General features: G+C 66.3%; 104 protein-coding genes and 3 tRNA genes (1 of these 107 only partly in view). 49 read left to right on the forward strand and 58 right to left on the reverse strand.

The features are described from left to right. The first annotated feature begins 83 nt into the window (after positions 1-83). From KVT32_RS04595 to KVT32_RS04605, 3 genes are read left to right on the forward strand one after another with little or no spacing between them, the layout of a single operon-like run. On the forward strand, positions 84-788 hold the full coding sequence (locus KVT32_RS04595; RefSeq protein WP_056321624.1) for a response regulator transcription factor: 705 nt from the start codon (positions 84-86) through the stop codon (positions 786-788). 15 nt (positions 789-803) lie between these two features. Beyond that, positions 804-2,225 (forward strand): sensor histidine kinase, encoded by a 1,422-nt coding sequence (locus KVT32_RS04600; protein ID WP_217617752.1) that lies wholly within the window; start codon positions 804-806, stop codon positions 2,223-2,225. Next, on the forward strand, positions 2,218-3,288 hold the full coding sequence (locus KVT32_RS04605) for an ABC transporter substrate-binding protein (protein WP_152383644.1): 1,071 nt from the start codon (positions 2,218-2,220) through the stop codon (positions 3,286-3,288). The genes KVT32_RS04600 and KVT32_RS04605 overlap by 8 nt, the downstream gene beginning before the upstream one ends. Positions 3,289-3,307: 19 nt before the next feature. On the opposite strand, the gene KVT32_RS04610 is transcribed toward KVT32_RS04605, so the two are convergent. Both KVT32_RS04610 and KVT32_RS04615 read right to left on the reverse strand, forming a co-directional pair. Continuing rightward, positions 3,308-4,069, reverse strand: coding sequence for an SDR family NAD(P)-dependent oxidoreductase (locus KVT32_RS04610; RefSeq protein ID WP_217617753.1), 762 nt, complete (start codon positions 4,067-4,069; stop codon positions 3,308-3,310). A 22-nt stretch (positions 4,070-4,091) separates the two neighbouring features. Further along, entirely contained in the window at positions 4,092-4,826 is a 735-nt protein-coding gene (locus KVT32_RS04615; RefSeq protein ID WP_217617794.1) for an SDR family oxidoreductase, read from the reverse strand. Positions 4,827-5,003: 177 nt separating this feature from the next. On the opposite strand from KVT32_RS04615, the gene KVT32_RS04620 reads away from it, so the two are divergent. From KVT32_RS04620 to KVT32_RS04645, 6 genes are all read left to right on the forward strand, one after another. Continuing rightward, a complete protein-coding gene (locus KVT32_RS04620) occupies positions 5,004-5,963 on the forward strand; it encodes an AraC family transcriptional regulator (RefSeq protein ID WP_217617754.1) in 960 nt (319 codons plus the stop codon). Positions 5,964-6,025: 62 nt separating this feature from the next. Then, a complete protein-coding gene (locus KVT32_RS04625; protein ID WP_217617755.1) occupies positions 6,026-6,487 on the forward strand; it encodes a DUF6138 family protein in 462 nt (153 codons plus the stop codon). Positions 6,488-6,772: 285 nt separating this feature from the next. Then, positions 6,773-7,858, forward strand: coding sequence for a LuxR C-terminal-related transcriptional regulator (locus KVT32_RS04630; protein WP_152383640.1), 1,086 nt, complete (start codon positions 6,773-6,775; stop codon positions 7,856-7,858). 204 nt (positions 7,859-8,062) lie between these two features. Next, on the forward strand, positions 8,063-8,392 hold the full coding sequence (locus KVT32_RS04635; RefSeq protein ID WP_175156774.1) for a DUF4148 domain-containing protein: 330 nt from the start codon (positions 8,063-8,065) through the stop codon (positions 8,390-8,392). A gap of 287 nt (positions 8,393-8,679) precedes the next feature. Beyond that, complete coding sequence (locus KVT32_RS04640) at positions 8,680-11,142, forward strand: penicillin acylase family protein (protein WP_152383638.1); 2,463 nt, start codon at positions 8,680-8,682, stop codon at positions 11,140-11,142. Positions 11,143-11,254: 112 nt separating this feature from the next. Beyond that, positions 11,255-11,698: a CopD family copper resistance protein gene (locus KVT32_RS04645; RefSeq protein ID WP_175156776.1), complete on the forward strand. Its 444-nt coding sequence runs from the start codon at positions 11,255-11,257 to the stop codon at positions 11,696-11,698. Positions 11,699-11,712: 14 nt separating this feature from the next. On the opposite strand, the gene KVT32_RS04650 is transcribed toward KVT32_RS04645, so the two are convergent. From KVT32_RS04650 to KVT32_RS04690, 9 genes are all read right to left on the reverse strand, one after another. Then, positions 11,713-12,447: an META and DUF4377 domain-containing protein gene (locus KVT32_RS04650; protein WP_217617756.1), complete on the reverse strand. Its 735-nt coding sequence runs from the start codon at positions 12,445-12,447 to the stop codon at positions 11,713-11,715. 263 nt (positions 12,448-12,710) lie between these two features. Continuing rightward, positions 12,711-13,538: a lysozyme inhibitor LprI family protein gene (locus tag KVT32_RS04655; protein WP_217617757.1), complete on the reverse strand. Its 828-nt coding sequence runs from the start codon at positions 13,536-13,538 to the stop codon at positions 12,711-12,713. Between the two features lie 129 nt (positions 13,539-13,667). Continuing rightward, the gene (locus KVT32_RS04660) at positions 13,668-15,749 is read right to left on the reverse strand and encodes a DUF4387 family protein (RefSeq protein WP_217617758.1); all 2,082 of its coding nucleotides are present in this window, start codon (positions 15,747-15,749) and stop codon (positions 13,668-13,670) included. Positions 15,750-15,892: 143 nt separating this feature from the next. After that, positions 15,893-16,819, reverse strand: coding sequence for a LysR substrate-binding domain-containing protein (locus tag KVT32_RS04665; protein WP_217617759.1), 927 nt, complete (start codon positions 16,817-16,819; stop codon positions 15,893-15,895). Positions 16,820-16,832: 13 nt separating this feature from the next. Next, complete coding sequence (locus KVT32_RS04670; RefSeq protein ID WP_217617760.1) at positions 16,833-17,261, reverse strand: VOC family protein; 429 nt, start codon at positions 17,259-17,261, stop codon at positions 16,833-16,835. Between the two features lie 142 nt (positions 17,262-17,403). Beyond that, entirely contained in the window at positions 17,404-18,003 is a 600-nt protein-coding gene (locus KVT32_RS04675) for a nitroreductase family protein (RefSeq protein ID WP_056322712.1), read from the reverse strand. A 155-nt stretch (positions 18,004-18,158) separates the two neighbouring features. Next, positions 18,159-19,124: a tripartite tricarboxylate transporter substrate binding protein gene (locus KVT32_RS04680; protein WP_152383633.1), complete on the reverse strand. Its 966-nt coding sequence runs from the start codon at positions 19,122-19,124 to the stop codon at positions 18,159-18,161. Between the two features lie 44 nt (positions 19,125-19,168). Next, complete coding sequence (locus KVT32_RS04685; RefSeq protein ID WP_217617761.1) at positions 19,169-19,654, reverse strand: DUF3237 domain-containing protein; 486 nt, start codon at positions 19,652-19,654, stop codon at positions 19,169-19,171. Then, a complete protein-coding gene (locus KVT32_RS04690) occupies positions 19,651-20,916 on the reverse strand; it encodes a flavin-dependent oxidoreductase (protein ID WP_217617762.1) in 1,266 nt (421 codons plus the stop codon). Before KVT32_RS04690 ends, KVT32_RS04685 begins: the two co-directional genes overlap by 4 nt. A 133-nt stretch (positions 20,917-21,049) precedes the next feature. On the opposite strand from KVT32_RS04690, the gene KVT32_RS04695 reads away from it, so the two are divergent. The 12 genes from KVT32_RS04695 to KVT32_RS04750 all read left to right on the forward strand — a co-directional run bounded on the left by KVT32_RS04695 (position 21,050) and on the right by KVT32_RS04750 (position 33,528). After that, on the forward strand, positions 21,050-21,541 hold the full coding sequence (locus tag KVT32_RS04695) for a MarR family winged helix-turn-helix transcriptional regulator (protein ID WP_056321583.1): 492 nt from the start codon (positions 21,050-21,052) through the stop codon (positions 21,539-21,541). Between the two features lie 157 nt (positions 21,542-21,698). Further along, entirely contained in the window at positions 21,699-22,835 is a 1,137-nt protein-coding gene (locus tag KVT32_RS04700; protein ID WP_152383631.1) for an FAD-binding oxidoreductase, read from the forward strand. 31 nt (positions 22,836-22,866) lie between these two features. Further along, on the forward strand, positions 22,867-23,262 hold the full coding sequence (locus tag KVT32_RS04705) for a RidA family protein (protein WP_152383630.1): 396 nt from the start codon (positions 22,867-22,869) through the stop codon (positions 23,260-23,262). A 119-nt stretch (positions 23,263-23,381) separates the two neighbouring features. Continuing rightward, positions 23,382-24,827, forward strand: coding sequence for a M81 family metallopeptidase (locus tag KVT32_RS04710; protein WP_217617763.1), 1,446 nt, complete (start codon positions 23,382-23,384; stop codon positions 24,825-24,827). A 70-nt stretch (positions 24,828-24,897) separates the two neighbouring features. Beyond that, positions 24,898-26,469: an ABC transporter substrate-binding protein gene (locus KVT32_RS04715; RefSeq protein ID WP_152383628.1), complete on the forward strand. Its 1,572-nt coding sequence runs from the start codon at positions 24,898-24,900 to the stop codon at positions 26,467-26,469. A gap of 52 nt (positions 26,470-26,521) precedes the next feature. Continuing rightward, the gene (locus KVT32_RS04720) at positions 26,522-27,457 is read left to right on the forward strand and encodes an ABC transporter permease (RefSeq protein WP_175156782.1); all 936 of its coding nucleotides are present in this window, start codon (positions 26,522-26,524) and stop codon (positions 27,455-27,457) included. A 13-nt stretch (positions 27,458-27,470) separates the two neighbouring features. Then, complete coding sequence (locus tag KVT32_RS04725) at positions 27,471-28,346, forward strand: ABC transporter permease (protein ID WP_180098977.1); 876 nt, start codon at positions 27,471-27,473, stop codon at positions 28,344-28,346. Positions 28,347-28,354: 8 nt separating this feature from the next. Next, a complete protein-coding gene (locus KVT32_RS04730) occupies positions 28,355-29,362 on the forward strand; it encodes an ABC transporter ATP-binding protein (protein WP_152383625.1) in 1,008 nt (335 codons plus the stop codon). A gap of 17 nt (positions 29,363-29,379) precedes the next feature. Then, entirely contained in the window at positions 29,380-30,378 is a 999-nt protein-coding gene (locus KVT32_RS04735; protein ID WP_217617764.1) for an ABC transporter ATP-binding protein, read from the forward strand. Positions 30,379-30,416: 38 nt separating this feature from the next. Beyond that, entirely contained in the window at positions 30,417-31,889 is a 1,473-nt protein-coding gene (locus tag KVT32_RS04740; protein ID WP_217617765.1) for an amidohydrolase family protein, read from the forward strand. Continuing rightward, complete coding sequence (locus KVT32_RS04745) at positions 31,886-32,812, forward strand: N-carbamoyl-D-amino-acid hydrolase (protein ID WP_217617766.1); 927 nt, start codon at positions 31,886-31,888, stop codon at positions 32,810-32,812. Before KVT32_RS04740 ends, KVT32_RS04745 begins: the two co-directional genes overlap by 4 nt. Positions 32,813-32,898: 86 nt before the next feature. Next, positions 32,899-33,528: a helix-turn-helix domain-containing protein gene (locus tag KVT32_RS04750; RefSeq protein ID WP_056321556.1), complete on the forward strand. Its 630-nt coding sequence runs from the start codon at positions 32,899-32,901 to the stop codon at positions 33,526-33,528. Between the two features lie 4 nt (positions 33,529-33,532). Here KVT32_RS04750 and KVT32_RS04755 read toward each other — a convergent pair whose 3' ends face one another. The 14 genes from KVT32_RS04755 to KVT32_RS04820 form a co-directional block, all read right to left on the reverse strand. Beyond that, the gene (locus tag KVT32_RS04755; RefSeq protein ID WP_217617767.1) at positions 33,533-34,276 is read right to left on the reverse strand and encodes a YrbL family protein; all 744 of its coding nucleotides are present in this window, start codon (positions 34,274-34,276) and stop codon (positions 33,533-33,535) included. 294 nt (positions 34,277-34,570) lie between these two features. After that, on the reverse strand, positions 34,571-35,830 hold the full coding sequence (locus tag KVT32_RS04760) for a hypothetical protein (RefSeq protein ID WP_056321552.1): 1,260 nt from the start codon (positions 35,828-35,830) through the stop codon (positions 34,571-34,573). A gap of 31 nt (positions 35,831-35,861) precedes the next feature. Further along, positions 35,862-37,337, reverse strand: a complete 1,476-nt coding sequence (locus tag KVT32_RS04765; protein WP_217617768.1) for a DUF6844 domain-containing protein — start codon at positions 37,335-37,337, stop codon at positions 35,862-35,864. A gap of 11 nt (positions 37,338-37,348) precedes the next feature. Next, the gene (locus tag KVT32_RS04770) at positions 37,349-37,969 is read right to left on the reverse strand and encodes a penicillin-binding protein activator LpoB (RefSeq protein ID WP_217617769.1); all 621 of its coding nucleotides are present in this window, start codon (positions 37,967-37,969) and stop codon (positions 37,349-37,351) included. Positions 37,970-37,982: 13 nt separating this feature from the next. Next, positions 37,983-38,426, reverse strand: coding sequence for a hypothetical protein (locus KVT32_RS04775; RefSeq protein WP_152383619.1), 444 nt, complete (start codon positions 38,424-38,426; stop codon positions 37,983-37,985). Position 38,427: 1 nt separating this feature from the next. Then, the gene (locus KVT32_RS04780) at positions 38,428-39,909 is read right to left on the reverse strand and encodes a hypothetical protein (RefSeq protein WP_217617770.1); all 1,482 of its coding nucleotides are present in this window, start codon (positions 39,907-39,909) and stop codon (positions 38,428-38,430) included. A gap of 413 nt (positions 39,910-40,322) precedes the next feature. Then, positions 40,323-40,407 (reverse strand) — tRNA-Leu (locus KVT32_RS04785). 140 nt (positions 40,408-40,547) lie between these two features. After that, positions 40,548-41,537, reverse strand: coding sequence for a tripartite tricarboxylate transporter substrate binding protein (locus KVT32_RS04790; RefSeq protein WP_175156788.1), 990 nt, complete (start codon positions 41,535-41,537; stop codon positions 40,548-40,550). A gap of 84 nt (positions 41,538-41,621) precedes the next feature. Then, positions 41,622-42,815 (reverse strand): alpha-hydroxy acid oxidase, encoded by a 1,194-nt coding sequence (locus KVT32_RS04795; RefSeq protein ID WP_152383616.1) that lies wholly within the window; start codon positions 42,813-42,815, stop codon positions 41,622-41,624. Then, on the reverse strand, positions 42,812-44,197 hold the full coding sequence (locus tag KVT32_RS04800) for a VOC family protein (protein ID WP_152383615.1): 1,386 nt from the start codon (positions 44,195-44,197) through the stop codon (positions 42,812-42,814). The genes KVT32_RS04795 and KVT32_RS04800 overlap by 4 nt, the downstream gene beginning before the upstream one ends. 82 nt (positions 44,198-44,279) lie before the next feature. Beyond that, the gene (locus KVT32_RS04805) at positions 44,280-45,221 is read right to left on the reverse strand and encodes a LysR substrate-binding domain-containing protein (protein ID WP_152383614.1); all 942 of its coding nucleotides are present in this window, start codon (positions 45,219-45,221) and stop codon (positions 44,280-44,282) included. A gap of 77 nt (positions 45,222-45,298) precedes the next feature. Next, positions 45,299-45,781, reverse strand: coding sequence for a preprotein translocase subunit SecG (gene secG / locus KVT32_RS04810; RefSeq protein WP_108006533.1), 483 nt, complete (start codon positions 45,779-45,781; stop codon positions 45,299-45,301). A gap of 21 nt (positions 45,782-45,802) precedes the next feature. Further along, complete coding sequence (tpiA, locus tag KVT32_RS04815) at positions 45,803-46,549, reverse strand: triose-phosphate isomerase (RefSeq protein ID WP_175156789.1); 747 nt, start codon at positions 46,547-46,549, stop codon at positions 45,803-45,805. A gap of 152 nt (positions 46,550-46,701) precedes the next feature. Beyond that, positions 46,702-47,679, reverse strand: a complete 978-nt coding sequence (locus KVT32_RS04820; RefSeq protein ID WP_152383613.1) for an NAD(P)H-quinone oxidoreductase — start codon at positions 47,677-47,679, stop codon at positions 46,702-46,704. Positions 47,680-47,805: 126 nt separating this feature from the next. Here KVT32_RS04820 and KVT32_RS04825 point away from each other — a divergent pair. Together KVT32_RS04825 and KVT32_RS04830 are read left to right on the forward strand one after the other, a co-directional pair. Next, positions 47,806-47,893 (forward strand) — tRNA-Ser (locus KVT32_RS04825). A 63-nt stretch (positions 47,894-47,956) separates the two neighbouring features. Beyond that, positions 47,957-48,394, forward strand: coding sequence for a universal stress protein (locus KVT32_RS04830; RefSeq protein ID WP_062840446.1), 438 nt, complete (start codon positions 47,957-47,959; stop codon positions 48,392-48,394). 1 nt (position 48,395) lies between these two features. Here KVT32_RS04830 and KVT32_RS04835 read toward each other — a convergent pair whose 3' ends face one another. The 4 genes from KVT32_RS04835 to KVT32_RS04850 all read right to left on the reverse strand — a co-directional run bounded on the left by KVT32_RS04835 (position 48,396) and on the right by KVT32_RS04850 (position 52,661). Next, positions 48,396-49,313 (reverse strand): hydroxymethylglutaryl-CoA lyase, encoded by a 918-nt coding sequence (locus tag KVT32_RS04835; protein WP_175156791.1) that lies wholly within the window; start codon positions 49,311-49,313, stop codon positions 48,396-48,398. A gap of 16 nt (positions 49,314-49,329) precedes the next feature. Next, a complete protein-coding gene (locus KVT32_RS04840; protein ID WP_056321498.1) occupies positions 49,330-50,289 on the reverse strand; it encodes a tripartite tricarboxylate transporter substrate binding protein in 960 nt (319 codons plus the stop codon). Between the two features lie 75 nt (positions 50,290-50,364). Further along, positions 50,365-51,573: a CaiB/BaiF CoA-transferase family protein gene (locus tag KVT32_RS04845; protein WP_152383611.1), complete on the reverse strand. Its 1,209-nt coding sequence runs from the start codon at positions 51,571-51,573 to the stop codon at positions 50,365-50,367. Positions 51,574-51,746: 173 nt separating this feature from the next. Further along, the gene (locus KVT32_RS04850; RefSeq protein ID WP_056321494.1) at positions 51,747-52,661 is read right to left on the reverse strand and encodes a LysR family transcriptional regulator; all 915 of its coding nucleotides are present in this window, start codon (positions 52,659-52,661) and stop codon (positions 51,747-51,749) included. 562 nt (positions 52,662-53,223) lie between these two features. On the opposite strand from KVT32_RS04850, the gene KVT32_RS04855 reads away from it, so the two are divergent. Together KVT32_RS04855 and KVT32_RS04860 are read left to right on the forward strand one after the other, a co-directional pair. Continuing rightward, entirely contained in the window at positions 53,224-53,889 is a 666-nt protein-coding gene (locus KVT32_RS04855; RefSeq protein ID WP_175156792.1) for an SOS response-associated peptidase, read from the forward strand. A gap of 191 nt (positions 53,890-54,080) precedes the next feature. Continuing rightward, a complete protein-coding gene (locus tag KVT32_RS04860) occupies positions 54,081-54,623 on the forward strand; it encodes a PIN domain-containing protein (protein WP_056321457.1) in 543 nt (180 codons plus the stop codon). Between the two features lie 61 nt (positions 54,624-54,684). On the opposite strand, the gene KVT32_RS04865 is transcribed toward KVT32_RS04860, so the two are convergent. The 6 genes from KVT32_RS04865 to rpsO all read right to left on the reverse strand — a co-directional run bounded on the left by KVT32_RS04865 (position 54,685) and on the right by rpsO (position 61,851). Then, positions 54,685-56,190 carry a tripartite tricarboxylate transporter permease gene (locus KVT32_RS04865; RefSeq protein WP_056321454.1) on the reverse strand — a complete coding sequence of 502 codons (1,506 nt, stop codon included), beginning with the start codon at positions 56,188-56,190 and terminating at the stop codon, positions 54,685-54,687. 10 nt (positions 56,191-56,200) lie between these two features. Further along, a complete protein-coding gene (locus KVT32_RS04870) occupies positions 56,201-56,623 on the reverse strand; it encodes a tripartite tricarboxylate transporter TctB family protein (RefSeq protein ID WP_056321452.1) in 423 nt (140 codons plus the stop codon). A gap of 556 nt (positions 56,624-57,179) precedes the next feature. Further along, positions 57,180-58,397, reverse strand: coding sequence for a threonine ammonia-lyase (locus KVT32_RS04875; protein ID WP_175156794.1), 1,218 nt, complete (start codon positions 58,395-58,397; stop codon positions 57,180-57,182). A 13-nt stretch (positions 58,398-58,410) separates the two neighbouring features. After that, a complete protein-coding gene (locus tag KVT32_RS04880; RefSeq protein ID WP_175156795.1) occupies positions 58,411-59,136 on the reverse strand; it encodes a hypothetical protein in 726 nt (241 codons plus the stop codon). A gap of 192 nt (positions 59,137-59,328) precedes the next feature. Further along, positions 59,329-61,491, reverse strand: coding sequence for a polyribonucleotide nucleotidyltransferase (pnp, locus tag KVT32_RS04885; protein ID WP_175156796.1), 2,163 nt, complete (start codon positions 61,489-61,491; stop codon positions 59,329-59,331). 90 nt (positions 61,492-61,581) lie between these two features. Further along, a complete protein-coding gene (gene rpsO / locus KVT32_RS04890; protein ID WP_006223612.1) occupies positions 61,582-61,851 on the reverse strand; it encodes a 30S ribosomal protein S15 in 270 nt (89 codons plus the stop codon). A gap of 316 nt (positions 61,852-62,167) precedes the next feature. Here rpsO and KVT32_RS04895 point away from each other — a divergent pair, with 316 nt between their 5' ends. After that, positions 62,168-62,686, forward strand: coding sequence for a hypothetical protein (locus KVT32_RS04895; RefSeq protein ID WP_152383606.1), 519 nt, complete (start codon positions 62,168-62,170; stop codon positions 62,684-62,686). A gap of 96 nt (positions 62,687-62,782) precedes the next feature. Here the strand turns inward: KVT32_RS04895 and pssA are convergent, their stop codons facing one another. From pssA to KVT32_RS04915, 4 genes are all read right to left on the reverse strand, one after another. Then, positions 62,783-63,556 carry a CDP-diacylglycerol--serine O-phosphatidyltransferase gene (gene pssA / locus KVT32_RS04900; RefSeq protein WP_062840424.1) on the reverse strand — a complete coding sequence of 258 codons (774 nt, stop codon included), beginning with the start codon at positions 63,554-63,556 and terminating at the stop codon, positions 62,783-62,785. 199 nt (positions 63,557-63,755) lie between these two features. Continuing rightward, on the reverse strand, positions 63,756-64,772 hold the full coding sequence (gene ilvC / locus KVT32_RS04905) for a ketol-acid reductoisomerase (RefSeq protein WP_062840423.1): 1,017 nt from the start codon (positions 64,770-64,772) through the stop codon (positions 63,756-63,758). Between the two features lie 73 nt (positions 64,773-64,845). Next, the gene (ilvN, locus tag KVT32_RS04910) at positions 64,846-65,337 is read right to left on the reverse strand and encodes an acetolactate synthase small subunit (protein WP_006223608.1); all 492 of its coding nucleotides are present in this window, start codon (positions 65,335-65,337) and stop codon (positions 64,846-64,848) included. Positions 65,338-65,349: 12 nt separating this feature from the next. Further along, positions 65,350-67,119 (reverse strand): acetolactate synthase 3 catalytic subunit, encoded by a 1,770-nt coding sequence (locus KVT32_RS04915; protein WP_371825567.1) that lies wholly within the window; start codon positions 67,117-67,119, stop codon positions 65,350-65,352. 417 nt (positions 67,120-67,536) lie between these two features. Between KVT32_RS04915 and KVT32_RS04920 the strand changes: the two genes are divergently transcribed. Beyond that, positions 67,537-69,762 (forward strand): FUSC family membrane protein, encoded by a 2,226-nt coding sequence (locus tag KVT32_RS04920; RefSeq protein WP_175156797.1) that lies wholly within the window; start codon positions 67,537-67,539, stop codon positions 69,760-69,762. A 185-nt stretch (positions 69,763-69,947) separates the two neighbouring features. On the opposite strand, the gene yaaA is transcribed toward KVT32_RS04920, so the two are convergent. The 3 genes from yaaA to KVT32_RS04935 form a co-directional block, all read right to left on the reverse strand. Next, positions 69,948-70,721, reverse strand: coding sequence for a peroxide stress protein YaaA (gene yaaA / locus KVT32_RS04925; RefSeq protein WP_152383604.1), 774 nt, complete (start codon positions 70,719-70,721; stop codon positions 69,948-69,950). 16 nt (positions 70,722-70,737) lie between these two features. After that, positions 70,738-71,520, reverse strand: coding sequence for a 3-hydroxybutyrate dehydrogenase (locus tag KVT32_RS04930; protein WP_152383603.1), 783 nt, complete (start codon positions 71,518-71,520; stop codon positions 70,738-70,740). A gap of 120 nt (positions 71,521-71,640) precedes the next feature. Continuing rightward, positions 71,641-72,858, reverse strand: coding sequence for a cation:proton antiporter (locus KVT32_RS04935; RefSeq protein ID WP_062840420.1), 1,218 nt, complete (start codon positions 72,856-72,858; stop codon positions 71,641-71,643). Between the two features lie 234 nt (positions 72,859-73,092). Here KVT32_RS04935 and KVT32_RS04940 point away from each other — a divergent pair. Next, positions 73,093-73,183, forward strand: a tRNA-Ser gene (locus KVT32_RS04940). A gap of 97 nt (positions 73,184-73,280) precedes the next feature. Here KVT32_RS04940 and KVT32_RS04945 read toward each other — a convergent pair. The 4 genes from KVT32_RS04945 to KVT32_RS04960 all read right to left on the reverse strand — a co-directional run bounded on the left by KVT32_RS04945 (position 73,281) and on the right by KVT32_RS04960 (position 78,920). Beyond that, positions 73,281-74,897 (reverse strand): methyl-accepting chemotaxis protein, encoded by a 1,617-nt coding sequence (locus tag KVT32_RS04945; RefSeq protein ID WP_276529892.1) that lies wholly within the window; start codon positions 74,895-74,897, stop codon positions 73,281-73,283. 756 nt (positions 74,898-75,653) lie between these two features. After that, positions 75,654-76,271: a flavin reductase family protein gene (locus KVT32_RS04950; RefSeq protein WP_056321417.1), complete on the reverse strand. Its 618-nt coding sequence runs from the start codon at positions 76,269-76,271 to the stop codon at positions 75,654-75,656. Positions 76,272-76,274: 3 nt separating this feature from the next. After that, entirely contained in the window at positions 76,275-77,237 is a 963-nt protein-coding gene (locus KVT32_RS04955; RefSeq protein WP_152383601.1) for a carbon-nitrogen hydrolase family protein, read from the reverse strand. 30 nt (positions 77,238-77,267) lie between these two features. Then, the gene (locus tag KVT32_RS04960) at positions 77,268-78,920 is read right to left on the reverse strand and encodes an MFS transporter (protein ID WP_217617771.1); all 1,653 of its coding nucleotides are present in this window, start codon (positions 78,918-78,920) and stop codon (positions 77,268-77,270) included. A 161-nt stretch (positions 78,921-79,081) separates the two neighbouring features. On the opposite strand from KVT32_RS04960, the gene KVT32_RS04965 reads away from it, so the two are divergent. Next, a complete protein-coding gene (locus KVT32_RS04965; protein ID WP_062840415.1) occupies positions 79,082-79,936 on the forward strand; it encodes an IclR family transcriptional regulator in 855 nt (284 codons plus the stop codon). A gap of 18 nt (positions 79,937-79,954) precedes the next feature. Here KVT32_RS04965 and KVT32_RS04970 read toward each other — a convergent pair whose 3' ends face one another. Together KVT32_RS04970 and KVT32_RS04975 are read right to left on the reverse strand one after the other, a co-directional pair. Continuing rightward, entirely contained in the window at positions 79,955-80,935 is a 981-nt protein-coding gene (locus KVT32_RS04970) for a tripartite tricarboxylate transporter substrate binding protein (protein WP_217617772.1), read from the reverse strand. A 183-nt stretch (positions 80,936-81,118) separates the two neighbouring features. Beyond that, a complete protein-coding gene (locus KVT32_RS04975) occupies positions 81,119-82,246 on the reverse strand; it encodes a mandelate racemase/muconate lactonizing enzyme family protein (RefSeq protein ID WP_062840413.1) in 1,128 nt (375 codons plus the stop codon). Between the two features lie 160 nt (positions 82,247-82,406). Here KVT32_RS04975 and KVT32_RS04980 point away from each other — a divergent pair, with 160 nt between their 5' ends. Beyond that, on the forward strand, positions 82,407-83,309 hold the full coding sequence (locus KVT32_RS04980) for a LysR family transcriptional regulator (protein WP_056321404.1): 903 nt from the start codon (positions 82,407-82,409) through the stop codon (positions 83,307-83,309). Here KVT32_RS04980 and KVT32_RS04985 read toward each other — a convergent pair. Together KVT32_RS04985 and KVT32_RS04990 are read right to left on the reverse strand one after the other, a co-directional pair. Beyond that, the gene (locus tag KVT32_RS04985) at positions 83,306-84,496 is read right to left on the reverse strand and encodes an amidohydrolase family protein (protein WP_152383598.1); all 1,191 of its coding nucleotides are present in this window, start codon (positions 84,494-84,496) and stop codon (positions 83,306-83,308) included. The genes KVT32_RS04980 and KVT32_RS04985 overlap by 4 nt on opposite strands. A gap of 1 nt (position 84,497) precedes the next feature. Further along, positions 84,498-84,695, reverse strand: coding sequence for a hypothetical protein (locus tag KVT32_RS04990; RefSeq protein ID WP_056568607.1), 198 nt, complete (start codon positions 84,693-84,695; stop codon positions 84,498-84,500). 196 nt (positions 84,696-84,891) lie between these two features. Between KVT32_RS04990 and KVT32_RS04995 the strand changes: the two genes are divergently transcribed. Then, positions 84,892-85,404: an ASCH domain-containing protein gene (locus KVT32_RS04995; RefSeq protein WP_152383597.1), complete on the forward strand. Its 513-nt coding sequence runs from the start codon at positions 84,892-84,894 to the stop codon at positions 85,402-85,404. Between the two features lie 295 nt (positions 85,405-85,699). Beyond that, positions 85,700-86,026, forward strand: a complete 327-nt coding sequence (locus tag KVT32_RS05000) for a virulence factor (RefSeq protein WP_056321394.1) — start codon at positions 85,700-85,702, stop codon at positions 86,024-86,026. A gap of 230 nt (positions 86,027-86,256) precedes the next feature. Here the strand turns inward: KVT32_RS05000 and KVT32_RS05005 are convergent, their stop codons facing one another. The 4 genes from KVT32_RS05005 to KVT32_RS05020 form a co-directional block, all read right to left on the reverse strand. Beyond that, entirely contained in the window at positions 86,257-86,505 is a 249-nt protein-coding gene (locus KVT32_RS05005) for a hypothetical protein (protein WP_081100999.1), read from the reverse strand. Between the two features lie 234 nt (positions 86,506-86,739). After that, positions 86,740-88,086, reverse strand: a complete 1,347-nt coding sequence (gene serS, locus KVT32_RS05010; protein WP_056321392.1) for a serine--tRNA ligase — start codon at positions 88,084-88,086, stop codon at positions 86,740-86,742. Positions 88,087-88,131: 45 nt separating this feature from the next. Then, complete coding sequence (locus KVT32_RS05015; RefSeq protein WP_217617773.1) at positions 88,132-89,472, reverse strand: replication-associated recombination protein A; 1,341 nt, start codon at positions 89,470-89,472, stop codon at positions 88,132-88,134. Positions 89,473-89,575: 103 nt separating this feature from the next. Then, complete coding sequence (locus KVT32_RS05020; protein ID WP_062840408.1) at positions 89,576-90,367, reverse strand: deaminated glutathione amidase; 792 nt, start codon at positions 90,365-90,367, stop codon at positions 89,576-89,578. A 177-nt stretch (positions 90,368-90,544) separates the two neighbouring features. On the opposite strand from KVT32_RS05020, the gene KVT32_RS05025 reads away from it, so the two are divergent. The 9 genes from KVT32_RS05025 (at position 90,545) to KVT32_RS05065 (ending at position 100,265) form a co-directional block, all read left to right on the forward strand. Then, entirely contained in the window at positions 90,545-91,813 is a 1,269-nt protein-coding gene (locus KVT32_RS05025) for an amino acid deaminase (protein WP_217617774.1), read from the forward strand. Positions 91,814-91,925: 112 nt separating this feature from the next. After that, complete coding sequence (locus KVT32_RS05030; protein ID WP_082586259.1) at positions 91,926-93,485, forward strand: ABC transporter substrate-binding protein; 1,560 nt, start codon at positions 91,926-91,928, stop codon at positions 93,483-93,485. A 93-nt stretch (positions 93,486-93,578) separates the two neighbouring features. Beyond that, positions 93,579-94,520, forward strand: a complete 942-nt coding sequence (locus tag KVT32_RS05035) for an ABC transporter permease (RefSeq protein WP_056321384.1) — start codon at positions 93,579-93,581, stop codon at positions 94,518-94,520. A gap of 9 nt (positions 94,521-94,529) precedes the next feature. After that, a complete protein-coding gene (locus KVT32_RS05040; RefSeq protein ID WP_056321381.1) occupies positions 94,530-95,399 on the forward strand; it encodes an ABC transporter permease in 870 nt (289 codons plus the stop codon). A gap of 2 nt (positions 95,400-95,401) precedes the next feature. Then, positions 95,402-96,409: an ABC transporter ATP-binding protein gene (locus KVT32_RS05045; protein WP_063954866.1), complete on the forward strand. Its 1,008-nt coding sequence runs from the start codon at positions 95,402-95,404 to the stop codon at positions 96,407-96,409. Then, the gene (locus KVT32_RS05050; RefSeq protein ID WP_217617775.1) at positions 96,406-97,404 is read left to right on the forward strand and encodes an ABC transporter ATP-binding protein; all 999 of its coding nucleotides are present in this window, start codon (positions 96,406-96,408) and stop codon (positions 97,402-97,404) included. Before KVT32_RS05045 ends, KVT32_RS05050 begins: the two co-directional genes overlap by 4 nt. A 29-nt stretch (positions 97,405-97,433) precedes the next feature. After that, the gene (locus tag KVT32_RS05055; protein ID WP_056321370.1) at positions 97,434-98,306 is read left to right on the forward strand and encodes a MurR/RpiR family transcriptional regulator; all 873 of its coding nucleotides are present in this window, start codon (positions 97,434-97,436) and stop codon (positions 98,304-98,306) included. 13 nt (positions 98,307-98,319) lie between these two features. Further along, a complete protein-coding gene (locus KVT32_RS05060) occupies positions 98,320-99,792 on the forward strand; it encodes an amidohydrolase family protein (protein ID WP_217617776.1) in 1,473 nt (490 codons plus the stop codon). Between the two features lie 35 nt (positions 99,793-99,827). Continuing rightward, positions 99,828-100,265: a RidA family protein gene (locus KVT32_RS05065; RefSeq protein WP_152383589.1), complete on the forward strand. Its 438-nt coding sequence runs from the start codon at positions 99,828-99,830 to the stop codon at positions 100,263-100,265. A gap of 88 nt (positions 100,266-100,353) precedes the next feature. Here the strand turns inward: KVT32_RS05065 and lolA are convergent, their stop codons facing one another. Together lolA and KVT32_RS05075 are read right to left on the reverse strand one after the other, a co-directional pair. After that, the gene (lolA, locus tag KVT32_RS05070) at positions 100,354-100,989 is read right to left on the reverse strand and encodes an outer membrane lipoprotein chaperone LolA (RefSeq protein WP_056321362.1); all 636 of its coding nucleotides are present in this window, start codon (positions 100,987-100,989) and stop codon (positions 100,354-100,356) included. Then, the gene (locus KVT32_RS05075; protein ID WP_128827581.1) at positions 100,989-103,370 is read right to left on the reverse strand and encodes a DNA translocase FtsK; all 2,382 of its coding nucleotides are present in this window, start codon (positions 103,368-103,370) and stop codon (positions 100,989-100,991) included. The genes lolA and KVT32_RS05075 overlap by 1 nt, the downstream gene beginning before the upstream one ends. 42 nt (positions 103,371-103,412) lie before the next feature. Here KVT32_RS05075 and trxB point away from each other — a divergent pair, with 42 nt between their 5' ends. From trxB to KVT32_RS05090, 3 genes are read left to right on the forward strand one after another with little or no spacing between them, the layout of a single operon-like run. Continuing rightward, positions 103,413-104,372 carry a thioredoxin-disulfide reductase gene (gene trxB / locus KVT32_RS05080; RefSeq protein WP_056321357.1) on the forward strand — a complete coding sequence of 320 codons (960 nt, stop codon included), beginning with the start codon at positions 103,413-103,415 and terminating at the stop codon, positions 104,370-104,372. Beyond that, entirely contained in the window at positions 104,359-105,036 is a 678-nt protein-coding gene (locus tag KVT32_RS05085) for a Smr/MutS family protein (protein ID WP_152383588.1), read from the forward strand. Before trxB ends, KVT32_RS05085 begins: the two co-directional genes overlap by 14 nt. Continuing rightward, complete coding sequence (locus KVT32_RS05090; protein ID WP_056321352.1) at positions 105,033-105,362, forward strand: multidrug efflux SMR transporter; 330 nt, start codon at positions 105,033-105,035, stop codon at positions 105,360-105,362. Before KVT32_RS05085 ends, KVT32_RS05090 begins: the two co-directional genes overlap by 4 nt. A gap of 34 nt (positions 105,363-105,396) precedes the next feature. On the opposite strand, the gene KVT32_RS05095 is transcribed toward KVT32_RS05090, so the two are convergent. Both KVT32_RS05095 and KVT32_RS05100 read right to left on the reverse strand, forming a co-directional pair. Continuing rightward, a complete protein-coding gene (locus KVT32_RS05095; RefSeq protein WP_217617777.1) occupies positions 105,397-107,487 on the reverse strand; it encodes a sodium:solute symporter family protein in 2,091 nt (696 codons plus the stop codon). Continuing rightward, entirely contained in the window at positions 107,487-107,765 is a 279-nt protein-coding gene (locus tag KVT32_RS05100; RefSeq protein WP_152383586.1) for a DUF4212 domain-containing protein, read from the reverse strand. The genes KVT32_RS05095 and KVT32_RS05100 overlap by 1 nt, the downstream gene beginning before the upstream one ends. Positions 107,766-108,504: 739 nt before the next feature. Here KVT32_RS05100 and kdpF point away from each other — a divergent pair. The 5 genes in view from kdpF to KVT32_RS05125 are tightly spaced (at most 55 nt apart) and all read left to right on the forward strand, a layout consistent with a single transcriptional unit that may run on beyond the window. Beyond that, positions 108,505-108,594, forward strand: coding sequence for a K(+)-transporting ATPase subunit F (gene kdpF / locus KVT32_RS05105; RefSeq protein WP_056321339.1), 90 nt, complete (start codon positions 108,505-108,507; stop codon positions 108,592-108,594). Then, a complete protein-coding gene (gene kdpA, locus KVT32_RS05110; protein ID WP_217617778.1) occupies positions 108,594-110,372 on the forward strand; it encodes a potassium-transporting ATPase subunit KdpA in 1,779 nt (592 codons plus the stop codon). The genes kdpF and kdpA overlap by 1 nt, the downstream gene beginning before the upstream one ends. Before the next feature lie 22 nt (positions 110,373-110,394). Further along, positions 110,395-112,632 (forward strand): potassium-transporting ATPase subunit KdpB, encoded by a 2,238-nt coding sequence (kdpB, locus tag KVT32_RS05115; RefSeq protein ID WP_254607219.1) that lies wholly within the window; start codon positions 110,395-110,397, stop codon positions 112,630-112,632. 55 nt (positions 112,633-112,687) lie between these two features. After that, positions 112,688-113,296, forward strand: a complete 609-nt coding sequence (kdpC, locus tag KVT32_RS05120; protein WP_175156818.1) for a potassium-transporting ATPase subunit KdpC — start codon at positions 112,688-112,690, stop codon at positions 113,294-113,296. Positions 113,297-113,347: 51 nt separating this feature from the next. Then, a protein-coding gene (locus KVT32_RS05125; RefSeq protein ID WP_217617779.1) for a sensor histidine kinase KdpD crosses the window boundary here: on the forward strand, positions 113,348-114,309 show its 5' portion. It continues 1,855 nt past the right edge of the window; 962 of the gene's 2,817 nt are visible here — the first part of the coding sequence; the start codon lies at positions 113,348-113,350; the stop codon falls past the right edge of the window.

A 114,309-nucleotide genomic window follows, 5' to 3' on the forward strand; every position in this document is an offset into this window, starting at 1 on the left:
TCCGGCGGGGGGAAGCAGGATCGCAAGACTAGGAAGAAAAGCTGTCTGGAACCTGTCGTTTTTTGCTATGCGACAATCGCGCCATGCGCATTCTGGTAATCGAAGACGACGAGGATCTTTCCGACGCACTCGTGCGCCGGCTGCGCCGTCTTGGCCACGCGGTCGACAGCCAGAATGACGGCCTGAGCGCCGATGGCGTCCTGCAGTACGAGACCTTCGATCTGGTCATCCTGGACATCGGCCTACCTCGAATGTCGGGCTTTGACATCCTGCACCGGCTGCGCGACCGCGGCAGCAAGACGCCCGTGCTTGCGCTGACCGCGCGCATCGACATCGAGGACCGCGTCCACGCCCTGGATACCGGCGCGGACGACTACCTTGCCAAGCCCTTCGATTTCCGCGAACTGGAAGCCCGCTGCCGCGCGCTGCTGCGCCGCCCCAGTCCGCAAGCCACGGGCGTCCTGCGATTCGGCGACCTGGTCATCGACAGCGCCGCGCGGCAGGTGACGCTGGCGGGCCGGCGCATCGAGCTGCCCAAGCGCGAATTCAGCCTGCTGGAAATCCTGCTGGCCGGCATGAACCGCGCCGTCAGCAAATCGGAAATCGCGAACAAGCTGTTCGCCTTCGATGACGACGCCGCGCCCAACGCCATCGAGGTCTACATCGCGCGGCTGCGCCGCAAGCTGGAAGGCTCGCCGCTGCGCATCGAAACGCAACGCGGCACCGGCTACCTGCTGACGGCCGCCGGCGGCGCGCAGGACGAGCCCCCTACCCCGCCGTCACCGTAGCGGTCCCGCGCCACCATGATCTGGCCGCGCCCCGAGCAGCCTCGCCGCATTTCCGTCCGCCGCCGGCTGCTGACCGTGCTGGGGATGCTGTTCGCGGCCGGGCTGGCTGCGATCTACCTGCTGCTGCGCGGCTACGCGCACCAGACCGCCGACACCACCTACGATCAATTGCTGCGCGCGTCCGTGCTGTCCATGTCCGACAGCCTGCAGCTCGTGCAGGGCGAGTGGCAGATGGACATGCCCTACGCGGCGCTTGCCCTACTGGAGCAGGCGCCGCGCGATCGCGTGTTCTACCGGGTGGCCTCGGCGCGCGGCGCGCTGATTTCCGGTTACGGCGACCTGCCCGCGCCGCCCGCGCGCGGCAACGCCGACGCCAGCACGCCGCAGCTTTACGCGGCCGAATACCAAGGCGAACCGGTGCGCGTCGCGTGGATGGAACGCAAGGTGGCGGGCCCGCAAGAGACCGAAACCGCGATCATCCAGGTCGCCCAGACACGCGAGGCGCGCAACGCGCTGGCCGAACGCATTCTGTGGCAAGGCACGCTGGCGCTGATCGGCTTTACCGCCGCCGCGCTGGCGCTGGCCTATTGGGGATTGCAGCGGTCGCTCTCGCCGATCCAGCGGGTCGAGCGCGAGCTGGCTGGCCGCTCGGCGTCGGACCTGCATCCCATTGCGGCGCCGGTGCCTGAAGAGCTGGACATGCTGGTCCAGTCGCTGGACGGCTTCATGGCGCGGCTGTCGGAAAACCTGGACACGCTGCGCCTGTTCATTGCCGAGGCCGCGCACCAGCTGCGCACGCCGCTGGCCGCGCTGCATGCGCAGATGGAAGTCGCGCTGGACGAGGACGACCCGATGGAGCAGCGGCGCAGCCTCGCGGCCGTGCTGCGCAACGCCGAAAAACTGTCGCGGCTGGTCAACCAGCTGCTCAGCGACGCCAGCGTCATCCATCGCAGCAACGTCAGGCAGTTCCAGCCGGTCGACGTGGCCGAGCTGCTGAGCCAGGCCGTCTACGACACGGTTCCGCAGGCCGATCCCCAGCCCGACGTCCGGCTGCACCTGCCGTCCCCTGGCGACGAAACGCCCCGCGTGCAGGGCGACAGCCTGATGCTGCGCGAAGCGTTCAAGAATCTGATCGACAACGCCTTGCGCCACGGCGCCAACGAGGACGGCTACATCGACGTTCGCCTGGAACGGCATGACGGCGGCTGGCGCATCACGGTGTCCGATCAGGGGCCGGGCATCCCGCCGGCGCTGGCCAACACCGCCTTCGAACGCTTTGCGCGCGGTCCCAATCCGCGCGCGCCCGGCGCGGGCCTGGGCCTGTCGATCATCAAGCGCGTCGTCGACATCCACGGCGGCACGCTCAGCCTGAGCAACCGCGTGGGCGGCGGGCTGGACGCCGTCATCACATTGCCTGGAGGCCCCGGTCATGCGTGACGCCCTGACCTTCCTGCGCGGCCTGGCCGCAAGCGCCGCGCTGACGCTGGCCGCGATCGGCCACGCCGCCGAAGTCAGCAGCAGCGGCCTGACCCTGGGCCCCGCCGACAGCAGCAACGTGCTGGTCGTGCATGCGTCCAACAGCGTGCAGGTGTTTCGCGGCGTGCTGGAAGACTTCAGCCGGCTCAACCCCTCCGTGCGGCTGGAGTACACCGAGCTGTCCACGCAGGAGCTCTACCGCGAGACCGTGGACCGCGCGGCGAGGTCGCCCGGCGTTCCGTCCGGGCCCGACATCGTCATCAGCAGCGCGATGGACCTGCAGACCAAGCTGGTCAACGACGGCTACGCCCGCGTGCACCTATCGCCGCAGACGCGCGCCCTGCCCGGCTGGGCCAACTGGCGCGACGAGGTCTTCAGCATCGGCACCGACCCCATCGTCATGGTCTACAACACGCAAAAGCTTGACGCCGCGCGCGTGCCGCACACCCGCCGCGAACTGCTGTCGCTGCTGCAGGCGCCCGACCAGCCGCTGGCCGGCCGCATCTCCACCTACGACGTGCAGGGCAGCGGCATCGGCTATCTGGCGGCCACGCAGGACACGCGGCTCGACAGCATGGCCGGCGCCCTGCTCGCCGCCTTTGGCCGCAATGGCGTGTCCATCCACGAGTCCACCGAACATGCGCTGGACAAGCTGGAAAGCGGCGAGGTCACGCTGGCCTACAACCTGCTGGAATCCTATACGCGGCACCGCATCGACAACGGCGCGCCGCTTGCGATCATCTACCCGCAGGACTACACGCTGATGCTGTCGCGCTCGGCCATCATTCCGCGCCAGGCGCCACGCAGCGACCTGGGCGCGCTGTTCCTGGACTACCTGCTGTCGGCGCGCGGCCAGGACGCGCTGGCCCGGGAATCCGGCATGCGCCCGGTCAGCGCGTCGATCGTGCCCGCGGCCGGCGTGCGGCCTGTCGCCTTGGGCGTCGGCCTGCTGGTGTACCTGGACCCGCTCAAGAAACGCCACTTCCTGGACCTGTGGCGCGCGGCGATCTTTCCGCCGCGCTGATGCCGCGCCGGCAGCCGGTCTAGCGCAGGGCGACGCTCATGCCGCCGTCGGCCATCACCACCGCGCCCACGATGTAGCTCGCCTTCTCCGAGGCCAGGAATGCAATCACCTCCGCGATCTCGCGCGGCTCGGCGGCTCGCCGGATTGGCGCGTTGCGGCCATGCTCGGCCAGGAACTTCGGCCCGTCGGCGTGAATATGGTTGGTGATGTTGGTGACCACGTCGCCCGATCCCACGGCGTTCACGCGGATGCCATGGTCGATGGCTTCCAGCGACAGCGCGCGGGTCAACTGCGCCAGCGCCCCCTTGGACGCCGCGTAGGCCGCGATCGTCGGAAACGCCTGATAGCACGCGTAGGATCCGACGTTGACGATGGCGCCGCGTCCGGCCGGCGCCATCACGCGCATGGCCTCGCGGGAAAACAGGAAGGCGCCCGTGGCGTTCACGGCCAGGATGCCGTTCCAGTCGTCCAGCGTCATGTCGATCACCGGCTTGTTGATGATGATGCCGGCGTTGTTCACCAGAATGTCCAGCCGGCCGAAGCGGTCGATGGCCGCCGCCACGGCCTGCACGGCGCTGTCTTCCTTCGCGATGTCGGCCGCCAGCGGTTCGACGCCGGGCCGGGCCAGCGCGCGCACGGCCTCGTCCCGATCCACCGCCACGACGCGCGCGCCCTGCGCATGCAGGAGTTCCAGCGTGGCCAGGCCGATGCCGCTGGCGGCTCCGGTCACGATGGCCGTCTGGCCGGCAAAGGGTTGCGCTGCGAAAATCGTTGTCGTCATGATGGGATTCCTTATGGTTGGTTCAATGCGGGCTGGCCGTCGGGCGCACCACCACTTCGCTGACGTCCACGTCATCCGGTTGTTCGATGGCGTAGGCAATGGCGCGGGCGATGGCGTCCGGATGCAGCGCGACGCGGCGGAACGACTGCATCGCCACGCGCGCGGTGTCGTCGGTGATGGTGTCGGCCAGTTCGGATTCGACGACGCCGGGGCAGACCACCGTCACGCGGATCTTGCTGGTCTCCTGGCGCAGGCCGTCCGAAATCGCGCGCACCGCGAATTTGGTCGCGCAGTACACAGCCGCCGTCGGCGACACGCTCAGGCCGCCGATGGAAGACACGTTGATCACCTGGCCGTGCCCCTGGCGTTCCATGCCCGGCAGCACCGCGGCGATGCCGTGCAGCACGCCGCGGATGTTCACGTCGATCATGCGGTCCCACTCGTCCACCTTCAGCGAGGACAAGGGCGACAGCGGCATGACGCCCGCGTTGTTGACGATCACGTCCACTTGCCCGAAAGCTGCCTCTGCACCGCGCACGAAGGCCTGCATGTCTTCGGCGGATGTGACGTCCAGCGCGCGAAACGCCGCCGTGCCGCCCTTTGCCCGAATCTCTTGCACCAGCGTTTCCAGCCGGTCCGTGCGCCGCGCGCCCACATACACGCGGTGGCCTTGGGCGGCCAGCAACCGAGCCGCCGCCTCGCCGATCCCGCTGCTGGCGCCGGTGATCAGCACTACTTTGGATTGCCGTTCGTGCATCGAAGTCATGGTCGTTCTCCAGGTTGTTTTCCGTGACTGAAATGCTACGGACCCGGCTGCCGCGCGCGAATACCCGCGTCTATCGCACCCTTGCCTATTTCTATCGCCCGCCATGTTCCCGCCGGGAAGACGCCGGTAGAATGTGCCGCACCGGAACCGAAACACGGGATGCCCCCCATGACGCTGCCGTCCAGTCCGCAGTCGCGCGAAATGATTGCCCTCATCGAACGCCTGGCGCCCAACGAGGGCTACAGCCTGTCCGCGCTGGACGGGGTGCGCTTCATGCGCTCGGACCGTCCGCTCGGCCGCACGCCGGTCCTGTACGAACCCGGCATCGTCATCGTCTGCCAGGGCCGCAAGCTCGGCTTCCTGGGCGATGAGGTCTACGTGTACGACGCGCAGCACTATCTGGTGCTGTCCGTTCCCCTGCCCTTTTCCACCGAAACGCAGGCCAGCCGCGAAGAACCCTTGCTGGCCGTGTCCATCCGGATGGACCTGACCACCGTGGCGGACCTGGTGGTGGCGATCGACGCGCTTGCCGGTGGGCGCTCGGGCGACGGCCAATCCGGCGACGCGCCGCTGGGCATTGCTTCCACCCCGTTGTCGATGGAACTGGCGGACGCCACCGTGCGCCTGCTGCGCGCGCTGAGCAACCCGCTCGATGCCGAGATCCTGGGCCCGGCGCTCGTGCGCGAGATCTGCTTTCGCGTCCTCACCGGCGCGCAAGGCGACGCCCTGCGCGCCGCGCTGGCGCACCCGGGCCGCTTCGGCCGCGTCGCCCGGGCGCTGCGGCGCATTCATACGGACTTTTCCCAGCCGCTGGACGTGACGCACCTGGCGCAGGAAGCCGGCATGAGCGTGCCGGCCTTTCACGTCAATTTCAAGGCGGTCACGCAGACCTCGCCGATCCAGTACATCAAGTCCACGCGCCTGCATCACGCGCGGCTCATGATGATCCGCGACGGCCTGACGGCGGCGTCGGCCTCGGCGCGCGTGGGTTACGAGAGCGCCTCGCAGTTCAGCCGCGAATTCAAGCGCTTCTTCGGCCGCACGCCCATCGAGGAAGTGCGCGACATGAAGGCCTCGTTCGCGCTGTCGCCCGCGGCCGCCATCGGAGATTTCGCGTCCCGGCATTGAGACGGGCGCGGCGCCGCATCGTGTAGCATTCGCCGCAATTGCCGCAATCTTCACGCCTCAGGATGTCCGACGTATCCCGCCCCATTGGCCTGCATCACAAGACCGCCCAAGCGATCCAGGACGAAACGCTGGCCGCCATCCACCGCTGGTTCGACACGCTGCAAGCACGGGACGACGTCGATGCCATCGTGGCCCGCACGCCGCTGCAGGTTGGCATCCACAGCGAGCTCCTGCTGGAGTACGAGCCCTCGCGCATCGTGTTCGACGTCATGCCCAGTTGGGAGCCCGACGACCAGGACGGCCTGCATGCCGAAGGGCGCAACGGGCCGCTCAGCCCCGACGCGGTGCACACGTCGCTGGCGCCCGTGCTGCGCGAGGCCGTGCGCGAACGCATCGCCCGGCTGGCCGGCACGCGGGCCCCGGTGCGCGAACGGCTCTTCGGGTCGGACAAGAAACTTGCCGCGTTGGCGCGCAAGGCCGACGGCCCGCACAAGGCGCGGCTGCTGCGGCTGCTGGAAGGCTAGACGACACGGCATGGGCGCGTTCGCGCAAGGCGGTTGAATTAGCCCGGTATCGCCGCATCAACGCCGCATTTGCCGCGTGAAAATGCGCGGCAAAATGCGCCTTGCGCGCAAGTTTGCGACGATAATCGGCGCTGGGCCCACCGCCGTTGCCAACCTGAAATGCGCGGCGCGCCCGCCGCTTTGATCCGCAGCAGCGGTGCGCCGCCCACTTGCCAGCCGGCGCCACCTACAACCATCTGTGACACGTAGCAGCGTTTACGTCTGAACCAGAGTTGGAGGCACGCCATGCCCGATCATCGAATCGCCTTGCGCCGCGCCGTCGAGGCCGTGGACCATCTGACCGATCCCGAGCCGCCGTGGCGGGACATCCTGGGCACGGCCCGCGATCTGATCGGGGCCGACAGCGGAACGCTCATCGTGTTCGACGCCAGGAACAAGCTGTTGACGCTGTCCGCCATCGGTTTCTCCGACGCGTGCGCGTCGGACTACCAAGCGCATTTCTACAGCTGCGACATCCTTGAGCAGGACGGGCGCCATGCCCCGGCCGGCACGTGGCTGGACACCGCGCGGATGTACGACGCCGCCCAGTTGCACCGCACCGAGTTCTATGCGGACTTCATGGTCCGGCATCGCATGGCGCAACTGCTGTCGCTCATCATCGAATCGAACACCGTCCTGCACGCGGCGATCGGCTTTCAGCGTTCGTCCGTGGATGCAAAGGCCGGCGACCGGCTGCAATCCGGCGACTTTGGCCGGTACTTTCGCGTGCTGCGTCATCAACTGTCGCAGCGCGAGCGCAATCGCGCCATCGGCTGGAAGTCGCTGGAAAGCGCATTTTCAGAAGTCCACGAAGCGGTGCTGCTCATCAGCGTGGATTGCATCGTCGACAAGCTGTCGCCGTTGGCGGTGGGGTTCCTGGACGACGTCAATGGCTGGACCCTGCATGGCCGCAGGCTGCGCCACGCCGACGCCAAGGTGCAGCGGCTGTTCGACGCGCACTGCGCGGCGGTGGCGCGCGACGGCCAGATGCGGTCGATGGCCACCGCGTCGGGGTGGGGGGAACTCTTCTGGGTCGATATCAGCGCGGCGCCGCCTGCGCTCAGCCTCATCGGCGGCCGGATGCTGCTGATGCGCATGCGCAAGAAGAGCGCCTTTGCAATGCCGGACGTCACCAAGCTGCAATCGGTGTTCTCCATCACGCATGCCGAGGCCGCGGTACTGGCGGGATTGGCGGCAGGCCATAGCGTCGAGGAGGTTGCCACCCTGCGTCATGCCTCCGTCCTGACAGTGCGCAAACAGGTGGCGTCGCTGCTGACCAAGATGGAATGCAGCCGGCAATCGGAACTGGTCCGTCTGGCCTCGCTGCTGTAGCGCAAGGACGACGCGGCGTACTCAATCTTGAGTATGTGGTCTGCACCCATGCGGTCCTACGATGAGCACGAAGGCATGAGCACCGGGCGGCCACGTGTCCGCCGGATGCCTTCCCCCGGCCTGCGCCGGCCTCATCCAAAAGCCTTTGCGCGAGAGAGCCCGAGCCGCGGTCCGGCGCCCCTGTTCGTCACCAGGAGTTCCCACATGAAGCCCCTACTTCCCTTACGCGCCCTCGTTCCGGCCGCGCTGGCGGCTTTTGCCCTGCTGTCCGGCCCTGCCGGTGCGCAACCTGCGGCCTCCGCCCCCGCCACGGCCGCGCCGCCGTCCAACTACACCCCTACCCGCGCTGAGGTCGAACGCGATCTGGCGGCGTGGAAGGAGTCAGGCGTCGAAGCCCAATGGGCCGGCGAAGAAACCCCCAACATCAACAGCCCGACCTATATCACCGACTACCAGAAATACGTCAGCTCGGTGCGCGGCGGCGACATGGCCCAACCGCCCGCCAGCCAGACGGGTTCGCAGCGACGGTGGTGATTGCCGCGGCGCGTGGCCCGACTCTGCGGGTTGGGCCACCCCCGATGTCGTGACGAAAAATGTCATCACATCGCGCACGTCCAGGCCGGGCGGCCGGCCGGCAGCGCGTCCCCGGCGAACGGCTTGCACCAAGGCGTTACAAGTCCTGCCAGAATTAATCAAATAAAACACTTCTCCCCGCGCTTCTGCTTTAGTTCTAGCCGTTGCATGGTGTTGCGTTTGGCGCGGCTGCCTGCGTCTTGCGTACCGCCGGCATAGAAAAGATCAATAACCCGGAGGAGAAGTCTATGCGTACGTTCAAGCGCAGGGCCGCCGCATTGCTGGCAAGCGGCCTGATCGCAGTGCTGGCGGGCTGCGCCTCGCCAGGCGGCAAGAAGGAAACGATCGCCATGGCGGGGCTGTCGCAGCCCGTGGAAATCGTCAGGGACAAGCACGGCGTGTCCCACATCTACGCCAAGAATCAGGCCGACCTGTTCTTTGCCCAGGGCTTTTCCGCGGCGCGCGACCGCCTCTGGCAGCTGGACCTGTGGCGCCGCCAGGGCGAAGGCAAGATGGCCGAACAGTTCGGCCCGCGCTTCATCGAGCAGGACCGCGCGGCGCGGCTTTTCCGCTACCGGGGCGACATGCAGGCGGAATTCGCCAGCTACCACCCCGACGGCCAGGCCATCCTGACGGCGTTCGCCAATGGCATCAACGCCTACGTGAACTGGGTCAAGGCCAATCCCGACCAGATGCCGCCGGAGTTCAAGCTGACCGGCACCGAGCCCGGCTACTGGAGCCCGGAGACTTCGCTGATCCGCATCTACGGGCTGACGCGCAACGTCAGCGAGGAAGTGCGGATGTCCGAGCAGATCGCCGCACTGGGGCTGAATGCCGTGCAGGGGCTGACCACCTTCGAGCCGCCCCTGGCGTTGCAGGTGCCCGCCGGTCTGGACGTGCGCCAGATCAACAAGTCCGTGCTCGCCACCTACCGGCTGGCGCGCGACGGTCAGAAGTTCGAGGCGGGCGACTTCCCGCGCAGCCCGCTCGCCGCCGACGAACGGGCCAAGCTGGCCAGCGCCTTGTCCGAGGGCCGGCTTGCCTCGCTGGATCCGGCCTTCGACCCGCTGGCGCCGCGCTATGAAAGCAACAACTGGACGCTGAGCGGCGAGCGCACCGCGACCGGCAAGCCCATTCTGGCGGGCGACCCGCACCGGTCCATCACCATGCCGTCGCTGCGCTACATGGTTCACCTGAATGCCCCGGGCTGGAACGTGATCGGCGCGGGCGAACCGGCGTTGCCCGGCGTCTCGATGGGACACAACGACCGCATCGCATTCGGCCTGACCATCTTCGCCTTCGGCGACGAGGAAGACCTCTACGTCTACGACACCAACCCCGCCAACCCCAGCGAATACCGCTACCAGGGCGGCTGGGAAAAGATGCGCCAGATCGACGAGACCATTGCCGTGCGCGGCGCCTCGCCTGCAACGCGCAGCCTGAAATTCACGCGCCACGGGCCGGTCATCCATGAAGACCCGGTGCGGCGCAAGGCCTACGCCCTGCGCGCCGCCTACCTGGAATTTCCGGGGACGGCGGCCTACCTGGCCAGCCTTCGCCTGAACCAGGCGCAGAACTGGAACGAGTTCGTGGCGGGCATGGAAAAGCACTACACGCCCAGCGAGAACATGGTGTACGCCGACGTGGACGGCAACATCGGCTGGTTCGGCGGCAGCATCGCGCCGATCCGTCCGCGCAATGACTGGTCCGGCATGCTGCCTGTGCCCGGCAACGGCGACTTCGAATGGCGGGGCGTGCTGCCCGGCAGTTCCCTGCCGCGCGTCTTCAATCCGCCCGAAGGCTATGTCGCCACGGCCAATGAGTACAACCTGCCCGCCAACTACCCGTACAAGGACATGTCGGCGCGCACGTGGGCCGAACCCTTCCGCGTGCAGCGCATCCGGGAGGTGGTGGCCGACGGCCGGGGCCTGACCGTGCAGCAATCCCAGGACTTGCAGTTCGACAACCTGTCGATCCCCGCCCGCACGCTGGGCGGTTACGCCAAGTCGTTGAACTCGGCGGACCCGAACGTCGGCGCGGCGCTGAGCCTCTTGAAGGACTGGGATTACCGCATGGAGACCGACTCCCGGGCGGCGACCGTGTACGCGTTCTGGCTGCCCGAAGTCGTCAAGCGCGTGACCGACCTGTACGTGCCGGCTAACGGACGCGCGGCGTTCGGCGACCTTTCCACCCGGCGGACACTGGAAAAGCTGGCCACGCCCGACACCGCTTTCGGCCCCCGGCCTGAACAGGGCCGCGACGCCCTGCTGCTGCAGGCGCTGGCCGACGGCCTGACGAAGCTCACCGCCAAGATGGGGCCGGATTCGACACAGTGGCAGTGGGGCAAGCTGCACCACATCCAGTTCGATCACAGCCTGGCCAGCCTCTTGCCGCCCGACACGGCCAAGGCTTGGGCCACGCCGCGCTATCCGGTCGGCGGCGACAACGACACCGTGCACCGCGCGACGTTCCGCAAGAGCGACTTCCGCCAGACCAGCGGCGCATCGTACCGCCAGGTGATCGACGTGGCCGACTGGGACAACTCGCGCGTGCAGAACGTGCCGGGCCAATCGGCGGATCCGCGCAGCCCGCACTACCAGGATCTGCTCAAGGGCTGGGCGACCGGGGAGTACTTCCCCATGGCGTTCAGCCGCGCCAAGGTGGACAGCCAGCGCTCGGATACGTTGACGCTGCAGCCCGCGGGCAAGTGAGCTGAGATCCCGGCTTTTTGATCGGGCTGCTTGCCTGGTACGGTGTCAGACGGGGCCTGCCCCCTTGATGTTTGTCATTTCCCGCCGCCATCCGGCGGCGGAGAATACCGCCATGACGCTCTATCCCGTGCTGCTCATCCTGCACCTGCTTGCCGCCTTCCTGTTCGTCGGCACCGTCGCTTTCGAGGTGCTCTTCCTGGAACCGGTGCACCAACGCCTGCCGCCGGACGTGCGCAAGGCGCTGGGCAGCCAGCTTGGGCCCCGGGTGCGTTCGGTGGTGCCCTGGTCGGTGCTGGTGCTTTACCTGGCGGGATTGGGGCTCGCCTGGCAGCATCGCGGCGCGCTTGCCGCGCCGCTGGCCTCATCGTTCGGGCTGCTGCTGACCGTGAAGATCCTGCTGGCCGTCAGCGTGCTGGTTCACGTCGTGACGGCGTTGGTACTGGCACGCCGGCGCAAGCTCACCGGCGCGCTGCAAGGCCGGCTGCACACCAGCGTGTTCTGTCACATGGTCGCCATTGTGGTGCTGGCCAAGGCGATGTTCTACATCACCTGGTGACCCGGCGCTGGCAGCTATCGCTTCGCTGCCTTGCCCGACGCATCCTGCTCGACCACCATGTCCAGCACATAGACCTTGGACGGCGCATCGGCGGGCGGATTCTTCCAGTCGTAGCGCTTGACGCGCAGCACGGTGCGCACGCCATCCTGGTGCTCGAATCCCTCGATCGACTGATACAGCGGCTGCCATTTGTCCGGCGCGGGCAAGGCGATGCCCGCCTCGTTGAATTTACGTTCGCGCACCATCAGGCACTGGTAGTGCGGAATCATCGGATGGCTGCACTCGGCACGCTTGGCCGCCACTTCCAGGAACATGATCTGGCCCGTGCTGCCGTACAGGGTTTCGGGCGTCGGTTCGCCGATGAACGTCAGGACGCTGCCGTCCTGCGCGGCCAGTTCCAACGCGGGCTCAGCCTTGTCGCCCGACTGCGTCACGCGCAATGGCCCTTTGAGCCGCTGGGCGATTTCCGCATCGAGCTGCATCAGGCTCTGCTCGCACGCCTTCATCGTCGAGGCCAGGTTCGCGATGGTCAGCACGCCATTCTTGTACGTGTACCCGCCGAACTGCGCGTTGCACCCGCCGCGGATGTTCACGCCGTCGTCCTTGAAGGTCAGCCGCACCTGATGCTCGACCCCCTTTTGCAGTGCCGCGATGGCCTTGCCCGCGGGGTCGGTGGCGGCGGTCAGGCGCCAGTGGTAGGCGGTGAGGCCGGCTTGGGTGGCGGCTGACGTGGCGGCGGAATCAGGCATGGCGGACGATCCTTCACGGGGAGAGGTCGCAGGCGCGCAGGCAGACAGCAGCGCGGCGCAAACGGATGCAAGAAGGAGGGTTTTTTTCATGATTGGTTCCTGTCAGCCGCTGGCCGGAAAGAAAAGCGGCATTCTACGTCCGTGCTGTGGACGAAATGGCCAGCGCGCCGGCCATACCGTTTCCAAATCTTGCGAGCGCGGCGCGCGAATTACAGTCTGACACTTTCGTCTGCCGTCCGCGCCGCCGCGGGCGTCAGCGCGCGCTACTTTCCGTCGGGATATGCCGGACTGGCCAGGCAGGCGTGCGCCCATTCGTAGTCGTCGGTATCGAAGATCTCGCCGTCGATCTTTGGCAGCGGCTTGTCGGCATAAGCGAAATCGGGCTTTGCCGGCGACCGGTTCCACTGGGTCTTGCCATTGCCGTCGCTGCACGCCTCGTCGGCGCTGCTGAACGAGCACGACGCGATGACCTTGGGCCTGCCGTTCTCGACGTTGGCCACGTAGCGCTTCGTGTAGACGCCGCCGGACGCCCAGTACTCGTCGATCGTGCAGACGCGGTCCTTGTTTTGGTAATGGCGGGTGGCAAAGCAGGCGTAGTTGTTGTAGTCGGGCGGCAGCACGTCGCACGACGACGCGAAGCCGGCAAACGGGCCGCCGGTGAACTGCGCCCGGAACTTGCGCTGTTCCAGCGCCCGCGCGATAAGGGCCGGGGTGTCGGACCCCTTGGCCTTTTCCTTAAGCTGGGCGCTGCGCGCGAGAATCAGGCTGCGCGCCGCCTGTGCGGGGGTCTTGCCGTCGGACAGCAGGTCGGGCGACTCGATCAATCTTTCAAGTGCGTTGTCGCGCGCCGCCAGCCAACGCTTCTGGCCCTCGACCAGCATCGTGCGGATCTCGGCATCGGGCGCGGATTTCAACAGTGCGCTGTAGCTGCGGTTCAATTCCGCGTCGGCGGATACCGCGCCGCGGTCGGCGCAGATCAGCTTCTCGACGCCGGTGGCGGCCTTCTTGCAATCGATGGCCAGCGCAGGCGCGGACAACGCGAACAAGCCAGCCAGGGACAGCAACCGTAGTGCGGGAATTCCAGGTCTCATCTGATTCTTCTCGGGGTTCGATGGCGGTTGAACAGCGTGCCATTCTGGCATGAAACCGGGGACGCCTTGAAAACGGCAAGCCCGCCGTCCGCCCTGGCCTGGGGCGAGCGGCGGGCCGGGCGATGCGCGCTACAACGCCGAGGCCATCGCCAGGCGCTCTGCGTAATGCGGTATCGACAGGCGCTCGATGACGGCCTGCTGCTGCGCCCCGAACACGTCGCGCTCGTCAGGCGAGGCCGAAATGTTCGGGCGGTCGATCGTCAGCTTGATGGCATTGCAGCTGTCCACGAAGAACGTGCCCACCACGCGCTCAGGCGCCACGCCCAGCACACGCGCCACGTTGGCCGCGCAGAACACGTTCGAGCGCAGCGCGGCCTCGTAGTCGGCGGCGGAATTGAACACGATGTCGAACGTCAGCCGGTTGATGCCGGCGTCCTTGCTGCGCACCACCACGGCCATGTCCAGCAGCGGCTGCTCGCGCTGCGGCGTTCCTGCAGGCGGCACGTCGGCGATCAGGGACAGCGTGCGATCGTCCAGGTTGCCCTCGTAGCCCGTGATGCCGATGTCCGCGTACCGCGGCCGGTCGGATCCGCTTTCCGTCCACGCCGCGCCGTTGATGCGGAAGTACGTGATCGGGAACATGCGGTTCTTGATGATGTCCTCGTTCTGCAACAGGTGATAGAGCGTCCATTCGTAGGCGTCGCCCGCGTCCATGTTCAGGCGCGAGCCGTCACGGGCGGGGGCCAGCGACAACAGGCGTTTCAGGTCGGCCTGATGCCGCTGGGCAAGCTGCGCGGGATCGCGGTCAATGGTGCGAACCAGCGCCACCGGCCGGCTGGCGTCGGCTTCGTGGATCTTCCACGTTGCGGCGCGCAATGCGTCCGCAAACTCTGCCTGCACCAGCTTGAGCACGGCGTCCTTGATCATCGGGTAGTTGGCCTGGAACACCGGATCGCGCGTGCCGCTGGGAACCACCGCGCCATACTGGCCGTCCTCGCGCTGAAAGCTCACCAGGTTGGGCGACAGCGGATAGGCGATGTTGCCCGCGGTGGCCTTGCGGCCGGCATAGCCGTAGTGGATCAGGTAGTGGGTCAGCAGGCTGGCCAGCGTTTCGGCCGCCTGCGGCGTGGCCGCGCAGGTTTCCACGATCAGGCCCAGCTCCGCTTCGCCCTCGCGCAGCGGCACGGTCTGCACCCCGTTGCGGCCGTAGACCAGCACGTCGGCGGGCACGCGCGGCAGATCCGCGGGATCCAGGTGGACCAGCGACACCTTGCGCTTGCCCAGCCGGCGCGCGCCTTCCAGCTTGATGCTCCACGGCCAGGGTTTGCCTGCCCGCACGAACTGGCTGTTGCGGATGCCGGCGGTGCGCGCATCGCGCGCGAAGAATTCGGTGTGCTCCATCGCCAGGATCCCCTCGGGATAGAACTGGAGCTGCGGATGGCTTTCCTCGTAGAGCGAATGCGCGGCAATCGAATACGGCGTGCAGCGCCGTCCCGGATCCGGCGCCACGAAAAGCGCGGTGCCGTCGTCGTAGATTTCCGCGACCAGGCAATCCGACGGCGAGCCCGGGTCGCAGGCTAGCGCGCCGCATTCCAGCACGTGGCCGACGTGATAGGCCAGCCCCGGGTCGATGCCGCGGCGGACCATGTCGGACGCGAACAGCGCAATGTCGCACGACCGGCCGGCCAGCACATACTTCGCGCCGCTGTCCAATGCCGTGATGAGGGGATGCACGCCCATCTGTCCCACGATGGTGCTCTCTTCCAGCGCCGCGGCGTCCAGCTCGGGGCCCGCGCCCGTGGGCCGCAGCGCGCCCGCCCGGAATTCCCGGATCACGCTGGCCGGATCCAGCTCGGACCGGATGACGGCCACGGTGCGGTCCTTCACGCCCAGCTCGTCAAAGACTTCCTTGGCGACGTCGATCATCCAGTCCAGGTTGCGGTTGCCGCCGGCCATACCGCAGCTGCCCAGAATGACCGGTCCGTCGATGCGTTCGCCCGCCTCGACCATGTGGCGAAAGTCCGCCTTCACGGCCTCGCGTTCGAAGTATTCGGTGCCCGTGCCCAGGTAATACGGGCCGGCGTCCATCGACCCCGCATCCGAGATCACGGCATCGATACGCCCTTCCAGCGCCTTCTGCAGCGATTCACGGGGAAATCCATATCCCAGCGCGCCGCACGCGGACACCACGCGATAAACCAGCTTTGCCATCGTCACTCTCCTGTTTGCAGGCCGCGGACATTGCGGTTGCTGCCTGGGAGTGCACTTTGCGCCGGCGTCGGCGGCAGGAAAAATACTATGTCGATATGCGGGTATCGGCCGCCGATATGGCTGCCTGGCCTGTTGGCGGCGCGTCAGGACGCCAGCGGTTCCGCGCCGGCCAGTCCGTTATCCGCGACGTGGCGCATGACGAATTCGCTGAGCAGCGTGCGCACCGCCTCGGCCGGCGGCGCCAGCGGCACGTCGCTGGAGGCGATGACCGCCGCGGTCAGATAGACGGGCGGCTCGATCATCGCCGCCGACACCTGGGCATGCCCGGGCGCGCGCGAGAAGTCGCCCAGCGGCAGGATGGTGTGGCCGATGCCCGCCTGCACTGCCGACAGCATGCCCGAGAAGACCTCGGTTTCCGCGACCACCTGCGGCACGATGCCGGCTTCGGAAAACAGCCGGTCCAGCAGGTTGCGCGTCATGTTGGGATGGGCGGGCAGGATGAGCGGCATGCCGGCCAGCTGCTCAAAGCGCATGGCGCAAGGCCGGCGCCCCGGCTTGCGCGGGCTGACCACGAACAGCCGCTGCCGGAAGAGCGGCTGGCGCGCGAAGCCGGTGGTGGGCTCGTCCTCGAACACCAGCGCCAGGTCGAGCGAACTGTCGCGGATCCGGGCGCCCAGCTGGCCGCTTGCGTCGCTGCTGAAGCGCAGGCTGATCTTGGGCAGCGATGCCCGGCACTTTTCCATCAGTTCGCCCGCCAGGAACGACGCCAGCGTGGACGACATGCCGATCCGCACGACGCCCTGGATGTCGCCGCCCAGCGAGCGCACGATCTGCGGGATGCGCTCCATGCGGCTCAGGATGGACGCGGCTTCCGTGTACAGCGCGGCGCCGGCGGCCGTGGGACGCGCGCCCCGCGCACTGCGATGCAATAGCGTCACGCCCAGCTCTTCTTCGAGCGCCGCGATCTGCTGGCTGAGCGCCGGCTGCGCCACCGGAATGAGCGCCGCCGCGCGGGAGAAACTGCCCGCCTCGACGATCTTCACGAAATACCGGAGATGGCGCAGTTGCACGGAAACGCTCCGTTCAGAACGTCACCGTGACGGACGGCGCGCTGCGCCGGGCTTCGCCGTGGAACACGGCTTCGATGTTGTTGCCGTCCGGATCCAGCACGAATGCGCCGTAGTAGCCGGGGTGGTAATCGCGAAATCCCGGCGCGCCGTTGTCCTGGCCGCCGTGGGCCAGCGCCGCCTTGTAGAACGCGTCGACCATCGCCTGGGCGCGCGCCTGGAACGCAAGATGGTGGCGTCCCGTCAACTGGCCCAGCGCGGCCTGGCTGTCGGCCGTCGACACGAACAGTTCGTCGGCCCAGAAGTAGTCGTCCGCCGTGCCGCCCATGGGCACCTCCAGGGCGTCGAACACTGCCTGGTAAAAGCGCTGGCTGGCGGGCAGGTCCCGCACGACAAGCTGGATGTGATCGATCAGGCGGCCGCGATGGATCTCATTGGTCTGCATGACGTCTCCTTTCGGGTTGACAGGCTCAGTCGACTATAGCGCCATAAGCCGCCCGAAAATGACAAAGCCCGCATGGCTCTGTCGAGCAATGCGGGCCTGAAGACCGCGGTCCTGCCGGGCGCGCGCGGCGCGCCCGAGGCGATCAGCCAAACACGCGGAAGCGTTCGGCGTCGTCCATGAACGGCTTGTCGCCGAAACCGGCTTCGTTCGAGCCGAACGGCATCTGCGCGCGCAGCTTCCAGTAGGCGGGGACGTTCCACTCACGCGCCACGGCGGCGTCGATCAGCGGGTTGTAGTGCTGCAGGCTGGCGCCGACGCCGGCGTTGGCCAGCGCGGTCCAGACGGAAAGCTGGGCCATGCCGCCCGACTGCTCGGACCACACGGGGAAGTTGTCGGCGTACAGCGCAAACTTTTCCTGCAGGCTGCGCACCACGTCCTGGTCTTCGAAGAACAGGATCGTGCCCACGCCGGCGGCAAAGCTCTTGAGCTTGGCTTCGGTCTTGTCGAAACCTTCGGCCGGCGCAACCTTGCGCACTTCTTCCGTGGTCAGGTTCCAGAGCTTTTCGCTTTCGGCGCCAAACAGGATCACGGCGCGCGAGCTTTGCGAGTTGAAGGACGACGGGCTGTGCTTGATCGCTTCCTGGATCAGCGTGGTCAGTTCTTCCTTGGAGGCCGACAGGTTGCGGCCCAGCGAATACTGCGTGCGGCGCTGCTTGAGCGCTTCGAGATATGCGTTGCTCATGTTTTGACCTTTCGACCAGTAGATAGAGATGACGATGGGAGGCATTCTACCGGCTGGACCATGACGCGAATACCCGTTCAACCGCACTTCGGCTGGAACAAACTGTTCCACCGGTGAGATCAAACGGGTGAAATCGGTGCGTTGGGGCGGTTAATTCAGTCGGCGCGGAACCCCGTCGCCTTCACCACCTCGGTCCAGCGCTTGGATTCGGCGGTCAGCAGCGCCTGCAGGGCCTGCCGGTCCGAACCCACGACCACGAAGCCGGCCTCGCCCAGCGTCTTCACGGCGGCGGGCTGGCGCAGCGCGGCCGCGCTGTCGGCCTGCAGGCGGGTCAGCACGGCGTCGGGCGTGCCGGCCGGGGCGAACAGCGCGAACCAGGCGCCGAAGTTGACCGCTGGCAAGCCGCGCTCGGCAAAAGTCGGCACATCGGCCAGGGCCTGGGTGCGTTGCGCGCCCGTGGTGGCCAGCGCGCGCAGCTTGCCGCCCTGCACCTGGGGCGCGGCCAGCGCGGTCGTCACGAACGCCGCCTGCACGCCGCCGGACACCAGCCCGGAGACGGCGTCGCCGGTCGAACGGTAGTGGATGGCTTCGATCTTCAGGCCGGCCTCGCGCGCAAAGAGCTCGGCGCCGAAGTGGCCCGGCGTGCCCGCGCCGAAGGTGGCGAAGTTCAGGCGGTCCGGCGCCTTTTTCGCGGCGTCGATGAATGCCGCCAGATCCTTGTAGGGCGACGTGGCCGGCACGACCAGCACGAAGTCGGCGCGCACCACCTCGGAAATCGGGGCGAAATCGCGCGGCGGATCGTAATTCAGGTTGCGGTACGTGGCGGGCGAAATGCTGATCGACCCGACCTCGCCCAGCAGCAGCGTCTGGCCGTCGGCCGGACTGCGCGCGACGGTCTGCGCGGCGATCTGCCCGCCCGCGCCCACCTTGTTTTCTACCACCACGCTTTCGCCCAGCAGCGGCCCCATGTGCTGGGACAGGGTGCGCGCCACGATATCGGGCCCGGTGCCGGGCGGAAAGCCCACGTTCAGGCGCACGGGTCCATTGGGAAATTGCGCGGCCGCGGCAAGCGGCACGCACAGCAGTAAGCCGCCCAGCAGGCGGCGCAGCATCGTTTGCATGGTTGTCTCCTGGTTTTTTTAATGCCGCGGCGGCTGCCGCGGGGTCAGCAAATGCGATAGAAGCGCAGCTCGACGCGATCGGGATAGCGCGCGCCGGTGCCGATGAAAAGGCTTTCGTTCATCCAGCCCAGCGTGGGCGAGGACGTCTCGAAACGGGGATAGCTGCGAAAGTAGATGCGCGCCGGATCGACGGCTTCGCCGCGCGCCAGCCGCGCAATGTCCTCGGCGCTGCCCGTGCGGATGCCGGTGTTTTCGACATACACGCGTTCGCCCGAGGGCGTTTCGATGACGTAGCGCGCGTGGATGTCCGTGAAGGTGGCCGACCGGATGATCTGGAAGTCCGCGCCGCCGGGCAGCACCTTGCCCGACAGACGCGGTCCCTGGACCGTGCCGCCGGTGATGGGGATCACGCGGCGGCGCCCCTGCGGCGTATCGCCCACTTCCTGCGGCGCGCCCACGTCGACCACGACGGTGGCCACGTGTTCAAGCCGGGGGGCGTGCGTGTCGTTCATGGCATCGGCGCCGCTCATGGTTTCTCTCCGCGGGCAAGGCGCAGCGCCGCCGGGTCAAAGCCCGCTAGCTGCTTGTAGCGCAGCGACACCGCCGCCAGCTCCTCGCCCGAAATCACGTCGTTGATGTTCGCGAACCCCGCGGGCGCGCGTTCTTCGGCCATCTGCATCACCTGCTCGGGGCCGTTCAGGCGGTTGCGCAGCACGATGCCCGCGGTGCGCGGCAGGCGTTCGGCTTCGTACTCCAGCAGCGCGACCTCGGCCGAGCGCGCCTTGCCGCGCACGGCCTGATCCAGCCAGTCGGCCAGGCAGCGCGCGTCCAGGATGGCCTGCGCCGATCCGTTGGAGCCGATCGGGTACATCGGATGCGCGGCGTCGCCCAGCAGCGTGAAGCGCCCGCGCGTCCAGCGCGGCAAGGGGTCGCGATCGACCAGCGGAAATTCGTAGATCGCCTCGGCGCCGTCGATGATGGCCGGGATGTCGATCCAGTCCCAGCGCCAGTCGGCAAAGCGGTCCGCGAAGACGGACTTGTCGACCTTGCGATTCCAGTCGGTGGCGGGCAGTTCCGCGCCCGGAATGGACAGCTCGGCGATCCAGTTGATGAGCGAGCGGCCTTGCCGGCGCAGCGGTTCCGAAATCGGGTAGCAGACGAACTTCTGATCCTGGTGCCCCGCCATGAACATGCTGCGCCCGTCCAGATACGGCGGCGCCTCGGTCACCGCGCGCCACAGCATGCGGCCGGAGAACCGGGGTTCGTCTCCCACGGGATGCAGCTGGCGCCGCAGCGCGGAATGAATGCCGTCGGCGCCCACCAGGATGTCGCCCTGCACGGAATGCAGCGTGTTGTCCGCGCGGCTGCGGAACTGCGCCTGCACGCCGTCCGCGTCCTGGGTGGCGGACTCCAGCACCATGCCGGGGACGATGGCATCCGGGCCCAGGCGCTCGCGCACGGCCTGCGCAAGCAGCATCTGGAACTCGCCGCGATGCACCGAGAACTGCGGCAGCGGATAGCCGGCCTCGCGGCCGCGCGGCTCGCGCCAGATCGGCTGGCCCAGCTTGTTGTAGTAGTGCAGCTGCGAGGTCTCGATGGCGCGTTCGGCCAGCGCGGGCATCAGGCCCAGCTGTTCGATCTCGCTGACGGCGTGGGGCAGCAGGTTGATGCCGACGCCGAGCGGGCGCAGTTCCTGCGCGCTTTCATAGATGCGGCAGCCGATGCCGCGGCGGTGCAGCATCAGCGCGAGAGTCAGCCCGCCGATACCCGCGCCGGCAATGACGATTTGCATGTCTACTCCTGGTCTTATTTGTTATGCAACATAACAAAATCGCCCCGCGTTCCGCACGAGGGATTTCCCGCAATCCGGTGGCGCGGCGACAATGCCTGCATTAGTGTTGAGGCCCCGTCCGCGATCCGCCCCCATGTCCAGAGCATCCGTCCAACGCCCTCGCCGCCCCGCGGCCCGTGGCGAACACTTCGATCCGCACGTGCCGGGCGTTCAGTACGGCGCGCTGGACGACCTGGTCGGCTACGCGATCCGGCGCGCGCAGATCCTGATCTACGAGGACTTCCTGGCCGCGCTGGCGCCGTGGGACATCACGCCGCAGCGGTACTCGGCGCTGACGCTGATCGCCGCGAACGAAAACCTCAAGCTCACCGACCTGGCCCGCATCCTGGGCATTGCGCGGTCGGGCGCGGTGCAGATCGTGAACCAGCTGCAGGACCTGGGCTACGTGGAACGCCAGGAGGCCGAGCACGACCGGCGCGCGTACGCGCTGGCCATGACGCAGACCGGCCACGATGCGCTGGCCGCCATCACCGAAGCCGTGCAGGCGCACGACGCGCGCATCAGCGCCAAGCTGGGCGCGGCAGAGCGTCGCAAGCTGATTGGCTTGCTGGGCAAGCTGGGCTGAAGCAACTGCCCGCATCGCGCGGCGTCCCCGATTCGCGCGTCCGCGCCCCATTGCGTGCTTTTTGCCCCGATGCGGGCATTCCCCTATTACCCCCGCCGCGTCAAAAAACTATCGTATTCGAGAATTATCAAATAAGAGAATTCTCGCTTCCGACAAAATGATTGCTGAAACCCTATACGATTTTGCCGTGATCGGCGCGGGCATCGCCGGCGCCTCCGTGGCCTACCGCCTGAGCGCCTCGGCGTCCGTGGTGGTGCTGGAACGAGAGTCCCAACCCGGTTATCACTCCACCGGCCGTTCGGCGGCCATGTTCATGGAGACCTACGGCACCACGCAGATCAAGGCGCTTACGCGCGCCAGCCGCGCGTTCTACGAGCATCCGCCGGAAGGCTTCTGCGAACATCCGCTGCTCAGCCCTCGCGGCGTGCTGTACATCGGGACGCCGGATCAGAAGGATCTGCTGCAGGACGCCTTCGAAGACTTCCACCGCCAGTCGCCAAACGTCACCCTCATCGACGCCAGCCAGGCCGTCAAGCGCGTGCCCTGCCTGCGCGAAGACCAGCTGTGCGGCGCGATCGAGGAACCGGATGCGCGCGACATCGACGTGCATGCGCTGCACCAGGGTTTCCTGCGCGGGATGAGCCGCCAGGGCGCCGTGCTGCACAACAACGCCGAACTGGCGGGCGCCGCTTTCGAGAACGATGTCTGGACGCTGACCCTGGCCGATGGCCGGCAGATCCGCGCGCGGGCCGTCGTCAACGCCGCGGGCGCCTGGGCCGACCACACGGCCGGCTTGTGCGGCGCCGCCCCCGTTGGCCTGCAGCCGTGCCGCCGCACCGCGTTCACCTTCAGTGGCCCGGAAGACGTCGATTTCTCGCACTGGCCCGCGGTAGTGGGCGTGGACGAAAGCTACTACTTCAAGCCCGACGCGGGGCAGTTGCTGGGCTCGCCCGCCAATGCCGATCCGGTCGATGCGCACGACGTGGTGCCCGAGGAACTGGATGTCGCCACCGGCATCTACCGCATCGAAACCGCCACGTCGCTGACCATCCGCCGCCCGAAACACACCTGGGCCGGCCTGCGCTCGTTCGTGCGCGACGGTGACTTCGTGGTGGGCTGGGACGCGGCCACGCCGGCGTTCTTCTGGCTGGCGGCGCAAGGCGGCTACGGCATCCAGACCGCGGCGGCCACGTCCGAGCTGGCGGCCGCATTGCTGACGCACCAGCCCATTCCCGACCACCTGCAGGCGCACGGCGTCAATGCCGACGCCGTGCGGCCCGAGCGCCTGCGCTGACCTTATTGCCTACGACACCGAGATTGCCCAAATGACCGCCATTACCCGCTACCCCAGCACCCTGCCCCTGCCTTTCTCGCGCGCCACCCAGGCGGGCGGCTTCCTGTTCCTGTCCGGCCAGATCCCGATGGATGCCGCCGGCCAGGTGGTGCGCGGCGACGTCGCCACCCAGACGCATGCCGCCATCGACCGCATCAAGGAAACCCTGGCCCTGGCCGGCGCAAGCCTGAAGGACGTCGTGCGCGTGACCGTGTGGCTGACCGACCTGGCGCATTTCGCGCAGTTCAACGAGGCCTATCGCAGCCATTTCTCTTCCGATTTCCCCTCGCGCTCCACCGTCGAGGCCAAGCTGGCCATGGACGTGGACGTCGAGATCGAAGTGCAGGCGTGGCTGGGCGATGCCCAGTCCACGACGCCTGCCGCCTGAACGCTGTCCCGTTCGATTGCATGACACCGCCAGGCGCAGCGCCTGGCGGGGCGACACCCCCAAGCGCGCGCCCCGATGCCCGCGCCCTAAAGCCCCATTTTTTGCGCGGAGCGTCATTCATGAAGATCTTTTCCGGGTCCCTGGCGACCGAGACCAACACCTTTTCTCCCATTCCGACGGGCCTGGCCTCCTACCGGGCGCGCGGCTACTTTCCAGCCGGCAAGCATCCGGACCGCATGCAGATGTTCTCGGGACCGCTGTGGGCCGCGCGCCAGCGCGCCGCGGGCAAGGACTGGACGCTCATCGAAGGGCTGACGGCTGGCGCGACGCCGGCCGGCATCACGACCCGACACGCCTACGAGACGCTGCGCGACGAGCTGCTGGACGATCTGCGCCGCGCGGGCAAGGTCGATATCGCCCTCTTTGGCCTGCACGGCGCGATGGTCGCCGACGGCTATGACGACTGCGAAGGCGACCTGCTGCGCCGCGCGCGCGAGATCGTGGGCCCCGATACCGTGATCGGCGCGGAGCTCGACCCGCACTGCCACCTGACGGACACGATGGTCCAGAGCGCCGACTTCCTGGTCTGTTTCAAGGAATACCCCCACACCGACATCCTGGAGCGCGCCTTCGACCTGGTCGACCTGTGCGTGGCGCGCGCCGAGGGCCGCATCAAGCCCGCGCGTGCGGTCTTCGACTGCGAGATGATTTCCATCATGCACACCAGCCGCGAGCCGATGCGCAGCTTCGTGGACCGCCTGCTGGCCATGGAGGGCAAGGAAGGCGTGCTGTCCGTGTCCATCGCCCACGGCTTTCCGTGGGGCGACACGTCGGACATGGGCTCGAAGGTGCTGGTCTATACCGACGGCAACCCCGCGCAGGCCGAGGCGCTGGCGCGCACGCTGGGCGAAGAGATCATCGGGTTCCGAGACCAGCTTGCGCCGCCCTACCCCGGCGCCGACGAAGCGCTGGACCAGGCGCTGGCGCACACCGAATTTCCCGTGGTGCTGGCCGATTCGGCCGACAACGCGGGCGGCGGCGCGCCCAGCGATGCCACGTTCATTCTGGAACGCGTGCTCGCGCGCGGCATCACCGACGTCGCCACGGGCCCGTTCTGGGATCCGGTGGCCGTGCAGCTGTGCTTTGAGGCCGGTGAAGGCGCGCAGATCAAGCTGCGCGTGGGCGGCAAGGTGGCGCCGGTGTCCGGCCAGCCGCTGGACCTGGACTGCGAGATCCTGGCGCTCAAGCGCGACGCCGTCATGACCGGCCTGGCCGGCACGCCCGCGCTGCTGGGCGACGTTGCCGTCGTGCGCACCCGCGGCGTGACGCTTGTGATGACCACCTCGCGCACCCAGGCGATGGGCACCGACCTCTTCACCCAATTCGGCGTGGACCTGGCCGCGATGAAACTCATCATCGTGAAGTCCTCGCAGCATTTCTACGCCTCGTACTCGAAGGTGGGCCGCCACGTCATCTACGTCGAGACGCCCGGCGCCATCACGAATGACCTCAACACGCTGCCGTTCGTCAAGCGCAAGCTGCCCAAGTGGCCGTTCAAGCAGTGAGACCCGAGGCCCAGGACCAACCACCCAAGCCGCCCGTGATGGGCAGACCAGAATCAACAAGGGGAAATCCATGATCAGACGTTTCAGCCTGCTGGGAGCCGCCGCGCTCCTGGCCATGAGCGCCGCAACCGGCGCGCTCGCCCAGACCAAGACCCTGCGCCTCGTGCCGCATGCGGACCTAAAGACGCTGGATCCGCTCTTTAACACCGCCTACATCACGCGCAACCACGGCTACATGGTGTTCGACACCCTGTTCGCCCAGGACAGCCAAGGCCAGGTCAAGCCGCAGATGGTGGACACCTGGACCAAGTCCGAGGACGGCAAGACCTGGACGTTCACGCTGCGCCCCGGCCTGAAGTTCAACGACGGCACGCCGGTGACGGCCGAGGACTGCATTGCCTCGATCCAGCGCTGGGCAAAGAAGGACACGTTGGGCCAGGCCATGATGGCGGCGGGCGCGGAACTGGCGGCCACCAACGAGAACACGTTCACGCTGACGCTGAAAGAGCCCTTCGGCCTGGTGCTGGATGCGCTGTCCAAACCCTCCGGCATGCCGCCCTTCATCATGCCCAAGCGGCTGGCCGCCACCGATCCGAACACCCAGGTGACCGAGATGGTCGGGTCGGGTCCGTTCCTGTTCAAGCGGGATGAATGGGTACCCGGCAACAAGGTGGTCTACGTGAAGAACCCGGCCTACGTGCCGCGGTCCGAAGCGCCGGACGGCCTGGCGGGCGGCAAGAACGTGAAGGTGGACCGCGTGGAGTGGGTCTACATCCCCGACGGCAACACGTCCACGGCCGCACTGATGAACGGCGAGGTCGACATGATCGAACAGGTCACGCCCGACTTCCTGCCGGTGCTCGAAACCAATCCCGACATCACGCTGAGCACGTCGGTTGCCTCGCAAGGCATGGTGATCCTGAACTCGCTGCATCCGCCGTTCAACAACCCGCTGGCGCGCCAGGCGCTGTATCACCTGGTCAGCCAGAAGGAAATGCTGACCGCGATGGGCTACCCGGACAAGTACCGCGTCGACTACTGCCCCACCATGTACATCTGCGGTTCGCCCCTGGCCACGGACGCGGGCGCCGCGCCCTACGCCAAACCGGACGTGGCCCGCGCCAAGCAACTGCTGCAGGAATCGGGCTACAAGGGCGAGAAGGTCGTGCTGCTGTACCCCACCGATCACCTGAGCGCCCCCGCCGTGATGGTGCTGGCGCAGAACATGAAGAAGGCGGGCGTGAACGTGGACCTGCAGTCCATGGACTGGGCCTCGCTGGCCGGACGCCGCCTGAAGAAGGATCCGCCCGCGCAAGGCGGCTGGAACATCTTCCTGACCTGGGGCGGTTACTTCGACGCCAGCACGCCGGTGACCAACCCGTGGCTGTCCGCCGCCTGCGGCAACAGCCTGCCGGGCTGGCCCTGCGACAAGGAACTGGACACCCTGCGCACCAGCTGGATCCGCGAAACGGACGCCGCCAAGCGCAAGGACATCGCCGCGCAGATCCAGGCGCGCGCCTACCAGACGGTGCCTTACGTGATGTGGGGCGAGTTCAAGCCCGTCTTTGCCGTGCGCGGCCTCAAGCACACCGAGCTGGTCAAGTCCGGCATCCCGGTGATGTGGAACATCGAAAAACCGTAAGGCCGACGCCGGGCGCCGCGCGCGCCCGGCCGCAAGCCGGGGGGAATCCAGCGTGAAATTCATCCTGCGCCGCATCGCGGCCGTCATACCCGTCATGGCCGTCGTGGCGGTTGTGGTGTTCCTGCTGATACACCTGTCGCCGGGCGATCCCGCGGCGGTGATCGCGGGCGACAACGCCACCGCCGACGACGTCGAGAAAATCCGCCAGAACCTGGGCCTGGACAAGCCGCTGTTGCAGCAGTTCGTCATCTGGGTCAGCCACATCGCCACGGGCGACCTGGGCACGTCGATCTCCACGCAGATGCCCGTCTCGCAGCTCATCGCCCAGCGCATGGGCCCGACGATCTCGATCGCGCTCTTCACGATGCTGTTCGCCGTGCTGGCGGCAATTCCCCTGGGCGTGCTGGCGGCGTGGAACGCCGGCAAGTGGCTGGACAGGCTGGTGATGGTAGGCGCGGTGTGCGCGTTCTCAGTGCCCGTGTTCCTGATCGGCTACAGCCTGGTATACGGCTTTTCCATCAAGCTGGGCTGGCTGCCGGTGCAGGGCTACAAACCCCTGGCCGATGGCCTCGTGCCTTACTTGCGCCACCTGGTGCTGCCCTGTCTGTCGCTGGGCCTGGTGTACATGGCGCTGCTGACCCGCATGACGCGCGCCACCATGCTGGAGGCCCTGTCCGAAGACTACATCCGCACCGCGCGCGCCAAGGGCCTGTCGTCCGGTCCCATCGTCTGGCATGCGCTCAAGAACGCCGCCAATCCCATTGTCACGACCATCGGCGTCGGCGTGGCGCTGCTGATCGGCGGCGTCGTCGTGACCGAGACGGTGTTTGCGATCCCCGGCCTGGGCCGCCTGACCATCGACGCCGTGCTGCGCCACGACTATCCGGTCATCCAGGGCGTGCTGCTGGTGGCCTCGGGCATCTACGTGCTGATCAACCTGCTGGTCGACCTGAGCTACCGGCTCTTCGATCCCCGCATCCGCTATTGAGAAGAGGCCACGCATGAACACGACCACCCTGCCCCTTCCCGCCACGCGGCCGCGCCTGCGGCGCGCGTTCCGGTCGGTGCGCCGCCATCCCATGCTGTACGCCGGCGGCGCGATCCTCATCATCCTCGCGGCCATCGCGCTGGCCGCGCCGTGGCTGGCCACCGTCGACCCGCAGGAAATCAATCCGCTGGCGCGCATGAAGCCGCCCTCGGCCGAACACCTGTTCGGCACCGACGCGCTGGGCCGCGACGTCTATTCGCGCACCGTCTGGGGCGCCCGCATCTCGCTGCTGGTCGGCATCGTGGTCGCCGTCGTCTCCACCGCCGCCGGCGTGGTGCTGGGCATGATGGCCGGCTACTTCCGCCGCATCGACGCCGTCATCATGCGCATCATGGACGGCCTGATGGCCATCCCCGGCGTGCTGCTGGCGATTGCGCTGATGGCCACGCTGAAGGGAGGACTGGGCACTGTCATCATCGCCATCGTCATTCCCGAGGTGCCGCGCGTCGTGCGCCTGGTGCGCGCGCTGGTCCTGACCATCCGCGAGCAGCCCTACATCGAGGCCGCCGTCTCGGTCGGCACGCGGGTGCCGTCGATCCTGATGCGCCACATCCTGCCCAACCTGTTTGCGCCGCTGATGGTGCAGGCCACGTTCATCGCGGCCTCCGCCATCCTGACCGAAGCCGTGCTGAGCTTCCTGGGCGTGGGCATCCCGCCGCACATCCCGAGCTGGGGCAACATCATGGCCGAAGGCCGCAACTTCGTAGCCGTGGCGTTCCACATCATCCTGTATCCGGGCCTCTTCCTGGGCGTGGCCGTCCTGGCCGTCAATCTGGTCGGCGACGGGCTGCGCGACATGCTCGATCCCCGCCTGGCCAAGAAGCTGTAGGAGCGCACATGCAACCCCATCCCGTCCTGCGCGTGCAAGACCTCACCACCTGTTTCGACGGCGACGACACGACCGTGCTGGCCGTCGACAAGCTCTCGTTCGACCTTCTGCCCGGAGAAACCCTGGGGCTGGTCGGCGAATCTGGCTGCGGCAAGAGCGTCACGTCGCTGTCCATCATGCGGCTGCTGCGCGCCCCCGGCCGCGTCGCCAGCGGCAGCATCGAATTCGACGGCAGCGATCTCCTGGCCCTTCCCGAGAAATCGATGCGCGCCATTCGCGGCAACAAGATCTCGATGATCTTCCAGGAGCCCATGACCTCCTTGAACCCCGTGATCACGGTGGGCAAGCAGATCAGCGAATCGCTCATGCTGCACCAGGGCCTGTCGCGGCGCGAGGCGCTGACGCAGGCCGAGGCGCTGCTGGACCTGGTGCAGATCTCGGACCCGGCGCGCCGCGTGCGCGAGTATCCCTATCAACTTTCGGGCGGCATGCGCCAGCGCGCGATGATCGCCATGGCGCTGGCCTGTCAGCCCAAGGTCCTGATCGCCGACGAGCCCACCACGGCGCTGGACGTCACCATCCAGGCACAGATCCTGCATCTGTTGCGCGACATCCAGGCGAGGCTGGGCACGGCCATCGTGCTGATCACGCACGACCTGGGCGTGGTCGCGCAGATGTGCCAGCGCGTGATCGTCATGTACGCCGGCCGCAAGGTCGAGGAAGGCAGCGTGGACGACGTGCTGGACCGCCCGCAGCACCCGTACACGCAGGCGCTGATCCGTTCGCTGCCCGACTTCGTCGACGGGCAGGACCACACCGCGCGGCTGGCCGAGCTGCCCGGCATCGTTCCGGTGCGCACGCCCGCCTCGCGCGGCTGCGCCTTTGCGGCGCGCTGCCCCGAGGCCCTGCCGCGCTGCACCGAGGAAGCGCCCGGCGCCACCGACGCGGGCGCCCGCCACCGCGTCTGGTGCTGGGCCCGCCAGGACGCACCGGCACCCGCCGCCCTGACCGCCTGAGACGCATGAGACCTGCCATGAACCTGCACGACATTCCCCTCGCGTCTTCCGTGCCCGCCGCCACCGCGGTGCCCATGCTGGAAGTCATCGGCCTGAAGAAGCACTTTCCCGTGGAAAGCGGGCGCGGCGCCAAGGTGCTGCGCGCGGTCGACGGCATCTCGCTGTCGGTGCCGCGCGGCCAGACGCTCAGCCTGGTCGGCGAGTCCGGCTGCGGCAAGTCCACCACCGGCAAGTGCCTGATCCGCCTGACCGATCCCACCGAAGGCCGCATCCTGCTGGAGGGCGAAGACCTCGCCAAGATGAACAGCAGCCAGCTGCGCACCATGCGCCGCCGCATGCAGTTCATCTTCCAGGACCCGTTTTCGTCGATGAATCCGCGCATGCGCGTGCGCGACATCATCGGCGAGCCGCTGCGCAACTTCGGCCACGACCGCGAGGCCATCCGCGAACGCGTGTCGCAGTTGCTGGCGCGCGTCAGCCTGCGGCCCGACGCCGCCGACAAGTATCCGCATGAGTTCTCGGGCGGCCAACGCCAGCGCATCGTGATCGCGCGCGCCCTGGCGCTGGACCCGGGGCTCATCGTCTGCGACGAGCCCGTGTCGGCGCTTGACGTATCGGTGCAGGCGCAGGTCATCAACCTGCTGATGGACCTGCAGCGCGACCTGGGCCTGACCTACGTGTTCATCTCGCACGACCTGAGCGTCGTGCGCCACATCAGCCACCGCGTGGCCGTGATGTATTTGGGCAAGATCGTCGAGATCGGCACGCGCGATGCGATCTTCGACCGTCCGGCCCACCCCTACACCCGGGCGCTGCTGGCGGCCGTGCCGTCCGCGCGTCACGGGGAGCGCAACCCCGTCGAGGTGCTGAAGGGCGAAATCCCCAGCCCGCTGTCGCCCCCGTCCGGATGCGCGTTCCGTACCCGCTGCCCCATGGCGCAGCCGCGCTGCGCCGAAGAAACGCCCCAGCCGCGCCAGGTCGCCGCCGAACAGCAGGTCGCCTGCCACTTTGCCTGATCCCACCATTGCCTGATCCCACCTTGCCGGAGAATCGCATGTCCCAGCCCGACGCCACCCCGTTTGACTACATCCTCGCCGGCGGCACCGTCATCGACGGCACCAACGCCCCGGGCCAGCGCGCCGACGTGGGCGTGCGCGGCGACCGCATCGCCGCCGTGGGCGACCTCGGTGGCAGCGCCGCGCGCCGCCGCATCGACGTATCGGGCAAGGTGGTGGCCCCCGGGTTCATCGACTCGCACACGCACGACGACAACTACCTGCTCAAGCGCCGCGACATGACGCCCAAGATCTCGCAGGGCGTCACCACCGTCGTCACGGGCAACTGCGGCATCAGCCTGGCGCCGCTGGCCCACGCCCACGCCAGCCCGCCCGCGCCGCTGGACTTGCTGGACGAAGGCGGCTCCTACCGCTTCGAGCGCTTCTCCGACTACCTGGACGCGCTGCGCGCCACGCCCGCCGCCGTCAATGCCGCCTGCATGGTCGGCCATTCGACGCTGCGCGCGGCCGTCATGTCCGACCTGCAGCGCGCCGCCACGCCCGACGAAGTGCAGGCCATGCAATCGCTGGCCGACGATGCGCTTGCCAGCGGCGCCATCGGCATTTCCACCGGCACGTTCTACCCGCCCGCGGCCCAGGCCACCACGGAGGAAATCATCGAGGTCTGCCGTCCGCTCAACACGCACGGCGGCATCTACGCCACGCACATGCGCGACGAAGGCGAACACATCGTGCAAGCGCTGGAAGAAACCTTCCGCATCGGCCGCGAACTGGACGTGCCCGTCGTGATCTCGCACCACAAGGTCATGGGCCAGCCCAACTTCGGGCGGTCCGCCGAAACCCTGCCGCTGATCGAAGCCGCGATGGCCAAGCAGGATGTCTCGCTGGACGCCTACCCCTACGTGGCCGGATCCACGATGCTCAAGCAGGACCGCGTCCTGCTGGCCGGCCGCACCATCATCACCTGGTGCAAGCCGTATCCGGAGCTGAGCGGCCGCGACCTGGACGAAGTGGCCGCCGAGCGCGGCAAGTCCAAGTACGACGTCGTCCCGGACCTGCAACCGGCCGGCGCCATCTATTTCATGATGGACGAGCCCGACGTGCAGCGCATCCTCAAGTTCGGCCCGACCATGATCGGCTCGGACGGGCTGCCCCACGACGAGCGCCCGCATCCCCGGCTGTGGGGCACCTTCCCGCGCGTGCTGGGCCATTATTCGCGAGACCTGGGCCTGTTCCCGCTGGAAACCGCCGTCTGGAAGATGACGGGCCTGACCGCCGCCAAGTTCGGCCTGGCCGAGCGCGGGCAGGTGCAGCCCGGCTACTTTGCCGACCTCGTCGTCTTCGACCCGGCCACCGTGGCGGACGCCGCCACCTTCGAACGCCCCACCGAACGCGCGGCCGGCATCCACTCGGTCTACGTCAATGGCGCGCCCGTCTGGGAGGAGCAGGCCTTCACCGGCCAGCACGCCGGCCGCGTCCTGGCCCGGACCGCCGCCGGGAGCGCCGCATGAGCGCCCGCAAGCTCCACCTTGCCGTCGCGCAGCTGGGCCCTGTGCAGCGCAGCGACACCCGTGTCCAGGTCGTGCGCCGCCTGATCGACCTGCTGGAAGACGCGCACAGCCGCGGCGCCGCCTGGGTGACGTTTCCGGAACTGGCCCTGACCACGTTCTTTCCGCGCTGGTCGCTGGACGATCCCCGCGAAGTGCAGGAATTCTTCGAGACCGAGATGCCGGGCCCGCTGACCCGCCCCCTGTTCGACGCGGCGCGCGACAAGGGCATCGGTTTTTACCTGGGTTACGCCGAGCTCGCGGACGGCGCGCAGTACAACACCAGCATCCTGGTGGGCCGCGACGGGCAGATCGTGGGCAAGTACCGCAAGATCCACATCCCCGGCGACGCGCAGACTGTCGACGGCGCGCCCTTGCAGCACCTGGAAAAGAAGTACTTCGCCGTCGGCGACCTGGGATTTCCCGTGTGGCAGACCCCGGACGCCGCCATCGGCATGTGCATCTGCAACGACCGCCGCTGGCCCGAGACGTTTCGCGTCATGGGCCTGCAGGGCGTGGAGGTCGTCATGGCCGGCTACAACACGCCGTCGGGCTACGTGCAATGGAACGAGCCGATCCACCTGCGCATGCACCATCACCTGCTGTCGCTGCAGGCCGGCGCCTACCAGAACGCCTGCTGGGTGGCGGCGGCAGCCAAGGCCGGCGTCGAGGAAGGCAACCCCATGATCGGCGGGTCCTGCATCGTCGCGCCCACCGGCGAAATCATGGTGCGCACCTTTTCCGAGGACGACGAGGTCATCAATTTCGTCTGCGACCTGTCGGTGTCGGATCACTACCGCGCCAACATCTTCAATTTCGCCGCCCACCGCCGGCCCGAGCATTACCGGATGATCGTCGAACGCACCGGCGCCCAACCACCCGCCTGATCCGGCCCACCCCTTACAATCCGGCTACACGCGGCGGGGCTTGCGGGCCCTGCCCCTGCCTTCAACCCTATCAGCCAGACCGCTACATGGCCCCAACCGGCAACACATCCCCGCCAGAGATCGTGGGCAAGGAAGAAATGGGCGCCCGCCTGCGCGCCGAGCGCAAGGCCAGGAAAATGACCTTGCAGGCGCTGTCCAAGGCCAGCGGCATCGCGGTATCGACGCTATCGAAGGCCGAACTCGGCCAGATCGCCCTCAGCTACGAGAAATTCGCCGCCCTGGCCCGCGCGCTCGACATCGACATGACCCGCATGTTCATGCTGCGCGACGCCGCGCAGGCCGCGGTTGCCCCCACCTTCGTCAAGAACCGGCTCAGCGACGCTCGCGACTACATCACCGAGAACTATCACTACCGCCTGCTGATGGGCGAATACCCCGGCAAGAAGATGCTGCCGATGGTCGCCATGATCGACTCGCGCAAAGTGGTGGAATTTGAGGACTACATTCGCCATCCCGGCCAGGAATTCGTCGTGGTCCTGTCGGGCAAGGTCCGCATCCAGTTTGAAAATGGCGACAGCGTCGTGCTGAACCGCCTGGAATCGGCATACTTCGACAGCAGTATCGGGCATGTGTATCTGTCGCTGAGCAGAAAGCCGGCCGAGGTGCTGGCGGTGTGCAGCGACATGGACGACGTGCCGGACAGACTGAAGGGCTGAGCGCCTAAAGGCGCCGTGCGCTCGCGGCCAGCAGCTTTTTCGTCATTGTGTCGTAGCGTCGCAGGATGCGCCGGCCATTGAGCGCCTTGCTCCACGAATACACGGGAATCAGCTGCTTGGAGCCGTAGCCGTCCACCAGATAAAGGCCTTCCCGCCCTTCGGCATTGAAGCCCACGACGATATTGCTGGCGCTGACGTCGTTGAAGATGACGTGCGCATCGATCAGCGCCATGATGAAGTCATGCACGCGATGCCGCAGTTCTGGGGAAAACCCGTGCCGCGCCACCACCTCTTTCAGGGTGGGCGCCAGGTTCCCGTGGGCGTCGACGATGCGCTCGACCACCAGCCCCAACCCCTTCGAGGTCAGCACCAGGCCAAAGATGCGCGCCATGAGCACATTGCCCACGTGCGCTCCTTGGCGCGCGGACGTGGCGATGTACTCGACGGTCTCCATGATGAACACCCGGTGCGCGTCATCCCGCTGAAAGCGCTTGTACCAGGCCCGCTTGCGGTCCGGCTGGCTGCGGCGCGCGCCATTGATGATCTTGATGAGCAGCGAGCTGTCGGCCGGGTGCAGATACACATCCCGTTCGCTGCCCGCCGCCGCGATCGAGAGCGGTCTCAAGTCCAGGACGTCGAAGGGACTGGCCGCCCACGCGTCATGAAACGTCATCCGCGGCAGGACGCTCAGTTCGTTCGGTAGCGGGGTCAGTTCGGCAATATCGCGCCGGACGGACGCATTTAGCATGGCAATCTCTGGAGACGACTGCTGCACTGTGTCGTTGAAAACTTGCGGGGTAGCGCGGCGAACCGTTCTATCCAAACGAACGGATGCAGGATGGCGCAGGCGCGTGGTGGCCATATGGTATGCGGGCATCTGCCCGCGCACAAGCGCGCGTTTGGCACGGCCGACCCGCGGATTTCGCCGGAATGGGCCCGGTTTCCTAGACGATCCCGGGCGGCGGCCGATTGTTTCCCAACATGGAAATCTGTTTTCCAGGCCAATCCGGAAACATTTTCCGGATTGGCTGGCCGATACGCCTCAATTATTGAGAAACACGTTCGCGCGATCCGGGGCCTGGGATTTCTCGGCAGCGGCCGATGCGCGCTTCGGGGCGGGCCTGGCGGCCGCCGGCGCCTGGACCTTCTTGTCGGTCTTGCGCACGATGTAACTGCCGCCTTCGCTCAGGGTGCCCGACGCCATCTTCAGGAAAGAGAACTTGGGCTTGACCTCCGTGACGCGCCCCAGCCCGACTTCGGATTCCATCGCACCCAGGGATTCTCCGCTCTGCGGATCACGCAGCTCTTCGCCCACCAGGAAGACCGCGTAGGTGTCGCCCGCTGCGATGCCGCCTTCTCCGCGATTGATGATGGCCGTATCGCCCATCACCTTGATGACCTGCATCGGATAGATCGCATCCACCATGCGGGCAACCAGCTTGTCGGCAGCGCCGCCGATCAGCTTGTTCAGGGTATCGGCGCCCACACTGGTGGCGCCCGCATAGTTGCCGCCGAACTTCTGCGACCCCGACCATTTGATCTTGCGGGAAGAGAACTCGATCACTTGCAATTGCAGCGTGCCACTGGCGCTGCTGTTGACCAGGACTTCGCCCGTCATGGCAATGGTTTCGCGCTGGTTGTTGCTGACGCCAAGACTCTGCAACTGGGCCACCACCAGATAATCGGCGCCACTGGCCTGCGACAGGCGGGCGACCTCGGGATTGGCCGCCGCGTCGCCCAGGATGAACTCCTTCTCATCCTGGAAGAGCCTGTCGTTTTCCCGATTCAGCACATCGAAGCGCCGCGTGCCCACCAGCGATTCGCCGACGGTCTGGATCAACTGAGGACGGAACTGCCTGCTGTTGCTGACTACGACCACGCTGCGGCGGTTGCTATCCGCGCCCAGGCGTTCGTACTTGGCGTAGCGCAGCGTGACGGTGGCTTCCCAGCCGCGGCCCGGAAACTCAGCCACGTTGTTGACGTCGTAACCGAGTATCGGCGCATTCTGCGGCGTATTGAGCGTCTGGCGAATGTTCTTGTTCATGGCGCTGACGACCGTGGAATGATCCTGATTGTCCACGGACGCATCGACAGACACGTTCTGCGTCACGAACTGCGCCGACAGGCGCACGCCAAACGCCTGCCCGGCCGCGCTGACCAGCGCGGCCTGAATGGCTTCTTCGCGGCTCATGCCCTGGCCATCGGCCGTCACGGTAGCCTCCGTGACTTGCGCCTGGGCGCTCGGCATCAGGCCAAGACAAATTGCCAACGAAACCAGCAGGGTCGAAAGAACGGCTTTCATGCAGTGATCCTGTAGGGGCGGTCAACCGCCGTTAAAAGTCATGCTTGCTGTTGATGGACTTCGACGAGCGGTTCTGGTCGGTCGCCGTGGCGGCCGCGCCGTTCGGCTGCGCGCCATTGCCGCGCCCGCGCATCTGCGCGTCGATGGCGTTGGCGTTCTCCAATTGCCCGTACGTCCACCCCACCACGGTTCCCACGTGTTCGACGCCGTTGCCGTCCTGCGTCGACCAGCGCTTGACGACGCTGGTGCCGCGCAATTCGCCGCTTGCCGAGGCCGTGCCGGTGCGCGACCGCTTCTGGATCGTTTCGGCGATCTGTTCCTTGATCTGCTGGCTCTGGCCAACCTTGCCGTTCTCGATCTCGGTAACCTGGCGGGCCAGGTCTTCGTTGACATCGCCCATCTCCGTGTTCTCGGAGATCCGGATGTTGTTGTTCATGAAGGCAACGATGTTCGCCTCGGCCATCGCCTGCGCGATATCCTGTGCCGTCTGCTTGGCGCGAATCGCGCGCGACGCGCTCCAGCTCGGGTCCATCGGCACCGATGCGCGGCCATAGGACAGCAGCATCGGACGACCGGCCTCGTCGTAGGTAAATCGCAGGCCGACCTCGTTCAGATAGCCCTTTTCATTGGCGGGCAGCAGATCCTTGAGCACCTTGGGGTCGCCCTTGACCAGCGTCGGCCGCTTGCGCGCGATGTCCTGCGCAAATTGCCGGGTCTTTTCGGACTGCACCGCAATCACCGCCACCAGCATGGCCTTCTTGCCATTTGCCGTCTGCGAGAAGATGCGCGTCTGCACCGGCACGAGGCCTTGCATGTTCTGGTAGGCCGACTTGGTCACGCTCTTGCTCAGATTGTCCTTGAACAGCGTTTTCTTCTGTTCCACGGTCATCTTCTTGACGTCCTCCGCCGGGACGCCCTCCTCGACCAACGCGTTATCGAGTTTCTTGTCGAGCAGCGTCAGCGCCTTGTCGATCAAGGCTTCCAAGCGTCCGCCACCGGCTTTCAGCGCGGCTTCAAGCTCCACCGGATCGAAGACGTCCTTGTTGCTGGACTGATCCTCAAAACGCGTCAGGATCGTCTGGGTGGTCAGGCGGCCATAGGTCGACAGGATGTAATCGGCCTGCATGTCGAACACGGCGCGCTCGTAGGCCAGGGCCAACTGCGTGCCGTAATGCGGATTGGCCGCGCTGTCGACCGACAGCGGCGCAAAGCCGGCGTAGAAGACTCGCCCATCCTGGGCCTTGCCCATCGCCTGGCCGAACTGCTCTTCGAATTCGGCCACCCAGTCTTCATAGCTCTGGACGGGCTCATCGCCCATGGCATTGGCGCCCGTGGCCTTGTCAAGCAGCGCCTCCGGCGCCTGGCCGGGGACGGGGGTCACGGCGTGCGCGCCCGCTGCGGGTTGTGCTGCGGGCTGTGCCGGGGTTTGCGCCAGCGCGGCTCGCATCGGTGTGCCGGCTGCGGCAAGCAGGGACAACGCCAGGACGATCGGGGTGAATTTGGACATGACGCGGCCTCTTACCAAGCGAAATTCTGATTCGGCCCCAGCTTCTCGATGGGGATCAGGGATTGGAAAATTTCCAGGCCGGTATCACGCTCAACCACGCGGAAATCGAATTCGTACTCCAGCTGCTGCTGCTGCTGCGCGCCGTCGACAACCGTGCGCTGACGGATCGCGCCCCCCATTTCCAGGTCGGACGCGACCACGGTGCCGTTACGGGCGACCGTCTTCTGGTTGAACATCTTTGACTTGCTGAGTTGACGCGAGTCTTTCACGAAGTCCGTGCGTTCGGCGCCCGTCGCGCCGGTAAAGATGAATTGGCCGGTCTTCGTCAGCGCGATCTTCATGCGCGAGGTCATGCTGGCGGTGTCGATGCGGAACGTCGTGTCGTTGACCACTTCGCCCATCTGCACGACCCAGCGGCCGCCGCCCGGCTTCTTGGCGTAGGGAGATTCCAGGAACTCCTGCACGGCCTTCTTCGACGCGTATTCAAAATCCGTGTTCTGCAGACCGAAGGACACCATGCCCGGCTGGCCGGTGCGGCTGAGATCGCCATTCGGGTTGCTGGAAACCACTGCCATGTTCTGGCAGCCCGCCAGGGACAGCGCCAGGAGGGCGACGAGAGATGCTTTTTTCATGGATGTTTGATGCTCAGTTTTCAACGTAAATGCGCACGATGGCGCGCGTGGCCAGGGGATCCATAGCCGTGGACTGGATGATTTCCTGACGCCGAGGGTCCAACGCCAGGCCATCGACGACCTGGGCGCCGTTGACGACGCGGCGCCCGCAATCGTCAAACCACTGGACCGCGTATCGGACGCGCAGAATGACGCCGAAGGGCTCGGGGTCGCGCGCGTTGCGGACAGAGAACTGCACCGCCTTCATGCCGTTGCGCAGGTCGATCAACGCCACGCCCTCCACCGCTGCCCCTTGCGGGCTGGCCTCATCCACGACCTGAAGGGCCGTTTCGGGGGCCAGTGTCATGTCGCAGGTGATGACCCGGGGCGCCGCGAGCGGCACCCGTGTTTCCCCCTGCACCCCGCCAGCAATCCCCGCCAACAGGACGATGGCCAATCCTTGAACAAGCGGCCGCATGTCAGAGACCACCGGCAACTTTCACCGGCGCGGCAACTTGGGTGACCGGCGCCTGGACCGGCAGCGGCTGCACGTACACAGCCGGCTTGCCCGCGGTGCCGGACGCTTTCACCAGCACCAGCGTATTGACGTCTTCCTGCAGCGGGATCTGTGCAAGGGATTCGCCCTGGGCAGCGGCCAGCGTCAGCAGACCGTCTTTCGGGCGGTCGACCACCACCATTTGCAGCGTGTCAGGCAGATTGGCCCAGGCGCGAACGTCCGCCTTGGTCAAGGCGTACTGCACGGCGCCGGTTCCCAGCTTCAGCAGCCCGGCCACCAGCGGATCCGCCTTCTGCTTGTCGATCTGGTTGTTCACAGCGGCCTGGGCGGTAGTCTTCAAGACCGTGGAAATCACGGCTTTGGCCACCACGCCCTTGTAGCCGGCATCGAACTCCAGCCCGGCCACTTCGTTCAGGTCGGTCAGGACGGCGGTTTCCTGCTGCGTCTTGCCCGAACCCACCTTCAGGCTGCCGTAGGCGGCCTGTCCGCGAACAAACTGGGGCAGCGCGATGCCGCTATAGGTGACCTTGTCGCTGACGATGAACAGGGGCAGGTCAATGCGAAACTCCTTGAACCCGGGTCCGACGCCGTCTTCGTACAGCACGATGACCTTGTTCTTCAACACGCCTTTGCCCTGCTGCAGCTCCCGGCTCAGGTAGGCAAGGACCGCATTGCCGCCGCGCGTGGCGCTGGCGGCGTTGGCGCTTTTCAACATGTCCCGGGACACGTTCGAGCGCTTGTCGGACGTGGACGAGGACGTCGCACGGAAGACGGCGCTCATTGCGTCACCGGCCGACAGGCGGATCTTCGACGACTTCAATCCACTAGGCAGATCTTTCACGCCGTCGGCGATCTTGGGGCCCACCTCGCCCAGGCTTTTCTTGGCGCCTTCGCTCTTCTCGTCGGCCAGACCGGTCTTCACCGACGCGTTGACGGTATCGGAATAGGCCTTGAGCTGGGTCTGCGCGTTGCCCTGCCGGACCTGCAAGCGGTTGAAGTCCACCCGGGCATTGCTCTCGTCGCCCAGCATCAGATGGTTGATGGCCTGGTAGTAGTCGACGAGCGAGCCTTGGTAGATCTTGCCCTGATAGGCGCCGAACGCGCTGCTGGTCAGGGTCGTGCCGATCAGGTTGGCGACTTCGGCCGGCGTTTCGACCGTGTCTTCCTTCCAGTTCAACTGGGTGGCCGCGGCGTTGAAGGCGTCGCGGCTCAGCGCCCACATGCCGGCGTCGTTGAACGCCTTGCCCGCTTCCAGCGCGTCCAGCAGGCTGGCCGGGTCATACGTCGGTTGGCCCTTCGCGTCCAGGTAGCGCGCGGCATAAGCCTGGTAATCCGACGCGGCGAGATGGATGGAAGCGTCTTTCTCGCTTACGGTCCGCGTCCCCGCGCAACCTGACAGCACGGCAACAGCCGCAACCAGCACCCCCTTTCCCACCCACCCCATGCAGCGCATCCTGCTCTCCTTGTAGTTAATTCAAATACTTGGTTACATAGATCGGCTGCGATGGTAACACATGGTTATTTTTCAGCACATTTCAAGCGTAGTTTGTATCCCGCTTGTGACAGGTCGGGGGCCTTCAGCGCGCACGCTCAGGGCGTGAGCGGTTTGCGGAGATCGGGAAACGGACGGGGAGTCACGAGGGAATCGCGCCATCAGGACGAGCAGGCGGATAGCGGATCGAAGGGGATGTCGCCGGGGAGATCGGCGAAGATGACGACGGGATGCAACCGAGCCAGGCGGAGCCCGGCCGATGGGGTGCCGAGCCCGACGGAGCTTGATGCCGAGCCCGGCGCCATCTGAACAACAAAAAACCCGCATCCTCAAAGAGAGATGCGGGTTCATTGCGAGGAATTTCTTGGTGCCGACGGCGAGACTCGAACTCGCACAGCTTTCGCCACTACCCCCTCAAGATAGCGTGTCTACCAATTTCACCACGTCGGCTTGACCACTCCAACAAGGCGAACCTTGCTGGAAAGTCGAGCATTCTATCACGTAATTTTGAAAGCGGGAAAGCCGTCCCGCTTTATCCGTGAAGCGGCTGACGCGAGGGTCATCGCTGCCCTCGCCCCCTGCCCCGCCGATCAGTTGATCTGCAGATTCGTCGCCTTGACCACGTCGCCCCACTTGCGGGTTTCGCTTTCCATGAACGCCTTGAACGCCTGCGGGGTGTTGGGCGGCGGGGGAAGCAAAAAGCCGTTGGTCTGGTAGCTGGCGGCCAGCGCCGAATCGGAGGTCAGGGCCTTGTTGATGGCAGCGTTGACCTTCTGCACGATCTCCGGCGGGGTGCCGGCGGGCGCGAAGAGGCCAAACCAGGCCGCCACGTCAAAGCCCGGCACACCGGACTCGGCGATGGTCGGGATCTCGGGCGCGAACGGCACGCGGCTGGCGGTGGTGACGGCCAGGCCCGTCAGTTTGCCGGCGCGCACGTGTGGCAGGAGCGGCGGCAGGTTGTCGAAGATGGAGTCCACCTGGCCGCCCAGCAGGTCGGCCACGGCCGGACCGCTGCCGCGGTACGGAACGTGCAGGATGTCGATGCCGGTCTTCATCTTGAAGAGCTCGCAGCCCAAGTGGGCGGACGAACCGTTGCCGGGCGAGGCGCAGGTCAGCTTGCCGGGATTCTTCTTGGCGTACTCGATGTATTCCTGCACGGTCTTGACCGGCACGTTCGCGTTGACCGCGAGGATGTTGGGCACCACGTTCAGCAGCGCGACCGCGTCCAGGTCCTTGAGCGCGTCATAGGACATCTTGGAATACAGCGACTGGTTGATCGCCGTGGAGATAGATCCCACGAAGAACGTATAGCCGTCCGGCTGCGCGCGGACGACGGTCTCGGCGCCGATGTTGCTGTTGGCGCCCGGCTTGTTCTCGACCACGAAGGTCTGGCCGAATTCCTTGCCCAGCACGTCCGCGATCATGCGGGCGCTGATGTCGGTCGTGCCTCCCGGCGCGTAGCCCACGACCAGCCGCACGGGCTTGGTGGGATAGCCGTTTGCCTGGGCCAGGGCGGGGCCGCCCACGACGCACGCGAGCGCCGCGGCAACGCCAGCCAGCTTGGAATAGATTTTTTTCATGTTTCCTCCTGTTGAAAGCGGTGGGGCGCGACGTTACGCCGCGCCATTTCTTGTTGTTGTCCGGGCCGGGCGGCCCGGTGGGAATCAGACGGCCGGCCGGGAACTCCAGGGTCCGGCCGGTTGCACCGGCGCGATCAGGTCCGGCGTGACGTCGGCAAGCGTGCCGCAGCCCAGCAGCGCCATGTTCGTGGAAATCTCGCTGTGAAAGATCCGCGCCACCTTGCGGATGCCGGCGGCGCCCGCCACCGCCGCTCCAAAGAGCTGCGGGCGGCCGGTGAACACCATGCGCGCGCCCAGGGCCACGGCCTTGAGCACGTCGGCGCCGCGCCGGAAGCCCCCGTCGACCATCACGGGATAGCCTTCGGGCACCGCGGCCACGACATCGTGCAATGCCTGCAGCGGCGAAATGCAGCCGTCGAGCTGGCGGCCGCCGTGGTTCGACACGATCACGCCGTCCGCGCCCGCCGCATGCGCCATCCGCGCATCGTCGGGGTGCATGACGCCCTTGAGCACCAGCTTGCCCGGCCAGTTCTCGCGGATCCAGCGGATGTGTTCCCACGACAGCTTGTCGCGCTCGCCGCGAAAACCGTTGGGCGGGTCCTGCGTGATGGGTGGGCCGATCTCTTCGTACAGATTCGAAAACCGGGGCACCCCGCTGCCCAGCAGCGTGCGCATGAAGACGTTCAGCGTCCAGCGCGGATGCAGCATGCCGTCCAGCACGACGCGGCCGCTCATCTTGAACGGGACGGTGAAGGCCAGCCGTTGCAGGTTCTCGCGGTTGGCGCCCACGCAGGTGTCGATGGTGACCACCAGCACGGGGATGCTGGCCGCACGCAGCCGCGCCAGCAGCTTGCCGATGCGATCGATGTTGCCCGGCAGATAGGCCTGGTACCAGCAGCGGTTGCCGGTCGCCGCCTGCAGGCGTTCGAGCGGCACGCTGGAGGCGCCGCTGATGATGAACGGAATCCGTGCCTCCTGGGCCTCGCGCGCCAGCGCCAGATCGCATTCGTGCATGACGATGGCCGAGAAGCCGGTCGGCGCGAAGCCCACCGGCATGGCGTAATCCTGGCCAAACAGGCTGACCTGGCTGCTGCGCTGGTCCACCACGCGCAGCCCGCGCGGCCGAAAGCCGATGTCGCGCGGGGCACGCACGCTCTCGGCCAGCGACGCGCCGTCTTCCGTGCCGCCGCAGATGTAGCCTTCGACGCAGCGCGGCATGATGCGCCGCGCCTCGCGTTCGAAGTCACCCACCGACAGGCAGCGATCCAGCCGGCTCATGCGTCCACGGGCGCGGCGAGCGCCTGCAGGCAGGCCTCGAGCGAGCGCGCCTGCGTGTCGTCGTAAAGCGCCAGCTCATCCAGCACGCGGGCGCCCAGCGCGGCTTCAAATGCCGTCTGGCTCGCATTCTGCGCGTACTCGGCCTGCGCCTTGTCGCCCAGGTTCGACTGGAAGATGCCGGCCGCGCTGACCGGCAGGAAGTCTTCGTACACCAGCGGTTCGTATTGGATGAACCCCGCGTCGATCAAGGCGGACAGTTCGGACGTCTCCGGCGTGCCGGCCTTGCCCGTCAGGAAGTATCGGAAGTACGCCAGCCCCTGGTCATGCAACGCCGCGTAGTTGTCGGGAAATGCCGCAAAGCAATCCTGCAGGTTCTGCATGTAGGCGGCCGCGTTGCCTTCGTTGGGTGCGCCGCTGATGCGGCTGCGGGCCAGATCCAGCAGCTGGTCGTACAGCGCACGGCCCTTGCGGGTCAACGCCACGCCACGCTGCTCGATCTCGCCAAAGCGGGCCGTGTGGCTGCCCACCGCACTGGCGCCGTCGGCGCCCGCAAAACGCACGGGCTCTTCCAGCGCCTTGAAGCTGGTCTGACGCAGCAGGATCGGGCACTTGCGCGGCGGCGGGCCTTCGATGACGGCCTTGGCCGACACGCCGCGCCGCGGCATCTCGGCCTGCGCTTCGTCGATGTCCAGCGTGCGCGGAGTCAGGTGATTGATGTGCGGGCCCTTGAACGCCACCACGTCGGCGATCAGGCGATGCTGGCCGTGCAGCTCGCGGTAGTCGTCCAGGCTGACCGTGGACTCGCTGTGCCAGCGGAACGTATGCAGCGCCTCGGCGACAAACTCGCGGGCGTCGGCCTCGGTGAGGCCGCCTTCCGCCTCGAAGCGGGCGGTCAGCGCCAGCGCGCGGTCCGTGAAGATCTGGCGCGCCGCCAGGATGCGGGCGGCCTTCTCGCGCAGCGCCACGTCATCGATCAGTTCCAGGCGCAGCAGCGACGTGAAAACGCGGAACGGGCTGGCCTGCAGCGCTGCCTCGTGCGTGGCGCGAAAGGCCGTCGAATGCACGGGCACGCCCGCAGGCGACAGATCGTAGTAGCCGACCGGCTGCATGCCCATCACGGCAAACACGCGGCGCATGTTCGCCAGTTCCTCGGGCGTACCGACGCGGATCGCGCCGTGGCGTTCGATGTCCAGGCGTTCGATCTCGCCGGTGCGCGCCAGTTGCGCGGCCAGTTCCGGCTGCTCGGACATCGTCCGCGCATTGACCTGCGCTACAAGATCCAGCAGGGTGTCGTACAGCGGGACTTCCTGCTTGTACATGTCGGACATGGCGCGCGAAAACCAGGCGCGGATCTGATCGGGATTGACGAAATTCTGACTCATGGCGGGCTCGGCACATCGGTAAACAAGGATGGCCCGCATGAGATCACGCCCGCCGGGGCTCGATCAAATGAAAAAAATCGGCTTAATCAGTCCGTTTTTTCATGGACTGCCCGCGCGTGCCGCCCCGCGCCTCCTGCTGGCGCGCCTCGTCGCGCACCCACGCGACGAACTGCTTGATTTTGGGCACCTCGGCGGAGTGTTCGGAATACGCCACAAAGTACGCGCCGTCACTGGGCTGCACATAGCCCCATGGGATGACCAGCTTGCCGGCTTGCAGCTCTTCCTCGGCCAGCAGACGCGGCGTCAGCGCGATGCCGCAGCCGCCCTCGGCCGCCCGCACGCACATGTAGAACGTGTCGAACCGCGGACCGTGATAGCTGCTGTCCGACTGATACTGCTGATGCGAGAAGTAGTCGTGCCACGCCTCGGGACGCGACGCGCACTGGATCAACGTCTGTTGGCTCAGTTCGTCCAGGTTGGCAATCCGGCCGCCGCGCAGGAAACCGGGCGCGCACACCGGCACGACGTCGGCCTCGAAGAGTTCCAGGCACTGCGCGCCGGGCAACGTGCCGTGGCCAAAGAAGAACGAGATGTCGATCTTGGCCTGCATCAGGTCGAACGGGCGGGTTTCGCTGCGCACCTTGACCTGGATGTCCGGATGCGCGGCCATGAAGCGCTGCAGCCGCGGGATGAGCCAGCGCGAGCCGAAGGTGGGCTGGGTGCCGATCGTCAGCACCTGCGTTTCACTGCCGTAGGTCAGGATGTACCGCGAGGACATGTCCACCTGGTTCAGGATGGTCCTGACCTCGGATTGGTACAGCGCGCCGGCCGGCGTCAGTTGCAGCCGGCGGCGCACGCGCAGGAAGAGCGGATTGCGCAGCAACGCCTCAAGCTGCGCAATCTGTTTGCTGATCGCGCTTTGCGTCATGTGCAGCTCTTCGGCGGCACGCGTGACGCTCATGTGCCGCGCCACCGCCTCGAAACACTGGAGCGCCATCATCGACGGCATCAATCGCTTTTCCATGGTTTCCCCACGCGGATCGCTTCAATATCGCAAGCATAAAAAAAGCCGGCTTGCGCCGGCCTTTCTGCTGCAGTCCCTTACTTTGCCGGAGCGGCGGGGGCTTGCGCCGGCTTTTCAGCGGCAGGCGCAGCCGGCGTGGCCGGGGCCGCGGGCACGGAGGCGTCGGGCGTGGCGGGAGCCGGGGTGGCAGGCACCGACGACGCGCCCGGCACGGACGATGCGCCCGGCGTGGCGGGCACCGAGGAGCCCGGGGCCTGCGGGACCGAACGGTCGGCCGGGAAGCTTTGCATCACGCCGGAATCCACGGCGGGACCGCTGGTGCCCTTGTGGCTGAAGTAAGCCAGGCCAGCGGTGGAGGCAAAGAACACGACCGCGGACCACTTGGTGGCGCGCGACAGGAAGTTCGCCGCGCCAGTGGCGCCGAACAGGCTGCCCGACGAGCCGCTACCGAAAGCGGAGCCCATGTCGGCGCCTTTGCCCTGCTGAAGCAGGACCAGGACGATGATAGCCAGCGCCGAGATCACTTGGACGGCCAGCAGAATTTTGAGCATCAGGGGCATTACAGACTCCGGAACGGAAACTTAGATGGCGGCAATTCGCAAAAACTCTTCGGCCACGAGCGACGCGCCGCCGACCAGGGCTCCGTCGATATCAGTCATGGCGAACAAACTGGAGGCGTTGGCGGCCTTGACGCTGCCGCCGTACAACACCTGAACCTGCGCAGCGCCGAGCGCGCGCAGGGCGGCGCGGATGGCGCCATGGACTTCCTGGGCCTGCTCCGGCGAGGCCGTGCGGCCGGTGCCGATGGCCCAGACGGGTTCGTAGGCGAGAACCATGCGCGAGACGGCGTCGGCGCCCAGCGCCAGCACGGGCTTGAGCTGCCGTTCGATCACGGCCAGCGTGTTGCCGGCTTCGCGGTCAGCCAGGGATTCGCCCACGCAGACCACGGGCGTCAGGCCGGCGGCCAGCGCCGCCTTCGCCTTGGCGGCCACGATCTCGTCGGTTTCGCCGTGCAGGACGCGGCGCTCAGAATGGCCGGCCAGCGCCCAGCGGCAGCCGAACTCTTTCAGCATCGAACCGGAGACTTCACCCGTGTACGCACCCTTGTCGTGCGCGCTGACGTCTTGCGCGCCCCAGGACACGCTGCTGCCGGTGAGGGCCGACGCGGCCTGCGCCAGGTAGGGAAACGGAACGCAGATGCCGATTTCGCAGTGGCCCGCCGCATCCGCGGCACGAAGCTCGGTCAACAACGCGGCGTTCTCGGCGAGATTGCCGTGCATCTTCCAGTTGCCCAGCACGAGGCGGGCGCGATTTTCGACTGAAGTCATGGCGAATTTGTCTGACGATTGGGTCTGAGGTGGGAGGACCTGTTACAGGGGCTTTGTGCAGCAACCGCCCACGGGCCTGCCTGGAAAAAATTCCAGGCGAAACCCGAGATTGTATCCTGTTGCGCGGCGATACGCCGAACGCCGCGCGTTTCTTACATGGTCAGGATGATTTTGCCGATGTTTTCCCCGCCTTCCATCATGGCGTGCGCCTTGGAGGCCTCGGCCAGCGGGAAGGTGGCATGGACGATGGGCTTGATGGCCCCTTTTTCCAACAACGGCCAGGCGTGCTCGCGCAGGGCACGCGCGATGGCGCCCTTGAAGGCCACCGGACGGGGACGCAAGGTCGAGCCGGTAATGGTCAGGCGGCGGCGCATGACCTGGGCGGCATCCACATTGGCGTGCGAGCCGCCAAGCTGCGCAATGATGACGATGCGGCCGTCATCGGCCAGGCACTGCATGTCGCGGGCGATATAGTCGCCGGCCACCATGTCCAGGATCACGTCCACGCCGCGTCCGCCGGTGGCGTCCAGCACTTCCTTCACGAAATCCTGCGTCTTGTAGTTGATGCCCTTGTCGGCGCCCAACGCCTCGACGGCGCGTGCGCGATCATCGCTGCCGACGGTCGCATACACCTTATGCCCCATTGCACGCGCCAGCTGGATGGCCGTGGTGCCGATGCCGCTCGCGCCGCCGTGAACCAGCAGCGCCTCGCCCTCGGACAGGCGGCCGCGGTCGAACACGTTGCTCCACACCGTGAAATACGTCTCGGGCAGGCCCGCGGCCTCGATGTCGGACAAGCCCTTGGGAATCGGCAGGCACTGCGCCACGGGCGCAACGCAGTATTCGGCATAGCCGCCGCCGGCCACCAGGGCGCAGACCTTGTCGCCCACGGCAAAACCGCTGCCAGCCACGTCGCCGCCGACGATCTCGCCGGCGACTTCCAGGCCCGGCAGATCGGACGCGCCACGCGGCGGGGCATAGTTGCCCTTGCGCTGGAACACGTCGGGGCGGTTGATGCCCGCAGCGGTCACTTTGATGAGAACTTCGCCGGCGCCGGCCTCGGGCGTGGGACGTTCCACGGGGACGAGAACCTCGGGGCCGCCGGGGCGGGTGATTTCAACAGCGTGCATCGCGTGCCTCCTTTGCAGCAAATGGATTATTATTGCGCCCTTTGCGGCATATCGTGGCTTCGATCGGGCAGAATGTTTGCCTGGCGGCCGCGATACCTGGGTGGCCACCCAGGCAAGCCCCCCCCCGGAAGCGTGGCAGAGTGGTCGATTGCACCGGTCTTGAAAACCGGCAACGGGCAACCGTTCGTGAGTTCGAATCTCACCGCTTCCGCCAGAATCAACGGCAACCGTCCCCTTCGGGCGTACCATGGACGGGAGATTCCCCCTGGAGGTTGCCATGTACAAGCACATACTCATCCCCATCGACGGATCCAGCCTGGCCAATTCCGGTCTGGAGCAGGCGCTTGCGCTTGCTCGTGAGTTGGGCGCCAGCGTCACGGTCCTGACCGTGTACAGCCCTTTCCAGATGCCTTCCATGGAAACCGTGCAGCTCGAGGGCATGCGCGGCGTCTACGAAAACCAGGCGCGCGAACTGGCCAGCTCCTATTTGTCCGAAGCAGCCGGCAAGGCCAGCACCGCGGGGGTGGCCTGCGTCACGGAAATGCGCGAAAGCGAATCGCCCTACCAGGTGATCGTGGACGTGGCCATGACGCGCAATTGCGACCTGATCGCCATGTCCTCGCACGGCCGCGGCGGCATGGCCGCGCTGCTGCTGGGCAGCCAGACCCAGAAGGTGCTGGCGCACAGCACGCTTCCAGTTCTGGTGTATCGCTGAGCTACGCGGCCGCGTAGGTCTTGGGAATGCCGGCGGCGGCCACGCCGCTGCGCAGTCTTTCCTGCGGCAGTGAATCGGCCAGGAGCGGGCGCGCCGCCAGCAGGCGGGACAGGTCGACACCGGTCCGAAAGCCCATGCTTTCCAGCATGAACACCAGATCTTCCGTGACGATGTTGCCCGAAGCCCCCGGCGCGAACGGGCATCCGCCCAGCCCGCCCAGGCAGGAATCGAAGGCGCGGATGCCCTCGTCCAACCCCGCCAGCGCGTTGGCCAGGCCCAACCCCATCGTGTCGTGCAGATGCAGCTTGGTCAGCCGTGCCCCCACCGCGTCCTGCGCGGCCCGCACCGCCTCGCGCACCCGTCCGGGGTGGGCATAGCCCACGGTATCGGCCAGGGCGATTTCGTCGGCGCCGGCGCTCGCCACCGCTTGCGCGACGTCGGCCACGCGCCGCACGGGCACCTCTCCTTCCATCGAACAACCGAACGCCGTGGCAACGGCCGCATCGATGCGCATGGGCCGCGCCTGTGCGCGAACCCAGTCGACGATGGCGGCCAGCATGTCGACCTGCGCGTCGGTGCCTTTGCCGACGTTGGCGCGGCTATGCGTGTCGCTGACCGACACCGGAAACGCCAGCACATGCGCGCCCGCCTCATATGCCGCGATCGCGCCCTTCAGGTTGCAGGCCAGCGCGCACACGGTCAGCCCGTCGATCTTCAGGACCTCGGGCAGGATGTCGCCGGTGTCCGCCATCTGCGGCACGAGGCGCGGCGACACGAAGCTGCCCACCTCGATCTCTCGCAGGCCGGCGTCGGCCAACTGCCGGATCCAGCGCAGCTTGTCGGCGCCCGCCATCATGCCGTTGGCCATCTGCAGTCCGTCGCGCGGCCCGACCTCGCAAAGCCTGACTTCCTGGTTCATATGGGTTCCCGTGATCCTATTGCTGAATGACGATGCCGGCGCTCTTGATGGTTTGCCGCGCCTTGCCGATGTCCGACTGGATCAGCGCCGCAAACTGCGCGCTGGACACCGGATCGGTCTCCAGTCCCTGTGCCGCCAGCGCGTCCTTCACGTCCTGCCGGGCAAGCAGCTTGTTGAAGTCGGTGTTCAAGCGAGCCACGATGGCGTCCGGCGTCTTGGCTGGGGCAAGCACGCCGTAGTAGGTCACCACGCTGAAGTCCTTGTATCCCAGCTCGGCCACGGTCGGCACGTCGGGCAAGGCGGGATTGCGCTTGGGTGAAGTCACCGCCAGCGCGCGCACCTTGCCGGACTTGATCAGCGTGGCCGCCGAGGAAATCGACGAACCCGCGAACTGCAAATGGCCGCCCATCAGGTCGGCCAACGCCGGGGCGGACCCTTTGTAGGGCACGTGCTGCATCTTGAAGCCGGCTTCGTGCTGCAGCATCTCCATGGCGATGTGCACGCCGCCGCCCGTGCCCGACGTGCCATACGAGATCTTGTTGGGTTCCTTCCTGGCCGCCTCGATCACCTCGGGCAACGTCTTGTAGGGCGATCCCTCGGCCACCAGCAGCACCATCGGCGTGGTGGCCACCAGCGCCACGGGCGTCAGGTCCTTGACGGGGTCGTAGGCCACTTTCATCAGCAGCGGAATCAGCGTGACGTTGTCGGACTGACCGATCACCAGGTCATAGCCCTGCGCGGGCGACCGCGCGGCTTCCGCCAGGCCCAGCGCGGTGCCAGCACCAGGTTTGTTCTCGGGCACCACCGCCCAGCCGTTCAGCTCGTGCAGCTTGGTGCTCATCAGGCGGCCGATGTAGTCGGTGCCGCCGCCTGGCGTGGACGGGATGATGATGCGGATGGGCTTGCTGGGATAGTCCTGCGCGTTTGCAGCACATGCCACGGCCAATGCGGCCAGCGCAACGAGTTTGCGGATCATGGTTGTCTCCTCTTTGATGGATGTCTTGGCGGTCTGGCGCCGCCTCGACAGGGATCGGGCGCTACTGCCCGTCGTTCATGCAATCACTCCCGAAGCGCGCAACGCGTCGATGCGCGCGGCATCCAGCCCCAGGCCCTGCAGAATCGCGTGAGTCTGCGCGCCCTGCGTGGGTGGATCGAACCGCTTGCCCGCCTTGCGGCCGTCGAACTCGATGGGCAGCGCGGCGGCCGAGATTTCGCCGCCGTCCGGCAGCCGCGTTTTCAAGAGCGCCCCGCCAGCGTTCAAGTGCGCATCGTCGAGCAGGTCGTGCGGCTGGCGGATCGGGCCATACGACAGGTTGGCCTCTTCCAGCGCGGCGCACAGGTCGTCGGTCTTCCAGGCCTTCAGGATCTCGCCCACGCCCGGCACCAGCCACGACCGCGCGGCTTCGCGATCGACGGCGGTCGCCAGGCGCGGGTCCGCGGCCCACTCGGGCGGCAGGAATTTCTGCGCGAAGTTGCGCCATTGCGCATCGCCCACCACCGCGACGAACACGCGGCCATCCGCCGTCTCGAAGACGTCGTACACGCCCCATGGCGGCTTGCGCTCCGCGCCCATGGGTTTGGGCGCCGTGCCCGTCAGCTGGAACTGCGCGATGAACTGCGCAACGAGCAGAAGATTGTTTTCAAAGAGCCCGGACCGGACATGGCGTCCGCGGCCCGTCGCGTGGCGGTCGTGCAGCGCGGCCAGTGCGCCCACCACCCCGAACGTGCCGCCCAGGATGTCGTTGACCGACGCCGCCACCCGTTGCGGCGTGTCCGCGCCGCCGTTGATGTAGGCCAGCCCGCCCATCATCTGCACCACCTCGTCCAGCGCCGTGCGGTGCTTGTAGGGACCGGACAGAAAGCCCTTGAGCGACACATAGATCAGCCCCGGGTTCTCGGCCGACAGCGATTCATAATCCAGGCCGTACTGCGCCAGGCTGCCGTCGCGGAAGTTCTCCACGATCATGTCGGTCTGAAGCGCCAGCTTGCGCACGACCTCCTGCCCCTCCGGCGACTTCAAGTCGATCGCCAGGCTCTGCTTGTTGCGGTTGAAGACAGGAAAGTAGCCGCTGCCGGATCCCTTCAAGCGGCGCGTGCGGTCGCCATCGATGGGTTCCACCTTGATGACGTCGGCGCCCAGGTCCGCCAGCGACAGGCCGGCGGCCGGCCCCATGATCATGTGGGACAGTTCCAGGACCTTGATGCCGCGCAGGGGCAGTTCGGTGCTGTCCATGAAGGGTGAAGCCGGTGCTGCTGTCATCTCGGGTTCCTCTTGCCAGCCTGTTCGATGGAAGCGCGGCCGCGGCCAGGGAAACGCGCCCGCCGCCGCCCGCATGCCTGCATGATCGCGGGCGGGCGAGAAGGACGGGTAGCGGTCTTTCAGCACGGGGGCATTCTCGATTGGGAACGTCCGGGTTACCCCTGAGACGCCCGTCAGCTGCCCAGCACGCCCAGATGCGCCAGCAGCGCACGGGCGGCCGGCGACAAGGCGTCTGGATCCCGCACCGCGACACACAGCGGCGTGCTGGACCAGGGCCCCTCCAGCGGAATGAATCGGATGTCCAGGTGCGCCAGCCGCGCCTTCAGGTAATGCGGCACCACGGCCACGCCCATGCCGCGCGCCACCAGCAGGCAGATGGTCTCGTGCGAACTGACCCGCGCGCTGATGCGGCGCGACACGCCCGCGTCGCGCGCGGCCTGGTCGAACACGCTGCTGATGCCGTTGTCCCGGTTCAGCTCGATCAATTCGAACGGCAGCAATTGCGCGTACCCCAGCGTCTCGCGATCGGCCAGCAGGTGCCGCCCGGGCACCACCGCCGCCAGTTCGCAATGGCCAAAGGGAAATACCTGCAGACCGTCGTGGCCGAAGTCCGATCCCGCCGCCACGTCCGCCTGCCCTTCCAGCACGGCACGAAAGGCCGTCTGCGTGGTGTCCTCTTCCAACGAAATGTCGATCTGCGGGTTCGCGCGGCGAAAAGACTGGATTTGCGCCGGCAGGTCACCCGACAGTGCCGCGAAACTGACCGCCAGCCGGATATGCCCGCGCACCCCGGTCGCGAATCCCGCCATGTCGCGGTGCATGCGGTCCATGTCTTCCAGCACGCGGCGCACGTGCGCGGCCAGCGCATCGCCCGCCGGCGTCGGCTGCACGCCCTTCACGCCGCGCTCGAGCAGCGGCACGCCAAACGCGTCCTCCATCTCCGACATGCGCTTGCTGACTGCGGACGGCACGATGTTTTCACGGGCGGCGGCGCGCGCCAGGCTGCCCTCTTCCAAGGCCGCCAGGAACAGGCGCAGGGAAACGGGGTCGATGTCGCGGGACGGCGGGGCGGGCGGACTGGGTTTCATGGCGCAAAGTGTCGTCCGGAGTCCGGGCCCGCAGGGATCGGGGTTTACCCGCGCGTGGCCGCGGCAACAATTCGCCGCCGCGCGCGCGGCCATGCGGTCTAGATGGTATAGTCTCGCCCGCTGCCGGCTCCACGCGGACCGCGCATCGCCCGAGTGGTGAAATTGGTAGACACAAGGGACTTGAACAAATTTGAGCCCTTTGGAGGAAACTCCAAAGGTGTAGCCCGTCAAACTCGGTGAAGGCCCTGGACCCCGTCCGCGCTAATGCCGAGCCAAGCCCCGGTGGCCAACCGGGGAAGGTGTAGAGAGCAGACGGCGGGCACCTAAGGCCGGCAAGGCTATGGTGAAGGCGTGCTCCAGACCACGAACAGCAAGCCTGTGCTGGCGGCGAAAGCCGAAGTGGTAAGAAAATCCCTCGGCCTCGCGGCCGTACCGGTTCGATTCCGGTCTCGGGCACCACCCCTCGCATCACCCCCGCACTGGACAAACCGCGCACCGGCGCGGCAAGCTTGGACTTCGAGACGCGCTCCCAGCGCGCCGCCCGTTACACCGGGAGCCGTCCATGTGTTCGCACTATCAGACGCTGAAAGACGCCGAACTGCTGCTGCAGAAGTTCGGCGTGCGCCGCAAACCCGCCGCCATCGGCAAGTACGACATGTGGCCTCGTTACGAAGGGCTGTTCGTGCGCCGCCCGCCCGAACACGACGCGGGCGACGATGCGGTCCCGGAACGCGAGGCGGTCACCGGCCGCTGGGGCTTGATCAGCGCCATGACCCGCACGGGCGGCCTGGACCGCGCCAGCAAGCTGTCGACCTTCAACGCCCGCGCTGAGACGGCCGCCGCGTCCTACACCTTCGGCAACGCCTGGCGCCGCGCGCAACGCTGCATCATCCCCGCCGACGCGATCTTCGAACCCGACTGGACCTCCGGCAAGGCCGTGGCCACCCGCTTCACCCGCGCCGACGGCAAGCCCATGGGCATCGCGGGGCTTTGGGACCGGTATCGCGATGCGGCGGGGCAATGGCACGAGACCTACACCATGCTCACCATCAACGCCGACCTCGATCCCCTGTTCAGCCGCTACCACCAACCCGGCACGGAAAAGCGCATGGTGGTGATCCTGCCTGAGGGCGCATACGGCGACTGGCTGACCGCCGCAACGGAGCGAAGCCGCGAAATGCTGGTGCCGTTTCCGGCGGAACAGCTGACGGCCACGCCGCTGGGTTGAGCGCGCACGTCTTGCCCCGCCCGGCAGCGCGTCCAAAAAAACACTATCCTTCTGCCTCGCCTTCCATTTTTCCGCCCGCCCGGGCGTCCGCGGCGCGCAGCGTGTGCGCGTTTTCCGGACCCGCGGCCGTACCGATCTTGAGCCTGCCCCCTCCTTCTCCCCCGTTCATCGTCCTGGACGCCTGCGTCCTCATGTCTGGCATCCTGCGCCGGCTATTGCTGCGGCTGGCCGAGGCCGGTGTGTTTCAGCCCGTGTGGACCGAGCGCATTGGCGAGGAATGGCGCCGCAACGCCTGCCGGATCTGGGATATTCCGCCCGAGGTGATGGCCGATTTCTGGGCGGACATGAACGCGCGGTTTCCGGCGGCCCTGGAATCCGACACGCAGGTCTATGAGGCGTCGTTGCGCTATAGCGACCCCAAGGATTTCCATGTGATCGCGGCCGGACTGGCGCGGCGCGCGCGCTGCGGGCTGCCGCAGACGCCGACAGTCCAGGTGCTGACGTGGAATCTGAAGGACTTCAACCGTTCCGAGCTGCGCCGCCAGGGCCTGGACGTCTACAACCCGGACCGGATGCTGGTGCAGTGGTGGCATGCGGGGTCCGAAAACATGCAGGATGCGATCGCGCAGATTCCGGCCGACTATGTCGCGCTGGGCCGCGACCCGGAGCCGTTGACGGCAACCCTGCATCGGGAACGCCTGTACGGCCTGAAGAACCTGGTGGCCAGGCAATAAAAAAAAGGGTCTGGCCGGCTTGTGCCGAACCAGACCCGGAGCCAACCGGATCCAAAAAAAGTCAGTCGACCTCGACGAAGGCTTCTTCGCGCTTCTTGCGCAGCGCGGGCAATGCCACCAGCACCAGCAGGATCGCGGCAAGCGCGAGCAGCGTGGCCGACAGCGGGCGCGTGACAAAGGTGGAGAACTCGCCACGCGACAGGAGCAGTGCCCGGCGGAAGTTTTCTTCCATCATGGGCCCCAGCACCAGGCCAAGCAGCAGCGGCGCGCCTTCACACCCCAGCTTGCTCCACACGTAGCCGATGATGCCGAAGATGGCGAACATGAAGATGTCGAAGGCGTTGTAATTCAGTGAATACACCCCGATCGTGCAGAAGACCAGGATCGCGGGAAACAGCATGCGATACGGCACGCGCAGCAGCTTGACCCAAATGCCGATCAGCGGCAGGTTCAGCACCACGAGCATCAGGTTGCCGATCCACATCGAGGCGATCAGCCCCCAGAACAGCTCGGGGTGGCTGGACATGACCTGCGGACCGGGCTGGATGTTGTGGATGGTCATCGCGCCGACCATCAGCGCCATCACCGCGTTGCCCGGGATGCCCAGGGTCAGCAGCGGGATGAACGAGGTCTGCGCGCCGGCGTTATTGGCCGATTCGGGACCGGCCAGACCAGCCGGGTGGCCCTTGCCGAAGCGCTCCGGCTCTTTCGAGAGCTTCTTTTCCAGCGTGTAGGACGCGAACGCCGACAGCACCGAACCGCCGCCCGGCAAGATGCCCAGGGCCGAGCCCAGCGCCGTGCCGCGCACGATGGCAGGCGCGGCCTCGCGGAATTCCTGGCGGTTGGGATACAGCGATCCCACCTTGTCGGTGATCTCGACCCGGTTTTCCTTCAGTTCCAGGTTGCTCATGATTTCCGACAGGCCGAACACGCCCATGGCCACGATGGCGAAGTCGATGCCGTCCTGCAGTTCGGGAATGCTGAAGTCGTAGCGCGCAACGCCCGAGTTCACGTCGGTGCCGACCATGCCCAGCAGCAACCCGAGCAGGATCATGCAGATGGCCTTGGGCAGCGAGCCCGACGCCAGCACGACGGCGCCGATCAGGCCCAGGGCCATCAGCGAGAAGTACTCGGCCGGCCCGAACGCAAAGGCCACTTCGGCGAGCGGCGGCGCAAATGCGGCGATCAGCACGGTGGCGACGCTGCCGGCGAAGAACGAGCCGATGGCTGCCAGCGATAGCGCGGCCCCGGCCCGCCCGTTTCGGGCCATCTGGTGCCCATCCAGCACGGTCACCACCGCCGAGGTCTCGCCCGGCAGGTTCACCAGAATGGCCGTGGTCGAGCCGCCATACTGCGTGCCGTAGTAGATGCCGGCCAGCATGATGAGGCCCGCGGTGGGCGGCAGCACGTAGGTGATGGGCAGCAGCATGGCGATGGTCGGCACGGGTCCGAGTCCCGGCAGCACCCCCACCAGCGTGCCCAGCAGGCAGCCAATGAATGCGTAGGTCAGGTTTTCGGGGGTGAATGCCACCGAAAAGCCCAACATCAGGTTTTGAAGCAGTTCCATGTCCGGTACCTCAGTTGGTCAGCACGCTGGGCCACAGCGGAAAGATGAGACCCAGCCCGCGAATGAACGCGAGGTAGGAGAACGCCACGAGGAACAGGCCGTTGGCGACGGCGACCTTCCAGTTGAATTCGTGGCTGGCAACGCTGCTGATCAGGACGAGCAGGAATACCGAGAGATACAGCCCGAGATAGCGCAGGGAAAAGCCGTACAGGAACACGGACCCGACGACGAGAAAGAGGATGCGAAAGTCATAGCGGCCGATGGTCGTGGTTTCGGCGCGGGGGGACAAGGCGCTCATCAGCACCGTCGCGCCCATCAGCGCCAGCACGATGCCGAGCCAGAACGGAAAGTAGCCGGGGCCCATGCGCGCCGCGGTTCCCATGGAATACGTGGTCGCCTGCAAGGCGAAGCCTCCTCCCACCACGATGAACATCACGCCAGACCAGAAATCCTGTCTGTTTCTTATCAATCTGCTTTCTCCCTAATTCGTCGCAGCCAGCAAAAGACAGCCTCAACTGCGAACGTTTCTCTTTCGACGAAGCCGCTTCAACGGGCGGCAACGACATGAACGCGGGATATTAAATCGTGGAACGACATAATCCATATCGGTATCAACCATGACTTCCCGGGGGATATCCCTAGAACACGGAATGGACGCCGGGCGGTCGAGGGCCGGTATGAATAAGGTGATGGAATCCAGGAAAATCGCTTGAAAAGACCGTTTTTCGCGGAACTTAGCGGGAGGCAAAAAAGTTCCGTAAAAAATTCAACGCCCGCCATCGTGAAATATACAGATGCATTTTTTGGGGCCAGAGGTGCGCAAGAGGTCTAGTCAGTCGCGCCGGGGGCCGCAATCGATCCGGCCCCTCAGTCAGTCAATGCGTGGACCTCGCCCATGAAAAATCGCCCCCGCCAAAAGCTCGGCGGAAGCGACAGTTTTCTGACAGGAAATTGAAAGCAACGGCGGCGTGTCGACGCCGCGCGGCGGATCAGTGGTCGTGGTTGCTGGCGGCGAAACCCGCCGCGTTCAGGATGTCGATCACTTCCTGGATGTGCTCGGGGCCTCGCGTCTGGAGAACGAAATCCACCTCGACATTGCGCACCGGCAGCGACGTGAACGCGCGCTGGTGATGCACTTCCGTGATGTTGGCTTGCGCGTCCGCAATGAGCTTGGTGGCGTGGGCCAGCGCGCCCGGCAGGTCGCGCAGGTCGACGCGGATGCGCGCCAGGCGTCCGGCGCGGACCATGCCGCGCTCGATCAATTCGCCCAGCATCAGCGGATCGATATTGCCGCCGGTAAGCACCAGCCCGATGCGTTTGCCCTTGTAGCGGTCGCTGCCCTCTTCCTGCGCGCGCAGCAAGGCGGCCAGGCCAGCGGCGCCGGCGCCTTCGACGACGGTCTTTTCAATTTCCAGCAGCACGACGATGGCATGCTCGATGTCCGCCTCGCTGACCAGCTCGATCCGGTCGACCAGCCGGCGCACGACGGGCAGCGTCAGATCGCCGGGTGATTTGACGGCGATGCCTTCGGCAATGGTGTACTGCCCCGGCGGCATGGTGGCGCCCTGGACGGCGGCGTACATGGCCGGAAAGCGCTCGGTCTGCACGCCCACGATCTCGATGGCGGGGTTCACGGCCTTGGCGGCCGTGGAAATCCCGGAGATCAGCCCGCCGCCGCCGATGGCGATGACCAGGGTATCGAGCTGGGGCTGGTCTTCCAGCATTTCCAGCGCGACGGTGCCCTGCCCGGCCATGACGGCTTCGTCGTCATAGGGGTGGATCATGATGAGGCCACGCTGCTGGGCCAGTTCGTAGCCGCGCGCCTTGGCGTCATCGAAGGTGTCGCCCGCCAGGACGACTTCGGCACCGAAGCGGCGCGTATTGGCGACCTTCACCGTCGGCGTGAACCGCGGCATCACGATCACCGCCGGCACCCCCATGCGCTGCGCATGGTAGGCCACGCCCTGGGCGTGATTGCCCGCCGAGACCGCGATCACGCCCTTGGCGCGCTCGGCATCCGACAGCGTGAGCATGCGGTTCAGCGCGCCGCGCTCCTTGAAGGACGCGGTGAACTGCAGGTTCTCGAACTTCAGCCAGATCTCGGCGCCGAAGATGTCGGACAGCGTGCGGGACAGGGTGAACGGGGTCTTGAGCACCTGCCCGCGCAGGTTCTCGCGGGCGGCCTGGATGGATGCGATATCGATCACGATGGAAATCCTGTTAACGCACAGGCAGGAAGTTGAAGAGCAACAGGCCCTGGGCGTAGTTGATGCCGATGCGCCGGGAGTTTTCGCCGAGCAGGTTGGCGATCAGGTCCAGCCGGCCGATGATGGCGCCGAACTCGCGCTCGAAGCTGAGATTCGTGGCGTTCGGGGAAATCTCATTGGCCAGCAGCAGCAGTTCGCCCTGGTTGTTGCGGCGCGTGGCCAGCAGCCAGGCCGCGGCCTCGACGTTCCGAGCGGCATTGTAGACCCGCTGGCCATCCAGGGCGTCGGTGGCGTACAGGCGTGTCTTGCCGTTGTGCGCGGCGATGATGGTGTCGGCCAGGCCGTAGATGAAGGCGCCGACCCGGTCGCCCGGATAGTTGGGATCCAGCGCAACCGCCAGGATCTGGATGTCGCGCAAGCCGGCCAGGTCGCCAGCAGGCACGCGCACTTCGATGGAATGCTTGACGCGGTTGACCGCCGTGGCCAGGTCCGGCACGCCGGTCTTGCGCCACTCTCGGGGATTGCGGCGATACAGCTTGTCGAGCAGCGAGTACAGGCTGGTCAGGTTGTCTCGCACCTCCAGCGTGACGGTGCGGTTGAAGTCCGTCTGCGCGAACTGGTCCGCCGTCATGTCCTCGCCCTTGGGGCCGCGCTGACCCGGCCCGGGGGGAGTCATGCAGCCCGTCAACAGCGCAGCCAGCAGCGCCGTGGTGACTGCGGTTATCGGCCACGCCGTCATGCCTTGCTCATCCGTCTGCCCCCTTAGATCAAGCGTGAAGCGCGCCGCATCGGGGCGGCGCGTCTCTCGCGCAAGACTTTACAGGAAGGCGGGCGAACTGGGGAGCCGCGGGCCGTCCCGCATGGCTGCCACGGCGCAGGCAAAAAAAAACGGCGCCTTGCGGCGCCGTCCTTCAATCAGGAGGCTGCAGGCTTATTCAGCTTGCGGTTCCGATTGGGGAGCGGCTTCGGGAGCGGCAGCGGCTTGCTGCTGCTCGATGCCGCCGATCGCCTTGATGGACAGGCGCAGGCGGCCCTTGTCGTCGGCCTCGATGACCTTGACGCGGACTTGCTGGCCGACCTTCAGCACATCGTTGATGTTCGCGATGCGGTAGTTGGCGATTTCGGAGATGTGCAGCAGGCCGTCGCGGCCCGGCAGCACTTGCACGATGGCGCCGAAGTCCAGCAGACGCAGGACCGAGCCTTCGTAGATCTGGCCCACTTCGACGTCGGCGGTCAGCTCGACGATGCGGCGCTGGGCTTCCTTGGCCTGCGCTTCGTCGACGCTGGCGATCACGATCGTGCCGTCGTCGGAGATGTCGATCTGCGTGCCGGTTTCTTCGGTCAGCGCGCGGATGGTGGCGCCGCCCTTGCCGATCACGTCGCGGATCTTCTCGGGGTTGATCTTGATGGTCAGCATGCGCGGCGCGAAGGCCGACAGCTCGCCGCGCGAACCGTCCAGGGCTTCCTTCATCTTGCCGAGGATGTGCAGACGGCCTTCACGGGCCTGGTCCAGCGCAACCTGCATGATTTCCTTGGTGATGCCCTGGATCTTGATGTCCATCTGCAGTGCGGTAACGCCGTTTTCGGTGCCCGCAACCTTGAAGTCCATGTCGCCCAGGTGATCTTCGTCGCCCAGGATGTCCGTCAGCACGGCGAACTTGCCGCCGTCCAGGATCAGGCCCATGGCCACGCCGGCCACGTGATCCTTGATGGGCACACCGGCGTCCATCATGGCGAGCGAGCCGCCGCAGACCGAGGCCATCGACGAGGAGCCGTTGGATTCGGTGATTTCCGACACGAGGCGGATCGTGTACTGGAAGTCTTCGGGGGCCGGCAGCAGCGGCACCAGCGAGCGCTTGGCCAGACGGCCGTGGCCGATTTCGCGGCGCTTGGGCACACCGATGCGGCCGGTTTCGCCGGTGGCGAACGGAGGCATGTTGTAGTGCATCATGAAGCGGTCACGGTACTCGCCCATGAGCGCGTCGATGATCTGTTCGTCTTGCTTGGTGCCCAGCGTGGCCACGACCAGCGCCTGGGTTTCGCCACGGGTGAACAGCGCGCTGCCGTGCGCGCGGGGCAGCACGCCCAGACGCACGCTGATCGGACGCACGGTGCGGGTGTCGCGGCCGTCGATACGCGGTTCGCCGTTCAGGATCTGGCCACGGACGATGGCCGATTCCAGCGAGAACATGATGTTGTCGACCGTGACGGCGTCGGGAGCCGATTCGCCCTTTTCGGCGGCGGCGGCGGCCAGCTTGGCCGACACTTCGGCCGACACTTCACGCAGCTTGGCCGTGCGGGCCTGCTTTTCGCGGATCTGGTAGGCGGCGTTCAGGCCTTCCTGGGCGGCGGCGGTGACCGCGGCGATCAGGGCCTCGTCCTTGGCGGGAGCTTGCCAATCCCAATCGGGCTTGCCGGCGTCCTTCACGAGGTCGTGAATGGCGTTGATGACGGTCTGCATTTGCTGGTGGCCATAGACCACGCCGCCCAACATGACTTCTTCGGACAGCTGGTCAGCTTCCGATTCGACCATCAGCACGGCGTTTTCCGTACCGGCGACAACCAGGTTCAGCTTGGAGGACTTCAGTTCCGATGCGGTCGGGTTGATGGTGTATTGACCATCGATGTAACCCACGCGCGCGGCGCCGATCGGGCCATTGAACGGGATGCCCGAGATGGCCAGCGCGGCCGAGGCGCCGATCATGGCGGCGATGTCGGGATCGATTTCAGGATTGACCGACAGCGTGTGCAGGACCACCTGGACTTCGTTGTAGAAGTCTTCGGGGAACAGCGGACGCAGCGGACGGTCGATCAGGCGCGACGTCAGCGTTTCCTTTTCGGAGGGCTTGCCCTCGCGCTTGAAGAACCCGCCCGGGATGCGGCCGGCGGCGTAGGTCTTTTCGATGTAGTCGACGGTCAGCGGGAAGAACGTCTGACCCGGCTTGGCCTTCTTGGCAGCCACGACGGTGGCCAGGACGACGGTGTCCTCGATCGACACCACAACGGCGCCGGAGGCCTGGCGAGCGATCTCGCCAGTTTCCAGGACGACCGTATGCTGGCCGTACTGGAACGATTTAGTCACTTTGTTGAACATGACGATTATTCCTTACAAATGAAAAACCGTGGCCGCTGCGACATGCGTCGCACCGACCACGGTTGCGTCATGGGGAGCCAGCCCCGTCGATCACTTGCGCAGACCGAGTTTTTCGATCAGTGCGCGGTACGAATCGGGATTGCGGCCCTTGAGATAGTCGAGCAGCTTGCGGCGACGGCTGACCATACGCAGCAGACCGCGGCGCGAGTGATGATCCTTCATGTGTTCTTTGAAGTGACCGGTCAGCTCGTTGATACGGGCGGTGAGCAGAGCCACCTGAACTTCGGGGGAGCCGGTATCGCCCTGAGCGCGTTGGAATTGCGCAACGATATCGGATTTCTTGATGTCAGCTACAGACATTGATGACCTCTTCGGACATGCGACAGGGCCGAGGCGCCCTGACGTGGTTTGGAAAAAATTTGCGCGAGCCAGGCTTGAATTCGCTTTCTCACTGCTGCCATTGGCGGGATCGGGCAGGACCTGCAAATAAGGCGTGACGCCGTGTTGCGGGCACTGCGACAAGCCACCAGCGGCTGGCGCAAAGGATCTTGCAGAATCAATACATTTGATAAAGCTCGGCGATTATAGCTGATTCGCTAGAATTACCCCAGCAAGGAGACTGGACCCGGCCAATGGCCGGTCGAGGCGGCAACGCCCACCCCACAGGAGCAAGGACATGATCAGCCCAAACCGAATGGTCCGCTTGGCCGCCGCATCGATCGCACTGGCCGGTCTGGCCGCCTGCGCCAACATGACCGAGGTGCCGCCCGGCACCCCGCTGTCGCAAGTCCAGGCGCAATTTGGCGCGCCCAACTTCGAATGTCCCCAGGCCAACGGAGGCCGGCGCGTCATCTGGACGCAGCAGCCGATGGGCCAGTATGCGTGGGGCGCCAACGTCGGTCCCGATGAACGGGTCGACCGGGTGATGCCGCTTCTGACCGACGCGCATTTCAAGGTGCTGGAGACGGGAGATTGGGGGCCGGATCGCGTGCGCTGCGAATTCGGACCGCCCGCGCGCATCGACCAGGCCGGGCTGGGCGAAAAGCGCGAAGTCGTCTGGTCGTACCGCTACAAGGAAAACGGCGTGTGGAACTCGCTGATGTACGTCTACATGAGCCGCGACGGCAGCAAGGTAACGCACTTTCATCCCGGGCCGGACCCCATGTACGACGACGACCGGTTCAACTGGTGGTAGATGGCCCGCCCGGGCTGTCTGCGCCCCGGACCTGAAGGCCCGCCAGAATGAAAAAACCCGCCGGTTTTGCATCGGCGGGTTTGTTTTTGGGCGTCCTCAGGAGGAATGGCCCCGGCGCTCCTGCTGCAGGCGGCGCACCTTGTTCCAGCGCCAGACCCACGTGACCCAGCCCGACAGGCCGTACAGCACGAACAGGCCGAACAGCACCACCGGAGGATCGCTGGACACGAACACGAACACCGCGACGACGAGCAGGATGCCCCAGAACGGCACGCTGCGGCCCAGGGCGAAGCTCTTGCCGCTGAAGAACGGCGCGTTCGACACCATGGTGATGCCGGCGTACATGGTTAGCGTGAACGCCACCCAGGCCATCAGGCTGTCATGGATGGGCAGCTTGTTGTCCACGGCCAGCCACACAAAACCGGCCACCAGCGCGGCCGCGGCCGGGCTGGGCAGGCCCTGGAAGTAGCGTTTGTCGACCACGGCGATGTTGGTGTTGAAGCGCGCCAGACGCAGCGCCGCGCCCGACACATACACGAAGGCCGCCAGCCAGCCCCAGCGGCCAAGGTCGTTCAGGATCCATTCGTACATGACCAGCGCCGGCGCCACGCCGAACGACGTCATGTCGGACAGCGAGTCGTATTGCTCGCCGAATGCGGACTGGGTGTTGGTCAGGCGGGCCACCCGGCCGTCCATGCCGTCCAGCACCATGGCGACAAAAATGGCGATGGCGGCGACTTCGAAGCGGTCGTTCATGGCCTGCACAACGGCATAGAACCCGGCAAACAAAGCGGCGGTGGTGAACGCGTTGGGGAGCAGGTAAATGCTCCGGTGGCGGTTCTCGGAATCGCGCATGGAAAAATTGGGCATGGTCTCAATAACTTACGACGGACTTTGAAAGGTTAACCTATCTGGCCCTGCTTGCGGGCTACAGCAAGGATCGTGCCCGGCCCAATTGGCGCCAGGGGCCGTAAATAAGCAGGAAAAGGCCAAAAAAAGCGGCATGCCCTTGCGAGGCATGCCGCTTCGATCCTGACTGGCGGGGCCCAAAGCCCCGCCTGCCCGGGGATTAGTTCTTGGACTTGTCCACCAGCTTGTTGGCGGCGATCCAGGGCATCATGGCGCGCAGCTTGCCGCCCACTTGCTCGATCTGCGATTCCGCGTTGATGCGGCGGCGCGAGGTCAGCGTCGGGGCGCCGGCGGCGTTTTCCAGGATGAACTTCTTGGCGTATTCGCCGGTCTGGATGTCCGTCAGGCACTGGCGCATGGCCTTGCGGGTTTCGTCCGTGACGATCTTCGGACCCGTTTCGTATTCGCCGAATTCGGCGTTGTTCGAAATCGAGTAGTTCATGTTGGCGATGCCGCCTTCGTAGATCAGGTCGACGATCAGCTTAAGCTCGTGCAGGCACTCGAAGTAGGCCATTTCGGGCGCGTAGCCGGCTTCCACCAGCGTGTCGAAACCGGCCTTGATCAGTTCGACGGTACCGCCGCACAGCACGGCCTGTTCGCCGAACAGGTCGGTTTCGGTTTCTTCGCGGAAGTTGGTTTCGATGATGCCGGCACGGCCGCCGCCGTTGGCGCTGGCGTACGACAGGGCCACGTCACGCGCGGCGCCCGACTTGTCCTGGTACACGGCCACCAGGTGGGGCACGCCGCCACCTTGCTTGTACGTGTTGCGCACCGTGTGGCCGGGGGCCTTCGGGGCGATCATGATGACGTCGATGTCTTCGCGCGGCACGACCTGGCCGTAGTGCACGTTGAAACCGTGGGCAAACGCCAGGGCGGCGCCCGCCTTGATGTTGGCGTGGACTTCGTTGTTGTAGACCGAAGCGATATTCTCGTCGGGCAGCAGCATCATCACGATGTCGGCCGACTTGACGGCGTCGGCGACTTCCTTGACTTCCAGGCCGGCGTTGGCGGCCTTGTTCCACGAGGCGCCGCCCTTGCGCAGGCCGACGATGACCTTCACGCCCGACTCATGCAGGTTCAGCGCGTGCGCGTGGCCTTGCGAGCCGTAACCGATGATGGCGACGGTCTTGCCTTTGATGAGGGACAGATCGCAGTCTTTGTCGTAGAAAACTTTCATGTTGTGCTCCAGATTCCAGTATTTGGATATTCGTTTGATTCAGATGTAGGGTGAGGCAGGCCTGGAAGGCCGGTCAAATCTTCAAAATCCGTTCACCGCGTCCGATGCCGGACACGCCGGTGCGCACGGTTTCAAGGATGGCACTGCGGTCCAGGGCCTCGAGGAAGGCCTGTACTTTTTCCTGCACCCCGGTCAGTTCGATGGTGTAGGACTTGTCGGTGACGTCGATGATGCGGCCGCGGAAGATGTCCGCCATGCGCTTCATTTCCTCGCGTTCCTTGCCGACGGCGCGCACCTTCACGAGCATCAGCTCGCGCTCGATGTGGGCGCCTTCGGTGAGGTCCACCACCTTCACGACATCGACCAGGCGGTTCAAATGCTTGGTGATCTGTTCGATGACCTCGTCCGAGCCGGTCGTGACGATGGTCATGCGCGACAGCGTGGAATCCTCGGTGGGCGCCACGGTCAGGGTTTCGATGTTGTAGCCCCGCGCGGAAAACAGGCCGACCACGCGCGACAGCGCGCCGGGTTCGTTTTCGAGGAGGACGGAAATCACGTGTTTCATTGCGGGGCCTCCTTACAGGTCTTCAGAGCCGAGCAGCATTTCGGTCAGCCCGCGGCCGGCCTTGACCATCGGCCACACGTTTTCGGTGCGGTCGGTGATGAAGTCCAGGAAGACCAGGCGCTCCTTGTGCTTGCCAAACGCCTCGCGCAGCGCCGGTTCGACGTCGGCCGGGCGCTCGATGCGCAGGCCCACGTGGCCATAGGCCTCGGCAACCTTGACGAAATCGGGCAGCGAATCCATGTACGACTCGGAATAGCGCGAGCCGTAGTCGATCTGCTGCCACTGGCGCACCATGCCCAGGAAACGGTTGTTCAGGCAGACGATCTTGGGCGTCAGGCGGTACTGGTGGCAGGTCGACAATTCCTGGATGTTCATCTGGATCGAGGCTTCGCCGGTGATGACGGCGACGTCCTTGCCCGGATTGGCCATCTGCACGCCCATGGCGTACGGCAGGCCCACCCCCATGGTGCCCAGGCCGCCAGAGTTGATCCAGCGGCGCGGCTTGTCGAACTTGTAGTACTGCGCTGCCCACATCTGGTGCTGGCCGACGTCCGAGGTGACGAAAGCGTCGCCGCCCGTCACTTCCCAGAGCTTTTCCACCACGTACTGCGGCTTGATGACTTCGGTCGAGTTGGCGAACTTCAGGCATTCCTTGCCGCGCCACGTCTCGACCTGGTCCCACCATTTGGCGAGCGAGGCCGGCTTGTGCTCGGCGGCGGCGATCTCGAACTGCGCGCTGAGGTCGGCCAGGACGTCCTTGACGTTGCCCACGATCGGGACATCCACGCGCACGCGCTTGGAGATCGACGAGGGATCGATGTCGATATGGATGATCTTGCGGGCGTTCTGCGCGAAGTGCTTGGGGTTGCCGATCACGCGGTCATCGAAACGGGCGCCGATGGCAAGCAGCACGTCGCAGTGCTGCATGGCCATGTTGGCCTCGTACGTGCCGTGCATGCCGGGCATGCCCACGAACTGGCCGCTGCTGGCCGGGAAGCCGCCCAGACCCATGAGGGTGCTGGTGCAGGGCGCGCCCAGCTGCGTCACGAGCTTGTTGAGCTCGGGCGCGGCGTTCGACAGGATGACGCCGCCGCCCGTGTAGATCATGGGGCGTTCGGCGGCCAGCAGCATCTGCACGGCCTTCTTGATCTGTCCTTGATGGCCCTTGTTGACGGGCGCGTAGGAACGCATCGAGATCTCGCCCTTGGGCGGCACGTACTTGCACTGCGCGACGGTGATGTCCTTGGGGATATCCACCAGCACCGGGCCCGGACGCCCCGTGCGCGCAATGTAGAACGCGCGGCGCATGGTTTCGGCCAGGTCCTTGACGTCACGCACCAGGAAGTTGTGCTTGACGCAGGGACGCGTGATGCCGACGGTGTCGCACTCCTGGAAGGCGTCTTCGCCAATGGCCGCAGTGGGCACCTGCCCGCTGATGATGACCATCGGGATGGAGTCCATATAGGCGGTGGCAATGCCGGTAACGGCATTGGTCACGCCCGGACCGCTGGTCACGATGCAGACGCCGACCTTTTGCGACGAGCGCGAATAGGCATCGGCCGCGTGCACGGCAGCTTGCTCGTGACGAACCAGGATATGCTGGAATTTGTCTTGCTTGAAGATTGCGTCGTAGATATAGAGCACCGCGCCGCCAGGGTAGCCGAAAACGTGTTCCACGCCTTCATCGGCCAGGCAGCGCACGACGATGTCGGCGCCATTCATTTCCATGCTGTAGTTCCTTTCAGTACCGGCCCTGCAACCCTGACTGCTGCGCGCCCGGATACGGCGGCAACTGAACCCATACCGGTTACGACAACATGATCCGGCGCTTAGCGGCTCACGGAGCCACGCCACCCGGACACCTTGCCGACCCGGCACACGCTCGACAGAACGCAGTGCAAACGCCCCTTGGGGACGCTGGAGGTCGAAATGGAAGCCTTGGCAACACACGCTTGTGGCGCGGCCAACGGCAGGTGTGACTTGCTGCAGGACGGCTGGGATGTGACCCTGGCCGTTCGCATCAACGCTCCGGTTTCGGATAGGCAGACCGAAGCAAGTGTGGCAATTTACCGCGTTGCGTCAAAGGTGGCAAATCGGCTTTTGCCGACCGTTGCAAGGAGGGTTCGGTAACTATCCGGCCCCAAAACCCGCGATGGCCTCTCTATACTTGTTGCGTCGTCCAGAACCGAGCCGCCGCCCATGGATTTACGCATTGCCAGCATCCGCCGCTTTCTCTATAGCCACTACTTCTTCGGAGGGGTGCGCCAGGGGGTTGGCATGCTCTTGCCCGTGCTGGTGCTGGGCGGCATCTTCGGCAATTACACGACCGGCCTGGTGGCGACCTTCGGCGCCCAGTGCCTGGCCATCATCGACCAGCCGGGCGGTCCGCAGCGGCACCGCACCAACGAAATGCTGGGCGGCGCGGCGCTGGGCACGATCACGGTCATCATCACGGGGCTGGCGTCCACGAATCCGGTGCTGATCTGGCTGGTGGTCATCGCGCAGTGCTTCGTCTATTCCATGTTCACCGTGTTCGGCAAGCGCGGCGGCCTGATCGGCTTTGCGGGCCTCTTGCTGATGACGCTGACCATGCATTCGCCGCTGGCGCCGCACGAAGTCCTGTCCCATGCCGCCGCCACGCTGGGCGGCGCGCTGTTCTATGTGGTGTTCAGCTTGGGGTTTTCGCGGCTGTTCTGGCTGCGCGAAGAGCAGCAGGCCATGTCGGTGGCGCTGTTTGCCACCGCCGACTACGTGGCCGCGCGCGCCAACTTCTACGACGAAACGTCCGATCTGGACGAGGCCTACCGCAACCTGATCCAGCGCCAATCGGTCATGACCGAGAAGCACCAGGCCGCGCGCGACATGGTGTTGCGCGCCCTGCCCCGCGGCAAGGGACTGGGCGACCGCCAGCGCGTGATGATCTGGAACATGTTCGTGGACATGCTGCAGCTGCTGGACACGCTGGTTGCCACGCATACCGACTACGCCGCGCTGCGCCGCACGCTGGCCGGCAACGACTGCCTGATCTTCATGCGCGACGCGCTGGTGAAGATGTCGCTGGAGCTGAACCGCATCGCGCTGGACGTCTCGCGCGGGCGCAAGGTGCAGTACCGCAGCAGCGCCAAGGCCGAACTGCGCGCCATCGAATACGAGATCGAACAATTGAAGCAGCAAGGGCTGGGCGAGCGCGATCCGGAGATGCTGGCGCTCATCGTCCAGGTGCTGCGGCGCCTGCGCAATTCGGCGCGCATCGTGGACCGGCTGGCCGATCACACCGCGGCCTCGCCCGACGCCAAGCCGACCGATGTGCTGCGCATCAACAAGTCGCTGACGCGGTTCATTTCGCGCCAGGAGTTCCGGTTTGGCCTGTTGACCAGCAACCTGCGGCTGGATTCTCCGCATTTCCGCTACGCGCTGCGCGTGACGGCCGCCGCGGCCATCGCGATGACGCTGGCCAGCCGCTGGCTGTCGCCCGAGTTCTCGGCGCACAACTACTGGATCATGCTGACCATCGTCATCATCATGAAGCCGGGCTTCGCGCTGACGCGCCAGCGCAATGGCTGGCGCTTGATGGGCACCCTGATCGGCTGCATCGCCGCGCTGCTGCTCTTTAACGTGACCGACGAGCCCAGCATCCTGTTCGCCGTGCTGCTGGGCGCATGCATCATGGGCAACAGCCTGGTGCAGCTGAACTACATGGCCAGCGCAATCTTCAACACCTTGTTCGTGGTGCTGGTGTTTCACTTCGTGTCGCCAGGCACCGTGTCCATGTCGGTGATCGGCGAACGCGCCATCGACACGCTGCTGGGCTGCGCGCTGGCGCTGGTCTGCAGCTACATCCTGCCGTGGTGGGAGGCGCGTTACCTGAAGCCGCTGGCCTCGGCCGCGACCCGCGCCAACCGCGAGTATCTGCTGGCCGGCCTGCGCTACGTCGAAGCCATGCAGGCGCACGGCGCGCCGGTGGGCGAAGCCGCTGCCGAGACGCCGGCCGTCACCGACGCCGACCTGGCCTGGCGATTGGCGCGCAAGAACGTGCACATCGCCTTCAGCAATTTCGCCGAGGCGTTCTACCGGATGATGAGCGAACCCAAATCGCATCAGGTGGACGTGCCGGAACTGAACAACCTGCTGATTCAGAACCACGTGCTGGCCTCGCAGATCACCGCCGCGATTCCCATTCTGGCGGCGCTGCCCGCCACGCCCGAACCCATCAAGCAGGCCCTGGACGGCATGACCGTCCTGCTGGACGAAAGCAGCCCGCGCGTGCCGCTGGACCTCCCCACGCAGTTCGACACCGCCGGCGACCAGGCCGCGCTGGTCTATCCCGTGAAGCAGATGCTCAAGGCCACTCACATGATCCGCCAGGAACTGCTGGCGCTGGCCGACCCGCTGCATGCGCCGCCCGTGGCGGCCGCGGCTTCGTAAGCTGGCGTTCGCCGGTTCCGCGGGCAAAAAAATGCCGGCCTGGCGCAGATGCCAGGCCGGCATTTTTTTGTGAAAAGGCGAAGCCCGAGCAGCTCCAACCAGGTGTCTGACACCCCAACGAGACAGTCTTCAAGCGACCGCACCGCTTCCGGGGTGTCTGACACCCTCCCCGCTCGACAACTCCGTCAGTCCAGCTTGCGGCGGAACACCAGCTTGTCTGCCGACGACGCTGATGCGTCGTACGCGTAGCCTTCCAGATCAAAGCCCTGCAGCCCTTCCGGCTTGGCGACCTTGTGCTGGATCGCGTAACGCGCCATCAGCCCGCGTGCGCGTTTGGCATGGAAGCTGATGATCTTCCAGGCGCCGTTCTTCCAGTCCTGGAACACGCATTGCACCACCCGCGCCTTCAGCACCTTCTGGTCCACCGACTTGAAATACTCCTCGGAGGCCAGGTTGATGATGACCGGCGACTTCTGGCCGGCCTGGCGCTCGTTCAGGTAGTCCGCGATGGTGCTGCCCCAGTATTCATACAGGTTCTTGCCCTTGGGGGTCTCCAGCCGCGTGCCCATTTCCAGCCGGTAGGGCTGCATCAGGTCGAGCGGGCGCAGCACGCCGTACAGACCGCTCAGGATGGCGACGTGCTCCTGAGCCCAGTCGAGCTGCTTGGCCGACAGGGTGGCGGCGTCCAGGCCTTCGTAGACGTCGCCATTGAAGGCCAGCACGGCCTGGCGCGAGTTGGCCTGCGTGAAGCTGCGCTTCCAGTGCGCGTAGCGCTGGACGTTCAGCTCGGACAGGGCCGGGCTCAGGTTCATGAGTGCCGAGATGTCCTCGGCGGTCTTGGTCTTCAGAACCTTGATCAGGCCCGCGGCCTGATCCACGAACATCGGCTGGGTGTGCGTCTCGATGTGCAGCGGCGAGTCGTAGTCCAGCTTCTTGGCGGGGGAAAGCAACAACAGCATTCAGGATTTCCTTGATTTAGCGCGCCGTCCAGCCGCCATCGACGGAGACGGTCGTGCCGGTGATTTGCGCGGCGGCATCCGAGGCCAGGAACACGGCGGTGCCGCCCAGTTGTTCCGGCGTCACGAATTGCAGGGACGGCTGCTTTTCGCTGAGCAATTCGCGGGCAGCGGCTTCCTGGTCGACGCCATTCTTTTCGGCCAGCGCGGTGATCTGCTTTTCGACGAGCGGGGTGCGCACCCAGCCCGGGCAGATCGCGTTGGCGGTGATGCCCTGCCCGGCCGTTTCCAGCGCCGTGACCTTGGTGAATCCCACCACGCCGTGCTTGGCCGCGACATAGGCCGACTTGCTAGCCGAGGCCACCAGACCGTGCGCCGACGCGATATTGATGATGCGGCCCGAGCCTTGCTTCTTCATGTGCGGCAAGGCGGCGGCGGTGCCGTGGAAGACGGCGGACAGATTCAGCGCCAGAATGGCGTCCCACTTTTCGGTCGGGAAATCTTCGATCAGCGCCGTGTGCTGGATGCCGGCGTTATTGACCAGGATGTCGATGCGGCCCAACTGGCGCACGGTGTTCTCGACCAGCTCGCGCACGGCCGCTCCCTTGGACAGATCCGCGCCGTCGTAGATGACCTTCACGCCATGCTTGCTGGCCAGTTCCGAACGCAGCTTTTCAATGTCGGCCGCGTCGCCGAAGCCGTTCAGGACGATGTCCGCACCCTGCTGGGCGAAGGCCGTGGCGATACCCAGGCCGATGCCGCTGGTGGAACCGGTGACAAGCGCTACTTTTCCTTTGAGCATGAGCTTTCTCCTGTGAGCGGGCGCATAAGTGAGGAAAACGAAAAGGGGCAAACGAACAGGGCTACAAGTGTAGCTGCCCGGCAAGGCGCCCATCATGCCATGCCCTCACCCGCCGCAGGGTCAAGCGGCGGGCGGCTTGTCCGCCGGGGACGATGACGCGGCGTCGGCGGGCGGCGCGGCGTCCGCCACCGGCAGGCCGGCCATGCCGCCGTACTTTTCGGGCACGCGCTCCAGCACCTTGATCAGCACCGGCACCACGCCCATCGACACGGCGACGATCACCGACAACACGTCGCGCTGCTCCAGGTTCACAAGATGGTTGTCCCACGCTTCGTTGAAGATGGCGAAGCTGAACTCGCCGCCCTGGGCCAGCACCAGCGCAAACAGCAGGCGGTGATAACGAGGCAACCCCAGAAAGCGGGCAAAGCCGTAAAGGATGACGGCCTTGACCGCCAGCAGGGCCAGCACGCCGGCGCAGATGAACATCCAGTGATGGGCCACCACCTTCAAGTTGATGGACATGCCGATGGCCACGAAGAACAGGCCCAGCAGCAATCCCTTGAACGGGTCGATCGCCTTTTCGAGTTCGTGCCGGTAGCGCGATTCGGCCATCAGCACGCCCACCAGGAATCCGCCCAGGCCGGCCGACAGGCCCGCATAGTCGAACAACTGGGCGGCGCCCACCACCATCAGCAGCGCGGCGGCGGTAAACAGTTCGTTCAATTCCGCCTTGGCTGCCCAGCCCAGGAGACGCAGCCGGTAGGCCAGCGCCACCACCGCCACGGCGACCAGGGCTTCCTTGAAGGAGGGAGCCGACGTGCCATCCGAACCCAAGAGGCCGGCAGCCACCAGCATCGGAATTGCGGCCATGTCCTGAAACAGCAGCACCCCCAGCGCCGAGCGCCCCAGCGGCGCGCGGGTCAACTGGCGCTCGTCGAGCAGCCGCAGCGCCACCGCCGTGGACGACAGCGCCAGCGACAGGCCGCACAGCACAGCTGCCTGCCATTCCATGCCGGCCAGATGCCGCAGGGCCGCGCCGAACACCACGCCCAGCAGCAGGCCGCACACCAGCATCTGCAGCGAACCCAGGACAAAGACTTCGTTGCGCATCGCCCACAGGCGCTTGGGCGACAGCTCCAGCCCGATGATGAACAGCATCATCACGACGCCCCACTGCGAGACGCCGATCATCGTGTCCACATTGGTGACCAGCTTGAAGCACGATGGGCCGACCAGGATGCCTGCGATCAGATAGCCGGGAATGGCGCCCAGACCCAGCATTTGTGTGACGGGCACGCACAGCACCGCGGCGAGCAGCAGGATGAGGATGAGGTCCATGGGATGGGCAGAGGGCGGAATGGGAAGAATTCTGGCCAAAGATTGCCCCGGCTGAAAGCCGGATGAAACCCGTTGTGGTCCTTTTACCCTTCCTTTTATCCGCCCCTTTACACAAAAGAAAAAAATCCTGTAGAATTGCGGGCTTCGCTGCTCCGACAACGAAGATCCTTCCGACCAGGGATCTTTAGTGAAGTCTTGTTAAACCGAAACTTCACCGCTGCGGAACCCAGCCACGGAGAGGTGGCAGAGTGGTCGAATGTACCTGACTCGAAATCAGGCGTACGGTATCCCCGTACCGTGGGTTCGAATCCCACCCTCTCCGCCAAGTATTAAAGAACGAAGCCCCTGAGAAATCAGGGGCTTTTTTCTTTGTGCTGTCTTTGGTGCGGGATTATCGGTGTGGGCTTATCGGTGTGGACTGATCAATAAGCAGCCAGCCGCCGCGGCGCCGGCGTTTCGCCAGCGTGGACGGACGACACCGCCTCAACCGCCAACACCCGCTCCGCCCCGCCCGGCAACCTGAACGCGCTCACCGCCCGCGTCAAATCTGCCGACTGATCCTGCATCGATCCCGCCGCCGCGGCGGCCTCTTCGACCAGGGCGGCATTCTGCTGGGTCACCTCGTCCATCTGCGCCACGGCGCGGTTGACCTGCTCGATGCCGTCAGCCTGTTCGGCCGAGGCCGCGGCGATTTCGCCCATGATGTCGGTCACGCGTTGCACGGAACTGACGATCTCCTGCATGGTCGCCCCGGCGCGTTCGGCGCTGCCCGAGCCCTGGCCGATCTTCTGGACGGTGTCTTCGATCAGCACCTTGATCTCCTTGGCGGCCTGGGCGCTGCGCTGCGCCAGCGTCCGCACCTCGGCGGCCACGACCGCGAAGCCCTTGCCCTGCTCGCCAGCCCGCGCGGCTTCCACGGCGGCGTTCAGGGCCAGGATGTTGGTCTGGAATGCAATGCCGTCGATCACCGACACGATGTCCGAGATCTTCACCGAGCTGGCGGAGATCGCGTTCATGGTGCTGACGACTTCGGACACGGTGGCGCCGCCGCGCGATGCGGTTTCCGAGGCCGCCGCGGCAAGCTGGTTGGCCTGCTTGGCGCTATCGGCGTTCTGCTTGACCGTGGAGGACAGCTGTTCCATAGACGCGGCCGTTTCTTCCAGCGAAGCGGCCTGCTGTTCGGTGCGGGAAGACAGATCGGTATTGCCTGCCGCGATTTCGCCGGACGCGGACGCGATGCTGTCCACACCGGTCCGGATGCGGGCGACCGTAGCGGCCAGGTTGGCGTTCATGGACTCCAGCGCCATCATCAACTGGCCGATCTCGTCACGGGACCGCGCGACGATCGTGCTGGTCAGGTCGTTGGCGGCGACGGTGCGCGCCACGCGCACGGCGTCGGACAGCGGACGGGTGATGCTGCGCGTGAGCAGCACGGACATCAAGAGACCGCACACCACCGCGATGGAGCCGATCACGATCATCCACAGGTTCGCATTGCTGTAGGACGTTTCGATCTCCGCGGCCCGCGCATCGATGTCGGCGCGTTGCAGCGCGGACAGGCGATTGATGTTGTCGATGAACTGACGCGTCGCGGGCAGGAACTCCTGCGTGAAGATCTTGTTGGCGGCCTCGACGTTGCCTTCCTGCTTGGCCTTGAAGATGCCGTCGCGGGTGCGCAAGTAGTCCGCCCGCGCCTTGCCGATTCCCTGCCACAGCGCCTTTTCCTCGTCGGTCTCGATCAGCGGCTCGATCTTCTGCTGCAAGGCCGACGAGTTGCGGGTCGAGGCCGCCGCTTCCTCGGTGAAAAAGCCCGCCAGGCTGGCGTCGGCGCTCTTTGCGATCGCGGTGGTCCGGGTGACCCCGGTCTGGATGTTGCGCGCCCAGTCGTTGATCAGGCGCTCCTTGGTCAGTGAACGTTGCGTCAGCGTGTCGACCGAATCGTTGATGTTGGCCAGGCTGACCAGCCCGACGACGCACATGACCATGATCATGGCCAGCAAGATGGCGAAACCACCCGCCAGGCGGGTTCCAAGCTTCATGTTTTTCATACTGCCTCCGGCGGCTTCCAGGGCAAGTGTGAATGCGGGCTCGGGCGGATGCCTCGGCGGCGGAATTGCGCCGCCTCCAAAACAGGCCAGATGCTCGCAAGCCCCTGGTTATCCGCCCCCAATAATGGTGTCCGTTGTGTCTGAGAATTGCCGGCGGAGAGGTCGAGTTGTCGAGGGTTCTCGCGACGGTCGAACGGATGCTAGCAGTCCGGATTTGGGGGGCATCGGGGGAAATGAAGGCGTTATTGACGCAACCTCGACGCATTGCGCCAAATCGCCGGCGGCGTTGTAAAAAAGCCGCTTTCCGGCCGCAAACGCACGGGAGAGGACCAGGCGGGTTTTGCCGCAGGCTTCGTAGGTCGCCCGCCGCCGCGGCCACCGTGGGCACGATCGCCCACGATTGCGGTCCGGAGCCTTCGCTCCGGACTCCCCCTCGTCATCTTCGTCCGCCTTCGGCTCCCTTCAGATTCCCTCGGGCGCATCGACGGCGCTCGCACCCACGGTGACCGCGACGCCGTGCTGAGAGGGTCTTTGGTATGCGCGCTACAAGACCTGTGGACAGGGCAGGATATCTGCGGGGCCGCCGAATTGCTGCCGCGCGGGCGGCGGCAATCGGCATTCGGCCAGAGGGGCGTCGTCGCGGTGTGCGCTGCGCGCTGGCGGGGTGTTGTGATTCGGTGTGCTGTTGGCGTCCGGTTGGATGTCTTACTTTTGCGCAAAAAAAACGGCCCGAAGGCCGTGGTCAGATCAATCCGGCGTTGTCGGCCGCGCAAGCTGGAAGGTGTCCGTGCTGCGCGCGTACCAGCCGCCGCCGTGCATGCGGGCAATCAGCCCGAGCGCCGGCGTGTCCACGTGGCCGCGCTCGGCGTCGCGCACATAGGCGTCCTCGACGTGCGCGCCCAGGACACGGCCGATGACGACGATCTGGCGCGGGCCGGTCACGACCGTTGCCTGGCTGACGCATTCCAGCGCCACCGGGCTGCCCTGGATGCGGGGCGGCCGGACATGCGTGGACGCGAGCGCCGTCAGGCCGGCCGCGGCCATCTCGTCCACGTCGGCCGGGTAATCGGCGCAGGTCTGGTTCATTTCGCGGACCAGCGACTCCGGCACCAGATTCACCACGAACTCGCCGTTCTCGATGATGTTGGCGCCCGTGTCCTTGAAATCGCCATCGGGATGGCGCATCAGGCCGATCGCGACCGTCGGCGGCTGATGCCCCATCACGTTGAAGAAACTGAAGGGCGCCGCGTTGACCACGCCTTTGCCCGACACGGTGGTGACCCAGGCGATCGGACGCGGCGTGACGGTCGAGGTGAGGATGTTGTAGACCGTCTGCGCCGGCAAGGCGCTGAAATCGAACTCCATCGATCAAGCCTCCTGCTGCGGCGCGGCGGGGCCGGTCGACGACACCGCGCGCTTCTCGCGGGTGTCCACCTGCAGCTGGAAGACGTCGGGGCGGGCGTAGTGTCCGGACACGTCGAAGTCGTACTTGCCGCGCAGGATCTGGTTGGGCTCGATGTCGGCGTACAGGATGGTCTCTTCCGAGAAATCCGGGCCGGCCAGCACCTCGCCGAGCGGGCCGATGATGGCGCTGCCGCCGCGCATAAGCACCGTGTCCGGCGCATCGCCCAGGGCGCATTCGAAGTCTTCGGGATACGCGCTGCGGCGCAGGTGCTGGCACGCCGTCAGCACGTAACAGCGGCCTTCCAGCGCAATGTGGCGCATGCTGGGCACCCAGGTGTCGCGGTCGTCCGCGGTGGGCGCGCAGTACAGCGCCACGCCCTGGCTGTACATGTACATGCGCAGCATGGGCATGTAGTTCTCCCAGCAGATCACCGCGCCGATCTTGCCGTAGGGCGTGTCGATGACGGGTAGGGTGGACCCGTCGCCAAAGCCCCAGATCAGCCGCTCGCCCGCGGTGGGCATCAGTTTGCGGTGCTTGCCCGCCAGGCCGGCCTGGCCATTGAAGTACAGCACGGTGCAATACAGCGTGCCGCCGTCGGCCTCGATGCAGCCCATGACCACGAAGCTGTCGGTATCGGCCGCGGCCTGCGCCACCAGCGCGACCTCTTCGCCGTCCAGGCGGATGGCCTGCCGATGGTATTGGGCGAACGCGTCGCGGCCCTCCGGTTTGCGCATGCCGATGGGCGCGCCGAAGGAGTTGCCCTTGGGATATCCGCCCAGGAAGGCCTCGGGAAACACCTGCACGCGGGCGCCCTGCTCGGCTGCCTGCCGGATGAGCCCGGCCGCCTTCTGGGCGCAGGCCATGCTGTCGGTCGGAATGGACGCCGCCTGGATGACGGCGGCCTTGAAGGTGGTTTGCACGGACATGTCTCTGCTCGCTTCCTTGTCGCGTTGTTGTTAGTGGGCCGGGTCTTCGTCGATGGCCTTCGCACGCGTGTTGGGCAGCAGCAAGCTGCCGATCACGCCCACGATCACCATCACCGTCACCGGGTACATCAGGCCGCCGAAGATATTGCCGCTGGCCTGCGCCAGGTAGGTGGCGGTAAAGGGCACGATACCGCCAAATATGCCGGCGCCGATGTGATACGGAAAGGACAGCGCCGTGTACCGGATGCGCGCGGGGAACAATTCCACCAGATAGGACGCGACCGGACCATAGACCATGGCGACGACGGCGGTCATGAGCACCAGGATCAGGATGATGGTGGCGCGGTCGATCCGCGCCGGATCGGCCTTTTCCGGATAGCCGGCTGCGGTCAGCGCCTTGGCGTACGCCGCGCGGTCAAAGCCGTTGACGGTGGCGCCGCCCACGCTCATCGCGATCTCCTGTCCCGGAATCGGCGCAGCGTATTCGAAGTTGATGCCCTTGCCGACCAGGAATTTCTTGGCCTGCACGCATACCTTCTTGTGGTCGGCGTGGCTGCCGATCATGGCGGCCTGCAGCCCGAAATCGCAGGCGCCGCCGGTGGTGTCGGCATGCACGCGGACGGGCGTCGTCTGCATCGCCTGCGCCAGCGCCGGATTGCCGGCGTTGAGCAGGACGTCGAACATGGCGTGGTAGCCCACCGCGCCGATGAACAGGCCCGCCATCATGATCCACTTGCGGCCCACCTTGTCCGACAGCCAGCCGAACAGCACGAAGGTCGGCGCGCCGATGATGAAGCCGATCAGGATCAGCGTGTAGACGGTGGTCTGATCAAGCTGCACGGCCTGCTGCAGGAAGATCATGACGTAGAACTGGCCGGTGAAGTACGTGGCGCCCTGGCCCGCCGTGACGCCGATCAGCGCCAGCAGCACGAGCCGCAGGCTGGGCCATTGGCCGAACGTTTCCTTGACCGGGTTCTTGGACAGGCGGTTCTGCTGCTTCATGCGCGTGAAGACCGGCGATTCGTGCAGCTTGGCGCGGACGTAGATCGAGATGGCCAGCATCACGATCGACAGGATGAACGGCAAACGCCATCCCCACTGGCGAAAGTCCTCGGCGCTCATCGAGGCCTGGACGCACAGGATCACGACCAGCGACAGGATCAGCCCCGCCGACGAGGTGATCTGGATCCAGCCGGTCAAGAGGCCCCGGCGCCGCGGCTCGCAATGTTCCGCGACGTAGATCACCGCGCCGCCGTATTCTCCGCCCACGGCCAGCCCCTGCACCACCCGCAGCGTCAGCAGCAGGATCCAGGACAGGTGCCCCGCGGTTTCGTAGGTGGGCAGGCAGCCGATCAGCACGGTTGCGCCGCCCATCATGACGACGGTGATCAGGAAGGTGTATTTGCGGCCCAGCTTGTCGCCCAGGTAGCCGAACATCACCGCGCCCAGCGGCCGGATGATGAAGCCCACGGCCAGCGCGCCCAGGGCGGCCAGCAGCGCGACAGTCGGGTTGTCCTGCGGGAACAGGACCTGGCTCATGAAGACGGCCAGCGTCCCGTAGATGAAAAAGTCGTACCACTCGAACAACGTTCCCAGTGTGGAGGCCACCACGACCTGGCGTTCTTCCTTGCGACTCAGCGTCGGCCCGGCGTCGATCCTGGGCATTGCGACATTCGCTTCCATGCTTGCTTTCCCCTGATGTTTTAGATTGATACTGCTGTATGCATTAACTATTATCAAAGCTAAGACGTCACCGGCAAAAGCTAGGGGAAACCCGGCGCGGCGGTCCAAGCGGCAAAAAAGGCCGCTGCTACACTGCCGCCACGCACACAGTGGAGGCAGCAATGGCAAGGCCCGCCGGCAAGGCTGAGAAGAATTCGGAACAGGCGCCTGCCACGGCGCGCAGGGGCATCCAGTCGATCGAAGTGGGATTCCGGATCCTGGACGTCATCCGCAAGACCGGCCGCCCGATGCCGCTCAAGGAAATCGCGGATGCCTGTGCGCTGACCGTTCCCAATGTCCACTATTACCTGGTGAGCTTCCAGAAGGTGGGCGTGGTGCAGCAGCACGCCGACACCGGCCATTACGGGCTCGGTCCGTACGCGCTACGGCTGGGGCTGGCCGCCCTGGAACAGTTCGACGTGTTCACCACGGCGCGCCCGATCATGGCGGAGGTGGCCGCGGCCACCGGCCATACCGTGTTCTTGGGGGTGTGGGGCAACAAGGGGCCCACGATCGTGTACCGCGTCGAGGGCAGCCGCAGCCGGCCCCTCCTGGAATTGCGCGTCGGCACGGTGATGCCGCTGCTGTCATCCGCGCTGGGCCGCAATTTCCTGGCGCACCTGCCGGATGCGCTGACCCGCGAGCTGCTGGAACAGGAGATGGCCTCGTCCGTGCCGGAAAGCCACGGCGGTACCGCCGGCAACGCCTACACGATGGCGGATGTGCAGGCCATTCGCGACGAGGTCCGCAAGCACCACATCAGCCGTTGCCGCCACGCGCTGCTTCCGCACTTCACGTCGCTGTCGGCGCCCATCTTCGACATGCTGGGCGAAATGAAGGCGGCCATCACGCTGATGGGGCCGGTGGGCGCCGTGGATGACGACCTGGAATCGGCCACCGCGCGCCTGCTCAGCGAAAAAGCCCGCTCGATCTCGGCGACGGCGGGCTGGGTGGATCCGGAGGCGGCAGCCATCTGAGTTACGTGGTGTCTGGCTTTATCCCTCAGCCACGATCTTCGCGTCCTGGATCGTCTTCGCGTACTTCTGCTGCTCGCTCTTCATGAATTCGGCAAAGCGCTGCACGCCCCCGCCGCCGTCTTCCGCACCCACCTGCGCCAGCTTTTCCTGCACGTCGGGCATCGCCAGCACCTGGTCGATGTCACGGCTCATGCGCTGGACCATGGCAGCGGGCATGCCGCCCGGCCCGACCATGCCGAACCAGATGCTGGCCTCGAAGCCCGGGTAGCCCTGCTCCGCGACCGTCGGCACATTGGGCTGGCTCTTGGAGCGCTTTTGCAGCGTCTGCGCCAGCGCGATGACCTTGCCGGACTGGATCAGCGGCGTGGCCGTCGTCATGCATTCGAAGCAATACTGCACATGCCCGCCCAGCAGATCGTTCATCAGCGGCGCCGATCCCTTGTAGGGCACGTGCAGCACGTCAATGCCGGCGCGTGCCTTGAAGATTTCCAGCGCCAGGTGCTGGGCCGATCCGCTGCCTGCTGAGCCGAACACGATCTTGCCCGGCTGCGCGCGGCACAGCGCGACGAGGTCGGGCAGCGTCTTGGCCGGTTGCCCGGCACCCCCGATCAGGATGGTTGGCGTCTTGCCGACCAGGGCGATCGGCGTGAAGTCCTTGTCCACCGAATACGCAAGCTTGGGCTGCAGGCCCGGCGCGATGCCGTGGCTATTCACGTGCGCCATCAGCAGCGTGTTGCCATCGCCCGGCTGGCGCGCGACCTGTTCGGCCGCGATGATGCCGGCCGCGCCCGCGCGGTTCTCGACGATGACGGGCATGTTCCACAGCACGCCCAGCTTCTGCCCCAGCAGACGGGCCAGCACATCCGTGCCGCCGCCCGCGGGAAACCCGACCACGACCTTCACCGGCCCGGACGGCATCTCCTGCGCCCGCGCCACCGCGGGCAGCACCAGCGCCGCTCCCAGCGCCGCGGCGCCGGTCATGAATTGCCTACGTTGCATTGTTGTCTCCTCGCGCGCCGGTCCAAAGGCCGGCAACTGGTTATGTGGACACTGCCTGCCTCTGTGGCATCCGGCCATCTGGCGCGGCCTGGATGCGGACCTTCGGTACGACACCTGCGTGAACCGGCGCCGCTGCCGCATGCGCACCGCATGTGACGTTTGGCGCGGCGCCTCGCGAGTGGCCTAGCGGCCGACGCGCGTCCACTTGCCGAAGCGTTCGACCATGCGCTCGTCAAAGCCGAATCCCAGCCCCGGCTCCTGATGCAGGATCACGCGGCCCTGCTTGTGGGTCAGTTGGCGGTCGACCAGCTTGCGGAAGTTCAGCACCTGGTCGTCCCAGAAGAATTCGACATAGCGCGCGTTGGGCGTGGCCGCGACCAGCGGCGCATGCACGTCGTGAAACCAGTGCGGGCACACCACCACGCCGTAGCTGGCCGCCGTGGCCGCGATGCGCTTCCATTCGGTGATGCCGCCGCAGACCGCCGCGTCCGTCTGCAGGATGCCGGCCGCGCCCTTGTCCAGCAGTTCCTTGTGATACCAGCGGCCGTAGCCGATTTCGGCCGTGGCGATCGGCAGATGCGTCAGCCGCGCCAGCTTGGCATGGCTGTCGATGTCGTCCGGGCCGAACGGTTCCTCGATGAAGTACGGTTCGTATTGCTCGAAACGGCGGATGTACTGCATGGCCTGCGTCACGTCCTGCCAGGCGTTATTGCAGTCCATCATCAACTCGACATCCGGCCCCACGGCTTCGCGCGCGGCCTTCAGACGCGCTTCTTCCTCGCGGGGCGAGAGGCGGCCAGTCTTCATCTTGACGGCGCCAAAGCCCTTGGCAACATAGCTGGCCATCTCCTCGCCCAGGTGCTGCGGGGTCTTGCCATCCAGGTAATAACCGCCGCTGGCATACGCCGGCACCGATTCCAATTCCATCGCGCCCAGGAATTTGTGCAGCGGCAGGCCCGCGGTCTTGGCATTCAGGTCCCACAACGCGATGTCCAGCGCGCTCAATGCGCGCATCACCGTGCCCTGCCGGCCCTGCAACAGCGCTTCCTGATACATCGCCTGCCACAGGCCTTCGACCGCATGCGAATCCTTGCCCAGCAGCACAGGTCCCAGCAGGCTCTGGACGGCGGCCTCGAAAATGGCGCCGCCGGCGCTGCCCACGTAGCAAAAGCCGATGCCTTCGACGCCATCGGTAGAGCGCACCTTGACCAGGCCGTAGTGGCGGGTGGACACGGTGCGGTTGGAGAACGAGGTGACTTTATCCAGAGGCACCGCCGCGGCGCATACGTCTATGGATTCAATGATGGGCACGGGCAAGCTCCTTGATGACAGTGAAATCGGCTGGACCGATCGGCGCGCCGCGCGCTGCCTGATCGCCTGGACGTATTCTTCCCCTGCCCAAAGAAAACAACAATTATCTTCACGCATCTTTAGAATACGGAAAAACCATCTTCCCGATAGGCAGGCCGGTGTGGACTCACGCTTTTTGCAGACGTATGTGCATGTGGTGGAACTGGGTTCCATCGCCCAAGCCGCCCGCCACCAGGGGCTGACGCCAGCGACGGTGCAGCAACGGCTGCGCGCGCTGGAAGCCGACGTGGGCAGCGCGTTGATCGCACGCTCGGGCCGTACGGTCAAACCCACGCCTGCCGGCGTGCGCATCCTGGAGCGGGCGCGCGCCATCCTGCGCGACGTGCGCGACCTGCGCTCGGCCGCGTCGGACACGGATCTGCCTGCAGGGCCCTTGCGGCTGGGCGCCACGCCCACCGCCCTGACCGGCATCATGCCGCCCGTGCTGCGCACCTGGGTGGCGCGGCATCCAGGCATCGAGATCTATATCGAGCCGGCGCCGACCACGCTGCTCTACAGCAAGGTGCTGTCGGGCGAACTGGACGGCGCGCTGCTGGTGCATCCCCTGTTTCCCATTCCCAAGACCTGCGCGTGGCGCGACCTGCGCCGCGAACCGCTGGTGCTTGTCACGCCTGCGCAGATGAAGGTCGACGACCCGCTGGCCGTCATCGCCCGGGAACCGTACATCTGCTATGACCGCAGCGTGGTGGGCGGCAAGATGGCGGACGACTACCTGCGCGCGCGCAGCCTGCGCCCCCGGGTCCGCTTTGAACTGGATGGGATCGAATCGATTGCCAAGCTGGTTTCCGAGGGGCTGGGCGTGGCGCTGCTGCCAGACTGGGCCAGCACAGGCGCGCCGCTGGCGCACGTCAAACGCTGGCCGCTGCCCGAGCCCTGTCCGGTACGAACGGTGGGCGCCATCTGGCTGCGGTCAGGCGTGCGATCGGAATTGATGCGGGCCTTCGTGGAACTGGCCGAATCGCAGCTGGGGCTGGGCGGCACGGCCGCCCAGCGCACCCGCTAGGCGATGGCGTCTTCGCCGTTGCGCGCCACGACCACGCCGCTGGACACCACCAGGCGCCGCGGCGAACGCTGCACCACGGCTTGGGCGATACAGCCCGCATCGGCCAGCACCAGATCGGCACGCGCGCCGGGCGCCAGGCCGTAGTCCGCAAATCCGCAGGCGCGGGCGGCGGCGCGGGTCACGCAGTCGAATGCCCACTCGATCTCGTCGTCGCGGCGCAGATCGTTGCGCAGCCCGATCAGCGCGGCGCGCTCCAGCATGTCGGGGCTGCCGTAAGGCGTCCAGGTGTCCCGGATGCCGTCATTGCCGCCAAAAAGCGTCACGGCCGCCTCGCGGCAGGCGCGTAGCGAGGGCACCGGACGAGACGCCGGCGCGGTGGTCAGCAGCGCGACGTCCAGCAGCGCCAACCGCCGCAGCAAGCCCTCCAGACGGCGGGCGTCGAGCGCGCCCAGGCAGAAGGCGTGGCTGATGACGACCTTGCCTTTCATGTCCAGTGCCTGGACGCGGTCCAGAATCAGCTCCAGCGTAAAGGCGCCCAGTTCGCCGGGCTCATGCAGATGGATATCCACCGGCTTGCCGTGCTTGTCGGCCAGGCCAAACAGCACATCAAGGGATTTCACGGGATCACGGTCGATGGCGGACGGGTCCAGCCCGCCGAGCACATCGGCGCCATCGGCAAGCGCCTGGTCCAGCAGGTCGGCTGTACCGGCGCGCGCCAGGAGGCCAGACTGCGGAAACGCCACCGTCTGGATCTCGACGCGCCCGGCCAGCGCTTGCCGCGTGTCATGCACGCCTTCCAGGTGTTTCAGTCCCGCGTCGGTGTCGATATCGACGTGGGTGCGGATGCGGGTGGTGCCCGCGCGCAGGAACGCCAGAGCCAGCGCATGCGAATGGCTGGCGGCGTCGTGCCCGGTGGCGGCGCGCCAGTTGCGTTCGTTGTCGATGCGATCGGTCAGGGACGGGCCGACCTTGTTCACATACCAGGCCGAACCCCAGGTCGTCTTGTCCAGATGGGTGTGGCCTTCGACGAAGGCGGGCAGCAGCAAGGCGCCGCCGCCCTCTTCGACGTTCACGGCGGGATCGGCCTCAAGGCCGGGGCCGATTTGCAGGATGCGGCCGCCGCGCACCAGAACGTCCACGCCCTCGCCTTGCGGCGTGCGGACGTTCGTGAGGAGCAGATCCGCCATGTCAGACTTGGGGCGGTTCGATCCAGAAAAAGCGCTCGCCCTGGCGGACCATGTCGGCAACGCCTTCGGCGCCGATGCGATAGTCCGTGCCCATCAGCGTGGCCCCGCCGTCTTCATGGATATGGATGACGGCCAGCGGGTCGTTGGCCATGGTGTACCAGTAGTAACCGGGCTTGAGATTATGGAGGTCGGTAGTCATGCGTCGAGTATACAAACAACGCCTCGGCATTTTCAAAAAGACAACACATATGCAGCGCCCACCTGACAGGTAAGTCGTGACACGTCATACTCCCCGAAGCAGAGATTGAGTCCGTCTCAAGCAGGTGGCACGTGCAGGCCCCGGCCATAACAGCAATAAGCGCGCAAGCGTTAATCGCGAGGGATACAGCTAGCACATGAAACGGCAGTTACTTCAGTTCAGCGAACCGCTCAAGCAGGCCATTCTGGATGGGGCAAAGGTGCAAAGCCGGCGCATTCTCAAACCGCAGCCGTCCAAGTTCACCACGATCTGGTACGCGGACGCCGCCGATTCGGGCAGATGGGTGGCCATGGGCCCGTCGCCCGATAACCCGTCCGAGATGCGCAAGACTTCAAGCTGGGTCAGGTGCCCCTACGGAAAATCGGGCGAGACCATCATCCTGGCCGACGAAGCCGGCGCGCCGTTCGCCAGCGCCGTCGTCGTGGGCATACGTATCCAGCGGCTGCAGAACCTGACCGAGGCCGATGCGCGTGCGGAGGGCACGCACGCGCTTTATCAAAGCTCGGCGCTACTGCCCGGCGTGCCGCTGCAAACGGCGTTCGCGCTGATGTGGTGCGAACGCTATGGCGCGCACGCGTGGGCGGCCAATCCCTGGGTGTGGGTGGTCGAATATCGCCAGACCACACCCTTCGACAAGTCGGATTACTGATGCGCTGGCGCGCGGGCGCAACACCGCGCGCGCCGGTTGACCGGAGTTGGTGTCAAGGTGTAACACCAACCCTCGGCTTCAGTTAATTCCATCCTATTTCAATCGACTTCAAGCGACGTTTCGCCAGAGCGGACCCGCGCTGCCGCAGTGCAGCACCCGTCGCCCACTGAAAACGGGGGCGGTTGCGGATTGTCGCGATTGCGGCCGGGATGCTTACGTATAGCTGGCGCAAACCGCCGAAAATAGCGCCAACGAATACTCAACTTTGCTGCGTCTCGCAGCGGGCAGGTGCAAGATGAAAAAATGGCTTATTGCAGGTGTTGGCGCCGCGGGGCTGATGATCTCCAGTGTCGCCTTGGCACGCGTGGACGTTGGCATCTCGATCGGCGTTCCTGGAATCGTCTACCCGGCACCAGTCTATGTGGCTCCGCAGCCGGTCTACGTGGCGCCGCCGCCGCCGGTGTATTACCGCCCGGCGCCGGTGTACGTCGCGCCCCCGCCGCCGGTGGTATACCCGGCGCCCGTGTATTACCGTGGCGGTCGCTACTACGATCGCGGCCACTATCACGGCCCGAAACACGGTCACGGGTATTACCGGGGCCGCGGCCACGACCGCGATTGATAATCGCTCGCGCCAAAAGCAAAGGCCACTCCTGCGAGTGGCCTTTCTTTTGTCGAGGCAATATCCGATGCCCCGTGACAACCTGTCAGGCGGCAGGCGCCTGCACAGGCTTTGCAACCACCGAGGCCGGTTGTTGCGCAACCGGTTTGGCCTTGTCATCGGCCCAACGCGGCGATTCCTGGACCAGATCGATCCAGCGGCGCGGCGCACTGGACGCCCGCCACCAACCATTATGCGGACGCATGAGCAAACTCCGGTTCACCGTTAAAACGCACACCATTAATGCCCTGGAACAGATGACGGCTTTCCTGTTCTGCTTCGTGCAAATCAGTGAACGGCGCCTGACCCGGCACCGTCCAGCATTTTTCGGGTGCGGTTCCGCCGATTCGGCGAGTCCATATTTGCACCCGATAACCCTGCTCGTCTTCCTTTGCCACAGAGCATCTCACACGAAAATCTCCAATCATTCTTGAAGTCATGGACAACTCCTTGTTATATAAGTGAATGAAGCGTGTAGAACGCCGGTGTATTGTGCCGTAACTATCCGGCCCTTTTATGCCAAATACACATTTGCTCACATCAAAAATCAAGCACTCACGTGAGCACGATAACGTTCCAAAAAGACAGCAATATGTCGGCAATGATAAAAAAAAACGGAGCCCGCAGGCTCCGTCTTTTTATCAGCCAAATGGCCGATGGACGCCGCGCGAATATCAGGGTTTTAGTACCGTAATACCGCCCATGTAGGGCTGCAGCGCTTCCGGAATCAACACGCTGCCGTCTTCCTGCTGGTGGTTTTCCAGCACGGCGACCAGTGCGCGGCCCACCGCCAGGCCGGAGCCGTTCAGGGTGTGGACATATTCCGGCTTGCCCTGGGCATTGCGGAAACGCGCCTGCATGCGGCGGGCCTGGAAGGTTTCGCAGTTGGACACCGACGAAATCTCGCGCCAGGTATTTTGTGCCGGCAGCCAGACTTCCAGGTCATAGGTCTTGGACGACCCGAAACCCATGTCGCCCGTGCATAGCAGCACGACGCGGTACGGCAGATTCAGCAATTGCAGCACGCGCTCGGCGTGCCCGACCATTTCTTCCAGGGCCTCGTACGACTGGTCCGGCTGCGTGATCTGCACCATTTCGACCTTGTCGAACTGGTGCTGGCGGATCATGCCGCGGGTGTCGCGGCCGCCGCTGCCGGCTTCCGAGCGGAAGCACGGCGTGTGGGCGGTGAGCTTGAGCGGCAGGTCGGCGGCGGCCTGGATCGTGCCGCTGGCCACGCTGGTCAGCGTGATTTCCGAGGTGGAAATCAGGTACTGGTCTTCGCGCACATACGGCTTGCCCTGGTCGTCGACCTTGGGATCGTCGTCGCCGCCACCCTTGGAGACCGCAAACATGTCGTCCTTGAACTTGGGCAACTGGCCGGTGCCGTACAGCGTCGAGGCGTTGACGATGTACGGGGTGTAGCACTCGGTATAGCCGTGCGTGCCGGTCTGCAGGTCGAGCATGAACTGGGCCAGCGCACGGTGCAGGCGGGCGATGGGGCCGCGCATGAACGAAAAGCGCGCGCCCGACAGCTTGGCGGCCATGTCGAAGTCCAGGCCCAGCGGTTCGCCCAGCGCGACGTGGTCGCGCGGCTCGAAGCCCAGCGCGGGCGGGTTGCCGTCGGCGCCGGCCTGGCCGGGCAGCCAGCGGCGCACTTCGACGTTGTCGTCGGCGGACTCGCCCAGCGGCACGCTGGCGTGCGGCAGGTTCGGCACCGACATGAGCAGGTCATTGAGCGGCTGCTGCAGGGCGGCCAGCTCTTCCTCGAGCTGCTTCAGGCGCACGGGCACGGCCTGCGATTCCGCCATGACGGCGCTGGCGTCCTCGCCCTTGGCCTTCAATTGGCCGATCTGCTTGGCCAGCGCGTTGCGGCGGGCTTGCAGGGACTCGGTTTCGGTCTGGACGGCCTTGCGGCGAGACTCCAGGTCGTTGAACCGTTCCGTGTCGAAGGCGACGCCGCGGGTCTTCAGGCGGTCTACGACGGTTTGCAGGTCTTTGCGCAGCAGTATCGGGTCTAGCATGGTGAGGTCGGTGAGGTTGCAAAAAAGGCGGCGGGGGATTGCCCGTCACCGGTTCTTGGCGCGTTCCTGTGCGTCCAGCTCGCGCAGGAATGCCAGCTTCTGCTGGATTTTAGCCTCCAGGCCGCGATCGGTCGGCCGGTAGAAGGAAGGCTTGAGTCCGTCAGGGAAATATTGCTCGCCCGCGGCGTAGCCGTGCGGCTCGTCGTGCGCGTAGCGGTAGGCCTTGCCATGACCCAGCTGTTTCATCAGCTTGGTCGGCGCATTGCGCAAGTGGATGGGCACCGGCGCGCTGCCGTGTTCCGCCGCGAACTTGCGCGCCTGGTTGTAGGCGTTGTAGACGGCGTTGGACTTGGCGGCGCACGCCATGTACACCACCGCCTGCGCCAGCGCCAGCTCGCCCTCGGGGGAACCGAGTCGCTCGTAGATGTCGGCGCCGTTCACGGCCAGATCGGTCGCGCGGGGGTCGGCCAGGCCGATGTCTTCCACCGCCATGCGCACCAGGCGGCGCGACAGGTACTTGGGATCGGCGCCGCCGTCGATCATGCGGCAGAACCAGTAGAGCGCCGCGTCCGGGTTCGAGCCGCGCACCGACTTGTGCAGCGCGCTGATCTGGTCGTAGAAGGCGTCGCCGCCCTTGTCGAAGCGCCGCAGATTCTGCGACAGCGAGATTTCCAGCCAGGCGGCATCCACCGTGTCGCGTCCGGCCGACTGCGCCGACTCGGCCACGACTTCCACCGCGCTGATCAGGCGGCGCGCGTCGCCGTCGGCCCACGCGGCCAGCTGCTCGCGCGCGTCGGGCTCGATGCGGATGGCGTCGCCCGGTTCCTGTCCTTCATTGAGCGCCGCGACCGCACGGTCAACGAGCTGTTGCAGTTCTTCTGCCGTCAACGATTGCAGCACATACACGCGCGCCCGCGACAGCAAGGCCGAGTTGACCTCGAACGACGGGTTTTCGGTGGTCGCGCCGATGAACGTGAACAGCCCGCTTTCGACATACGGCAGGAAGGCGTCCTGCTGCGCCTTGTTGAAGCGGTGGACTTCGTCGACGAAGAGGATGGTGCGCCGGCCCTGGCCTTGCGCGACCTGCGCCACCGTCACGGCGTCGCGGATGTCCTTCACGCCACCCAGCACGGCCGAGATGGCGATGAACTGCGCGTCGAAGCCGTCGGCCATCAGGCGCGCCAGCGTGGTCTTGCCCACGCCGGGCGGCCCCCAGAAGATCATGGAATGCGGACGGCCGGAGTCGAAGGCGACGCGCAGCGGCTTGTCGGGTCCCAGCAGGTGCGACTGGCCAACCACGTCGGACAGGGTGCGGGGACGCAGGCGTTCGGCCAGGGGAACATAGGGCCGATGCGCGGGATCGGCCGCGAAGAGATCGTTGCTCATTGGCAGCAGATGAAGGGGTGCAGCAAGGATTTCAAGTCTGCATTACACCATGCCCGCGTCACGACGCCCGCATGCCGTTCCGCCAGCCGGCGGCCTGGCCGCCCTACGCCAGTTCGGGCGGTGCAAAGCGGCGGTTGGCCAGCACGGGCAACACCTTGCGCGCATGGGCGAGGCGCTCCGGGTCGATGTCGGCGAAGACCAGCGCGGGCGCTTCGCCCGCGCGCGCCGTGACGACGCCCAGCGGATCCACCACCATGCTGCAACCGATGTTGCGCTCGCCGCATTCGCCGGTGGCCGCGACGTAGCAGGTGTTCTCCAGCGCCCGCGCCGTGACCAGGACCTCCCAGTGCATTTCCTTGAGCGGGCCGCGCACCCACGCGGCCGGCAGCACCAGCAGGTCGGCGCCGTCCAGCGCCAGCCGGCGGGCCAATTCGGGAAAGCGCACGTCGTAGCAGGTCATGAGGCCCACGCGCAGGCCGGCGATGTCCAGCAGCGGCGGGATGTCCGTGCCCGGAGTGACATTGGTCGATTCCTTCATGGTGAAGGCGTCGTACAGATGCAGCTTGCGGTACTGCGACAGGATCTGGCCGTCGCGGATCGTGACCAACGTGTTCCACACCCGGCCCTCGCCCGTCGGCACGTGCACGCACATCATGGTCGCCAGGTCCGACCCGCGGCTGGCATCCAGCAGGCGCGTGATGAACGGGCCGTCCAGCGGCTGCGCGGCCTTGAGCACGATCTGCGGATCGGTGATGTCGCGCGCCAGGATGCCTTCGGGCAGAACCAGGAGGCCTGCCCCGCCGGCGCGGGCGCGTTCCATGAGATCGATGCAGACCTGCGCGTTTTCTTCCCAGACGCGGCTGACGGCGAACTGGCCCAGGGCGACTTTCAGCATGGCATTTCCTTTGTCAAAGCACAGGCGCGCCTCAAGGGGCGCGCGGCATGGACCTATTTTCCCATCGTCCGGGCGCCATGGCGTACGGGAAACTCCTAGCTCCCGCTTGTAAATTTCTTTCACGATAATGAAAAAAACTGGATTTGACGTAAATATTTTCCATACCGGGCCGCCACCATGACCAACTCTTCCTCTCCCGCAGCTCCCCTGGACGTGAACGGCAAGGGCCTGGGCGCGTTTCCCGAATCCTGTACCACCGCCGACGTGGCGGCACTGAACTGGAACCTGCTGAACGAGGACGTGAGCCTGCCGGTGGCCGTGCTGTACGAAGCCCGCATGCGTCACAACCTGCAGTGGATGCAGCAGTTCATGGAGGCCTATCACGTCAAGCTGGCGCCGCACGGCAAGACGACGATGAGTCCCGCCCTGTTCAAGCGCCAGATCGACAACGGCGCGTGGGGCATTACCCTGGCCACCGCACCGCAGGTCCTGGCGGCGTACCAGCACGGCGTGCGCCGGGTGCTGATGGCCAATCAGCTCGTGGGCCGCGCCAACATGACCATCATCGCCCGTCTGCTGGAGGATCCGGCCTTCACCTTCTTCTGCATCGTGGATTCTGCCGCCAACGCCGCGCAGCTGGGCAAGTTCTTCGGCGACGAGGGCAAGGTGCTGCCCGTGCTGATCGAACTGGGTCCGGCGGGCGGGCGCACCGGCGTGCGCGACGACGCGCAGTTGCAGGCCGTGGCCGATGAGATCGCCCGCTGGCCCGGCCTGGCGCTGGCCGGCATCGAAGTCTATGAAGGCGTGCTGCAGGAAGAAGGCGCCATCCGCGCCTTCCTGCGCCGCGCCACCGACGCCTTGCGGGGCCTGGCCGCCGCGGGCCGGCTGCGCAAGAGCGGGCCCGCCCTCATCTCCGGCGCCGGATCGGCCTGGTTCGACGTCGTGGCCGAGGAATTCTCGCAACTGGACATCGGCAGCCCGCTGGACGTGGTGTTGCGCCCGGGTTGCTACCTGTCGCACGACGTGGGCATCTACCGCAGCGCCGCCGAGCGCATCAACGCGCAAAACCCCGTGGCCCGCCAGATGGAGCCCGGCCTGCAACCTGCCTTGCAAGTCTGGGCCTACGTGCAGTCGCTGCCCGAACCCGGGCGCGCCATCATCGCGATGGGCAAGCGCGACGCGGCCTTTGACGCGGGCCTGCCCACCCCTGCCCTGCTGTACCGGCCCGGTTCGGTGCAGCCCGGCGCGGCGCCGTCCCACTGGAAGCTGTCGGCCATGATGGACCAGCACGCCTTCATGCAGGTGGGCGACGGCGACGACATCCAGGTGGGCGACATGATCGCCTTCGACATTTCGCATCCCTGCCTGACGTTCGACAAATGGCGTCAGGTGCTGCTGGTGAACGAGCACTACGGCGTCACCGGCGTGGCCGAAACCTTTTTCTAGTCCCCCTGCCCGCGGCACCGCGCCAGGCCCACAGGGGACCGCAGGATCCGGGCACCCGGCGCTCATCCGAACTTACGCGACAACCTGTTTCTGACCCTCTGGAGAGAGAATCATGAACTTCCGTACCTCCCGGCGAGGCGGTGGGCTGAAGAGCCTGCTCGCGGCCGGCGCAATTGGCTTGACCGCTTTGTCGACCCCCGCCCTCTGTGCCACGCCGGTCAAGGGAGGCACGATCTCTGTCGCCACCATCGGCGAGCCGCCGACGCTGGACCCGATGACCAGCACCGCCGACCTGGTGGGCATCCTGACCCAGCACTTCTTCGAGACGCTGTACACCTTTGACGCGAAGTGGAACCTGACGCCGCTCCTGGCCGACAAGATGCCGGAAGTGTCGGCGGACGGGCTGGTCTACACGATTGCGCTGCGCCAGGGCATCACGTTCCATGACGGCTCGAAGATGGATTCGTCGGACGTGCTGGCGTCCCTGAAGCGCTGGACCGAGACCGCCACGCGCGGCAAGATGGCCGCCAAGATCATCAGCGGGATCGAGGCCCCGGACGCCAACACGATCCGCATCACGCTCAAGCAGCCGTACGCACCGCTGACCGCCCTGCTGGCCATGAACAACAGCGCCGCGGTCATCATGCCCAAGGGCAAGATCGCGCCGTCCCTGACCGAATTTGTCGGCACCGGCCCGTATCAGTTGAAGGCCCGCGTGCCCGACCAGTATGTGCAGCTCGTCCGCTTCGAGGGCTACAAGCAGCGCGAAGGCGAGCCCAACGGCTATGGCGGCGCACGCAAGCAATACCTGGACGAAATCCGCTTCGTGCCGGTCAGCAATGCCAACACCCGCGTCGAAAGCGCCGTGGCCGGCCAGTTCGACTACGTGGACTCGCTGCCCGTGGAATCGCTGCCCAAGCTGAAGAACGGCCGCTCCGATCCGGTCATGCTCAAGCCCTTCGGCTGGCCGCGCCTGGTGCTCAACACCAAGCAGGGCATCATGTCGAACCAGGCCGTGCGCCAGGCGGTGCAGCTTGCCCTGAACGAAGAGGACATGCTGTTCGCGGCGTTCGGCGACAAGAACTTCTACAAGCTCAATGGCGACCTGTACCCGGAAGGCTATCCGTGGGCCACGTCGCTGGGCGGCAAGGTCTACAACAAGGGCGACGCCGCGGCGGCCAAGAAGCTGGTGGACGGGGCCAACGTGCAGGACCGCAAGATCCGCATCCTGACCAGCCAGCAGTACGAGTTCCATTACAAGATGGCGCTGGTGGCCGCCGAATACCTGAAGGCCGCGGGCTTCACGGTGGACATGCAGGTGGTCGACTGGGCCACCCTGACGCAGCGCCGCCAGGATCCGGCCGTCTGGGACATCTTCATCACGCACAGCCCCTTCCTGCCTGAACCGGCGCTAATCGACTTCCCGTCCAAGGACGCGCCTGGCTGGTGGGACACGCCGCGCCGCAACCAGGTGCTGGACGCTTTCAACCAGGCCGGCTCGCAGGAAGAACGTGTGAAGCGCTGGGCCGACGTGCAGCAGGCCGTGTACGACGAAGTGCCTTTCATCAAGGTCGGCGACTTCAACGCCCAGGCCGCGCGCTCGCCCGCGCTGCAAGGCACGCAGGCCGTGCCGTGGCCGTACTTCTGGAACGCCTGGAAGGCGTCCAAGTAAGCGCACGTCCGTCGGGCGGCCGCTGCCGCCCGACGCCGCAGGCACCCGCGCGCGACCCGTTCGCGCCCGCGCAATGACCTCTAGGATTTCACCGTGTTGCGTTATCTCTTGAATCGGCTGGTCGGGCTGGTGGCCGTGATGTTCATCGTCGCGACGATCGTGTTCGTGATCATCCGCCTGACGCCCGGCGACCCGGCCGCCGTGATGCTCGGTCCCCAGGCCAGCCAGCAGGACATCGCCGCCCTGCGCGCGCAACTCGGGCTGGACCAGCCCGTGGCGGTGCAGTACGTGTCGTGGCTGGGCAAGCTGCTGCAGGGCGACCTGGGCCAGTCCATCTTCATGAACAAGCCGGTGCTGGCGGCGCTGGCCGACCGCGCCGAGCCGACGATCCTGCTGACGCTGATGTCGCTCTTGATCGCCAGCGCCATCGCACTGCCGGTCGGCATTCTTTCCGCGGTCAAACGGGGCACCACGCTGGACCAGTCGGTGCTGTCGTTCTCGATGTTCACGTCCAGCGTGCCCAGCTTCTGGTTGGGGCTGCTGCTGATGCAGGTGTTCTCCGTGAAGCTGGGCTGGCTGCCGGTGGCCGGTTATGGCGGCCCGGACGCCTCGCTGGCCACGCGCCTGTCGCACCTGATCCTGCCTGCGGTCGTGCTGGGCCTGGTGAATTCGGCCCTGATTACCCGCTTCATCCGCGCCAGCATGCTGGACGTGCTGCGCGACGACTATGTGCGCACGGCGCGGGCCAAGGGCCTGCCGGAACGCAAGGTCATCCTGAAGCACGCGGTGCGCAACGCGTTGATCCCGATTCTGACGGTGCTGGGTTTGACCACGGCGTTGCTCATCAGCGGCGCGGTTGTGACCGAGACCGTGTTCGGCCTGCCGGGTGTCGGCAGCCTGGTGGTGTCGGCGGTGCTGCGCCGCGACTATCCGGTCATCCAGGGCGCGCTGCTGATCATCGCGGCGATCTACGTGCTGATCAATCTGCTGATCGACCTGCTGTACCTCGTGGTCGACCCCCGCGTGCGTTACTGAGCCATCGACATGACGACTGCAACTTCCATGAATCCCGGCGCGGACCGCTGGCAGGTCCTGCGCCTGCTGGTGGCGCGCAAGACGGTGCTGATCAGCCTTATCGTGATCGTGGTGCTGGCGGCCGCCGCGCTGCTGGCGCCGTGGATCAGCCCCTACGATCCCTTCAAGCTGTCCATCATGAACCGCCTGAAGGCGCCCGGCGCCGCGCACTGGTTTGGCACCGACGACTTCGGCCGCGATGTTTTCAGCCGCGTCATCCACGGCGGACGGCTGTCGCTGATGGTCGGCTTTTCCGTCGTCATCCTGTCCAGCGTGCTGGGCATTGCGCTGGGGCTGATCGCGGGGTTCTTCCGCACGGCCGACAAGTTCGTGTCGCGGCTGATCGACGCGATGATGGCGTTCCCCGACATCCTGCTGGCCATTTCGCTGGTGGCCGCGCTGGGCCCGTCGCTGGTCAACGTGGTGATCGCGCTGGGCATCGTGTACACGCCGCGGCTGGCGCGCATCGTGCGGGCCTCGACGCTGGTGATCCGCGAACTGCCCTTCGTGGAAGCCGCCCGCGCGCTGGGCGTGCCCACCTGGCGCATCGTCACCGTGCACGTGCTGCGCAACCTGGTGTCGCCCATCCTGGTGCAGGGCACCTTCATCTTCGCGTACGCCATTCTGGCCGAGGCCGGCCTGTCGTTCCTGGGCGTGGGCGTGTCGCCCGACATCCCGACCTGGGGCACCATGATCAACGCGGGCCAGCAGTACATGGGGTCGGCCGATTGGATCATGATCTTTCCCGGCATCGCCATCGTGCTGTCCGTGCTGTCGCTGCAACTGGTGGGCGACGGCCTGCGCGACGTCCTCGATCCGCGCCTGCGCAAGGAGCTGTAAACATGACCGCAAGCACCCGAGACATCGTGCTGTCGGTGCAAGGCCTGAAGACCTGGTTCCACAGCCGCGACGGCATCGCCAAGTCGGTGGACGGCGTCACCTTCGACCTGGCCCGCGGCGAGACGCTGGCCATCGTCGGTGAATCCGGCTCCGGCAAGTCCGTAACCAGCCTGTCCATCATGGGCCTGTTGCCCAAGCCGGCTGGCCGCATCGAGGCCGGCAAGATCCTGTTCCGCGACCGCCAGGGCGTGCAGCACGACCTGGCGCACGCCACGCCCGCCACGCTCCAACGCATCCGCGGCGCCGAGATCGCGATGATATTCCAGGAGCCCATGACCAGCCTGAACCCGCTGTACACCGTGGGCGACCAGATCGCCGAGGCGGTGCTGCAGCATGAGGGCGGCTCGCGCGCCGCGGCGCTCAAGCGCGCCCGCGAGATGCTGGAGCGCGTGGAGATCCCGGCGGCCGACCGGCGCGTGAACGAGTATCCGCACCAGATGTCGGGCGGCATGCGCCAGCGCGTGATGATCGCGCTGGCCCTGGCCTGCAACCCCGCCGTGCTGATCGCCGACGAGCCCACCACGGCGCTGGACGTGACCGTGCAGGCGCAGATCCTGGACCTGCTGCGCCGCCTGCAGGCCGAGATGAACATGAGCATCCTGTTCATCACGCACAACCTGGGCGTGGTCGCCGAGATCGCGCATCGCGTGGCCGTCATGTATGCCGGGCGCGTGGTCGAGGACGCCGGCGTGTACGACCTGTTCGAAAAGCCCACGCATCCCTACACGCGCGGCCTGCTGTCCTGCCTGCCGACCGCCGCGCTGCTCGCGTCCGGCGAGCGCCTTCGCGCCATTCCCGGCAACGTGCCCAGCGTGCTGGCGCTGCCGCCCGGCTGCACCTTCGCGCCGCGCTGCCCGTTGGCGGCAGACGACTGCCGCGCCGGCGTCCCCGACCTGGTGACGGTGCAGGCCGAACACCGCGCGCGCTGCATCAAGGTAAATCCGCTATGACGAGCCCATCCACTCCCCGCGCCGCCGCGCCGCTGGTGCGCATCGACGACCTGAAGGTCCACTTCCCGACCTCGCAGGCGCGCAACGCCCCTGTCGTGCGCGCCGTGGACGGCGTGAGCTTCGACGTGCCGCGCAACACCATCGTGGGCCTGGTCGGCGAATCCGGCTCGGGCAAGACCACGACTGGCCGCGCCCTGCTGCGCCTGTTCGCCCCCACCGCCGGACGCATCGTGTTCGACGGGCAGGACATCACGACGCTCAATGAAAAGCAGATGCTGCCGTGGCGACGCCGCATGCAGATCGTATTCCAGGACCCGTACGCCAGTCTCAACCCGCGCATGACGGTGGCCGAGATCCTGGGGGAAGCCCTGGACACCCACAAGCTGGCGCAGCATCGCCGCGCCGAGCGGATCGGCGAATTTCTCGAACGTGTCGGCCTGAACGCGGACCACAGCCGCCGCTATCCGCACGAGTTCTCCGGCGGACAGCGCCAGCGCATCGGCATTGCCCGCGCGCTGGCAGTGGAGCCGGATTTCATCGTGGCCGACGAGCCCGTATCCGCGCTGGACGTCTCGGTGCAGGCACAGGTGCTGAACCTGCTGCAGGACCTGCAGCGCGACCTGGGCCTGACCATGCTGTTTGTCGCGCACGACCTGGCGGTGGTGGATTACCTGTGCGACGACGTCGTGGTGATGTACCTGGGCCGCGTCATGGAGCGCGGGCCGACCAGCGAAGTCTATGCGCGCCCGCGCCATCCCTACACCCGCGCGCTGCTGTCCGCCGCCCCCGTGCCGGATCCGCGTGCCCCGCGTTCGCGTATCCTCCTGAAGGGCGACATCCCGAGCCCGGTCAACCCGCCTTCCGGCTGCGTGTTCCGCACACGCTGCCCCCATGCCATCGACGCCTGTGCGGCGGCGGTGCCGCCGGCCGTCGGCGTGAGCGCGGACCACTACGTGTCCTGCATCCGCCTCGACGATCCCGCGCTCGCGGCATGAGTCCGCCCGAATTGATCCAGGAACCACACATGAACATCATCCGCGACATCGTCTTCCAGATACGCAGTCGGCGGGACGCATTGAGCGTGACAGAACGCAAGGTTGCCGACGCCATCCTGGACGACATCATCTGGAGCGCCAGCGCCACGGTGGACCAGCTTGCCGCCAAGGCCGGCGTCAGCATCGCCACCATCTCGCGGTTTGCGCGCACCGTCGGCTGCGACGACACGCGCGACCTGAAGATGAAGCTGGCGCAGGCCAGCACGGTGGGCAGCCGGTTCCTGGACCCCAGCGCGCCGGCCGAGGAAAGCACGTTCTATGCGCGCATCTATGCCGACATCGAGAGCACCCTGCGCGCGCATCTGCCGACGTTCACCGAGCCGCTATTCGAAGCCGCCGCGTCCATCGTGGACGGCGCGCGCATGATCTACGTCTTCGGCATGGGCGGCGCGTCGGCGGTGCTGGCGCAGGAAGTCCAGTCACGCCTGGTGCGGCTGGGCTATCCCATCGCGGTCTACAGCGACGCGGTGCTGCTGCGCATGGTGGCGGCGACGCTCGACGAGCGCGACGCCGTGCTGGTGCTGTCGGCTTCGGGCCTGACGCCCGAGATCGTCGGCGCCGCGCGCATCGTGAAGCAATACCGCGCGCGCATTGTCGCCATCACCGACGCGTCGTCCGAACTGGCGAAACTGGCCGACGTGGTGCTGCCCATCCGCACCGACGAGACCGACTTCATCTACAAGCCGTCGGCCTCGCGCTACGCGATGATGCTGGCCATCGACCTGCTGTCGACCGAACTGGCCATGCTGAACCAGGAAGAAAACCGCGAACGCCTGCGCCGGATCAAGCTGGCGCTGGACGAACACCGCGGCGGGCCGAACCGCCTGCCGCTGGGCGATTGATCGGGAAACCACGATGTACGACACCCTTATTGGCAACGTCCGGATCCTGGACGGTTCGGGCGGCCCCGAATACCGCGCCAACGTGGCGCTGGACGGCGGCCGCATTGCCGCTATCGGCGAGCTGCCCGGCGCGCCGGCGCGCCAGCTCATCGACGGCACCGATCTCGCGCTGGCCCCCGGCTTCATCGACGTCCACACCCACGACGACACCAACGTCATCCGCACGCCGGACATGCTGCCCAAGCTGTCGCAGGGCGTGACGACCGTGGTGGTGGGCAACTGCGGCATCAGCGCCTCGCCGGTCACGCTGCGCGGCGAGCCGCCCGATCCGATGAACCTGCTGGGCAAGCGCGAGGACTTCCGCTACGCCACCTTTGCCGACTACACCCGCGCAATCGAAGCTGCGCGGCCTGCCGTGAACGTGGCCGCCCTGGTGGGGCATACGGCCTTGCGCAGCAACCACATGGACCGGCTGGACCGGGCCGCGACGCGCGACGAGGTGCTGGCAATGCGCGCCCAACTGCGCGACGCCCTGGCGCACGGCGCGATCGGCCTGAGCACCGGCCTGGCCTATGCCTCGGCGTTCGACGCGGACACGGCCGAGGTCAAGCTGCTGGCCGAGGCGCTGGACGAATTCGGCGCGCTGTACACGACGCACCTGCGCTCGGAATTCGCCGCCATCCTGGAGGCCATGCAGGAAGCCTTCGACATCGGCCTGCACGCGCGCGTGCCGGTGGTGGTGTCGCACCTGAAGTGCGCCGGCGCCGGCAACTGGGGCCGCACGAAAGAGGTGCTGTTCGCGTTGGAAAACGCGGGGCGCATGCAGCATGTGGGCTGCGACTGCTATCCGTATTCCGCCAGTTCGTCGACGCTGGACCTGAAGCAGGTCACGGACGAATTCGATATCGACATCACCTGGTCCGAGCCGCATCCGGAGCAAGCGCGCCGCAAGCTGGCCGCCATCGCGGCGGACTGGGGCGTCACGCTGCTGGAGGCCGCCAAGCGGCTGCAACCGGCCGGCGCGGTGTATCACAACATGCACGAGGACGACGTGCGCCGCGTGCTGTCGCACCGGCTCACGATGGTGGGGTCGGATGGCCTACCCAACGATCCCATGCCGCATCCGCGGCTGTGGGGCGCCTTTCCGCGCGTGCTGGGCCATTACAGCCGGGACGTGGGCCTGTTTCCGCTGGCGCAGGCCGTGCACAAGATGACGGGGCTGTCCGCCGCGCGCTTCGGCCTTGCCGAGCGCGGCTTCGTGCGCGAGGGCCACCACGCGGATCTGGTGCTGTTCAACCCCGATACCGTCATCGACCGCGCGACCTTCGCCGCGCCCGTGCAGACCGCGGCGGGCATCGAGGCCGTTTGGGTCAATGGTGTCCTGTCGTACCGCAAGGGCCAGGCCACCGGCGAGCGCGCCGGCCGCTGGCTGCCGCGCAGCGGCGACCTGCGCGCGTCCTATCCCGCCCTTCCGGCTGCGTCGTAGCAGCCGCCCCCGGACCACTTCAAGGAGAATCCTTCATGAGCGCTACCCCCACTCCCGACAACAACGGCATCACCCGCTACGGCGTGGCCGGCGGCACCGGCCAGGGCGGCTCGCACATGCCCTTCGCCCGCGCCGTCGCCGCCGACGGCTGGCTGTATGTGTCCGGCCAGGTGCCGATGGACAACGGCGAAGTCATCGAAGGCGGCATCGTCGCGCAAAGCCACAAAGCCATCCAGCAGGTGCTGGCCATCCTGCAGGAAGCCGGCTACGGCCCCGAACACGTGGTGCGCTGCGGCGTCTGGCTGGACGACGCACGTGACTTTGCGTCGTTCAACAAGGTGTTCAAGGAATACTTCGGCGCAAATCCGCCAGCGCGTGCCTGCGTGCAGTCGAGTTTGGTGGTGGATGCAAAGGTGGAAGTCGACTGCGTGGCGTATAAGCGCCCCCACGCCGCGCCCGCTAACGCGGGCTAGCTGCCCCCCAAGGGGGCTGCCCCGCCTTGGGGCGGCCCGGCGGCGGGGCGGCCCCCACGCCGCGCCCGCTAACGCGGGCTAGCTGCCCCTACATCTTCACCACATCCACGCCCTTGGGCGCGGTGAACTGGAATTCCTTGGCGGGCAGTTGCGGGTTGGGCTGGATGGCCGACAGGTCGACGCGGGTGGTCTGGCCGAACGAGTCGAGCAGTTCCACGCGCACGGGCAGGTTGTTCTTCATGCCGATGTCCACGCGCGAGAAACCGGCGTCGGCCGTGCGCGGCTTGGCGCGCAGCCAGTCGACGCCATCTTTGGCCGGCAGCGCGCTGACGTCGAAGGACTGTTCCAGCGAGCCCGAGCCGAAAAGAATGGCCGCGGGCGACGTGCCGATGGCGGCGTCGACCTTGCGCTCGGTGACCTGGGCCAGATCGGGGTCGAACTGGAAGACCTGGCGGCCGTCGGAGATGACCAGCTGCTCGTAGGGCTTTTGCACGGCCCACTTGAATTTGCCGGGGCGCTGAAACGAGAACACGCCGGTCTGCGCGGGCTGGGTGCGGCCCTGGTCGTTGACGGTGTATTGCGAAAACGACCCGGTGGCCGCCGTGACCGTGGACACGAAGTTGCGCAATTGCTCTTGCGCACTGGCGGCCAGCGCCAGGGCGGGGACCAGGGCCGGAGTCAGGCCCAGCACCGCAACGGCGGCCAGGCGTTGAAACGTCTTCATCATGCTTCCTCTCGTGCGGCGGCTGCGGGAACCAGGATCTCGCGGTTTCCGTTGGATTGCATCGCCGACACCATACCCGATTGCTCCATCTGCTCGAGTAACCGTGCCGCACGGTTGTAACCAATCCGAAGATGACGCTGCACCAGCGAAATGGACGCGCGGCGGTGCTTGAGCACGACTTCGCAGGCCTGGTCGTACATCGGGTCGGATTCCGCGTCCCCGCCGATGCCCGTGACGCTGCTGGCGCCCTCGGCGCCGTCGCCGTCCAGGCCGCCTTCCAAGAGGCCCTCGACGTAATTGGGTTCGCCCTGCGACTTCAGGCTTTCGACCACGCGATGGACTTCGTCGTCGCTGCAGAACGCCCCGTGCACACGCACCGGCAGGCCGGTGCCGGGCGGCATGTAGAGCATGTCGCCCTGGCCGAGCAGGGTTTCCGCGCCCATCTGGTCAAGAATGGTGCGCGAGTCGATCTTGGACGACACCTGGAACGCGATGCGCGTCGGGATGTTGGCCTTGATGAGGCCGGTGATCACGTCCACGCTGGGACGCTGCGTGGCCAGGATGAGGTGGATGCCCGCCGCCCGTGCCTTCTGCGCCAGACGGGCGATGAGTTCTTCGATCTTCTTGCCCACGACCATCATCAGGTCGGCCAGCTCGTCGATGACGACCACGATGGTGGGCAGCGGCGACAGGGGCTCGGGCTGGTCCGGCGTGAGCGAGAACGGATTGGGGATCGGTTCCTCGCGCTTGATCGCGTCACGGATCTTGGTGTTGTAGCCGGCCAGGTTGCGCACGCCCATCTTGCTCATGAGGCGATAGCGCTTTTCCATTTCGCCCACGCACCAGTTCAGCGCGTTGGACGCCTGGCGCATGTCGGTGACCACCGGCGCCAGCAGGTGCGGGATGCCTTCGTAGACGCTCATTTCGAGCATCTTGGGATCGATCAGGATCAGGCGGGTGTGCGAGGCGTCGGCCTTGTAGAGCAGCGACAGGATCATGGCGTTGATCCCGACCGACTTGCCCGAACCGGTGGTGCCCGCCACCAGCAAGTGGGGCATCTTGGCCAGGTCGGCCACCACCGGGTTGCCGGCGATGTCCTTGCCCAGCGCCATGGTCACGACCGAATGGCTGGCGTGGTAGGTCTGCGAACCCAGGATTTCGGACAGGCGCACCATCTGGCGGCGCGGGTTGGGCAGCTCCAGCCCCATCAGGTTCTTGCCGGGTATGGTTTCGACCACCCGGATGCTGACCAGGCTGAGCGCGCGCGCCAGGTCCTTGGCCAGGTTGACGATCTGGCTGCCCTTCACGCCGGTGGCCGGCTCGATTTCGTAGCGGGTGATGACAGGGCCGGCCTGCGCCGCAACCACGGTGACCGACACGCCAAAGTCGGCCAGCTTCTTTTCGATCAGGCGCGAGGTGAATTCGATGGTCTCGGCCGACACGGTTTCCTGGTTGTTCAGGGGCGGGTCGAGCAGGCCAAGGGTGGGCAGATCGCCTTCGGCGCCGCCGGTGGGCGGGAAGAACAGGGATTGCTGCTTTTCCTTTTCGACGCGCTCGGACTTGGGCACCACGGTGATGGCCGGTTCGATGCGGACCGGCTGCTCGTGCACCAGTTTTTCCTGCTTGGCCACCACCTGCTCGGTGCGCACGGCCTTGGCGACTTCGCCGACCTTGCGGTCCTGGCGCGCGGTGTAGGAGTTGCGCATCTTGCGGACCAGGCCTTCCAGCCAGGAACCGACGCGCTCGGCGACCGCCAGCCACGAAAACGAGAAGAACAGACTGAGTCCGATGGCCAGCATGACCAGGAAGGCCAGCGTGGCGCCGGTAAAGCCGATGCTGCTGCCGATGAGGTCCGCCAGCATCTGGCCGATGACGCCGCCCGCGCCGCTTGCCGTTTCCGACGCGCCGGGCAGATGCGTGCCGCGGCTGGCCAGGCGCAGGGCTTCCATGCCCAGCGAGCCCATCATCAGCAGGAAAAAGCCGATGCCCTCTTCCCAGTGGACGCGCGGCAGCACTTCGGGTTGCTTGCTGTTGGCCACGCGCAACTGCGCGGCCAGGCGCCGGTAGCCAGCCCGCACGCGATGCAGCAGCAGGACGACCCACCACCAGGCGGAGAAACCAAAGAGATAGAGGAGGATGTCCGCCAGGTAGGCGCCCAGGCGTCCGCCCTGGTTGCGCACGACATCGCCCGGAACCGAGTGCGACCAGCCAGGGTCGGACGCGCTCCAGGTGGCGAGCACCAGGGTAAGCCAGGCCGCCAGGGCGGCAAAGAGGATCCAGCGGGCTTCACGCAGCAACGCGGAAATGCGCGTTTGCAGCGGCGAGGGTCCGTTGCGGGTGTTGCGCGAGGCGCGCGGAGAAGCAGTCGAGATACGCGGCATGCGGCTCATTATAATTGGGCGTTACCCTAAAGATACCTGCCCATGTCCACGCCTACGCACGCTAAAGTTTTGATACTCGGTTCCGGCCCCGCCGGTTACACGGCGGCCGTCTATGCGGCACGCGCCAATCTTAACCCTGTTCTTGTTACAGGTTTGGCCCAAGGCGGCCAGCTCATGACCACCACGGACGTCGACAATTGGCCTGCCGACGCGGATGGCGTGCAGGGTCCGGACCTGATGCAGCGCTTCCAGAAGCACGCCGAACGCTTCAACACGGAAATGCTGTTCGACCACATCGCGAAGGTCGACCTCTCCAAGCGCCCCTTCACCCTGACCGGCGACACCGGCAAGGTTTACACCTGCGACGCGCTCATCATCGCCACGGGCGCCTCGGCCAAGTACCTGGGCCTGCCGTCCGAGCAGTCCTTCATGGGCCGCGGCGTCTCCGGCTGCGCCACCTGCGACGGTTTCTTCTACCGCAACCAGGACGTGGTGGTGGTCGGCGGCGGCAATACCGCTGTCGAGGAAGCCCTGTACCTGTCCAACATCTGCCGCAAGGTCACGCTGATCCACCGACGCGACAAGTTCCGCGCCGAGCCGATCCTGGTCGACAAGCTGATGAGCAAGGTCGAAAACGGCAACATGGAACTCAAGCTGTTCCACACGCTGGAAGAAGTCCTGGGCGACGACAGCGGCGTGACCGGCGTGCGTGTACGCCACGTGGACACCGGCGCCACCGAAGACATGGCCGTCACGGGCGCCTTCATCGCCATCGGTCACCAGCCCAACACGGAAATTTTCCAGGGCCAGCTCGAGATGAAGGACGGCTACATCGTCACCAAGAGCGGCCTGTCCGGCATGGCCACCATGACCTCGGTGCCCGGCGTGTTTGCCGCCGGCGACGTGCAGGACCACGTCTACCGCCAGGCCATCACCAGCGCCGGCACGGGCTGCATGGCCGCTCTGGACGCACAACGGTGGCTGGAGAATGCGGGGCAGTAAGGTCGGCGTGGCCGACCTGAAACGCCTGAAGAAGGACCTGCAGGAAGAACGCGAGCGCGCCGCCCTTGCCCCGCAGCGCGCGGCGGCGGCTGCGGCCGCGCGCCCCGCGTCGCCCCCCGAGGACGACCTGGCGGCGTTCAAGCGCTCGATGAAGTCCGTCACCCCGATCCGGCACGCGCCACGCGTCGAGCACAAGCCCGCCCCCGAACCCGCGCCCGCGCTGCGCCGCGCCAACGCGCTGGGCGAAACGCCCAACCGCGCCGACGCGGGCGTCTCGGACGGCGGCGAGATCACGCACCTGCTGTCCGAAGGCGGCACCGCCTTCGTGCGCGGCGACGTGGCGCCCGACACCGCGCGCAATTTGCGCCGCGGCCAATGGCGCGCCGGCGCGGAACTCGATCTGCACGGGCTACGCGTCGAGCAGGCGCGCCATGCCCTGCTGTCGTTCCTGGACGAGTGCCAGGAACACGGCATCCGCTGCGTGCGCATCGTGCACGGCAAGGGCTACAACTCGGAAGGCCTGGAGCCGGTGCTGAAAGACAAGGCCCGGACGTGGCTGGTCCAGAAGGCCGACGTCATGGCGTTCTCCGAGGCCCCCGAGCGCGAAGGCGGCGCGGGCGCCCTGTTGGTGCTGCTGCGCCAGTCCGAGGGGCCGCGCAAATGAAGTGGCTTTACCTGGCGGTGGCGATCGTCGCAGAGATCTTCGCCACCAGCGCCCTCAAGGGCTCCGAAGGTTTTACGCGGCTGGTGCCGTCGGTCATCACCGTCTTCGGCTACCTGATTTCGTTCTACTTCCTGTCGCTGACGCTGCGCGAGATTCCCGTGGGCATCGCCTACGCGATCTGGTCCGGCGTCGGCATCGTGCTGATCTCCATCGTGGGCGCGGTGCTGTTCAAGCAGCATCTGGACACACCCGCGCTCATCGGCATCGGCCTCATCATCGCCGGCGTGGTGGTGATGAACGTCTTCTCCAAATCCGTCTCGCATTGACGACGTTCGGTCCGCCGGGCGGCCCGTCGCGCACCTAGCTGTTGTCCGGCTGCGGATGCCGCGCGTCCGGATTACGCAGGTAATCGACCAGCGCCAGCGTGGCCCGGTCGGGCGGCGGGGTCAGCAGCGACACCACGAAGATCGTCAGGAACGCCACCGGCGCGCCGAACACGCCCGCCGCGATGGGCTGGATGCCCCACCAGAGGTCCACGGGCTGCGTGCGCGCGATGCCCAGCACCGATTCCCGCAGCCACGGGTGCGTGTGCGTCATGTAGGCAAACGTCACGGCAAGGCCTGCGGCCATCCCCAGCGTGGCGCCCCATTTGTTGGCGCGCCGCCAGAACACCCCCATGACGAGCGCCGGGAAGAACGACGAGGCCGCGAACGAAAACGCGGCCGACACCATGAACAGGATGTCAGCGGGCTTGCGGGCCGCGACCCACGCCGCGCCAAACGCGACCACCAGCAGCAGGATCTTGGACACCATCACCCGGCGCGCGGCCGACATGCGCGGCGAGACGACCCGGTACCACATGTCGTGAGAAAGCGAGTTGGACAGCGTCAGCAGCAACCCGTCGGCCGTGGACAGCGCCGCCGCCAGACCGCCGGCCGCGACCAGCCCGGAGATCACGTAGGGCAAGCCGCCGATTTCGGGCATGGCCAGCACCACCACATCCGCGCCCATGCTGATTTCGCTCAGCTGCACCACGCCATCGCGGTTGATGTCGGTGACGTCGAGCAGGTTGGTGTCGACCGCGCTCCAGGCGTGCACCCAGTTGGGTAGACTGAGGAAGTTCGAGCCCACGACCTGGGTATAGATCTCGAACTTGACCAGCAGCGCCAGCGCGGGCGCCATGAAGTACAGCAGCAGGATGAACAGCAGCGACCAGCACACCGACTTGCGCGCCTCGATGACGGACGGCGTGGTGTATGAACGCATCAGGATGTGCGGCATGCCGGCGGTGCCCAGCATCAGGCACAGCACCATCGCCAGGAAGTTGATGCGCATGTTGCTGCGTTCCTCGGGGTCCTTGGCCGGGAACGGTTCGGCGTGCGGCGTGGGCGGCGCGGCGCGGGCCTCGAAGGTCGCCTTGGCCTGCGACCACGTGGTGCGCGCGTCGTCGACAGTCGGCGGGTAGGCGGCCAGTTCGCGTTCGGCCGACCGGATCTCGACCATGGGCGCGTCGCCCGCGTTCAATTGGGCCAGCCGGCTGCGCAGCTTGTCTTTTTCCAGCGTCCACGATTCGGGCAGCGTCTGCAGGCGGCGCGCCATCTCGTCGGCGCGCTGCTGCCAGATCGTGCGCACCTCGATCTCGGACGGATCGTTCTGCAGGTAGACCTCTTTTTCGGTCACCTGCTGCAGCACGGCCCCGCCCGACAGTTGCGGCAACGGCATGTTGGTGTGCTTGACCGACAGCCAGATCACCGGCACGAGGTACGCAATGACCAGGATGATGTACTGCCCGACCTGCGTCCACGTGACCGCGCGCATGCCCCCCAGAAACGAACACACCAGCATGCCGCCCAGCGCAACGAAGATGCCCAGCTCGAATGAAATGCCCGTCATCCGCGTGGTGATGATGCCCACGCCGTAGATCTGGGCGACCAGATATGTGAACGAGCAGAGAACGGCGCAGAAGACCCCGGCCAGGCGCGGCAGGTTGCCGCCGTAACGGGCGCCCATGAAATCGGGAATGGTGTATTGGCCAAAGCGGCGCAGGTACGGCGCCAGCAGCATCGCCACCAGCACGTACCCGCCCGTCCAGCCCATGATGTAGGCCAGGCCGCCATAGCCGGTCAGATACAGCGTGCCCGCCACGCCGATGAAGGACGCCACCGACATCCAGTCGGCCGCGGTCGCCATGCCGTTGTAGATGGCCGGCACGCGCCGGCCGGCGACGTAGTACTCCACCTGGTCGGAGGTGCGGCAGACAATGCCGATGCCGGCGTACAGGCTGACGGTGACCAGCAGGAACACATAGCCGATCCAGTTGCGCGGCATGCCCAGGATCTCGGCCAGCGCCATCAGCAGGATCATCAGCGCAAAGCCTGCCGTGTACAGCACATAGATGCGCCGCAGGCGGATGCGGAACTCCTGGGGGGTGTCTCCCGTGAAAAACGGCATCAGCGCGGCTCCCCGGTTTCGTCGGCGCGCTCATCGGCGCGATTCATGACCCGGGCGTAGACGGCGATGATGATCAGATAGGCCAGCGGGGCGCCATAGGCGGCCATCCAGAAGGCGAAGGGCCAGCCGATGAAGTCGAACGAGAGCCGGCTGGCGAAAAACGAGGGAATGAAGGTCAGCGCCGCCCAGATGGCGAGCAGCAGCAGGATCAGCCGCAGATTGCGGCGCCAGTAAGGCGTGACGGATGTCCGGGAGGGAGTAAGGCGCGTTTGCGGCATAGCGTGGATGAGCAGGTCCCATCTAAATATCGCCAAACGCAGCGCTTGAAAAGCCCTGAAGCTTGATTTGCCGGCTTTTTATGCGACAACGGCTGGCACTTCCTGGTGCCAGCCGTTGTGCGTTTGCTTTTTTTGAGTACTGCTTTACTTTTTTTATTTACCGGTGCCGCCGGTATTTGCCCATGCAGGGCTTTGTCTCCTCACCTGCATGGGAAGAGATTCTGCACCAGATGCGGGATTGCCACACTAGGGGAATGCCCTAAGACGGAGCATTCATTTACATATTCCCTGCACCATATAAGTGCATTTTGGCCCTGCCGTTCTAAATATTGGGATTTTTTGGCCCAAACCGCCCCGCACACGGCCTAATTCTTGAGCACTGCTCAGTTCATGAGCATGGCCGATGGCGCCCGGCGTCCGAACCCGTGCACGCCAGGATGCCCGATTCCGGGCACGACAGCCAGAAGCTTGCCAGCCGCTCTTTACACGGCGTTTACACCCCGCCCGCCAAGCTATACCCCGTTTTTACCCCCCGCTCCGTAACCTGCCGGTGTCTTCAATGGTCACCTCGCCTGCCCGGCGCACATCCGCCTTTTGCCGCGCAGGCCTGTTCGAAGGGAGCAAGCCTCCCGGGGAGAAAAAACGTGGATCTCGTCTATATCGGGCTCTTTGCCGCGATGGCCGGGCTGACCTGGGCGCTCGTCCGGTTCTGCGACGCCTTGTCGGCCGGAGGGCAGTCATGAGCTGGCTCTACTGGCTAAGCGGCCTGACGGCCGCATTCCTGTTCGTGTACCTGCTGGTCGCGCTGTTCAAACCGGAGAAATTCTGATGACCCCCGAATTCGTCGGGCTGCTGGTCGTGTACCTGGCAGTCCTCTTTGCGATTGCGCCCGTCCTGGGCCGCTACATCCGCGTCGCGATGGAAGACGGCCGTTCGCGGCTGACAGCCTGGGGACGGCCGCTCGAGCGCGGCATCTACCGCCTGGCGGGCATCGACCCCCAGGCAGAAATGGGCTGGAAACGCTATGCCGCCGCCGTGCTGGTCTTCAACCTGGTCGGCATCGCCGCCGTCTATGCCCTGCAGCGCGTGCAGGGGCTGCTGCCGCTGAACCCCGCCGGCCTGGGCGCCGTGTCGCCCGATTCCGCCCTGAATACGGCCATCAGCTTCGTCTCGAACACCAACTGGCAGGGGTACGCGGGCGAATCCACAATGAGCTACCTGACGCAGATGCTGGCGCTGACGGTGCAGAATTTCGTATCGGCGGCGACCGGCATCGCCGTGGTTTTCGCGCTGATCCGCGGGCTCGCCCGGCACTGCTCGGCCACCGTGGGCAACTTCTGGGCCGACATGGTCCGCTGCACGCTGTATGTGCTGTTGCCGCTGTCGCTCGTGCTGGCGATGGCACTGGTCAGCCAGGGCGTGATCCAGAACTTCAACCCCTACCAGGCCGTGCAGACGGTCGAGACCGTGCACTACGACCAGCCCCGCGTGGACGCGCAAGGCCAGCCCGTGCTGGACACGGGCGGCGCGCCGGTCACCGACCCGGCCACCACGCGCACGCAGACCCTCGCCATGGGGCCGGTCGCGTCCCAGGAAGCGATCAAGCTGCTGGGCACCAACGGCGGCGGTTTCTTCAACGCCAATTCGGCGCACCCCTTCGAAAACGCCACGCCGCTGTCGAACTTCCTGCAGATGCTGGCCATCCTGGCGATACCCGCCGCGCTGTGCTTTACCTTCGGCGAGATGGTGGGCAGCCGGCGCCAGGGCATCGCCATCCTGGCCGCGATGACGGCGCTATTCGCCGTCTTTGCGCTGTCCACCGCCTATTTCGAGCAGCAGCCCAATCCGATGGCCGAGCAAGCTGGCGCCGCAACGTTCGGCGGCAACATGGAAGGCAAGGAGACGCGCTTCGGCATCGCGGCCACGTCGCTATTTGCCACGGTCACCACGGCGGCGTCGTGCGGCGCGGTGAACGGCATGCACGATTCGTTCTCCGCGATGGGCGGCCTGTCGCCGATGCTGCTCATGCAGCTGGGCGAAGTGGTATTTGGCGGCGTGGGCTCGGGCCTGTACGGCATGCTGGCCTTTGCCATCCTGGGCGTCTTCATCGCCGGACTGATGATCGGGCGCACGCCCGAGTACCTGGGCAAGAAGATCGAGGCCTTTGACATGAAGATGGTTTCCATCGTCATCCTGGCCACGCCGTTGCTGGTGCTGGGCGGCACGGCGCTGGCCGTGTCCGTGGCGGCGGGCCAGGCCGGCGTGCTCAATCCCGGCATCCACGGATTCTCGGAGATCCTGTACGCGCTCTCGTCGGCCGGCAACAACAACGGCAGCGCCTTCGCGGGGCTGTCGGCCAACACGCCCTTCTACAACGTCCTGTTGGGCATCGCGATGTGGTTCGGCCGGTTCGCCGTGATCGTCGCGGTGCTGGCCATGGCCGGCTCGCTGGCGGCCAAGCGCCGGCTCCCCGCCGGCCCCGGCAGCATGCCGACCACCGGCCCGCTATTCGTGACGCTCCTGATCGGCGCCGTGCTGCTGGTCGGCGCCCTCACCTATGTGCCCGCGCTGGCTCTCGGCCCGGTCGCGGAACACCTGCAACCCTGACGCAAGAAGGCTAGGAAAGAACATGGCCAAGATTGAAATGCAAACCATCGGATCTGACGGCAGTACAGCCGCCCGCGCGTCCGTGCCCGGCGAACCGGGTCAACCGAACGCGGGCAAGCAGAGCGCGGCGCGGACTGACGCGGCGCGACCGAGCGCGGCCCGACCAGACGCGGCCCGACCCTTTGGCCTCTGGTCGCGGGCGCTGGTGGGTCCCGCGCTTGTGGACAGCCTGCGCAAGCTGTCGCCCGCCGCGCAGGTCAAGAACCCCGTGATGTTCGTGGTCTATGTGTGCAGCCTGCTCACCACGGTCCTGTGGATCATGGCCCTCGGCGGCCAGGCCGAGGCGCCGGCGGGATTCATTCTGGGCATCGCCGTGTGGCTGTGGTTCACCGTGCTGTTCGCCAACTTCGCCGAGGCGCTGGCCGAAGGCCGGGGCAAGCAGCAGGCGGCCACGCTGCGCGGCCTGCGCACCACCATCGACGCGCACCTGCTCAAGGGCTTTCGCGACGGGGACGCGTTGGATGCGGACCCGGCGCACTGGCGCGCCCAGGCCGTCAACCAGCCATCGGGCCTGCTGCGCCGCGGCGATGTCGTGCTGGTCGAAGCCGGCGACACGGTGCCCGGCGACGGCCAGGTCATCGCCGGCGTGGCCTCCGTCGACGAAAGCGCCATCACGGGCGAGTCCGCGCCCGTCATCCGCGAGTCGGGCGGAGATTTCTCGTCCGTCACCGGCGGCACGCGCGTGCTGTCGGACTGGATCTTCGTGCGCATCGCCGCCGATCCCGGCGAGAGCTTCCTGGATCGCATGATCTCGATGGTCGAAGGGGCCCGGCGCCTGAAGACGCCCAACGAGCTGGCGCTGACCATCCTGCTGGTGGGACTGACCGTGGTGTTCCTGCTGGTCGTCGTCACGCTGATGCCCTTCTCGCTCTACGCCGTCGCGGCGGCGGGCGGCGGCGCGGCGGTCACGGTGACCGTGCTGGTGGCGCTGCTGGTCTGCCTGATACCCACCACCATCGGCGGCCTGCTGTCGGCCATCGGCGTGGCGGGCATGAGCCGCATGATGAGCGCCAACGTGATCGCCACGTCCGGCCGCGCGGTCGAAGCCGCGGGCGACGTCGACGTGCTGCTTCTGGACAAGACCGGCACCATCACCTTCGGCAACCGCCAGGCGTCCACCTTCCTGCCGGCGCCCGGCGTGTCCGCACGCGAACTCGCGGATGCCGCGCGCCTGGCCTCGCTGGCCGACGAGACGCCGGAAGGCCGCAGCATCGTGGCCTTGGCGGACAAGGCCATCCATGCGCCCGCACCACGCATCGCGGGGATCGAGTTCGTGCCGTTCACCGCGCAATCGCGCATGAGCGGCGCGGACCTCGGCGAGCGCAGGATCCGCAAGGGCGCGGTCGACGCGATCCAGGCCTGGCTGGCCGCGCAGGACGCCACGGTACCCGCCGAGGCGCTGCGCCTGGCCGAAGACGTGGCGCGGCGCGGCAGCACGCCGCTGATGGTCAGCGACGGCAATCGCGCATTGGGGGTGGTCGAGCTCAAGGACATCGTCAAGCCCGGCATCCAGTCGCGCTTTGCCGAACTGCGCCGCATGGGCATCAAGACCGTGATGATCACCGGCGACAACAAGCTGACCGCCGCCTCCATCGCGGCGGAAGCCGGCGTCGACGACTTTCTGGCCGAAGCCACGCCCGAGGCCAAGCTCAAGCTCATCCGCGACTACCAGTCGCAGGGCCGCCTGGTCGCCATGACGGGCGACGGCACCAACGACGCGCCCGCGCTCGCGCAGGCCGATGTGGCGGTGGCGATGAATTCGGGGACCCAGGCCGCCAAGGAAGCCGGCAACATGGTGGACCTGGATTCCAACCCGACCAAGCTCATCGAGATCGTCGAGATCGGCAAGCAGATGCTGATGACGCGCGGCGCGCTCACCACGTTCAGCGTGGCCAACGACGTGGCCAAGTACTTCGCCATCATCCCGGCCGCCTTCGCCACCGTCTATCCGCAGCTTGGCGTGCTGAACATCATGGGCCTGGCGACGCCGTCCTCGGCCATCCTGTCGGCCGTGATCTTCAACGCGCTGATCATCGTGGTGCTGATCCCGCTGGCCTTGAAGGGCGTGCGCTACCGCCCGCTGGGCGCCTCGGTGCTCCTGCGCCGCAACCTTCTCATCTATGGCCTGGGCGGGCTCATCGTGCCGTTTGCCGGCATCAAGCTCATCGACATGGTGCTGGCCGCGCTGGGCTGGGCGTGACGGCCGCCGTCATCCCCGCCACTGCCTTGCAAGCCTCCACGCAAAGGAATTCCTCATGACCACCGCAACTTCCGCGCCGCGCCAAGGCGGCATCCTGCGCCCCGCGCTGACCGTCTTCGCCGCGCTGTCGCTCATCACCGGCCTGGCCTATCCATTTCTGACCACCGGCATCGCGTCGGCCGTATTCCCCCGCCAGGCCGCCGGCTCGCTGATCGAGCAGGACGGCAAGGTGGTCGGATCCGCGTTGATCGGCCAATCGTTCACCTCGCCGCAATACTTCTGGGGCCGCCCGTCGGCCACGGCGCCCATGCCCTACAACGCGGCGGCCTCCGGCGGCTCCAATCTTGGCCCGCGCAACCCGGCGCTGGCCGAGGCCGTCCAGGCGCGCATCGCCGCCTTGAAGGCGGCCGATCCGGACAACGCCGCGCCGGTCCCGGCCGACCTGGTCACCGCCTCGGGCAGCGGGCTGGACCCGCACATCAGTCCGGCCGCCGCGGCGTATCAGGCGGACCGGGTGGCGCGGGCCCGCAATCTGCCGCGCAGCGAGGTCGATACGTTGATCCGGGCCCACACCGCCACGCCCTCGCTGGGCGTGCTGGGCAGCCCCGCGGTCAACGTGCTGACGCTGAACCTGGCGCTGGACAAGCTGCGCGGGCCGCGCTGATGGCGCGGCGTATAGTATTGCCAGCCGTTTCCTCCCCTTCCTTGCGCGTTCATGGCTGACATCGCTGGCGAGCGTCCCGATCCGGACGCGCTCTTGAAAACCCTGGACGCCGCCGAGCGGCAGGCGGTGCGCGGCAAGCTGCGCGTGTATTTCGGGTCGTCGGCCGGCGTGGGCAAGACCTACGCCATGCTGGCGGCGGCGCGCGCGCAGGCCGCACAGGGCACGGACGTGCTTGCCGGCATCGTCGAAACCCACGGCCGCCGCGAGACCGCGACGCTGCTCGATGGCCTGCCGGTCCTGCCGCTTCGGGACGTTGTCTACCGCAGCCACGTGCTCAAGGAATTCGACCTGGACGGCGCGTTGCGCCGCCGTCCGGCGCTGGTGCTGGTCGACGAACTGGCCCACTCCAACGCCCCCGGCTCGCGCCACGCCAAGCGGTGGCAGGACATCCAGGAGCTGCTCGCGGCCGGCATCGACGTCTGGACCACGCTGAACGTGCAGCACCTGGACAGCCTGAACGAGGCCGTGGGCAGCATCACCGGCGTGCGCGTCTGGGAAACGGTGCCCGACGACGTGTTCGACGCGGCCGACGAGGTCATGCTGGTCGACCTGTCGGCCGACGAACTGCTGCGCCGCTTGAAGGAAGGCAAGGTCTACCTGCCCGAACAGGCCCGGCACGCCTCCCGCAATTTCTTTCGCAAGGGCAATCTGATCGCGCTGCGCGAGCTGGCGCTGCGGCGCACGGCCGAGCACGTGGACGACGACGTGCAGGCGTACCGCCGCGACCGCGCCATCGATTCCGTGTGGCGCACGCGCGAAGCCATCGTGGCCTGCATCGGGTCCGACGCCGACGCCGAGTACGTCATCCGCAACGCCCATCGCATGAGCCAGCAGCTCGATTGCGATCTGCATGTCGTCACCATCGACACGCCGCGCGCCGCGCCGCCCGCCGCCGCCGAAACCGAGCGCCTGCAGCACGGCCTGGCGCTCGCCGACGCGCTGGGCGCTCGTAC

The organism is Achromobacter sp. GbtcB20 (assembly GCF_019091095.1).
Taxonomy (GTDB): Bacteria; Pseudomonadota; Gammaproteobacteria; order Burkholderiales; family Burkholderiaceae_B; genus Achromobacter; species Achromobacter mucicolens.

Coding starts and splice junctions, on each gene's coding strand:
- KVT32_RS05060 (WP_217617776.1), top strand. CDS start 98,320: ATGTACGACACCCTTATTGGCAACGTCCGGATCCTGGACGGTTCGGGC.
- KVT32_RS04840 (WP_056321498.1), bottom strand. CDS start 50,289: ATGATCCGCAAACTCGTTGCGCTGGCCGCATTGGCCGTGGCATGTGCT.
- KVT32_RS04710 (WP_217617763.1), top strand. CDS start 23,382: ATGAAGATCTTTTCCGGGTCCCTGGCGACCGAGACCAACACCTTTTCT.
- KVT32_RS04745 (WP_217617766.1), top strand. CDS start 31,886: ATGAGCGCCCGCAAGCTCCACCTTGCCGTCGCGCAGCTGGGCCCTGTG.
- KVT32_RS04795 (WP_152383616.1), bottom strand. CDS start 42,815: ATGAGCCGGCTGGATCGCTGCCTGTCGGTGGGTGACTTCGAACGCGAG.
- KVT32_RS04770 (WP_217617769.1), bottom strand. CDS start 37,969: ATGAAAAAAGCATCTCTCGTCGCCCTCCTGGCGCTGTCCCTGGCGGGC.
- kdpA (WP_217617778.1), top strand. CDS start 108,594: ATGACCCCCGAATTCGTCGGGCTGCTGGTCGTGTACCTGGCAGTCCTC.
- KVT32_RS04970 (WP_217617772.1), bottom strand. CDS start 80,935: ATGCAACGTAGGCAATTCATGACCGGCGCCGCGGCGCTGGGAGCGGCG.
- KVT32_RS04765 (WP_217617768.1), bottom strand. CDS start 37,337: ATGTCCAAATTCACCCCGATCGTCCTGGCGTTGTCCCTGCTTGCCGCA.
- KVT32_RS04830 (WP_062840446.1), top strand. CDS start 47,957: ATGTACAAGCACATACTCATCCCCATCGACGGATCCAGCCTGGCCAAT.
- KVT32_RS05075 (WP_128827581.1), bottom strand. CDS start 103,370: ATGCCGCGTATCTCGACTGCTTCTCCGCGCGCCTCGCGCAACACCCGC.
- KVT32_RS05030 (WP_082586259.1), top strand. CDS start 91,926: ATGAACTTCCGTACCTCCCGGCGAGGCGGTGGGCTGAAGAGCCTGCTC.
- KVT32_RS04650 (WP_217617756.1), bottom strand. CDS start 12,447: ATGCCTGATTCCGCCGCCACGTCAGCCGCCACCCAAGCCGGCCTCACC.
- KVT32_RS04820 (WP_152383613.1), bottom strand. CDS start 47,679: ATGCACGCTGTTGAAATCACCCGCCCCGGCGGCCCCGAGGTTCTCGTC.
- KVT32_RS04805 (WP_152383614.1), bottom strand. CDS start 45,221: ATGGAAAAGCGATTGATGCCGTCGATGATGGCGCTCCAGTGTTTCGAG.
- KVT32_RS04670 (WP_217617760.1), bottom strand. CDS start 17,261: ATGCAGACCAATGAGATCCATCGCGGCCGCCTGATCGATCACATCCAG.
- serS (WP_056321392.1), bottom strand. CDS start 88,086: ATGCTAGACCCGATACTGCTGCGCAAAGACCTGCAAACCGTCGTAGAC.
- KVT32_RS05065 (WP_152383589.1), top strand. CDS start 99,828: ATGAGCGCTACCCCCACTCCCGACAACAACGGCATCACCCGCTACGGC.
- KVT32_RS04685 (WP_217617761.1), bottom strand. CDS start 19,654: ATGAGCGGCGCCGATGCCATGAACGACACGCACGCCCCCCGGCTTGAA.
- KVT32_RS05050 (WP_217617775.1), top strand. CDS start 96,406: ATGACGAGCCCATCCACTCCCCGCGCCGCCGCGCCGCTGGTGCGCATC.
- KVT32_RS04645 (WP_175156776.1), top strand. CDS start 11,255: ATGACGCTCTATCCCGTGCTGCTCATCCTGCACCTGCTTGCCGCCTTC.
- KVT32_RS04895 (WP_152383606.1), top strand. CDS start 62,168: ATGATCAGCCCAAACCGAATGGTCCGCTTGGCCGCCGCATCGATCGCA.
- kdpF (WP_056321339.1), top strand. CDS start 108,505: ATGAGCTGGCTCTACTGGCTAAGCGGCCTGACGGCCGCATTCCTGTTC.
- trxB (WP_056321357.1), top strand. CDS start 103,413: ATGTCCACGCCTACGCACGCTAAAGTTTTGATACTCGGTTCCGGCCCC.
- KVT32_RS04920 (WP_175156797.1), top strand. CDS start 67,537: ATGGATTTACGCATTGCCAGCATCCGCCGCTTTCTCTATAGCCACTAC.
- KVT32_RS04615 (WP_217617794.1), bottom strand. CDS start 4,826: ATGCACGAACGGCAATCCAAAGTAGTGCTGATCACCGGCGCCAGCAGC.
- KVT32_RS05000 (WP_056321394.1), top strand. CDS start 85,700: ATGAAAAAATGGCTTATTGCAGGTGTTGGCGCCGCGGGGCTGATGATC.
- secG (WP_108006533.1), bottom strand. CDS start 45,781: ATGCCCCTGATGCTCAAAATTCTGCTGGCCGTCCAAGTGATCTCGGCG.
- KVT32_RS04695 (WP_056321583.1), top strand. CDS start 21,050: ATGTCCAGAGCATCCGTCCAACGCCCTCGCCGCCCCGCGGCCCGTGGC.
- KVT32_RS04950 (WP_056321417.1), bottom strand. CDS start 76,271: ATGGAGTTCGATTTCAGCGCCTTGCCGGCGCAGACGGTCTACAACATC.
- KVT32_RS04775 (WP_152383619.1), bottom strand. CDS start 38,426: ATGCGGCCGCTTGTTCAAGGATTGGCCATCGTCCTGTTGGCGGGGATT.
- KVT32_RS04755 (WP_217617767.1), bottom strand. CDS start 34,276: ATGCTAAATGCGTCCGTCCGGCGCGATATTGCCGAACTGACCCCGCTA.
- KVT32_RS04870 (WP_056321452.1), bottom strand. CDS start 56,623: ATGTTCATCGTGGTGGGAGGAGGCTTCGCCTTGCAGGCGACCACGTAT.
- KVT32_RS04965 (WP_062840415.1), top strand. CDS start 79,082: ATGGCAAGGCCCGCCGGCAAGGCTGAGAAGAATTCGGAACAGGCGCCT.
- KVT32_RS04655 (WP_217617757.1), bottom strand. CDS start 13,538: ATGAGACCTGGAATTCCCGCACTACGGTTGCTGTCCCTGGCTGGCTTG.
- KVT32_RS04740 (WP_217617765.1), top strand. CDS start 30,417: ATGTCCCAGCCCGACGCCACCCCGTTTGACTACATCCTCGCCGGCGGC.
- kdpC (WP_175156818.1), top strand. CDS start 112,688: ATGACCACCGCAACTTCCGCGCCGCGCCAAGGCGGCATCCTGCGCCCC.
- KVT32_RS04680 (WP_152383633.1), bottom strand. CDS start 19,124: ATGCAAACGATGCTGCGCCGCCTGCTGGGCGGCTTACTGCTGTGCGTG.
- KVT32_RS05090 (WP_056321352.1), top strand. CDS start 105,033: ATGAAGTGGCTTTACCTGGCGGTGGCGATCGTCGCAGAGATCTTCGCC.
- KVT32_RS05025 (WP_217617774.1), top strand. CDS start 90,545: ATGACCAACTCTTCCTCTCCCGCAGCTCCCCTGGACGTGAACGGCAAG.
- KVT32_RS04705 (WP_152383630.1), top strand. CDS start 22,867: ATGACCGCCATTACCCGCTACCCCAGCACCCTGCCCCTGCCTTTCTCG.
- KVT32_RS05045 (WP_063954866.1), top strand. CDS start 95,402: ATGACCGCAAGCACCCGAGACATCGTGCTGTCGGTGCAAGGCCTGAAG.
- KVT32_RS04620 (WP_217617754.1), top strand. CDS start 5,004: ATGACGCTGCCGTCCAGTCCGCAGTCGCGCGAAATGATTGCCCTCATC.
- KVT32_RS04630 (WP_152383640.1), top strand. CDS start 6,773: ATGCCCGATCATCGAATCGCCTTGCGCCGCGCCGTCGAGGCCGTGGAC.
- KVT32_RS04790 (WP_175156788.1), bottom strand. CDS start 41,537: ATGAAAAAAATCTATTCCAAGCTGGCTGGCGTTGCCGCGGCGCTCGCG.
- pssA (WP_062840424.1), bottom strand. CDS start 63,556: ATGCCCAATTTTTCCATGCGCGATTCCGAGAACCGCCACCGGAGCATT.
- KVT32_RS05005 (WP_081100999.1), bottom strand. CDS start 86,505: ATGACTTCAAGAATGATTGGAGATTTTCGTGTGAGATGCTCTGTGGCA.
- rpsO (WP_006223612.1), bottom strand. CDS start 61,851: ATGTCTGTAGCTGACATCAAGAAATCCGATATCGTTGCGCAATTCCAA.
- KVT32_RS04635 (WP_175156774.1), top strand. CDS start 8,063: ATGAAGCCCCTACTTCCCTTACGCGCCCTCGTTCCGGCCGCGCTGGCG.
- KVT32_RS04945 (WP_276529892.1), bottom strand. CDS start 74,897: ATGAAGCTTGGAACCCGCCTGGCGGGTGGTTTCGCCATCTTGCTGGCC.
- KVT32_RS04730 (WP_152383625.1), top strand. CDS start 28,355: ATGCAACCCCATCCCGTCCTGCGCGTGCAAGACCTCACCACCTGTTTC.
- KVT32_RS05020 (WP_062840408.1), bottom strand. CDS start 90,367: ATGCTGAAAGTCGCCCTGGGCCAGTTCGCCGTCAGCCGCGTCTGGGAA.
- KVT32_RS04860 (WP_056321457.1), top strand. CDS start 54,081: ATGTCTGGCATCCTGCGCCGGCTATTGCTGCGGCTGGCCGAGGCCGGT.
- KVT32_RS04930 (WP_152383603.1), bottom strand. CDS start 71,520: ATGCTCAAAGGAAAAGTAGCGCTTGTCACCGGTTCCACCAGCGGCATC.
- KVT32_RS04960 (WP_217617771.1), bottom strand. CDS start 78,920: ATGGAAGCGAATGTCGCAATGCCCAGGATCGACGCCGGGCCGACGCTG.
- KVT32_RS04990 (WP_056568607.1), bottom strand. CDS start 84,695: ATGACTACCGACCTCCATAATCTCAAGCCCGGTTACTACTGGTACACC.
- KVT32_RS04605 (WP_152383644.1), top strand. CDS start 2,218: ATGCGTGACGCCCTGACCTTCCTGCGCGGCCTGGCCGCAAGCGCCGCG.
- ilvC (WP_062840423.1), bottom strand. CDS start 64,772: ATGAAAGTTTTCTACGACAAAGACTGCGATCTGTCCCTCATCAAAGGC.
- ilvN (WP_006223608.1), bottom strand. CDS start 65,337: ATGAAACACGTGATTTCCGTCCTCCTCGAAAACGAACCCGGCGCGCTG.
- KVT32_RS04660 (WP_217617758.1), bottom strand. CDS start 15,749: ATGGCAAAGCTGGTTTATCGCGTGGTGTCCGCGTGCGGCGCGCTGGGA.
- KVT32_RS04985 (WP_152383598.1), bottom strand. CDS start 84,496: ATGGCGGATCTGCTCCTCACGAACGTCCGCACGCCGCAAGGCGAGGGC.
- KVT32_RS04610 (WP_217617753.1), bottom strand. CDS start 4,069: ATGACGACAACGATTTTCGCAGCGCAACCCTTTGCCGGCCAGACGGCC.
- KVT32_RS04845 (WP_152383611.1), bottom strand. CDS start 51,573: ATGACAGCAGCACCGGCTTCACCCTTCATGGACAGCACCGAACTGCCC.
- KVT32_RS05055 (WP_056321370.1), top strand. CDS start 97,434: ATGAACATCATCCGCGACATCGTCTTCCAGATACGCAGTCGGCGGGAC.
- KVT32_RS04595 (WP_056321624.1), top strand. CDS start 84: ATGCGCATTCTGGTAATCGAAGACGACGAGGATCTTTCCGACGCACTC.
- KVT32_RS05095 (WP_217617777.1), bottom strand. CDS start 107,487: ATGCCGTTTTTCACGGGAGACACCCCCCAGGAGTTCCGCATCCGCCTG.
- KVT32_RS04750 (WP_056321556.1), top strand. CDS start 32,899: ATGGCCCCAACCGGCAACACATCCCCGCCAGAGATCGTGGGCAAGGAA.
- KVT32_RS04855 (WP_175156792.1), top strand. CDS start 53,224: ATGTGTTCGCACTATCAGACGCTGAAAGACGCCGAACTGCTGCTGCAG.
- KVT32_RS04715 (WP_152383628.1), top strand. CDS start 24,898: ATGATCAGACGTTTCAGCCTGCTGGGAGCCGCCGCGCTCCTGGCCATG.
- KVT32_RS04640 (WP_152383638.1), top strand. CDS start 8,680: ATGCGTACGTTCAAGCGCAGGGCCGCCGCATTGCTGGCAAGCGGCCTG.
- KVT32_RS04675 (WP_056322712.1), bottom strand. CDS start 18,003: ATGAGCAACGCATATCTCGAAGCGCTCAAGCAGCGCCGCACGCAGTAT.
- KVT32_RS04725 (WP_180098977.1), top strand. CDS start 27,471: ATGAACACGACCACCCTGCCCCTTCCCGCCACGCGGCCGCGCCTGCGG.
- KVT32_RS04625 (WP_217617755.1), top strand. CDS start 6,026: ATGTCCGACGTATCCCGCCCCATTGGCCTGCATCACAAGACCGCCCAA.
- KVT32_RS04700 (WP_152383631.1), top strand. CDS start 21,699: ATGATTGCTGAAACCCTATACGATTTTGCCGTGATCGGCGCGGGCATC.
- KVT32_RS04800 (WP_152383615.1), bottom strand. CDS start 44,197: ATGAGTCAGAATTTCGTCAATCCCGATCAGATCCGCGCCTGGTTTTCG.
- KVT32_RS04600 (WP_217617752.1), top strand. CDS start 804: ATGATCTGGCCGCGCCCCGAGCAGCCTCGCCGCATTTCCGTCCGCCGC.
- KVT32_RS04880 (WP_175156795.1), bottom strand. CDS start 59,136: ATGACGGCGTGGCCGATAACCGCAGTCACCACGGCGCTGCTGGCTGCG.
- KVT32_RS05015 (WP_217617773.1), bottom strand. CDS start 89,472: ATGAGCAACGATCTCTTCGCGGCCGATCCCGCGCATCGGCCCTATGTT.
- tpiA (WP_175156789.1), bottom strand. CDS start 46,549: ATGACTTCAGTCGAAAATCGCGCCCGCCTCGTGCTGGGCAACTGGAAG.
- KVT32_RS04690 (WP_217617762.1), bottom strand. CDS start 20,916: ATGCAAATCGTCATTGCCGGCGCGGGTATCGGCGGGCTGACTCTCGCG.
- lolA (WP_056321362.1), bottom strand. CDS start 100,989: ATGAAGACGTTTCAACGCCTGGCCGCCGTTGCGGTGCTGGGCCTGACT.
- KVT32_RS04865 (WP_056321454.1), bottom strand. CDS start 56,190: ATGGAACTGCTTCAAAACCTGATGTTGGGCTTTTCGGTGGCATTCACC.
- KVT32_RS04850 (WP_056321494.1), bottom strand. CDS start 52,661: ATGAAACCCAGTCCGCCCGCCCCGCCGTCCCGCGACATCGACCCCGTT.
- KVT32_RS04935 (WP_062840420.1), bottom strand. CDS start 72,858: ATGGACCTCATCCTCATCCTGCTGCTCGCCGCGGTGCTGTGCGTGCCC.
- KVT32_RS04835 (WP_175156791.1), bottom strand. CDS start 49,313: ATGAACCAGGAAGTCAGGCTTTGCGAGGTCGGGCCGCGCGACGGACTG.
- yaaA (WP_152383604.1), bottom strand. CDS start 70,721: ATGCTGTTGTTGCTTTCCCCCGCCAAGAAGCTGGACTACGACTCGCCG.
- KVT32_RS04760 (WP_056321552.1), bottom strand. CDS start 35,830: ATGAAAGCCGTTCTTTCGACCCTGCTGGTTTCGTTGGCAATTTGTCTT.
- KVT32_RS04735 (WP_217617764.1), top strand. CDS start 29,380: ATGAACCTGCACGACATTCCCCTCGCGTCTTCCGTGCCCGCCGCCACC.
- KVT32_RS05040 (WP_056321381.1), top strand. CDS start 94,530: ATGACGACTGCAACTTCCATGAATCCCGGCGCGGACCGCTGGCAGGTC.
- pnp (WP_175156796.1), bottom strand. CDS start 61,491: ATGTTCAACAAAGTGACTAAATCGTTCCAGTACGGCCAGCATACGGTC.
- KVT32_RS04955 (WP_152383601.1), bottom strand. CDS start 77,237: ATGTCCGTGCAAACCACCTTCAAGGCCGCCGTCATCCAGGCGGCGTCC.
- KVT32_RS05085 (WP_152383588.1), top strand. CDS start 104,359: ATGCGGGGCAGTAAGGTCGGCGTGGCCGACCTGAAACGCCTGAAGAAG.
- KVT32_RS05100 (WP_152383586.1), bottom strand. CDS start 107,765: ATGCCGCAAACGCGCCTTACTCCCTCCCGGACATCCGTCACGCCTTAC.
- kdpB (WP_254607219.1), top strand. CDS start 110,395: ATGGCCAAGATTGAAATGCAAACCATCGGATCTGACGGCAGTACAGCC.
- KVT32_RS04995 (WP_152383597.1), top strand. CDS start 84,892: ATGAAACGGCAGTTACTTCAGTTCAGCGAACCGCTCAAGCAGGCCATT.
- KVT32_RS04780 (WP_217617770.1), bottom strand. CDS start 39,909: ATGGGGTGGGTGGGAAAGGGGGTGCTGGTTGCGGCTGTTGCCGTGCTG.